This is a genomic window from Streptomyces sp. NPDC000348, assembly GCF_042898795.1.
In the GTDB taxonomy this organism is placed as follows: domain Bacteria; phylum Actinomycetota; class Actinomycetes; order Streptomycetales; family Streptomycetaceae; genus Streptomyces.
The window spans coordinates 226,232-339,761 of record NZ_JBIAZD010000005.1 but is presented as its reverse complement, the minus strand read 5'-3'; the positions used below and the strand labels follow the sequence as shown (position 1 = coordinate 339,761).

Below are 113,530 nucleotides of genomic sequence, written 5' to 3'. Positions count from 1 at the left end.
GGTCGTACCTGTACTGGGGCAACGGCCACGGCTACGTGGCGCCGCTCGACGACGACATGGTGTCCTTCGACGCCTCCGAGGTGCGGGACATCACCCCGGGCGACTTCCGCGAGGGCTCCTTCGTGGTGAAGCGCGACGGCACGTACTACTTCATGTGGTCGGAGGACGACACCCGCAGCGAGAACTACCACGTGGCCTACGCGACCGGCCCGTCCCCGCTCGGCCCGTGGACCGAGCGGGGCACGATCCTGTCCAAGCGCCCCGAGTACGGCATCCTGGGCACCGGTCACCACTCCGTGGTCAACACCCCCGGCACCGACGACTGGTACATCGTCTACCACCGGTTCGCGCTCAACGGCCCCGGGAAGCCCGGCGGGGACGGCACGCACCGGGAGACCACGGTCGACCGCCTGGAGTTCGCGGCCGACGGCACCATCGAGCCGGTCGTGCCGACCCTGGAGTCGGTCAGGCCGGCGCGGCGGTGACCGACTCCAGCCAGGCGAAGGCCTCGTCCTGCAGCCGGGGCGGGAAGGCGTGGCCGAGGTCCGGCCGGGTCTCCGTGCGGAGCCGGTCGGCGGCGCCGACGGAACGCCACACGGCACGCAGCCTGCCGTAGGCGGTGCGCACGCCCTCGGCGGTGAACAGCGGGTCCTGTTCACCGCCGAGGAACAGCATCGGCTTCGGCGCGGCGAGGCTCGCCACGTCGGGGATGTCGAGGTGCCGGGCGAGCCCGGGGTGCAGCATGTGGAACGCCGACTGCCCGCGCAGGGTGTTGTTGCCGGGCACCATCATCTCCTTGAGCCCGGTCATCCACGACACGCTCACCGCGGCGGCGACGTCGTCGCTGAGGGCCGCCGTCTGCCAGGCGCGGTAGCCGCCCATCGAGAACCCCAGGGCCGCGACCCGCCGGGCGTCCACGCGGTCGAGGCCGGCCAGGAACCCCGCGGCACGCCCGTCCTCGCGGGCCAGCAGACCCGCGAGGGAGCCGCCGAGGTGGAAGAGGGTGCTCGCCAGGGCCTGCTGCCGCTCGTAGGCGAGCGGCTCGCGGTCGCCCCAGCCGAGGGCGTCCGCACAGAACACCACGTACCCCCGCCGGGCCAGTTCGTCGCCGGGGAAGCGCCCGCCGAAGTACCGGCCGGCCCACTCCTCGGCGGAGGCGAGGCGGGCGTCGTCGTACCAGGGCCGGACCAGTTTCTCCTTGCCGATGTCGAACCGGGACCCGTGGTCGTGCAGCAGCAGGACCGCCGGGAACGGGCCGGCGCCCCGCGGGGTGAGCAGGGCGCCGCGGACCCGTCCGTAGCGGGTGAGGGAGAGGGTGACCAGCTCCCGCGTGTACCCGTCGCCGTCCGGACCGGTGGCGAACTCCGGGGCGTAGGGCGTCCCGTCCTGCCGGCCGACGAGGAGGTGTTCCTCGACCACCGCGCGGGCCGTGCGCCGCCACGCGTCGAAGTCCCGGACCGGCGAGGTGCCCCAGGCGAGCGGGAAGGTCAGCTCCTCCTTGAGCGCCCTGTGGAAGCCGGGCAGGTCACCGGTGGCCGGCATACGGCCGCCAGTCGCCGAGGTACGCCTCCCGGGTGTGCGAGGCGGCCTGCGCGCGGGTGAGCTGGGGCCGGTTCCCGGGCACCGTGATCACCGCGCCGGGACCGGTGTTGCGGTACTCGGCGAAGCGCTGGTCCTGCCAGGGGTGGGCGTCCCGCATGGTGGCGTAGGGCGCGGCGGCGTCGATGCCCGCGCCGAGGCGGGTCTCGCGCACGGTGAGCATGGGGCGGGCCGTGGTGTCGGAGCTGGGCACCCAGGGGCGGGCCAGCTTGTAGTAGCCGTCGGGGGCCTCGCTGCTGATCCTGCTCCGGGTGACCAGGTAGCCGTGCGGGTTGGCGCCGGCGGTGGAGGGCGCGAAGACGAAGCCGTACGGCGCGGCCGTGAGGTCGGGACGGACCAGGGTGCGGAAGTGGCAGTGCTCGAAGACGGCGGTGGCCCGGCCGAAGACGAAGTCGACGTCGCCCTCGGCGTAGCAGTGGGAGAAGTACTGGCGGGCGAAGGTGTCCAGGGAGAGGGAGTCGGCGTACAGGGTGTCCTGGTGGCCGAGGAACCGGCAGTGGGTGAAGGCGCTGCGGTCGCCCTGCACCTTGAGGGCGACCGCCTGGGTGCCGCTGGTGCCGGGGAGGTCGGTGCGCAGCCAGTCGTTGGCGAAGGTGATCCAGCGGGCGGTGAAGCCGTCGGGGCGCACGGTGGTGGTGGCCGAGCCGGAGGTGCCGTGGGTGCCGGAGCCGTCCGGCCTGGGGGTGCCGGCCGCGTTGTCGTAGACGATCACCACGTCACGGGGGTCCTCGGAGGCGCCGAGCCAGGTCATGTCGGTGCGGTCGGCGTCGACGGAGACCGTCTCGCGGTAGGTGCCCGGGGCGATGACGAGGGTGCGTCCGACGCCGGTCGCGGCGGTGACGGCGGCCTGGACGCCCGTGAAGTCACCGGCGCCGCCCGGATGGACGTACAGGGTCCTGGGGGTGAGACGGGCGGACGGTGAGCCGTACCGGCCGAACGGGCCGCGGGGCCGGTGGGCGGCCCGGGCGGGGACGGCGGACAGGGCGAGCGCGGCGGAGGCCGCGGCGCCGGCGAGCAGGAAGTTCCTTCGGGACGGGGTCGAGGGCATGCGGGTGCTCCTTGGGGGACGGGCCGGGGCGGTCCGCGGTGGGGGCGGACCGCCCCGGCCGGCTGTCGGGGAGGGTCAGCGGATACGGCCGGCGCCCGCACCGTGCCTCACCAGGGCCGGTACGGCCCTGGCCGGGTGGACGGCGGTGCGCAGGGTGGGGGTCCAGCCGGCGCCGGACCGCAGGGTCTCGGCCGGGATCTCCGCGTTGTGCACGGCGATCAGGTCGACCCGCTCGCCGTTGACCAGGTTGTGCGCGGCCGTGACCGGCGAGTCGTTCCACCGCTTGAGGATCTTCGCCGGGCTGATGCCCTTCGCCAGGGTGAACGCGTTGTGCTCGGCGACGAGCTGGGACTCCTTGCCGACGCCGAAGCTGTAGGCGTAGCCGTCGTCCGCCACGAAGTGGTTGTTGTACACGTCGACCTGCCCGAAGCGGACACGGGGCGCGCGCTCGACCAGTCCCGAGAACAGGTTGTGGTGGAAGGTCGCCTTCAGCTTGCCCCGGTCGCCGACGGCGGTGGACTCGCCGTCGCTGTTGCCGATGAGGATCGTCTTGTCGTGCTCGGTGAAGACGTTCCAGGAGGCGGTGACGTAGTTCGCGCCCCGGACGATGTCCAGTTCGCCGTCGTGCTGCTGGTACAGCATGCCGAAGTGGGTCGGGGCCGCGCTGTCCGGGTGCTCGCCGTCGGTGAAGGTGTTGTGGTCCAGCCAGACGTGGGTGGAGCCGTACACGACGGCGGTGTCGTACTCGGAGTTCCAGTTGCCCCGGCTGCCGTCGGTCGGGTCCCACTGCGGGAAGCAGTCGATCGGGCTCTCGAGGGCGAGGTTGCGGACGATGACGTTGTCCACGTTCTTGATCTGCAGGCTGGCGCCCTTGATGCCGGCGTTCCGGCCGATCCCGATGATCGTGGTGTTGGAGGGGATGTTCGCCTTGATGGCCGTGTCCTGGGCGGCGGCGGAGGCCCTGCGCAGCCCCTCCGGGCTGTCGTCGGGCTCGGCGCTCAGGTCCTGCTCCAGACCCCAGGTCTCCGGCGTGTACGCCTCCAGGTAGGCGTCGAAGTCGTACCCGGGCGCGGCGAACGCCTCGCAGCCCTCGGAGACCGCGTCGATGGTCCCCTTCACCTTGATGATCTTCGGCGCGTCCCCGCCGGCCGCCAGGGCCGCCTTGAACTCGGCCCAGGTGCGCACGGTGTGGACGTGCTCGGCGTCGGCGGCGGCGCCTCCGGTGGTACCGGTGCCGTGGGAGGCCCAGCCGTCGCCCGCGCCCAGCGTCTGCCGGGCGGGGTCGTGGCGGTGGTGCGACGGGGAGTGCGCCTGGGCGCCGGTACCGGTCAGGGCCAGTACGAGGGCGGTGCAGCCGGCCAGCGAGGCGGCTCTCACTGTGGCATGCTCATGCCATCCGAATGTGCTCATGGTACGGCTCTCCTTCTCGTGGTCCAGGGGTGTTACGCGACGGCCTCCGGCCAGGTGATCCACGCCTCGGGGAGCTCCGCGTCCAGTCGGCGCACGTCGCGCGGTGCGAGCACCCGGGTGCGCAGCAGCTCCCGGGCGACCAGCCGCGCCACGGCGATCGCACCCGGCGGGTTGAAGTGCGTGTTGTCCTGCTCGGTCGCCGTCCAGTTGAAGTACTTCTTGGTCTCCTCGGCCCCGAGCTCCTGCCACAACGCCAGGGACAGCGCCTGGACGTCGAGCAGCGCGACCCCCTCCTCGGCGGCCAGCGCCCGCATCGCCGCCGGGTACTCCCCGTGGCTCGGCACGGCACGCCCGTCCGCGTCGAACCGCCGCCGCTCCACGGCGGTGGCCAGCACGGGCCGCGCCCCACGGGCCCGGGCCCCGTCGACGTACCTCCGCAGGTACTCCTGGTAGGTCGACCAGGGCTCGGTGTGGCGGGTGGGGTCGGCGGTCTTCTCGTCGTTGTGCGCGAACTGGACGAGGAGGAAGTCACCGGGCCGGACGGAGGAGAGGATCGCCTCGAGCCGCCCCTCGTCGACGAAGCTCTTGGAACTCCGCCCGTTGACGGCGTGGTTGGTGACCGTGAGATGCGGGTGGAGCAGGAAGGGCAACGCCATCCCCCACCCGGTCTCGGGCGCGGCGTCGGCGTATTTCTGCGCGGCGGTGGAATCGCCGGCGATGTAGAGGGTGCGGCGGTGCCTTGGACCGGCCTGCGCGGTCCCGGTCATGGCAAGTGCGAGGGGCGCGCCGAGCCCGGCGATACCAACCTGTCTACGCGTGAGTGACACAAGCTGTGCCTTCCAGCAGGGGGTGGCGGAAGCGCCCCAAAGGGGCGCGGGGAACTGCGCGATCGACCGGGGACGGCCCGCAGCCCGAGAACCACAGGCCGCCCCCGGCGAAACCGCCGATCAGCCCCTCTGCTCCTGCCACTCCGCCTGGGCCTCGTTCAGCTGCTCGGCCATCGTGTCCAGGAACTCCTTCGCGCTCATGTCCCCGAGCAGGACCTTCTGGAAGTTCGGCTCGTTGTCGGCCTTGGAGATCGTGTTCCAGTCCGGCAGGTAGTACGGCAGCTGGACGATGGTCGTGGACCCGTCGCTCAGCGCCTCCGCGGCCAGCTTCGTGGGCTCCGCCTTGCTGATCCACTCGTCCTTCGCGGCGTCCGCGTGCGCCGGCACCTGCCCGGCCGACTCGTTGAACTTGGAACTCGACTGCGCCGACGTGGCGAACTCGATGAACTTCCAGGCGGCCTCCTTGTTCTTGGAGCTCTTGAACAGGCCGACGCCGTCGACCGGGTTGGAGACCTGGACGCGCTTGCCGCCGGGACCGACCGGCTGCGGGATGCCCCGGAACTTCTCGGTGCCGAGCGCCTTCACGTGGTCCTGGTACGAACCGAGGTTGTGGTTCAGCATGCCGATCGTGCCGGAGTCCCACTGCGCGACCATCTTGGTGAAGTCGTTGTTCAGGTCGGCCGCGGGGGTGGCCTTCTTGAACAGGCCCGCGTACTTCTCCAGGGCCTCGACGTTCTTCGGGTCGTTGACCGTGGTCTTCTTGCCGGAGGAGTCCCAGAACGAGGTGATGCCGGACTGCCCGTACATCGCGTCCAGGGCCTGGGCGATGGAGCCGGCGCCGCCGCGGATGGTGTAGCCGAACTCGTTCTTGCCCTTGTTCGTCAGCTTCTCGGCGGCCTCGAAGAACCGGTCCCAGGTGGTCGGCTCCTCCAGGCCCGCCTTCTCGAACAGGTCGGTGCGGTAGTACAGGACGCCGTTGTTCGCCGAGGTCGGGATCGAGTACAGCTTGTCGTCCCCGCCGCCCGCGGCGCGCAGCGACTCGATCATGTCCTTGTTGAGCTTGCCGTTCAGCGGGGACTTGGCGAGGCGGAAGTCCAGCGTGTCGAGCGCTCCCTGGGCGGCGAAGCCCGCGAGCATCGAGGCGCTGATGCCGCCGACGTCCGGCAGGCCGCCGCCCTGGATGGCGGTGTCGACCTTGGACTGGTACTCGGTGGAGGCGATGCCGACGTACTGGACGTCGATGTCCGGGTTGGCCTTCTCGAAGTCGGCGATGACCTCCTTCCAGATCTCGGTGCGGACACCGCCGTTGTTGTCCCAGAAGACGATCTTGCCCTTGCCGCTGCCCTCGGCGCCGTCGTCGCCCGCGCCGCTGCCGTCGTCACCGCAGGCGGTGGCGGTCAGGGCGAGCACGGCCCCCAGGGCGACGGCGACCGACGTCCGGCGCCCGCCTGTGCTGCTTCTGAGAATGCTGATCTTCATTGGTCGGCTCTCTTCTTCTGGATCCAACGGACTGTGAAGTTGTGGGGGGATCGGTCGGGGCGTACGGCGGTGTTCAGCCGTGCGCCGTGGGGCTGATCCGGAACCGGGTGAACGTGGCGGCGCCGGCGTGTCCCTGGCCGGTGGGCGCCACGGCGACCAGGCCGAGCAGGGCGCCGACCCAGCGCCAGGGGGTGGCCGCGAAGACCTGGCCGGAGGGGCGGAAGCCGTCCCCGGTGTCGCCGGAGAAGCGGCAGCGCGCCCCGGCGCCGATGTCGACGCGCAGCAGGGCCCGGCCGCCGGGAGCGGGCCTCGGGTGGTCGGCGTCGCGCTCCCGGTCGGCGACCGTCTCGGCGAACCGGTGCACCAGGTGCACCGCTGCGTCCGCGCCGCGCTGGAGCCCGATCCAGCGGTAGGCGTCGCCGAGGACAGCGAGCCCGGCGCGTGCCCCGGGTTCCTCGCTGTCGAGCCGCAGTTCCACCTCGACGGTGCACGGGGTGCCGGGCAGCCGCTGGGTCAGGACGTGGGGCAGTCTGCGCAGGTCGTGCGCGTCGGCGGAGCGGACACAGGTCAGCCGCAGCCCGTCGGCGGAGTGCTGGGTGGTCCAGCCCTCCTTCGGGTTGGCGGTCCACTGCCACTGGCGGCCGTGGCGCCCGCCGGGGAAGTCGTCGTCGGTGGCCGGCCCGGCGGGCGGCTGCGGCGGCAGGTCCGGGCGGCGGTGTCCGGTGACGGGGGCGCCGTCGTCCCCGAGCACCGGCCAGCCTTCCGGGCCCCAGCCCATCGGCTGGAGGTGCACGACACGGCCGTACGGCCCGCGCTGCTGGAAGTGCAGGAACCAGTCCTCGCCGGACGGGGTGCGCACCCAGCCGCCCTGGTGGGGGCCGTTGACGTCGGTATCCTTCTGCTCCAGGACGACCTTCTCCTCGTACGGTCCGAAGAACGCGCGGGAGCGGAAGGCGCCCTGCCAGCCGGTCTCCACTCCCCCGGCGGGGGCGAGGATCCAGAACCAGCCGTCGTGCCGGTAGAGCTTGGGGCCCTCCAGGGTGAACCAGCCGGGGATGCGGTCGGCGTCGACGATCACCTTGCCCTCGTCGAGGAGTTCGGTGCCGTGGGGGTGCATCCGGTGGCCGGTGAGGCGGTTCTTGACGCCGGAGCGGGACTTGGCCCAGGCGTGCACGAGGTAGGCCTCGCCGGTCTCGTCGTCCCACAGGGGGCACGGGTCGATCAGGCCCTTGCCGGCCTTCACCAGCAGCGGCCGGGTCCAGGGGCCGCGGATCTCGGGGGCGTTGACCTGGAAGATGCCCTGGTCGGGGTCGCCCCAGAAGATCCAGAACCGGTCGTCGTGGTGGCGCAGGGACGGGGCCCAGACCCCGCAGTCGTGCCGGGGCGTCGTGAACTCGGCCTCCGGTTCCAGGCGTTCGAGAGCGTGCCCGACGAGGGTCCAGTTGACCAGGTCGCGGGAGTGCAGCAGGGGCAGTCCGGGAGCGCGGCCGAAGCTGGAGGCGGTCAGGTAGAAGTCGTCGCCCACCCGGATCACGTCCGGGTCGGACCAGTCGGCGTTCAGGACCGGGTTGCGGTACGTGGGGTCCGTCTGCTCGGCGGTCACGGGCTCACCGCCTTGCGGACCAGGGCGGCGGCGGTGCTCCGGTCGAGGCGGCCGTCGGCGACGACGGTGACGATCCGGCGGACCACGGTCCCGCCGGGCGGGAGGGGCAGCCGGGCGGTGTGGGCGAGGGAGGAGCCGACGCCCGGGTACTCGGCGGTGCGGACGAACCAGGGGTCCCGCCGGGTCTGTTCGGTGGCCCCCGCGAGGACGAGCGTCCAGGTGGATCCGGCGAGCGCGATCCAGTCGGCCGGCCGGCCGTGCACCTCGCCCTCGCCCTCGGCGCCGGGGGTGAAGACGTCCGGCGCCGTCTCCTCCTTGCGGGCCCGCCAGAAGAAACCGCCGTACGCGGCTCCGGGACGTCCGTTGGTGGCGGGGCTGCCGATGGAGAGCGGCTCACTCGTGACGTTGGTGAGCGAGAAGGTGAAGTCCAGCGCCCAGGCGGTGCCCGTGAGCTCGGTGGCGGCGACCGTGCGGCGCTCGCGCAGCAGCTCGCCCGGCGCGGCCATCCAGCGCAGCTCCTCGACGAACCCGTCGGGGTCGCGCAGCTGGTAGGCGGTGTGCCGCTGGGAGCCGTGGTTGTCGAGCTCTGTGGGTCCCTGATCACGGACGTAGGTGCGTCCGCCCCAGAAGTTGAACCCCTCGACGTCGGGAACGGCGACACCGACGCCGAGGTGGTGTGCGTGGTCGGCGGGGCTCAGCTCGGTGACCGCCGTGCCGGCCAGGGTGGTGACGGGGTGCAGGTACGGCCGCGGGGAGAGCCGGGCCGGCAGTTCGGGCCGGGTGACGTAGCGGCCGACGGGCCGGCCCGCGACGCGCAGCACCACGGAGTCGTTGCCGGTCATCGGGTGCTCACCTCTTTCGGCAGGTGGTGGGCGGGCAGGGCCCAGGAGGCGCCCAGCTCGGAGTAGAGGGACAGGGTGTCGGCGGCGGCCGCGACGAGACCGTCGATGCCGGGCACGACCCGGCGGTTCTCACCGGGGACGTGCCGCCAGGCGCCGGCGGGCAGCGGGGCCGGGTCCGGGGCCTCGCGGATCGCCTCGACGACCTGCATGAAGGCGCCCGTTCCGTCCGGGGTGACCAGCAGGGGGGTGCCGTCGGTGAGGTGGGCGACGAGGTTCTCCAGCAGGTCGGTGCGGCCGAACCGCGTCTCCTCGGGGCCGTGGTCCGCGCGCTGGAGCAGGACGCGGTCCTGCTTGTACCAGAAGGTGATCCGGCCGCTGGTGCCGTGCACCATGACGTACGGCTCGTCCGCCCGCTCGGCGCACAGGGTCGCGGCGACGGTGACCGACCCGCCCCGTGCGGTGGTGATCCGTACGCAGGAGGTGTCGTCGGACTCGATGTCGTTGGCCCGCAGCAGCTCGGTCTCGATGCCGGCGACGTCCTCGGCGCGGGTGCTGCCGGCGAGCGCGAGGGCGGTGGCGACGGCGTGGGCGAGCGGGTTGGTCAGCGCCCCGTCGACCACGTCGACGCCGTTCAGCCGGCGCCGGCCCGCCCAGGGCGCCCGCCGGAAGTACTCCTCGGGCCGCACCCAGGCACCGGCTCCGCCGATCCCCACCACCCGGCCGACGGCGCCCTCCGCGACCAGCTCGCGGATCGCGGGCACGGCGTGCGAACCCAGCGACTGGAAGCCGATCTGGCAGGCCACCCCGGCCGCGGCGACCCCGTCGGCCATCCGGCGGTACTCGGCGTACGACGGCGCCGGCGGCTTCTCCAGCAGGATGTGCACGCCCCGCCCGGCCGCCGCGAGGGCGAGGTCGGTGTGGGTCGGGATCGGGGTGCAGATCACCGCGATCCGGGCGCCGGTGGACTCCAGCAGCGCGCCGAAGTCGGCGGACTGCTCGGGGAGTTCACCACCGAACTCGTCCTCGGTGAGCGGGGTGAGCTCGCAGATCCCGGCGAGCCGCACGAGTCCCTGCGCTTCGAGGCGGCGGATGTTCGCCACGTGCCAGCGGCCGTGGCCGCGGGCGCCGGCGAGGACGACGGGCAGCGGGGCGCCGGGCGCGGTCCGAGGTGCGGTCATCCCTTCACCGCCCCCGCGCTGAATCCGGTGATCAGCCACTTCTGGATGAAGGCGAACACGATCACCACGGGGACGGCCGCGATGATGCCGCCCGCGGCGAGCGCGCCGAGGTCGACGCTGTCCGCGCTCATCAGGGTGTTGAGGCCGACCGGGATGGTCTGCTTCTCCTGGTTGTTGAGGAACATCAGGGCGAACAGGAAGTGGTTCCAGGAGTGGACGAAGGCGAAGGAGCCGACGGCGATCAGACCGGGCCGCAGCAGCGGCAGGACGACCACCCGGAAGGCCTTGAACCGGTTGCAGCCGTCGACCCAGGCGGCCTCCTCCAGGGAGTACGGCACGTTCTTGATGAAGTTGCTGATCAGGATGATCGACAGCGGCAGCTGGAAGACCGTCTCGGCGATGATGACGCTGCCGAGTGAGTTGATCATCTGCAGTTCGGCGAAGATCTCGAAGAGCGGGACGAGGAGCAGCGCGCCGGGCACGAACTGGGAGCAGAGCAGGGCGAGCATGAAGGCCCGCTTGATCTTGAAGTCGAACCGGGCGAGGGCGTAACCGCCGGCCAGGGCGACCAGCGTCGTCATGATCAGGGTGGCGACGCCGACCAGCACGCTGTTGTAGAAGAAGGTGCCGAAGCTGCGGTCCGTCCAGACCTTCTCGAAGTGGACGAAGGTCATCGGCCAGGGCACGAGCGAGGTCGAGCCGGCCGGGCGGAGCGCGAAGAGCAGGATCCAGTAGAAGGGGATCAGGGTGAAAACGAGGTAGATGCCCAGCGGCAGGTAGATCTGCCAGCGGGGGGCCTCGTCCCAGGCCCGGCGCTTCTTGTTCGGCCGCGGCGGCTCGGGGGTGGTGCGCGCGGGGGCGGGGACGGCCGGGGGGGCCTCTTTGGTGATCACTTCTCGCCTCCGAACTTGCTCAGCCGCAGGTAGACCATCGAGCAGAAGAGCAGGATGAGGAACGCGACCGTGGTCAGGGCCGACGCGTAGCCGAAGTTGTGGGCGTCCACCGAGGTGTTGGCGATGTACAGCGGCAGTGTCGTGGTCTCGCCCGCGGGTCCGCCGCCGGTCAGCGTGTAGAGCAGGTCGACGTTGTTGAACTCCCACACCGCGCGCAGCAGCGTGGACAGGATGATGGCGTCCTTCAGGTGCGGCAGCGTGATGTGCCAGAACTGCTTGATGCGGCTGGCCCCGTCGACCTCGGCGGCCTCGTAGAGGTCCTTCGAGACGGACTGGAGGTCGGCGAGGATGAGGATCGCGAAGAAGGGGACACCGCGCCACAGGTCGGCGACGACCACCGCCGGGAAGACGGTGGAGGTGTCCGACAGCCAGCTGACGCCGTAGTCGCCGATGCCCATGTCCGCGAGGTAACGGGTGATGCCGGTCTGGGAGTTGTAGAGCAGCACCCAGATCGCGGAGGTCAGCACGCCGGAGACGGCCCACGGCGAGAAGACCATGGCGCGGCCCAGGGCGCGGCCGACGAAGGTCTGGTTGACGATGAGGGCGAGGGCCAGGCCGAACAGCAGTTGCAGTCCGACCTCGACGAAGACCCACTTGGCGCTGAAGACGAGGGTGTCCCAGAACAGCGGGTCCTCGGTGAAGATGTGGGTGAAGTTGTCGAAGCCCGCGTAGCCGTTCCGCCAGGGCTTGGTGGGGTTGTAGTTCTGCAGGCTGTAGTAGAAGACGCTGATGACCGGGTAGGCGATGAAACCCAGCATGAGCAGGGCGGCCGGCCCGATCAGCAGGTACGGGAGCCTGCGGGGCGTGGCGGAGGCACGGCGCCGCCGGGGTGGCCTGGGCGGTTTCGCCACGGCTGCGGCATGGGCCATGACTGTTCTCCGTTTCTCGGTACGTCGTGCTGTGTGGTGCGTGAGCGGGTGAAGCGCTTTCTTCCTGTGCGTGCGGGGGCCTGGGAGGTACGGCCGGTCAGCCGGCGTACGGGTCCTGGACCGTGCCCGGGCGGGCGAGGAACTCGAAGTCGCAGCCGGTGTCGGCCTGCGTGATCTGCTCGTTGTAGAGCGCGCCGTAGCCGCGCTCGTAGCGCACGGGCGGCGGCGTCCACTGCGCCCGGCGGCGTTCCAGCTCCTCGTCGTCGACGTCGAGCCGGAGGACGCGATTCTCGACGTCGAGGGTGATCGAGTCCCCGGTGCGCACCAGGGCCAGCGGTCCGCCGACGTACGACTCGGGGGCGACGTGCAGGACGCACGCGCCGTAACTCGTCCCGCTCATCCGGGCGTCGGAGATCCGCACCATGTCGCGCACCCCCTGCTTGAGCAGGTGGTCGGGCAGGGGCAGCATCCCGTACTCGGGCATGCCCGGGCCGCCCTTGGGGCCGGCGTTACGCAGGACCAGCACGCTGTCGGCGGTGATGTTCAGCGCCGGGTCGTTGATGGTCCGCTGCATCTGCTTGTAGTCGTCGAAGACGACGGCGCGGCCGGTGTGCTTCAGCAGGTGCGGCTCGGCGGCGATGTGCTTGATGACGGCGCCGTCCGGACAGAGGTTGCCGCGCAGTACGGCGACCCCGCCCTCGGCCGCGACCGGGTTGCCGCGGGGCCGGATGACGTCGTCGTCGTGCACCTGCGCGCCGGCGATCTGCTCGCGCAGGGTGTCGTGGCAGACGGTGGGCCGCTCCAGGTGGAGCAGGTCCGGGATCCGAGAGAGGAACCCGGGCAGTCCGCCCGCGAAGTGGAAGTCCTCCATCAGGTACGTCTGTCCGCCGGGCCGTACGTTGGCCAGCACCGGGACGGTGCGGGCGATGCGGTCGAAGTCGTCGAGGGTGAGCGTGACGCCCGCGCGGCCGGCCATGGCGATCAGGTGGATGACGGCGTTGGTGGAGCCGCCGAGTCCGAGGACGGTCGTCACCGCGTCCTCGAACGCGTCCGCGGTGAGGATGTCGCTCAGCCTGCGGTCCCTGTGGACCAGGTCGACGATCGCCATGCCCGCCTTCGCGGCCATCCGGTCGTGCCCGGAGTCGACGGCCGGGATGCTGGACGCGCCCGGGACCGTGACGCCGAGGGCCTCGGCCGCGGCGGTCAGCGTGGACGCCGTCCCCATGGTCATGCAGTGGCCGGGCGAGCGGGCCAGGCCGCTCTCCAGCTCCTGCATCTCGCAGTCGCCGATGACACCGGCGCGCTTGTCGTCCCAGTACTTCCACATGTCGGTGCCGGAACCGAGGACCTCGTTGCGCCAGTGCCCGGGCAGCATGGGCCCGGCGGGCACGAACACGGCGGGCAGGTCGGCGCTGGCGGCGCCCATCAGCAGGGCGGGCGTGGACTTGTCGCAGCCGCCCATCAGCACGGCTCCGTCGACCGGGTAGGAGCGCAGCAGCTCCTCGGTCTCCATGGCGAGCAGGTTGCGGTAGAGCATGGGGGTCGGCTTCTGGAAGGTCTCGCTGAGGGTGGAGACCGGGAATTCCAGGGGAAAGCCGCCCGCCTGCCAGACGCCCCGCTTGACGGCCTGCGCGCGGTCGCGCAGGTGGACGTGGCAGGGGTTGATGTCGGACCAGGTGTTGAGGATCGCGATGACCGGCTTGCCCAGGTGCTCCTCGGGCAGGTAGCCGAGCTGGCGGGTGCGGGCGCGGTGGCTGAAGGAGCGCAGTCCGTCGGTGCCGTACCACTGGTGGCTTCTGAGCTGCTCGGGGGACTTCATATCGACCACCCCGCGGCGATGGCGGCGACCTCGGCGCGCTCGCTCTCGGGCAGCGGCCTGCTCGGCGGGCGGACCTCGCGGCGGCACAGGCCGAGGGAGGCGAGGGCCTCCTTGACGACGGTGACGTTGTTGGCGGAGCCGTTGGCGGCGCGCAGTTCCTCGAAGCGGCGGATCTGCTCCCACACCTTCATGGCGGTCGGGTAGTCGCCGGAGCGCAGCGCCTCGATCATGTTCAGCGAGACGGACGGGGCGACGTTGACCAGGCCCGAGGTGAAGCCGGTGGCGCCGGCCGAGAAGTAGGAGGGGGCGTACGGCTCGGCGAGCCCCGCGACCCACACGAACCGTTCCAGCCCCGCGTCCCGGGCGAAGGCGGCGAACCTGGCCGCGTCCGGCACGGCGTACTTCACGCCGAGCACGTTGGGGCAGGCGTCGGCGAGTTCGGCGAGCCGGGCGCCGGTGAGCTGGGCGTTGCGGATGTAGGGGACGACGCCCAGTTCGGGCACGGCCTCGGCGATCGCGCGGTGGTAGTCGACCCAGCCGCTCTGGGAGACGTAGGGGTGGACGGGCTGGTGCACCATCACCATCTGCGCACCGAGTTCACGGGCGTGCCGTGCGGAGGCGACGGCGGTGGGCACGTCGTGGCCCACGCCGACCAGGATCACCGAGCGGTCGCCCGCCTCCTCGACGGTCAGCTCGGTGACCAGCCGGCGCTCGTCGGGGGTCAGGGCGTAGAACTCGCCGGTGTTGCCGTTGGGGGTGAGGGTCGTGATGCCACCGTCGAGGAGACGACGCAGCAGGGCCCGGTAGGTGCCTGGGTCGACGGAGCCGTCCTCGGCGAACGGGGTCACCGGGATCGCCACCACGTCGGCCAGGGCGGCCCGCTGGGTCTCGAACGTCGTTGTCATGCCTGACCGTCCTCTTTCTGGGCTTCCGGGGCCGCCTCGAAGTCCGCTCCGACTTCGGGGAAGGCCCGTCGCACGAACGACGCGATGTGCGAGTACAGGGCGCGGGCCGCGCCGTCCGCGTCCCCGTCGAGCGCGAGCCGCAGGATCTCGCGGTGCTCGCTCGCCTCCCGTTCCCAGGAGGGGTCGGCGGCCCAGGCGACGGCCGAGACGAGGGCGGCCTGGTCGCGGACCTCGTCGAGCATCCGGCCGAGCAGCGGGTTTCCGCAGGGCACGTAGAGGGCGCGGTGGAACGCGCGGTTGGCGAGCGACCGTTCGGCCGTGTCACCGGCCTCGTCGGCGCGGGTCAGCGCGTCGCGCGCGGCGTCCAGGGAGGCACCGCGACGCACGGCGCGCTTGAGCGCCTCGGGTTCCAGGAGCAGCCGCACGTCGTAGACCGCGCGTGCCATATCCGCGTCGACCATGCGCACCGTGACGCCCTTGTACTGGCTCATCACGACCAGACCGGTGCCGGCCAGGGTCTTGAGCGCCTCGCGCACCGGGGTCTTGGACACCCCGAACTGTGCGGCGAGGTCGGTCTCGACCAGGGCCTGGCCCGGTGTGAACCGGCCGGTGAGTATGCGGCGTTTGATCTCCTCCAGCACGTACTGCGTGCGGGAGGGGATCGGCGTGGGCACAGAGGTCATGCGCGCCTCTCGGATTTCGCGTCGGATCTCGCGTATCGGATCTCGCGTATCGCGTCTCATATATGACGTACGAAGTACGACGCGATGACCGTAGGAGTGGCCCAGAGTTTCGTCAATGCTTCTGACAGAGGAAGTTTCCGTTGCCTCACACGGCGTACGCGCGGCCCTCCCGGGCGGTGGCGGTGGGCCCGCCGAAGGCGGAGGCGGCCCGGGCGGTCGCCGCCTCGGGGGTGAGCGTGGGGCCGGCATGGGCGACGAGGAGTTCGCGCACGCCCGCCCGCCGGGCGGTGTCGCCGGCATCCTCGGGCGTCAGGTGGACACGTTCGCTTTCGCGATGCTCGTCGATGTCCGCCTCGCAGAGGAAGAGGTCGGCGTCGCGGGCCGGTCCGGTGAGGGCGGCACACGGTCCGCTGCCCCCGGAGTGGGCGAGGACGCGCCCCGCGCACTCGGCACGCAGCCCGTGGGCCTCGACGTCGTGGACGACGGCGGTGGAGGTGAGGGTTGGGCCGCCGTACCGGACGGCCCGCCCGTCACGCAGGGGACGGAAGTCGAATACGCCGTCGAGGAAATCGGTGTCCGGGCGTCCGAAGAAGCCGGCGAGCCTCCTCCACCGCTCAACGCGTGGGAGGTGCCCCCGGCGCGCAGCCGGCCGGCGCGTGGACGGCGATCGGTGCGGACGGGGTGAGCCCGCCGCACGCGAGGCCGTGGGCGGCGGCGAGCGGATCGGCGAGGGGGCACCGCCCGGTCGGGCGAAGCCGAGACCGGGGGAGATCGGCGTGCAGGCGGGAGATCCATACGGCGCCCAACCGGGCCGGGTCCGTGTGCCACTGCAATTCGGCGAACGTCCCGAACCCCGCGTCGACCCACACCCCGGCGCCCGCGCCGCGCAGGAGGTGGCCGGAGCCGGGGCGGTCGGGGCCGGGGTGCGGGGAGGCGGTACCGAGGACGGTGAGCGTGAGATCGGAGGTCGTGCGGGGAGGCTGGAGGGAGCTCCCCGGCCCCCGCGCCGTCGACCCACCGCGCGGGCGGTGCCACGATGCCGTGCGCGAACGCCAGCGGGGCGCCGGTCCACGCCGTGGTCGAGGACCTCGGCCGCTCCCCCGCGTACGCCGGTGTGCTGTACGCCGTCCAGGGCGCGGGGTCGGCGGCGGACGCGGCCCTGGTCGGGCTCGTCGGCCACCGGCTGCTGCCGGCCGTGCCCGGATGCGCCCTGGGGGCGGTGACGGCGGCCGCTCTGTCTCAGAGTCCGGCCAGCGCCGAGCGCACCGCCTCCAGGTCCCCGTCCGACGCCAGCCCGGCGTGATACAGGCGCAGTTCCGTCGCGCCCAGCCGCCGCGCCTCGGCCGCGTCCGCCGCGAGGGTGCCGGGGCTGCCGCCCATGCCGGAGACCACGGTGAAGTTGGCGGCGAGGACGGTGTCCGCGCCGGCCTCCCGGGCGAACGGGGTCAGCGGCCCGGCGCCTCCGGTGCAGGGCACGACCACTCCGTCGGCGACGGAGAGGATGTGGGCCGGGTCGACGCCGGCGTTGGCTCCGCAGTGGTAGGAGACCGGGTCCGCGTGCAGCAGCACCTGGAAGCCCTCGGGAGCGGCCTGCCGCACGGCGGCGACCGCCGCCTCCTGGAGCGTGCGGGCCGTTTCGTCGCGCCAGGCGCGCGTGGCGTTCGCCGTCTCCCCGCCGAGGAGCTTCTCGACGCCCGCCCAGCCCCCGTCGGAGGGCGCCCCCCGCCACACCGGTTCCAGTGCGGTGCGCACGGCGCCGGCGAGGGCGTCGGCGTCCAGGCCCCGGGCCCCGTAGCCCTCGCGGCAGGACGGGCAGAAGCACAGGGACATCAGGTACTGCCCGGCGTCCCCGAGCCCGACCCCGGCGGTCTTGTCGTGGGCGTGCAGGTGGGCCAGTCCGTACCAGCCGAGGGACTCCAGCTCGGTGCCGCGCGCCCCCGGCCGCACCGCCGCCTCGGCGGCCAGGCCGGTCAGGTAGGCGCGCGTGGCGGGCTGGGCGACGCACGGCGCCCAGGGGTAGCGGTCGCCGTAGGCGTTGACCACCGAGGTGTCCGGATGCTCGGCGCCGAGGCGGGAGTTGTGCGCGAGCACCACCCAGGTGTGCACCTGCAGGCCCGCGTCCGCGAGCGCGGCGGCGGCCTCGCCGAAGGCGTCACCGGGCGCCCAGTCGCCGGCCGGGTACGGGCGCAGGGGGCGGTCCGCCCAGTGGTCCCCCGCCGGGTACAGCACGGCCGCGTGTTCCGCGGTGACGACGCGGTGGCGCGGGTGGCGCGGGGTCAGCGCGCGGGTGGAGTGGTAGGCGGAGGCGAGCGTCACCTGCGCCGTGCCGAGCGCGGCGATCCGCGCGGGTGCCTCCGGGTCCCCGTTGACGTCCCAGGGGTAGACGAACGCCGACGCCTTCACTGGCCCTCCTCGAGCAGCGCGTGTCCCCGCTCGATCAGCCGGGCGAGTTGCTTGACATGATCCCCGGCAGGTTCGTGCAGCGGCGGCCGCACCTCCCCCACGTCCAGCCCGCGCAGGCGTACGCCGGCCTTGACGAGGGAGACGGCGTAGCCGTGGCCCTGGGCGCGCAGTTCCACGAACGGCCGGTAGAAGCCGTCGATCAGGCGGTTCGCGGTGTCCGTGTCGCCGGTGCGGAAGGCGGTGTGGCAGGCGAGGGCGATCTCGGGCGCGAAGCAGAACACCGCGGACGAGTAGAGGGCGATGCCGATGCCGCCGTAGGCGGGCTGGGTCAGTTCGGCGGTCGGCAGCCCGTTGAAGTACAGGAAGTCACCGGGGCCCTCGGCGCGGACGGCGCTGACGATCCGCTGCATCAGGTCGAGGTCGCCGAGGCCGTCCTTGAAGCCGGCGATCCCCTCCGTGCGGGCCAGTTCGACGACGCCGCGAGGAGTGAAGACGGCGTTGTCGCGCTGGTAGACGATCACCGGCAGGGAGGTCGCGGCGGCCACCTGCCGGTAGTGCCGCAGCAGTCCCTCCTGCCCGGCCCGCACCAGGTACGGCGGCATCGCGAGCAGCCCGTCGGCGCCCGCGCGCTCGGCGAGGCGGGCGTAGCGGACCGCGAGCGCGGTGCCGTAGCCGGCGCCCGCGACGACCGGGACGCGTCCTCCGGCGGCCTCCACGGCCGCCGTCACGCACAGCTCGAACTCCTCCGGCGTCAGCGCGTGGAACTCACCGGTGCCGCAGCAGGCGAACACGGCGGCGGCACCGGCCTCCACCCCGCGCCGCACATGGAGCCGGTAGGTGTCGAGGTCGACGGAGCCGTCGGGTCCGTAGGCGGTGACCGGGAAGAACAGCGGCCCGCTGGGGACACCGAGTCGGGCGGCGAGAGGGGCTGACGTCACGAGCTCTCCCAGGTCCATATTCCTGATTGATGTCCACAACTCTGAACATGTTCACGCTAAGACGCCCCGGGGACCCCGGTCAAGCACCGCAACCCGCGACGCACCAGCGGATTCTTCCGTTCCGCGGGAAGTCGCGGAATACTTGACGCGCCGCACCCCACCTCCTTAGCGTGTCCACGGATATGAATGCCGTGCGCCCATATGTATGGGCTCATATGTACGGCCACCACGGCCGGCGATGCAAGGAGACCCGAGGATGCCCGCTCCCCGCACCGTTCTGCTCACCGGCGCCGCCGGCGGCCTCGGCACGCTGATGCGGGACCTGCTCCCGGACCACGGCTACGACCTGCGCCTGCTCGACCTGCGCCCCGTCGACGGCGAACCGGACGCGGTCGTCGCGGACCTCGCCGACAAGGACGCCGTGCGCGAGGCGGTCCGCGGCGTCGACGCGATCGTCCACCTCGCGGGCATCTCCCTGGAAGCCCCGTTCGAGAAGATCCTGAGGGCCAACATCGAGGGCACGTACAACCTGTACGAGGCCGCCCGCGAGGAGGGCGTCGGCCGCATCGTCTTCGCCTCCTCCAACCACGCCGTCGGCTACACCCCGCGCCCGCAGGGCGACGACCCCCTCATCCCCGTCGACACCCCGCGCCGCCCGGACACCTTCTACGGCCTGTCCAAGTGCTTCGGCGAGGACCTCGCCCAGCTCTACTGGGACAAGCACGGCCTGGAGACCGTCTCCGTGCGCATCGGCTCCTGCTTCCCCGAGCCGACCAGCGTGCGCATGCTCTCGGTGTGGATGAGCCCCGCCGACGGCGCCCGCCTCTTCCACGCGGCCCTGACCGCCGAGAACGTCGGCCACACCGTCGTCCACGGCTCCTCCGCCAACACCCGGCTGTGGTGGGACCTCACCTCCGCGCGGGCGCTCGGCTACGACCCGCAGGACGACTCCGAGCCGTACGCCGCGAAGCTGATCGCCGAGCAGGGCGAACTGGACCCGGACAACCCGGCGCACGCCCGCCTGGGCGGACACTTCGTCACCGACCCGCCCGTCTGGCCGTACTGACGGCGGGATCCGGGCGGGACATCACGCATCCGGCGGCGGGCGGGCACCGAACGGGCCCGCCCGCCGCCGCATGCGGGCATCCGCGCTGCCCGCTCCCACCCGCTCCCCCGCGCCCTCCCAGGTCCGGGCCGGGCCCGAGGCGAGCCGAACGGGCACAACCGGGCAGGAACGGGCCTGCAACAGACCTGGTCAGCACGGAAAGCCCGTTGTAGAACTTCCTGCATGGGTCCCACCGGGCCCGAACGGGCAGCGAGATCAGGAAGCGGGTGTCCGGCCATGAGCAACAGGACGGCCGAAGAGCGCCAGCGGGAGATCGTACGGGTGGCGCGCACCACCGGTTCGGTCGACGTCAGCGCGCTCGCCGCCGAACTGGGCGTGGCCAAGGAGACCGTACGGCGGGATCTGCGCGCCCTGGAGGACCACGGTCTGGTGCGCCGCACCCACGGCGGCGCCTATCCCGTGGAGAGCGCCGGCTTCGAGACGACGCTCTCCTTCCGCGCCACCAGTCACGTGCCCGAGAAGCGCAGGATCGCGGCCGCCGCGGCCGAGCTGCTCGGGGACGCCGAGACGGTCTTCGTCGACGAGGGCTTCACCCCGCAGCTCATCGCCGAGGCCCTGCCCACCGACCGGCCGCTCACCGTGGTCACCGCCTCCCTGCCGGTCGCGGGCGCGCTCGCGGAGACCGGCGCCGCGTCCGTCCTGCTGCTCGGCGGCCGGGTCCGCTCCGGAACCCTCGCCACCGTCGACCACTGGACGACGAAGATGCTCTCCGGTTTCGTCATCGACCTGGCGTTCATCGGCGCCAACGGGATCTCCCGCGAACACGGTCTGACCACGCCCGACCCGGCGGTCGGCGAGGTCAAGGCGCAGGCGGTCCGGGCCTCCCGCCGGGTGGTGTTCGCCGGCGTCCACGCCAAGTTCGGGGCGGTCAGCTTCTGCCGGTTCGCCGAGGTCGGCGCGCTGGAGGCGATCGTCACGAGCACCCTGCTCCCGGCGGCCGAGGCCCATCGCTACTCCCTGCTGGGACCGCAGGTCATCCGGGTCTGAGGCAGACCGGATCAGCACACCGTTTCCTTGCCCCCGGGGCGGAGCCATGCCGCGCGACGCCCGTCATCTCCCCATACGACCGCTTTCGCCGAGGAGTGATCCATGCAAACCCAGAGCCGATGGAGGCCGCCGCGAGCCGCACTCGCCGCGGTCGCCGCAGGGACGCTGCTCGCCCCGCTGCTCTCCGGCTGCTGGGTCGGGGCGGGCGGGGCCGGCGCCGGCGGTGACTCCGTCAACGTCCTGATGGTCAACAACCCGCAGATGGTCGAGCTGCAGAAGCTGACCGCGGACCACTTCACCAAGGACACCGGCATCAAGGTCAACTTCACCGTGCTGCCGGAGAACGACGTCCGCGACAAGATCAGCCAGGACTTCGCCAACCAGGCCGGCCAGTACGACGTGGCCACCCTGTCCAACTACGAGATCCCCATCTACGCCCGCAACGGCTGGCTGAAGGAGATGGACTCCTACGTCGACGGGGACCGGGACTACGACCAGCAGGACGTCCTCGAGCCGATGCGCCAGTCCCTCACCGGCGACGACGGCAAGCTCTACGGCCAGCCCTTCTACGGCGAGTCGTCCTTCCTGATGTACCGCAAGGACGTCTTCGCCGAGGCGGGCCTGGAGATGCCCGCCAGGCCCACCTGGCGGCAGGTGGCCGACCTCGCCGCGCGGCTCGACGGGGCCGAACCCGGTATGAAGGGCATCTGCCTGCGCGGTCTGCCCGGCTGGGGCGAGGTCATGGCCCCGCTGACCACCGTGGTGAACACCTTCGGCGGCACCTGGTTCGACGAGGACTGGAACGCGAGGCTCGACTCCCCCGAGTGGGAGAGGGCGACGAAGTTCTACGTCGACCTGGTCCGCGAGCACGGCGAGTCCGGCGCCCCCCAGGCCGGCTTCGCCGAGTGCCTCAACAACATGACCCAGGGCAAGGTCGCCATGTGGTACGACGCCACCTCGGCCGCCGGCTCCCTGGAGGCCGACGGGTCCCCCGTCAAGGGCAAGGTCGGCTACGCCCCCGCGCCCGTCGAGAAGACCGAGTCCTCCGGCTGGCTCTACACCTGGGCCTGGGGCGTCCAGCACGCCTCCCGCAACCCCGACAACGCCTGGAAGTTCATCTCCTGGGCCTCCAGCAAGGAGTACGAGCAGCTGGTCGGCGACGAGATCGGCTGGTCCAACGTACCGGCCGGCAAGCGCGCCTCCACCTACGCCAACCCCTCCTACCGTGCGGAGGCCGCGGCCTTCCAGGAGATGACCAAGGAGGCCATCGAACAGGCCCGGCCCGAGGACCCCGGTGTCCAGCCCCGTCCGGCGCCCGGCATCCAGTTCGTCGGCATCCCCGAGTTCACCGATCTCGGCACCAAGGTCTCCCAGGAGATCAGCGCGGCCATCGCCGGACGCCAGTCCGTCGAGTCGGCCCTGAGGAAGTCCCAGCAGCTCGCAGAAGAGATCGCCGAGGAGTACGAGGGACGATGACCGCCACGACAACGGCCCCCGTGGCCGCGCCCGAGACACGCTCCGCACCTCACCGGCCCTCCGCCCGGCTGCGCGCCTGGGCCACCCGCGCCCCGCTGCTGCCCGCCCTGGTCTTCATGATCGCGGTGACCCAGCTGCCCTTCGTGGCGACGCTGGTGATCTCCTTCTTCGACTGGAACTCCCTCTACCCCGACGCCCGCCGCTTCGCCGGCTTCGAGAACTACCAGGAGGTCCTCACCGACGCCGCCCTGCGCAAGTCCGTCTGGACGACGATCCTGCTCACCGTGGCGGTCGTCCTGGCCAGCCTGGTCCTCGGACTGCTGCTCGCCCTCCTGCTGGACCGGAGGTTCCGCGGCCGGGGCATCGTCCGCACCCTGCTCATCGCCCCGTTCCTGGTGGTCCCGGTCGCGGCGGCCCTGCTGTGGAAGCACGTCCTGTACAACCCGGAGTACGGCCTCCTCAACGGCCTGCTGCACTACGTCGGCGGCCCCCAGCCCGACTGGATCTCGGGCACCCCGCTGCTCGCCGTGGAGGCCTCGCTGGTCTGGCAGTGGACCCCGTTCATGATGCTGATCCTGCTCGCGGGACTGCAGAGCCGGGACCACCAGCAGATCGAGGCCGCCCGCGTCGACGGCGCGAGCGACTGGCAGATCTTCGTCCACCTCACCCTGCCCCACCTGCGCCGCTACCTCGAACTGGGCGCCCTGCTCGGCTCGATCTACATCGTGCAGAACTTCGACGCGGTCTTCACCATCACGTCCGGCGGCCTGGGCACCGCCAACCTGCCCTACACCGTCTACCAGACCTTCTACCAGGCCCACGAGAACGGCCTCGCCTCGGCCGCCGGCGTCCTGGTCGTCATCGGCTCGATCGTCATCGCGACCTTCGCCCTGCGCGTGGTCTCGTCCCTGTTCCGCGAGGAGGTGTCCCGCGCATGAGCAGCATCACCGTACGCACCCGCGGCCGGTTCCGCGGCGGAGCGGGTCTCGGCCTGGTCGCCTGGCTGGCCGGCATCGTGTTCTTCCTGCCCATCGCCTGGATGGTGCTGACGTCCTTCCACTCCGAGGCGGACGCGGCCACCAACCCGCCGTCCTTCACGGCCGCCCTCACCCTGGACGGCTACCGCGAGTTCTTCGGCGCGGGCGGCGGCGCCGGCCCCTGGCCCGCCCTGATCAACTCGACGGTGGCGTCCGTCGTCTCGACGCTCCTCGTCCTGCTGCTGGCCCTTCCCGCGGCCTACGCCCTGTCCATCCGCCCGGTGAAGAAGTGGACGGACGTCCTGTTCTTCTTCCTCTCCACCAAGATGCTGCCCGTCGTGGCCGGCCTGCTGCCGATCTACCTGTTCGCCAAGAACGCCGGGATGCTCGACAACATCTGGCTGCTCGTCATCCTCTACACCTCCATGAACCTGCCGATCGCGGTGTGGATGATGCAGTCCTTCCTCGCCGAGGTACCGGTCGCGGTCATCGAGGCCGCCCACCTCGACGGCGCCCGGCTGCCGACGGTGCTGGCCCGCGTGGTCGCCCCGATCGCCCTGCCCGGCATCGCGGCGACGGCGCTGATCTGCTTCATCTTCAGCTGGAACGAACTGCTCTTCGCCCGGGTCCTGACGGGCGTGGTCGCCGAGACCGCCCCCGTCTTCCTGACCGGCTTCATCACCAGCCAGGGCCTGTTCCTGGCCAAGGTGTGCGCCGCGTCGCTCGTCATCTCCCTGCCGGTGCTCGCCGCGGGGTTCGCCGCCCAGGACAAACTCGTCCAGGGCCTGTCGTTGGGAGCCGTGAAATGAAGGCCGCCGTCATCGAGTCCGTGGGCAAGGCCGTCGTCACCGAGGTCCCGGACCCGACTCCGGGGCCGCGCGACGTCGTCGTCGAGGTCGCCGCGTGCGGGCTGTGCGGCACGGACCTGCACATCCTCCAGGGCGAGTTCGCGCCGAAGCTGCCGATCGTGCCGGGGCACGAGTTCGCCGGCGAGGTGGTCGGCATCGGCTCCCGGGTCACGGAGGTGTCGCTCGGCGACCGGGTCGCGGTGGACCCCTCCCTGTACTGCCACGAGTGCCGCTACTGCCGGAACGGCCACAACAACCTCTGCGAGCGCTGGGCGGCGATCGGCGTCACCACGGCGGGCGGCGCGGCGCAGTACGCGGTGGCGCCGGTGGCGAACTGCGTCAGGCTGCCCGAGCACATCCGCACGCAGGACGCGGCGCTGATCGAACCGCTCTCCTGCGCGGTGCGCGGCTACGACGTGCTCCGGTCGCGGCTCGGCGCGCACGTGCTGATCTACGGGTCCGGGACCATGGGCCTGATGATGCTGGAGCTGGCGAAGCGGACCGGTGCGGCGAGCGTGGACGTGGTGGATCTGAATCCGGCGCGGCTGGAGACGGCGCGGCGGCTGGGGGTCTCCGCGTCGGCGGCGTCGCCGGACGAGCTGGACCGGCCCCAGGGCTGGGACCTCGTCATCGACGCGACGGGCAACGCGGCGGCGATCCAGGACGGCCTGGACCGGGTGGCCAAGGCCGGTACGTTCCTCCAGTTCGGGGTCGCCGACTACGCGACGCGGGTGACGATCGATCCGTACCGGATCTACAACCAGGAGATCACGATCACGGGGTCGATGGCCGTGCTGCACAGCTACGAGCGGGCGGCGGAACTGTTCGCCGGGGGCGTCCTGGACCCGGACGTCTTCATCAGCGACCGCCTCCCCCTGGACCGGTACCCCCAGGCCCTGGAGCAGTTCGCGGCGGGCGTGGGCCGGAAGATCGTGGTGGTGCCGTAGGGGTTCCCCCCTGGATTCCCGCTCCTCAAACGCCGGAGGGGCTGATTCCAGCCCCTCCGGCGTTTGAGGAGCGGGGGTCCGGGGGCCACGCCCCCGGGGGACGGGAACGGGTAGGGGCGGCGGGGGCGAAAACCCTCTGACCCGATCGGGCCACAGGTAAGGGAACGGTAAAACAGCCTCGCTCGTTCACCCCGCATGACCGCTATGACCCCCGGCTCGAACATCCCTCTCCCCACCGCCCGAGTGACGGTGGACGTCGCCGCCCCCGTGCGCCTCGACGTTTCGGGCCTGCTGCTCACCGCCGACGGCAAGGTGCGCTCCGACGACGACTTCATCTTCTACAACCAGCCCGCCGGCCCGGGCGTGACCTACCGCTCCGGCGGCGGCACCACCCCCGACGCCATCACGGTCGACACCACGGCCGTGCCGCCCGGCATCGAGAAGATCGTCGTCACCGCGAGCCCCGACGCCGCCGGCCAGACCTTCCAGGGCATCGAACCGACCGCCACCGTCCGCAACCCGGACGACAACGCGGTCCTGGCCACCTTCACGCCCCCGCGCCTCGGCGACGAGACGGCACTGGTGGTCGTGGAGATCTACCTGCGCAACGGCGCCTGGAAGGTCCGTGCCGTCGGCCAGGGGTACGCCAACGGCCTGGCCGGCATCGCCACCGACTTCGGCGTCACGGTGGAGGAACCGGCCGCCCCCGCCCAGCCGGCGGCCGCCCCGCAGGCACCCCCCGTGCCGGCCGCCGCACCCCCCGTGCCGGCCGCCGCCCCCGCCGCGCCTCCGGCACCGCCCGCCGCCGCCCCCGGCACCGGGAAGATCAACCTCGACAAGGGCCGGGTCAGCCTCCAGAAGAACCAGACCGTCTCCCTGATGAAGGGCGGCCGCCCGCTGCTCTCCCAGGTCAAGATGGGTCTCGGCTGGGAGCCGGCCTACCGCGGCAAGGACATCGACCTGGACGCCTCGGTCATCGCCTACGGCCCGCAGCGCAACCACATCGACAGCTGCTACTTCGGCAAGCTGCAGATCGTGAACGGCGCGATCCGGCACTCCGGCGACAACCTCACCGGCGAGGGCGGCGGCGACGACGAGGTGATCACCGTGGACCTCGGACGCCTCCCCCAGGAGGTCTCCGGCCTGGTCTTCACAGTCAACTCCTTCTCCGGCCAGAAGTTCACCGAGGTCGCCAAGGCGTACTGCCGCCTCCTGGACGCCACCACGGGCGAGGAACTGGTCCGCTTCGACCTCACGAGCGCCGAACCGCAGACGGGCGTGATGATGGCGAAGCTGATCCGCCAGTACTCCGGCGAGTGGGAGATGACCGCGATGGGCGACTTCGTGAAGTCGCGCACGGTACGGGGGATGGTGAAGCCGGCCGGCCAGGCACTGTAACCACCCGGACGGGCCGTGGGGCGCCCCCGCCGGCAGGGGGCGCCAGGGCGGTCACGCCCGCAGCCCGTCCATCAGCAACCCCAGATAGCGGCGGATCTGCGTCCCCTCCCCGCCCGCCAGCTCCGAGGCCGTCGCCACGCCGTGGGCCAGCCGCAGCACGTCGACCGGCTCGACGTCGCGCCGCAGCACGCCCGCCTCCCGCGCCGCCCCGACCAGCCGGGAGACCGCGCTCTTCAGCGGATCGCAGCACTCCGTGCCGCCGTCCCCGACGGCGGCGCCCAGCAGCGCCCGCAGCCCCCGGATCCGGAGCATCCCGGCGCCGAGTTCGTTCAGCCACTCCACCAGCGCCTCGCCCGGCGGCAGCCGCCCGGCGAGTTCGCCGGCCCGTGCCGCGATCGACTCGATACGGTCGACGTACGCGGCCTCCAGCAGCGCCCGACGCGTCGGGAAGTGCCGGTAGAGCGTGCCGGACCCGACGCCCGCCCGCTTGGCGATGTCGTCGAGCGAGGCACCCTCACCGTGCGCGGCGAACGCCTCCACCGCGGCTTCGAGCAGCAGTTCGCGATTGCGGCGGGCGTCCGCGCGCATGGACCTGACCTGCGCCATCACCCACTCCTCACCCCCGGGACCCTCCCCGTACCCTATCGAGCGGGGAGCGGGGAGGGCTCCGGACCGGAGCAGTTCCTCACGCGGCCCACGGCCGGTCGGCGTCCCGGCCGCCCTCGACGTACTCGGCGGCGCCCACCGGGCCGGGCCGCTGAATTGCCTACCGGCGCCTCTGCCGCCTCCAGGGCCCCGTGATGGCGAGCATGATGCCCGGTTCCTGGATGTTGGCGTACAGGGTCTTCCCGTCGGGCGAGAAGGTGACGCCGGTGAATTCGCTGAACTCCGGCTCGTCCTCGGTACCGATGTTCAGCTCGTTGCGGGCGATGGGGTAGGTGCGTCCGCTGTCGGTGGCGCCGAACAGATGCTGCACGCCCTCGCCGTCCTCGGCGATGATCAGGCCGCCGTACGGGGAGACGGTGATGTTGTCGGGGCCGTCGAGGGCGCCGTCCTTCGACGGGTCCCGGTCGACGCCGAGCAGGACCTTCAGGGTGAGCGTGCGGCGCCCGGGATCGTAGAACCAGACCTGGCCGTCGTGCTGGACGGGACTCTCCTCGCGGGCGTACGAGGAGACGATGTACGCCCCGCCGTCGCCCCACCACATGCCCTCCAGCTTGCGGGCGCGGGTGACCTCGCCCTCCTCGAACTGCTCGCGCACGTCGACGGTCCGGGCGTCGCGGTCGGGCACGTCCACCCAGTCGACGCCGTACACCGTGCCGGTCCTCGTGGCGCGGGAGAGGTCGTCGACGTACCGGCCGCCGGAGTCGTAGCACTTGGGCGCCTGGAGGACGCCGGCGTCGTCGGCGAGGGTGCGGAGGGTGCCGGGGCCGTAGCGGAAGCCCTCCGGCGGGGTCCAGCGGTAGAACAGGCCGTTGGGCTCGTCGGCGTCCTCGGTGAGGTAGGCGTGGCCGCGCCTGGTGTCGATGACGACGGCCTCGTGGTCGTAACGGCCGAAGAACTTCAGCGGCTTGGGGTCGCGGTTGGCGCGCCGGTCGGCGGGGTCGACCTCGAAGACGTAGCCGTGGTCCTTGGTCATGCCGTTCTCGCCGGCCCGGTCGGAGTTCTCCTCGCAGGTGAGCCAGGTGCCCCAGGGAGTGCTGCCGCCCGCGCAGTTCTGGGCGGTGCCGGCGATGCCGACCCATTCGGCGACGCCCCCGTCGGGGCGCACCTCGACGACCGTGCAGCCGCCGGGCGCGGCCGGGTCGTAGACCAGGCCCTCGACGAGCGGGACGGGGAACTCCCGTTCGTCGCGCGGGCCGTCCATCTCGTGGTTGTTGACCAGGAGGGTGCTGCCGCGGGGGCCGGGGAAGGCGGCGGTGCCGTCGTGGTCGGCGGGCGTGTACTCACCCGACTCCAGCCGGGTCCTGCCGCTGTGGGTGAGCACGCGGTACGTGAAACCCGCGGGCAGGGCGAGGAGTCCGTCCGGGTCCGCGAGGAGCGGCCCGTACCCGACCCCGTCGTGCCGCTCCGCGGCTTCCGCGGTCCCTTCGTCCACGCTCTCGGTGTCGGCGGTCGCGAGGGCGTTGGGCGCGGAGGCGAGGGCGGCCACACTGCCCGTCAGCGCGACACCGGCGCCGGCGATCGCGGACGTTCTGGCGAAGTCCCTGCGGGTGAGCGACATGCTGTCTCCTGTGACGTGGCTGGGCCGTGGAGGGTGGCGAACCCCGTGCGTCCGCCACGCTCCCGCCCATGCCTGAACGCCGGTTGAACACCGAGGGTCACGGGGGTTCTCCCTTCCGTGAACCGCACGGGTCCCGTCGCGGGGCTCAGCCGCCGTGCTGCGACCGCGCCTTGAACGCCGCCTTCCGCGCTTCCTTCGCGATCCGCTTGTCGGGGTGCAGCCGCCCCATGGCCTCCAGCACGTCCGCGGTCGCCGGGTGCTCCACCCGCCAGGCCGTGTCGAAGAAGCCGCTGTGCTGCCGCGCCAGCCCCTCCACCAGGGAGCGCAGCTCCTCGGAGTTGCCCTCGGCGGCGAGCTGGGCGGCGACCGTGTCGATGGTCAGCCAGAAGATCAGGGCCTCGGACGGCGGCGGTACGTCGGCCGCCCCGTGCTCGGCCAGCCAGACCCGGGCCAGCCCGCCGAGTTCGGGATCGTCCAGCACCTCCCGCAGTGCGGGCTCCGCCGCCGCGCCGACCAGTGACAGCGCCTGCTGGCACCGCAGCCGCCGCAGCGGCGCGCCCTGGTCCGCCCCGCGGGCCGCCGCCAGCAGCTCGCGTGCGGCCTGGAGCGGATCACGCCGGCCCAGCCACCGCTCGGTCTCCGCGTGGGCGGCGGCCGGCGGGAAGACGGCCGTGCCGTCGAGCAGCGCGTCCGCGCCCTTGTCCACGAGGTCGCCCACGGCCGGCGCCGCGAACCCGGCCTCCAGCAGCCGGGCGCGCAGTCCGTACAGCCCGAGCGGGGTCAGCCGCACCATGCCGTAACGGGAGACGTCGGTGTCGTCGACCGGCCCGGCGGGCTCCTCGTCGGCCATCAGCGCCTCGTCCACCGGCCGGTACTCCACGAGCCCGACCGGCTCCAGCATCCGGAACTGGTCGTCCAGCCGCATCATCGCGTCGGACACCTGCTGCAGGACGTCGTTGGTGGGCTCGGTCATGTCACCGGGCACGATCACCGAGGCGGCCAGCCCGGGCAACGGGACCATCGCGCCCTCGGCACCCTCCCCGCCCACGGTCAGCAGGTAGAGGTTGCCGAGCACTCCGTCCAGGAACTCCGCCTCGGCCTCCGGATCCCAGTCCAGCGCGTCGAGGTCGAGCTCCCCGGACCCCTCCCCCTCGGCGATGGCGTCGACCAGCCCGCCCAGGTCCGGAACGCTCGCGTCACCGAGCACCGTCTCCAGGGCCGCGAGCCACACCCCGAGCACGTCCTGCGGCGAACCGCCGGTGAGCAGCGCCAGGGCGTCCCCCGCGGCGACGGTCCCCTCCTCCTCGTCGACCACCTCGACGAGCCCGGCGTCCACGGCGACGCGCCAGGCCTCGCCGGCGTCGGCCGCGGCGTCCTCCCCGGTCAGCCCCAGCTGCGCGGCGGCCGCCGGCAGCTGCTCGTCGACGAGCCCGCCCCCGGCGTCGACCCTGGTCCCCGGCCCGGCCCAGCGGGCGAGCCCGGCGGCCCGGGAGAGCACCGGGGTGGACAGGGCGTCGCGCGCCAGCTCCGCTTCGGGGCGCAGCAGCGCAGGCGGCAGGGTGGAGCTGTCTGACATCGGCTGTTTCTCCTAGGGCCGGTAACGACTCAGCCGCTCAGCCTAGACGGATTTCCACCCATGCCGCCCGCTTCATCTCCTCTTCAGTGGCCGTACATGGCCGAAACCTTGACAAGTGGCCCGGCCTGGCTGGAGATTGACGCGCGTAGAAATGGGCGGGTCACACGTTCCCGGAGGGAATCCCTTGCCGAGCAAGTCGTCCGCGCGCCTCGCCGCGCTCACCGTCGCCGCCGTGTGCTCCGCGGCATCCACCGTCGTCCTCACGTCACCCGCGCACGCAGAAACGGTGCGCATCCACGACATCCAGGGCGACACCCGCATCTCACCGCTGGCCGGCCGGCAGGTCACCGACGTGACCGGAATCGTCACCGGCGTCCGCACCTACGGTTCGTCCCGCGGCTTCTGGATCCAGGACCCGGCCCCGGACGCCGACTCGGCCACCAGCGAGGGCGTCTTCGTCTTCACGAGCTCCACCCCGAAGGGCGTCGCGGTCGGCGACGCCGTCACCGTCTCCGGCACGGTCTCGGAGTACGTCCCCGGCGGCACGTCCTCGGGCAACCAGTCCCTGACGGAGATCACCCGCCCGACCTTCACGGTCGTCTCCGGCGGCAACCCGGTCCCGTCCGCGACGACCGTCGACGCACGGTCCGTTCCCGCCGCCTACACCCCGGAGCCGAACGGCTCGATCAACACGCTCCCCCTGCGCCCCGCCGCGTACGCCCTGGACCTCTACGAGTCGCTGGAGGGCATGAACGTCCAGGTCTCCGACACCCGCGTGGTGGGCGCCACCGACCCGTACACCGAGCTCTGGGTCACGGTGAAGCCGTACGAGCACCGCAACCACCGGGGCGGCACGGTCTACGGCTCCTACGACGCCCAGAACACCGGCCGCCTCCAGATCCAGTCGCTGGGCAAGGCGTCCGACTTCCCCGACGCGAACGTCGGCGACACCCTCACCGGCACCACCACGGGTCCCCTGGACTACAACCAGTACGGGGGCTACACCCTCGTGGCCAACGAGCTGGGCACCCTCGAGACCGCGGGTCTGCGGCGCGAGACGACCCGTCGGCAGCACACCTCCGAACTGGCCGTCGCCACCTACAACGTCGAGAACCTCGACCCCTCCGACGACACCTTCGCCGCCCACGCCGCGGCGATCGTGGACAACCTCCGGTCTCCCGACATCGTGTCCCTGGAGGAGATCCAGGACAACAACGGCGCCACCGACGACGGCACGGTCGCCGCCGACCTGACGATGACCAGGCTGATCGACGCCATCGAAGCGGCGGGCGGCCCCCGCTACGACTGGCGCTCCGTCGACCCCGCCGACAAACAGGACGGCGGCGAGCCGGGCGGCAACATCCGCCAGGCCTTCCTCTTCAACCCCGCACGGGTCTCGTTCACCGACCGTCCGGGCGGCGACGCCACGACCGCCACCGACGTCACGGAGATCCGCGGCAGGGCGGCCCTGACGCTCTCCCCCGGCCGGATCGACCCGGCCTCCGAGGCCTTCGACGACAGCCGCAAGCCGCTCGCCGGCGAGTTCACCTTCCGGGGCCGCACGGTCGTCGTCATCGCCAACCACTTCGCGTCGAAGGGCGGCGACCAGGGTCTGACCTCCCAGTACCAGCCCCCGTCCCGCGGTTCGGAGACCCAGCGCCACCTCCAGGCGGCGGCGGTCCACGACTTCACGGCGAAGATCCTCAAGACCCAGAAGAACGCCGACGTGGTGGTCCTGGGCGACATCAACGACTTCGAGTTCTCGGAGACGACCGAGATCCTCGAGGGCGGGGGCGCCCTCTGGTCGGCGGTCAAGTCCCTCCCCCGGAGCGAGCGCTACTCGTACGTCTACCAGGGCAACAGCCAGGCCCTGGACCAGATCCTGATCAGCCCGTCCATCCGCCGCGGCACCTTCACCTACGACAGCGTGCACGTCAACGCGGAGTTCCACGACCAGATCAGCGACCACGACCCGCAGGTACTGCGCTTCCGGCCGTAGCGGGAAGACGACGGCGGTGGGCGGGGCCGGCTCCGGGATGTTCCCGGAGCCGGCCCCGCCCACCGGTCGCAGCCGCTCCGCGCCGGCACCGCCGCCTCAGCAACGGTGGCGCCGCACCATCACCGCGCTCGCGACGACCGCGGCCACCGCGCCGGCGATCATCGCCGGCTTCCGGTACCGCGCCCCGACCTCCCCGGCGTGCGCGGCACTGCTCCGCATCTGCACGGTCATCGCACCGGCCCGGTCCCGAAGGTCGTCGGCCCGCGCCCGCACCCTCCCCCTGATGTCCATCTTCCCGGCCAACTCCTCGACGGTGTCGCCGAGTTCGTGCCGTGTCCGTTCGATCTGCCGCCGCAGTTCGTCCGGCCCCTTGGCCCCCTGCCCGGTCGCGGCGGCCTCCGCCTTCGCCTCCACGTGGGCCCCCGTCCGGGACCCCGCGCGCCCCACGTCGTGCGTCATCGGTGCGCCCTTCCCTTGATCTCCTCGACATCGGCCTTCACGCTGCCCATGGTCCGCTCGGGCTTGGGCGGCGTGGCCCGGCGCAACTGCCCGCGACCGGCAAGAGCGAGCACACCGGCGATGGCGAACAGCACCCCCGTCACGATGAGCGCCGCCGCCCACAGCGGCAGCACCAGGTCCAGCGCGGCGACACCCGTACCGGCCAGCGCGAGCAGTCCCGCATAGCCGAACGCCCCCGCCGCGCCCAGCATCCCGCCGCCGCGCCCCGCGCGGCGCCCCTTCTCCGCAAGCTCCTCCTTGGCGAGCGCCATTTCCTGCCGTGCGAGCCGGGAGATCTGCTCGGTGGCCTGCCCGACGAGCTCGCCCACGCTGTGCTCGTCGCGAACCGGCCGTCGCTCGATGGTTCCGGTCACGATGCGCCTCCTCTCGGATCGGGAACTCCGAGTACCCCCACCGCCCCGGCGCTATCCATGAAGCAACGCTTACCCATACCGGACACCACATTTAAGTGGACCTTCACAACCCACCGGCAGACACTACCCCCATGACCCTCAGGACCCCGCCCCTCGGCCGCACCCTGTGCGCGATGATCACCCCGTTCACCCCCACCGGCGCGCTCGACCTGGACGGCGCCCAGCACCTGGCCGACCACCTGGTCGCCCACGGCTGCGACGGCCTGGTCCTCTCGGGAACCACGGGCGAGTCCCCCACCACCACCGACGCGGAGAAGTCGTCCCTCATCAAGGCCGTGCGCCAGGCCGTCGGCACCCGGGCGACGATCGTCGCGGGCGTCGGCACCCCCGACACCCTGCACACCGCGGAACTGGCCCGCGAGGCCGAGAAGGCCGGCGCGGACGCCCTCCTGGTGGCGGCCCCGTACTACAGCAGACCCCCGCAGGACGCGATCGAGGCCCACTTCCTCGACGTCGCGGAGGCCACGGCCCTCCCCCTCGCCCTGTACGACATCCCCTCCCGCACCGGAGTGCGCATCGCACCGGACACCCTCCTCCGCCTGGCCGAGCACCCCCGCATCCGGGCGGTCAAGGACTGCTCGTACGACTTCCTGGCCGCCCAGAAGGTCATGTCCCGCACCGGCCTCGCGTACTACGCGGGCTGCGACGAACACAACCTGGCCCTCTACGCCGTCGGCGGCGCCGGCTGCGTCAGCACGGTCGCCAACGTCGTCCCCGGGCACACGCGTGCCGTGCTGGACGCCTTCGACGCCGGCGACACGGCCCGCGCGGCGCGCCTCCAGCAGCGGGCGACCCCCCTCATCGAGGCGATGACGGCGAACGGCCTCCCCGGCACGGTCGCCGCGAAGGCCCTCCTCACCGCCCTGAACCTCCCCGCGGGCCCGCCCCGCCCCCCACTGAGGCCCGCCGACCGCGCGACGGCCGCCGGGCTCAGAGCGGCGCACGACGGCCTGACGACCGCCTGACCCCCCTCACCGCCGCACGAACACCGGCTCCCACCGCCCCTTCGTGTCGTCCTCGGGCGACCGGAACCCGCTCAGCGGAACCACCTCGTCGCTGCCCACGGTGACCAGCACCAGCCGCTGGTGGAACTCGTCGCCGTCGGCGCCGATGTCCCAGGCGACGAGCGAGTCGCCGTCGGCCCAGGCCAGCAGTTGCTGCCCACGGACCTCGGCGACCTGCCCGCCGGTGCGGGGATCGAGGATCCAGGAGGACGTACTCCGCGACTTCCCCGCGAAGTCACCGGCGAGTCTCCGCCCGTCCGGCGACAGACCGGCGTCGACGTGCCAGACCCGGTGCGCCTCACGGGCCGGGGGCGCGACGGCGTTGCCGGCGAGGTCGAAGTAGTCCAGGGGGATCTCCTCGGAGACCCGTCCCGCCCAGACGAAACCGCCGTCGGCGCTGAAGGCGAAGTCCTGGCGCGCGTTGATGAAGCCCGCCGGGCCGAACACGTCGTCGCCGGTCCCGACCTCGACCCAGGACCCCCTCCCCGAGGCCACGTCGACGACCTGGAACCCGTTCCGGGACGAGATCTCCCGGGACTGCCATCCGACCGACCCATCCGGGTCCTCGACCCTGTGCAGCGCATCGGGATTCTCGCCATACGTCGTCGCCACGAGCTTGCGGCCGTCCGGCGAGAAGGCCAGGCCCGCGACCTTGTGACCGACCGGAATCCACCGCTCGACCTCGCCGCTGGCGAGGTCGAGCAGCCCGATGCGCCCGGCGGGCAGCTCCCGCTCCAGCACGGCCGCGGTCCTCAGCCCGGGCGCCACGGCGACGAACGACCACCGGTCGTCCTTCTCGTACTTCCCGGTCCCGGGGTCGAGCAGCCAGTAGGTGCGCTCGGAGATCCTGAGGTTCTCGGTCACCCGGACTTTCCTGGTGGTGAAGTACGCGGCCATCGCCACGTCCCCGGCGGCCAGCAGATCCCGCGGCGGCGACTGGCCGGCCCGGGCGACGACCTCGGTCTGCTCCACCCCGCCGCCCGGGGGCCGACCCCGTCCTCCGCCGAAATCCAGCGCGGGCACCCCCACCGAGACCGCGATCACGGCCGCCGTCGCGGCGGCCACGGTGGCGAGTCCGCGGACGCGGCGCCGGCGCCGCGCCGCCAGCACCCGGTCGGCGAACCCGGGTCCGGGCGCCGTCAGTTCCGCCGCCTGTTCACGCAACGCGTCACGCACGAGTTCGTCGACGTTCACGACCGCACCTCCACGGGCGAGTAGTCACCGGACGGCCGTCGCCCGTCCTCGGACGGGCCGAGGGAGCGCAGTTCGGGCGCGAGGGCGCGCAGCCGGGCCAGGGAACGGTGGGTGGTGGACCGTACGGTGCCCACCGAGCAGCCGAGGACGCGGGCCACCTCGGCCTCGGGGAGGTCCTCGAAGTAGCGCAGCACCAGCATGGTCCGCTGACGCGCGGTCAGCCGGGCCAGCGCGCCCCGCATCAGCAGGCGCAGCTCCGCGTCGGCCGAGGCGGTGTCCCCGCCGACGCCGGGTTCCGGCGGCTCGGCCACGCTGAGTTCCCGCCCGCGCCGTTTCAGCCGCCAGCGGCTGATCTGCTGCCGGTAGAGGATCTGCCGTACGTACGCCTCGGGTTCGTCGATGCGGTGCCAGCGGCCCGCCGCCTTGATCAGCGCGTTCTGCAGCAGGTCCTCGCCCGCGTGCCGGTCGCCGCCGCTCAGCAGGACCGCGGTCTTCAGCAGTGCGGGCGACCGGTTCGCCACGAACTCCCGGAAACTCTCCTGCGCCTCGGCATCCATCGTCACCTTCTCTTCCCCCGGGAGCGGGCCCTGTGTCCGCTCCCCGCGCCCCTATGGACGCGTGCGGGCGCCCCCCGCTATGCCACCGCACAGTGGAAAGACAGAAACAGGCGGGCCGGGCCGCGGCACGTTCTCACGTGCCGCGGCCCGGCCCGGCCCGCCGGAGCGACGCCTCAGTTCCAGGCGTAGCCGTCCCCGAACAGCAGGAAGTGTTCCAGTACGTCCTCCGCCGGGTCGTCGACCTGACCGACGTTGGCGTTGATCAGCCCGACGCGGTGGCCGTTGTGGGAGGCCGTGTTGGTCTCGTCCGCGTGTGCGGAACCGGCCAGTGTGCCGAACAGCATCAGCACGGCCACCACCCCCATCACTCCGACCGCGCAGCGGAGCACGCCCCACATCCACTCGTTCGTCATCGCCCGTTCGTCCCCATTTCCGTATGTCGGTCGTGCCGGCTTCTGATCGGACCCTGTGTCCACCCGTTCATCTGCCAAAACGACCCCCAGGTCACGGGGAGTAACCCGTACGAGAGCGTACGGGCGTGACGGCCGGCTCAGTTGTGGCTGTGCAGGACCTCGTTCAGGCCGCCCCAGACCGCGTTGTTCGGACGGGCCTCGACCGCGCCGGTGACGGAGTTGCGGCGGAACAGGATGTGGGAGGCGCCGGAGAGTTCACGCGCCTTGACGATCTGGCCGTCGGGCATGGTGACGCGGGTACCGGCGGTGACGTACAGGCCGGCCTCGACCACGCACTCGTCGCCGAGGGCGATGCCGACGCCCGCCTCGGCGCCGACCAGGCAGCGCTCGCCGATGGAGATGATGACGTTGCCGCCGCCGGACAGGGTGCCCATGGTGGAGGCGCCGCCGCCGATGTCCGAGCCGTCGCCGATGACGACACCGGCGGAGATGCGGCCCTCGACCATCGACGTGCCGAGCGTGCCGGCGTTGAAGTTGACGAAGCCCTCGTGCATGACGGTGGTGCCCTCGGCGAGGTGCGCGCCGAGGCGGACCCGGTCGGCGTCGGCGATGCGGACGCCCTTGGGGGCCACGTAGTCCGTCATGCGCGGGAACTTGTCGACGGAGGTCACCTGGAGGTGCAGGCCCTCGGCGCGGGCGTTGAGCCGCACCTTCTCCAGGTCGTCCACGGCGACCGGGCCGAGGGAGGTCCAGGCGACGTTGGCGAGGTGGCCGAAGACGCCGTCCAGGTTCTGGCCGTGCGGCCGGACCAGGCGGTGCGAGAGCAGGTGGAGGCGCAGGTAGACGTCGTGCGCGTCGACCGGCTTCTCGGCCAGCGAGGAGATGACCGTGCGGACCGCGACCACCTCGACGCCCCGGCGGGCGTCCGGGCCGACCGCCGCGGTGGCCCCGCCGCCCAGGAGTTCCGCGGCCTGTTCGGCGGAGAGCCGCTCGGTGCCGGACGGGCCGGGCTCGTCGGCCAGTGCGGGGGCGGGGAACCAGGTGTCGAGAACGGTGCCGTCGGCGGCGATGGTGGCGAGGCCGGCGGCCACTGCGCCGGAGGTGCTGTGAGCAGTCGTGTCGGTCATGAGGGCAACCTAACCAACCGGTGGCCACGGACGCGAACCGGTGCGGACCACGTCTCAGCGTGCGGTCCGCGCGGGCGGCACGTCCCGTCGGCCGGCCCCGGCCGGTGCGCCCCGCCATGGTCGAGCACCACCACTCCGGCGATGATCAGCGCGATGCCGCCGGCCTTGGCGGCGGTGAGTCCCTCGCCCATGAACACCGTGCCGATCACCGCGACGGCGGCCGTCCCGACCCCCGGCCGGAGGGCGTGCGCCGCTGCGACCGACAGGGTCTTCAAGGTCTGCGCGAGCAGGGCGAACGCCACCAGGTACCCGGCGACGGTGACGACCGGGGGCCACAGCCGGGTGAACCCCTCGCTGTACTTCACGGCGGTCGTCCCGGCCACTTCCGCCGCGACGGCTCCGGCGAGCGGTGCGTACCCCATGACGTGACCGCGGCCGGGGGCGACGACATGCGGAGCGGCCCCCGGCACGGTGCCGGGGGCCGCTCGTCGAACCGCTCGCTCAGACGTTGAAGCCCAGCGCCCGCAGCTGCTCGCGGCCGTCGTCCGTGATCTTGTCGGGGCCCCACGGCGGCATCCAGACCCAGTTGATGCGCAGCTCGCTGACCAGGCCGTCCGTGGCGGACTTGGCCTGGTCCTCGATGACGTCCGTCAGCGGGCAGGCCGCGGAGGTCAGGGTCATGTCGACGGTCGCCACATTGGAATCGTCGACGTGGATGCCGTAGATCAGACCCAGGTTGACGACGTCGATGCCCAGCTCGGGGTCGACGACGTCCATCAGGGCCTCGCGGAGCTCCTCCTCCGAGGCCGGCTTCATCTCCACGGTCTCGCTCATGCCGTTGTCCTTTCGGCGTCGGCGCCCAGCGCCTGGGCCGTCGCGTCCTTCCACGCCATCCAGCTGAGGAGGGCGCACTTCACCCGGGCCGGGTACTTGGACACCCCGGCGAACGCGACCGCGTCCTCCAGGATCTCCTCCATCGCGTCGTCGGGTTCGATCCTCCCCTTGGACTGCATCAGTTCCAGGAAGGTCGCCTGGATCCGCTGCGCCTCGGCGAGGTCCTTGCCGACCAGCAGGTCGTTCAGCACGGAGGCGGACGCCTGGCTGATGGAACAGCCCTGCCCCTCGTAGCTGACGTCGCTGATCTTCGTGCCGTCGTACTTCACGCGGAGCGTGATCTCGTCACCGCACGTCGGGTTGACGTGGTGCACCTCGGCGTCGCCGTCCCTCAGACCACGCCCGTGCGGGTTCTTGTAGTGGTCCAGGATGACGTCCTGGTACATGGAGTCCAGCTTCACGCCTCAGCCCCTCATCCGAAGAAGTTCCGTACGTGCTCCAGGCCGTCGACCAGTGCGTCGATCTCGGCCGGCGTGGAGTACAGATAGAACGACGCCCGCGTGGTCGCAGGAATTCCGTACCGCAGGCAGACCGGCCGCGCGCAGTGGTGGCCGACCCGGACGGCGATGCCCTGTTCGTCGAGGACCTGGCCCACGTCGTGCGGGTGGATGTCGCCGAGCGTGAACGAGATCGCCGCTCCCCGGTCCTCGGACGTGGTGGGGCCGATGATCCGCAGGTCCGGCACCTCGGCCAGGCGCTTGACCGCGTACTCGGTGATGGCGTGCTCATGGGCGAGGATCCTGTCCATGCCGATGGCCGACAGGTAGTCGATCGCCGCGCCGAGACCGACCGCCTGGGCGATCGGCGGGGTGCCCGCCTCGAACTTGTGCGGGGCCGGCGCGTAGGTCGACGAGCTCATCGACACGGTCTCGATCATCTCGCCGCCGCCGAGGAACGGAGGCAGGTCCTCCAGCAGTTCCTGGCGGCCCCAGAGCACGCCTATGCCGGTCGGGCCGCACATCTTGTGGCCGGTGAAGGCCACGAAGTCGGCCTGGAGGGCCTGGACGTCCAGCGGCATGTGCGGCGCGGCCTGGGACGCGTCGACGCACACCAGGGCGCCGACCTCCTGGGCCCGGCGCACGATCGCCTCGACCGGGTTGACCGTGCCCAGGATGTTGGAGACCAGCACGAAGGAGACGATCTTCGTCTTCTCGGTGATGACCTCGTCGATGTTGGAGAGGTCGAGCCGGCCGTCGTCGGTCAGCCCGAACCACTTCAGCTTCGCGCCCGTGCGCTGCGCGAGCAGCTGCCAGGGAACGATGTTGGAGTGGTGCTCCATCTCCGTGATGACGATCTCGGTCTCGTGGTCCACCCGGTAGGGCTCGTCGGCCCAGCCGAGCATGTTGGCCACGAGGTTGAGCGACTCGGAGGCGTTCTTGGTGAAGATCACCTCGTCGCGCGAGGGGGCGTTGACGAACTCCGCGACCTTGTCGCGCGCGCCCTCGTACAGCGCCGTGGCCTCCTCGGCGAGCACATGCACACCGCGGTGGACGTTGGCGTTGTAGCGCTCGTAGTACTCGCTCAGGGCGTCCAGCACCTGGCGCGGCTTCTGCGAGGTCGCCGCGTTGTCCAGGTACACGAGCTTCCGTCCGTCGTGGACCTGTCGGTCCAGGATCGGGAAGTCCTTGCGGATCGCCTCGGTGTCGAGGAGGCCCGGCAGCTGTGTCACTCGGATGCGCCACCCTTCACGTATGCCTCGTAGCCCTCGTTCTCCAGCTTGTCCGCGAGCTCGGGGCCGCCGGACTCGACGATGCGGCCGGCGGCGAACACGTGGACGTGGTCGGGCTTGATGTAGCGCAGGATGCGCGTGTAGTGCGTGATCAGCAGGGTGCCGACCTCGCCGGACTCGCGGACGCGGTTGACGCCCTCGGAGACGATGCGCAGGGCGTCGACGTCGAGGCCGGAGTCGGTCTCGTCGAGGATCGCGACCTTCGGCTTGAGCAGTTCGAGCTGGAGGATCTCGTGGCGCTTCTTCTCACCGCCGGAGAAGCCCTCGTTGACGTTGCGCTCGGCGAAGGCGGGGTCCATGTTGAGGCGCTCCATGGCCTCCTTGACCTCCTTCACCCAGGTGCGCAGCTTGGGGGCCTCGCCGCGGACGGCGGTGGCGGAGGTGCGCAGGAAGTTGGAGACGGAGACGCCGGGGACCTCGACCGGGTACTGCATGGCGAGGAAGAGGCCGGCGCGGGCGCGCTCGTCGACGGACATCTCCAGGACGTCCTCGCCGTCGAGGGTGACGCTGCCGCCGGAGACGGTGTACTTGGGGTGACCGGCGAGCGCGTAGGCGAGGGTCGACTTGCCGGAGCCGTTGGGGCCCATGATGGCGTGCGTCTCGCCCTGCTTCACGGTGAGGTCGACGCCCTTGAGGATCTCCTTCGTGGCGTTGTCGGCCTCGACGGTGACGTGCAGGTCTCGGATTTCAAGCGTTGCCATGGGTGCCTCAGGACTCCTGGGTGAGGGAGACGAGCACGTCGTCCCCTTCGATCTTTACGGGGTATACGGGGACGGGGCGCGTCGCCGGAAGGGCGTCGGGCTTGCCGGAACGGAGGTCGAAACGCGAGCCGTGCAGCCAGCACTCGATGTGGCAGTCGTCCACCTCGCCCTCCGCGAGGGAGACGTTGGCGTGCGAGCAGATGTCGTGGATCGCGAACACCTCCCCCTCGGTCTGCACGATGGAGACCGGCGTGCCGTCGAGTTCCACCCGTTTCGGGGTGTCCTCCTCGAGCTCGCTCAGCCCGCAGGCGCGTCGGTACGTCATGCGACCGCCGCCTCCAGCTCCTCCTCGATCTTGGCGATCAGGCGCTCCTCGATGTCGGGGACGCCGATCTGCTGGACGAGTTCGGCGAAGAAGCCGCGGACCACCAGACGGCGGGCGTCCTGCTCGGGGATGCCGCGGGCCATCAGGTAGAAGAGCTGCTCGTCGTCGAAGCGGCCGGTCGCGGAGGCGTGGCCGGCGCCGACGATCTCGCCGGTCTCGATCTCCAGGTTGGGCACGGAGTCGACGCGGGCGCCGTCGGTGAGGACCAGGTTGCGGTTCATCTCGTAGGTGTCGGTGCCCTCGGCCTTGGCCTCGATGAGCACGTCACCGATCCACACGGCGTGCGCGTCGTCGCCCTGGAGCGCGCCCTTGTAGGCCACGTTGGACGTGCAGTGCGGGACGTTGTGGTCGACGAGGAGGCGGTGCTCCTGGTGCTGGCCGGCGTCGGTGAAGTACAGGCCGAACAGCTCCGCCTCGCCGCCGGGGCCGGCGTAGACGACGCGCGGGTGGAGCCGGACGACGTCGCCGCCGAAGGTGACGACGACCGACTTGAAGGAGGCGTCGCGGCCGACGAGGGTGTTGTGCTGGGCGACGTGCACCGCCTTGTCGTCCCAGTCCTGGACGGAGACGACGGTCAGCTTGGCGCCGTCGCCGAGCACGTACTCGACGTTGGCGGCGAGCACCGCGTCGCCGGTGTGGTCGATGACCACGACCGCCTCGGCGAAGGCGCCGAGCTCGATCACCTGGTGACCGTAGGCGGTGCCGCCCTCGCCGTGCACCGCGATGCGGATCGGCTCGGTGAGGACGGTCTCCTTCGGCACGGTCACGACCGAGGCCCGCTCGAAGGCGGAGTACGCCTGGGCGGCGACGCGGTCCACCGGGGTGCCGGCGCGGCCGAGCCGCGCGTCGTCGCGGCCGACGGTCTCGACGGTGACGCCCTCGGGCGCCTCGACGGCGACCTTGACGCCCTCGCCGGTGACGGTGGCGGTGCCGTCGTGCAGGCCGCGCAGCCGCTCCAGCGGGGTGAACCGCCACTCCTCCTCGCGGCCGTGGGGGACGGGGAAGTCCGCCACGTCGAAGGAGGGGGGCGCGCTCATGCGGGTCGCGACGGTCGACTCCGCGGCGACCGCGATCGAGCCCGCGGTGGTGGAACCCACGGGGATGTTCTGAGCCTCAGCCATGGCTGTCGTAGTGCTCGCTTTCCTTTGCGTAAGGGGCTTGACGGAACGGCGTGGTGCTTTAGCCGACCGCGCCTTCCATCTGCAGCTCGATCAGCCGGTTGAGCTCGAGCGCGTACTCCATCGGCAGTTCCTTGGCGATCGGCTCGACGAAGCCGCGCACGATCATCGCCATCGCCTCGAACTCGCTCAGGCCGCGGCTCATCAGGTAGAAGAGCTGGTCCTCGGAGACCTTGGAGACGGTCGCCTCGTGGCCCATGGACACGTCGTCCTCGCGGACGTCCACGTAGGGGTAGGTGTCCGAGCGGGAGATGGTGTCGACGAGCAGCGCGTCGCAGAGCACGTTGGACTTGGAGCCCGGGGCGCCCTCGCCGATCTCGATCAGGCCGCGGTAGGAGGTACGGCCGCCGCCGCGCGCCACCGACTTGGAGACGATGTTGGACGAGGTGTTGGGGGCCATGTGGACCATCTTGGCGCCCGCGTCCTGGTGCTGGCCCTCGCCGGCGAAGGCGATGGAGAGCGTCTCGCCCTTGGCGTGCTCGCCCATCAGGTAGACGGCCGGGTACTTCATCGTCACCTTGGAGCCGATGTTGCCGTCGACCCACTCCATGGTCGCGCCCTCGTAGGCCACGGCGCGCTTGGTGACCAGGTTGTAGACGTTGTTCGACCAGTTCTGGATGGTCGTGTAGCGGCAGCGGGCGTTCTTCTTGACGATGATCTCGACGACCGCGGAGTGCAGCGAGTCCGACTTGTAGATCGGGGCGGTGCAGCCCTCGACGTAGTGCACATAGGCGCCCTCGTCGACGATGATCAGGGTCCGCTCGAACTGGCCCATGTTCTCGGTGTTGATCCGGAAGTAGGCCTGGAGCGGGATCTCGACGTGCACGCCCGGCGGGACGTAGATGAAGGAGCCGCCGGACCACACGGCGGAGTTCAGCGACGCGAACTTGTTGTCGCCGACCGGGATGACCGTGCCGAAGTACTCCTTGAAGAGCTCCGGGTGCTCCTTCAGGGCCGTGTCGGTGTCGAGGAAGATGACGCCCTGCTCCTCCAGGTCCTCGCGGATCTGGTGGTAGACGACCTCCGACTCGTACTGGGCGGCGACACCGGCGACGAGACGCTTCTTCTCGGCCTCCGGGATGCCCAGCTTGTCGTAGGTGTTCTTGATGTCCTCGGGCAGGTCCTCCCAGGACTCCGCCTGCTTCTCCGTGGAGCGCACGAAGTACTTGATGTTGTCGAAGTCGATGCCGGAGAGGTCGGAGCCCCAGTTCGGCATGGGCTTCTTCTCGAACAGGCGCAGGCCCTTGAGGCGGAGCTTGGTCATCCACTCCGGCTCGTCCTTCTTCGCGGAGATGTCCCGGACGACGTCCTCGTTCAGGCCGCGGCGCGCCGACGCACCGGCCTCGTCACGGTCGGCCCAGCCGTATTCGTAGGTGCCCAGACCCTCCAGCTCGGGGTGGGCAGTCTCCGTGGGGAGAGTCATGCGGGGTTCCTCCCGGACGTGCTTTCAGATGCGTGGTGGGAAATCTTGGGGATGTACGTCGTGCAGACGCCGTCGCCGTGCGCGATGGTGGCCAGTCGCTGTACATGCGTACCGAGGAGTTCGGCGAAAAATTCCGTCTCGGCCTCGCACAGTTGCGGAAACTGCTCGGCGGCGTGGGCGACCGGGCAGTGGTGCTGGCAGAGCTGCTCGCCGACCGGCGCGCGGCGCGCCGTCGCAGCGTACCCGTCCGCGCTGAGGGCCTTGGCCAGCGCTTCCGTGCGCTCCTCGGGGGCCGCGGTCTCGACCGCCTTGCGGTACGCGGCCGCCTGGGCGGCGATCCGGGCACGGGCGAACGCGGCGATCGCCTCGCCGCCACCCTCCCGTTCACCGATCCACCGCAGGGCGTCCACGGCGAGTTTGTCGTACGACTGGTCGAAGGCGTCCCGCCCGCAGTCGGTGAGGGCGAACACCTTGGCCGGGCGCCCGCGCGTGCGCGCGCCGTAGACGCGCCGCTCGCGGGCCTCCACGACGTTGTCGGCGGCCAGCGCGTCCAGGTGCCGGCGTACGGCCGCCTGGGTGAGGCCGAGCCGCTCGGCCAGCTCGGCGACGGTCGACGGGCCGTGGTCCAGGACGGAGCGGGCGACGCGGTTGCGGGTGGACCGCTCACCGGTTGCCAGTTCCTCCTGGGGAGGCCCCGTCGGATGCTCGCCGTTTTTCACAACGCCATTGTTGCGTAATTCATCCGAGCCGGGCAAGCCGCGCCGGAACGGCCCGAAGGTGCGCTGCATCACTTAGGCATACCTAACGTGACCTGCGGAAACGATCTTTGATCGATCAGAACGGTGACGTCCCGCGGCGCCTTCCGGGAGACTCCAAAACCGTGCCCACACCCCCTCCGACCGGCCCTCTTGTCACCCGCGACGCCCTCACCGCGCAGTTGCGCGACCTCGGTGTGCGGCCCGGCGGGATCCTTCTCGCGCACTCCTCGCCCAGCTCCCCCGGCCGGGTCGGCGGCGGACCGGTCACGGTCGTCCGGGCCCTGCCGGACGCGCCGGGCCCGGACGGCACGCCGGTGGTCCCCACCTGTGTCCGGCGACCTCTCCGGCCCGGCGCCGCGGCAGGCCACGCCCGTGCCCTTCGAACCGGACCGCCCCGTCGTGCGCGGCCGGGTCGGGGCGGCCGGGGCACGGCTGTTCCCCCCTGGCCGACGCGGTGGCCCACGCCGGGCGGTGGCTGCCGGCGCACCGTCCCCGTGAGGAGGAGTTCCCGCACCCCGTGGTCCGGGCCCCCGGCCGTCTCCCTAGACTCGTGACCCATGCGAAGTGAGCCCGTGGTCCAGGTGCAGGCCCTGGTGAAGCGGTACGGTGCGAAGACCGCGGTGGACGGCCTCGACCTGGTGGCCCGGCAGGGCGTGACCGCCGTGCTCGGCCCCAACGGGGCGGGCAAGACGACCACGGTCGAGATCTGCGAGGGGTACCGGCGGCCGGATTCCGGCACGGTGCGCGTCCTGGGCCTCGACCCGGTGAGGCAGTCCGCGGCGCTGCGGCCCCGCGTCGGGGTGATGCTCCAGTCCGGCGGCGTCTACTCGGGCGCGCGGGCCGACGAGATGCTCCGGCACGTGGCGAAGCTGCACGCGCATCCGCTGGACGTGGACGCGCTGATCGAGCGCCTGGGGCTCGGCTCCTGCGGCCGTACGTCGTACCGGCGGCTCTCCGGCGGGCAGCAGCAGCGGCTCGCGCTGGCGATGGCCGTGGTCGGGCGCCCGGAGCTGGTGTTCCTGGACGAGCCGACCGCCGGTCTCGATCCGCAGGCCCGCCACGCCACCTGGGACCTGGTCCGGGATCTGCGCGCGGACGGCGTCTCCGTCGTCCTCACCACCCACTCCATGGACGAGGCCGAGCGGCTCGCCGACGACGTGGCGATCATCGACGCCGGCCGGGTGATCGCCCAGGGCTCCCCCGAGGACCTGTGCAGGGGCGGCGCCGAGAACACGCTCCGCTTCTCCGGCCGGCCGGGACTGGACGTGGCCGCCCTGCTGAAGGCCCTGCCCGCCGGCTCCTCGGGCGCCGAGGTGGCCCCGGGCTCGTACCGGGTCACCGGCGAGGTCGACCCGCAACTGCTCGCCACGGTGACGTCCTGGTGCGCGCAGCACGGGGTGATGCCGGACCGGATATCGGTGGAACGGCACACCCTCGAAGACGTCTTCCTGGAACTCACCGGCAAGGAGCTGCGCTCGTGACGGCCATCGGTACCCACTCGCCGAAACCGGGCGCGGCGCCCCTGGCCCGCATGATCGCCGCGCAGGCCGCGCTCGAGACGAAGATGCTGCTGCGCAACGGCGAACAGCTGCTGCTGACGGTCGTCATCCCCACCCTGCTGCTCGTGCTCTTCAGCACCGTGGACGTCGTGGACACCGGCGAGGGCGAGGCGGTGGACTTCCTCGCCCCCGGCATCCTCGCGCTCGCGGTGATGTCGACGGCGTTCACCGGGCAGGCCATCGCCACCGGCTTCGAGCGCCGCTACGGCGTGCTGAAGCGGCTGGCCGCGTCGCCGCTGCCGCGCTGGGGCCTGATGACCGCGAAGACGCTGTCGGTGCTGGTCACCGAGGTCCTCCAGGTGATCCTCGTGACGGTGATCGCCCTCGCGCTCGGCTGGTCGCCGCAGGGCGACCCCGTCTCCGTGGTCCTGCTGCTGGTGCTGGGCACGGCCGCCTTCTCCGGGCTCGGCCTGCTGATGGCGGGCACCCTTAAGGCCGAGGCGACGCTCGCCGCCGCCAACCTGGTGTTCCTGCTGCTGCTCGTGGGCGGCGGGGTGGTCGTACCGCTGGACAGGTTCCCGGACGCGGCGCGGGACGTGCTCGGCCTGCTGCCCATCTCCGCGCTGTCGGAGGGGCTGCGGGACGTGCTCCGGCACGGGGCCGGGATGCCGTGGGCCGACCTCGGCATCCTCGCCGCGTGGGCGGTCGCGGGTCTCGCGGCGGCCGGGAAGTTCTTCCGCTGGGAGTAGGAGCCATGGCCGGGACGGACCCTCGTGAAAGCGTGCACAAGCGGCGTCCTACGATGGGACGCGTGCCAAACGTGACCCGCGCCGACGCCCAGGCGGCCCTGCGCAGCCCGCTCGCCTTCATCGCCGCACGCTGGACCCCGGATCCCCGGACCGTCCGGCGGGCGGCCCTCGCCGCGCTCGTCATGTCGGTGGTCATCGTGGTCACCGGCGGTGCCGTCCGGCTGACCGGCTCCGGCCTCGGCTGCCCGACCTGGCCCAAGTGCACCGACGACTCGCTGACCACCACCAGCGAGATGGGCCTGCACGGCGTCATCGAGTTCGGCAACCGCCTGCTGACCTACGTGCTGTGTGCCGCCGTCGGCTGGGCGATCGTCGCCGCGCGCTCGCAGAAGCCGTACCGGCGCAGCCTGACCCTGCTGGGATGGGCGCAGTTCTGGGTCGTCATGGGCAACGCGGTCCTCGGCGGCATCGTGGTCCTCGTCGGCCTGAACCCGTACACGGTCGCGGCGCACTTCCTGCTCTCCACCGCGCTGATCGCGGTCGCCACGGTGATGTGGCAGCGCACCCGGGAGGGCGACGCGGAGCCCCGGCCGCTGGTCGGCAAGGCCGTGCGGCAGCTGGTGTGGTTCATGGTGGCCGCCTCCGTGCTGCTGATCGCGGTCGGCACGGTGGTCACCGGCGCCGGCCCGCACGCGGGCGACTCCAGCGACGTCCCACGGATGCCGCTCGACTGGGAGACGGTCAGCAAGCTGCACGCCGTGCTGGCGTGGATCGTGGTGACGCTGGCGTTCGCCCTGTGGTTCGTCCTGAAGGCGGTCGACGCCCCCGGGGCGCCCCTGGCCCGCACCCGCGAGCTGTTCCTGATCCTGCTCGCCCAGGGCGTCATCGGCTACGTGCAGTACTTCACCGACCTCCCCGAGGTCCTGGTCGGCCTGCACATGTTCGGCTCGTGCGTGATGTGGATCTGGGTGCTGCGGGTGCTGCTGTCGCTGCGCGAGCGCCCGGCTGCGGTACCGGACGCGGCCGTACCGGCGGCTCAGGAGCCCGCCACGAGCGCGTCGATCGCCGGTCCCAGGTAGTCCCGGGTCAGCCGGGCCCGGCGCAGCGTCCACTCCCCGGCGGGCGGCGCGGCACCGTCGTAGCGCCGCCTCCGGATGTCCTCCACGACCTCGGCGGGGGCGCCGAGGCCGGGCAGGACGTCCAGGGCCTCCCGCTTGGTGACGAGCCGGCCCTCGCGCAGGGTGACGGTGGCGCGGGCGAAGGTCAGCAGGCCCAGGTCGACCCACACGTCCTGCGTCCAGAGGGCGGCCCGGTCCACCTGCGGCCGCCAGAAGTCGCGCTGGTCGCGCACCACGAACGCGGCGAGCTCGCCGTCCGGCACCGGGGGCAGCACGTCCGCGGGCGGCGCCCCGCGCAGGACCCGGCCGACGGTGTGCAGCTCGGTCCGGGTGACCGGGGTGACGGGGCGCCTGAAGAGCTGCTCGTGCGCCCAGGTGAGGTGGCGCCGCCCGGTGTCCGCCGCGGTGTCCGGTGTGAGGTAGGTGCAGTGGAGCAGGCCGGCGAGCGGTTCGCCGCGCAGCCGGGCGTGCAGCAGGGCCGGCCGCCACACCGTCCGCGGGCCGATCGGGTGGGGCAGGACCGCGATCAGGTCCAGGTCGCTGCGGCCCTCCACGTAGTCGCCGGCGGCCAGTGAGCCGTGCGCCCAGACGGCGACGGGGGCGAGCGGCGCCAGGCCGGTGAGGAAGCGGTCGAGCAGGGCGTCGGTGGGCATCCGCCCAGTGTTCCCGGCTCAGTCAAGGCCGTACACCCTGCCCGCGTTCCCCGCGGCGATCAGGCCGGCCACCCGCTGGGCGTCGGCCGGCGACCACGCGCCCTCGGCCACCCAGGTGCCGAGCACCCGGGTGAGCGCCTCGCGGAACAGGTGGGCGCCGACGACGTGCAGCTCGGGCAGGCCGCGGGCGCCGCTGGAGAAGAGGATCTTGCCGAAGGGGGCGAGTTCCAGGATCTCCGCGAGGACGGTCGCCGCGCGGGCCCCGGTGCGGACCAGGGCGGCGCCGCAGTCGGCGTAGACGTGCGGGAAGACACCGGCGAGGTGGGCGGCGTGGCGGTGGTACGGGTAGCCGTGCAGCAGCACGAGGTCGGTGCCGAGACCGGCGGTGGCCCGGACGAAGTCGGTCAGCAGGACCGGGTCGGTGCGGTCGGTGCGGTCGCCCGGCACGGCGAGGCCGGCGTGGAGCTGGACGGGCCGGCCCGAGGCGACGGAGATCCACAGCAGATGCCGTAGCAGCACCGGGTCGCTCAGTTCGTCCCCGGCCCGGCGTGCGGCCAGCCAGCGTCCGGCCGCGCCGCGCACCTCGCCCGGCCCGGGCGGCTCGGGGGCGAGCGCCAGGCCGTGCCGTACGCCGGCGACGGAGGTGAAGGCGACGGCGTGGGCGGCCGCTCCGTGCACCGATTCGGCGAGGTTGGCGAGGAAGGACTCGACGGTGCCGGAGGTGTCGGCGACCTGTTCGGCGAGCTGTTCCAGGCGGACGATCTCGTGCGCCTCGGCGTCCCCGGCCCTGCCCAGCTCGGTGGGTCCTGTGAGGTCGCCGGGCAGCCCGGTGTCGACGAGGTAGGCGGTGATGCCGCTGCCCCGCAGCAGCCGCCGCCCGGCCTCGGTCACGCCCAGTTCCCGGCGCCGGGCGAGGTAGCGGGCGGGCGGGCAGTGCGGCTCCAGGCCGAGCAGGGGCGGGCACCAGCGGCGCACGGCGAAGCCGGTCTGGGTGTCGAAGAGGGTGGTGCCGGGAGCGGGCGGGCCCTCGGTACGGGCCAGCTGGGCCTCGAAGGTGCCGAGGCCCAGCTCCGTGCGCAGTACGCCGTGGCAGTACTGGTCCACGAGGGGCGGCGGGTCGATCATCTCCGGGCTCTCCCCGTGTGGACGCTGTCACTGCCTACAGGTCCTAACGGATGAACCGGCGCGTAGGTGTTGCCCGGGGCGGGGTCAATCGTTGGAGGGGCCGCCGACCTGGATCCCCGCCATGCGGCTCCACTCGTACGGGCCCGTCCTCACCTTCGCCGCGAACTCGCCGTCGAAGTTCTCGTGGACGGTGATGCCCGCCTTCTCCACGGCCTTCTCGGCGATCTCCACGGACGGGGCGAAGACGTCGCCCCAGTCGCCGTCCTCACCGACGAGGACGATGCGGGCGCCGCGCTGTCCGAGGTACGCGACCTGTCCCTCGGCACCGCCGTGTGCCGTGGCGAAGCCGCTGATCTGCTTGGCGAGCCGGGCCGCCTTCTGCTCGGCCTTCGGGTCCACCTGCTGCGTGTCTGCCATGAGCAGGATGCTACCGACGGGTAGACCGAACGGCGACGGGCGGGGTCCGTGGCCTTGGCCACGGACCCCGCCCGGTCGGCGTGTGAGGAGCAGTTACCGCAGGAACGGGTCCACCGCGACGGCCACGAAGAGCAGCGACACATAGGTGATGGACCAGTGGAACAGGCGCATCTCCTTCAGCTTGCCGCCCGTCACCTCGGCCTTCGCGCGGTTCAGCAGCGCGTGCGCCTCCCACAGCCACCAGCCGCCCGCCGCCAGGGCGACCGCCGTGTAGAACCAGCCGGTGTAGCCGAGCGGGGTGAGCAGCAGCGACACCGCGACCATGACCCAGCTGTAGAGCACGATCTGCTTGGCGACCGCCTTGTTGCCGGCGATGACCGGCAGCATCGGCACGCCGACGCGCGCGTAGTCGTCCTTCACCTTCATGGACAGCGGCCAGTAGTGCGGCGGCGTCCAGAAGAAGATGACGAGGAAGAGGACGACCGGCGCCCACGACATCGAGTTGGTGACCGCGGACCAGCCGATCAGCACCGGCATGCAGCCGGCGATGCCGCCCCACACGATGTTCTGCGACGTACGCCGCTTGAGGATCATCGTGTAGACGACGACGTAGAAGAGGAGCGCGCCGAGGGAGAGCCACGCGGACAGCCAGTTGACGGTCAGCCCGAAGAGCAGGGTCGAGACGACCGCCAGGGTGATGCCGAAGGCCAGGCACTCGCGCGGACTCACCATCCCGGTCACCAGCGGACGCTGCGAGGTGCGGTCCATCAGCGCGTCGATGTCGCGGTCGATGTACATGTTGAGCGCGTTCGCGCCGCCCGCGGACAGGTAGCCGCCGACGCAGGTCAGCAGCACCAGAGTCAGGTCGGGCACGCCCTGCTGCGCCAGGAACATCACCGGGACGGTGGTGATGAGCAGCAGCTCGATGATCCGCGGCTTGGTGAGAGCCACGAACGCCCTCACACGGGCCCCGAACGGCCGATGGGCAGGGCTCTGACTCGTCCCCAGCACCCCCGCTGGACGGGATTCAACGGCCGTCACGCACACCCCTACAGAGACATCCCAGCAAGCCTCCCCAGGTGAAGTGGCGGTAAAGGCTCGCGCGTACCACGCCACTGTAGACGTTGCCCAGACCCGGACATTCGCGGGGGTCGGGTCGTGTTGGGCGGCGTCCTCCGAGGTGCGTCCCGAAGCTCGATTGAGCACCCGGATGAGCGGCTCCGTATTCATCTGCCGAATGGGGAAAACAGACCGGTCAGGAGGCGGATCCACCGGGGTGCCCGCACTCTGGAACGATCCGGGAGAAGCCGCGTCCCACGGGGGTAGGCTCGACCACGCCGGTGGGCCGTCACCGGCATCCGACATGTGGAGAGGAGCCCTGACTCAGGGTGAGCACCAAGCCGACCACCACAGACCTCGAGTGGACCGAGTTGGACCAGCGGGCCGTCGACACCGCCCGCGTCCTGGCCGCCGATGCCGTACAGAAGGTCGGTAACGGCCATCCGGGTACGGCGATGAGCCTGGCGCCTGCCGCCTACACCCTCTTCCAGAAGGTGATGCGGCACGACCCGGCGGACGCCGACTGGGTCGGGCGCGACCGTTTCGTGCTGTCCGCCGGCCATTCGTCCCTGACCCTCTACACCCAGCTGTACCTGGCCGGTTTCGGCCTGGAGCTGGACGACCTGAAGGCGTTCCGCACCTGGGGCTCGAAGACGCCGGGCCACCCGGAGTACGGGCACACCACGGGCGTGGAGACCACGACCGGCCCGCTGGGCCAGGGCGTCGCCAACGCCGTGGGCATGGCGATGGCCGCGCGCTACGAGCGCGGTCTGTTCGACCCGGAGGCCGCCCAGGGCGAGTCGCCCTTCGACCACTTCGTCTACTGCATCGCCGGTGACGGCTGCCTCCAGGAGGGCATCTCCGCCGAGGCGTCCTCGCTGGCCGGGCACCAGAAGCTGGGCAACCTGGTGCTGCTGTGGGACGACAACCACATCTCCATCGAGGGCGACACCGAGACCGCCGTCTCCGAGGACGTCGTCAAGCGGTACGAGGCCTACGGCTGGCACGTGCAGCGGGTGGCCCCGAAGCCGGACGGCGACCTGGACCCGAGCGCGATCTACGACGCGATCCAGGAGGCGAAGAAGGTCACGGACAAGCCGTCCTTCATCGCCATGCGGTCGATCATCGCCTGGCCCGCCCCCAACGCGCAGAACACCGAGGCCGCGCACGGCTCGGCGCTCGGCGACGACGAGGTCGCGGCCACCAAGCGCGTCCTCGGTTTCGACCCGGAGCAGAGCTTCGAGGTCGCCGACGAGGTCATCGGCCACACCCGCAAGGCACTGGAGCGGGGCCAGGCGGCCCGGGCGGTGTGGGAGAAGTCCTTCCAGCAGTGGCGGGACAACAACCCCGAGCGCGCCGCCGACTACGACCGGATCGCCGCCGGCGAGCTGCCCGAGGGCTGGCAGGACGTCATCCCGGTGTTCGAGCCGGGCAAGGGCGTGGCCACCCGTGCCGCGTCCGGCAAGGTGCTGCAGGCGCTCGGCGCCGTGATCCCGGAGCTGTGGGGCGGCTCGGCCGACCTCGCGGGGTCCAACAACACCACGATCGACAAGACGTCCTCGTTCCTCCCGGTGGGCAACCCGCTGCCCGAGGCGGACCCGTACGGGCGCACGATCCACTTCGGCATCCGCGAGCACGCCATGGCCGCCGAGATGAACGGCATCGCGCTGCACGGCAACACCCGCGTCTACGGCGGCACCTTCCTGGTGTTCTCCGACTACATGCGCAACGCGGTGCGCCTGTCGGCGCTGATGCACCTGCCGGTGACGTACGTGTGGACGCACGACTCCGTCGGCCTGGGCGAGGACGGCCCGACGCACCAGCCGGTCGAGCACCTGGCCTCGCTGCGCGCCATCCCCGGCCTCAACGTGGTCCGCCCGGCGGACGCGAACGAGACCGCGATCGCCTGGCGGGAGATCCTCACCCGCTGGACGAAGGAGTTCGGCAAGGGCACCCCGCACGGTCTGGCGCTGACCCGCCAGGGCGTGCCGACCTACGAGCCGAACGAGGACGCGGCCAGGGGCGGCTACGTCCTGTTCGACGCCGAGGGCGGCGAGCCCGAGGTGATCCTGATCGCGACCGGTTCCGAGGTGCACGTCGCCGTCGGGGCGCGCGAGCGGCTCCAGGCCGACGGCGTGCCCACCCGCGTGGTCTCCATGCCGTCGGTGGAGTGGTTCGAGGAGCAGGACCAGGGGTACCGGGACAGCGTCCTGCCGCCGGCCGTCAAGGCACGCGTGGCCGTCGAGGCGGGCATCGGTCTGACCTGGCACAAGTACGTCGGGGACGCCGGCCGCATCGTCTCCCTGGAGCACTTCGGTGCCTCCGCCGACGGCAAGCTGCTCTTCGAGGAGTTCGGTTTCACCGCCGAGAACGTGGCGGCCGTCGCCCGGGAATCGATCGCCGCAGCCCAGCGCTGACGCCCATACACGACACGTAGGAGATGGAATTTCCATGACAGACGCACTGAAGCGCCTTTCCGACGAAGGCGTCGCGATCTGGCTGGACGACCTGTCGCGCAAGCGGATCACGTCCGGCAACCTCGCCGAGCTGATGGACCAGCAGCACGTCGTGGGCGTCACCACCAACCCGACGATCTTCCAGAAGGCGATCTCCGAGGGCGACGGCTACGACACGCAGCTGACCGACCTGGCCGCCCGCAAGGTCACCGTCGAAGAGGCCATCCGCATGATCACCACGGCGGACGTCCGCGACGCCGCCGACATCCTGCGCCCGGTCTTCGACGCCACCGACGGCAAGGACGGCCGGGTCTCGATCGAGGTCGACCCGCGGCTGGCGCACGACACCCGCGCGACGGTCGCCGAGGCCAAGCAGCTCGCGTGGCTGGTGGACCGGCCCAACACGCTGATCAAGATCCCGGCGACCGAGGCCGGCATCCCGGCGATCGCCGAGGTCATCGGCCTGGGGATCAGCGTCAACGTCACGCTGATCTTCTCCCTGGAGCGCTACCGCAAGGTCATGGACGCGTTCCTGACCGGCCTGGAGAAGGCCAAGGAGCGCGGCCTGGACCTGTCGAAGATCCACTCCGTGGCGTCCTTCTTCGTGTCCCGCGTGGACACCGAGATCGACAAGCGGATCGACGCGCTCGGCACCGACGAGGCCAAGGCGCTGCGCGGCAAGGCCGCCATCGCCAACGCGCGCCTGGCCTACCAGGCGTACGAGGAGGTCTTCTCCACCGACCGCTGGAGCGCGCTGGAGCGCGAGGGCGCCAACAAGCAGCGTCCGCTGTGGGCGTCGACCGGTGTGAAGGACAAGGCGTACAAGGCCACGATGTACGTCGACGAGCTGGTGGCGCCGAACACGGTGAACACCATGCCGGAGGCGACGCTGTTCGCCACCGAGGAGCAGGGCGAGATCCGGGGCGACGCCGTCTCCGGCACCTACGAGCAGGCCCGCGCCGACCTGGACGCGATCGAGGCGCTCGGCATCTCGTACGACGAGGTGGTGCAGCTCCTGGAGGACGAGGGCGTCGACAAGTTCGAGGGCTCCTGGAACGACCTGCTGAAGTCGACCGAGGCGGAGCTTCAGCGCCTCGCCCCTTCGGAGGGCTGAGACCTTGTCGAGCAGCAACCCGCTGCGTGACCCCGCCGACCGACGGCTCCCGCGCATCGCGGGGCCGTCGGGCCTGGTCATCTTCGGCGTGACGGGCGACCTGTCCCGCAAGAAGCTGATGCCGGCCGTGTACGACCTCGCCAACCGGGGCCTGCTGCCGCCGGGCTTCTCGCTGGTGGGGTTCGCCCGCCGGGAGTGGGCGAACGAGGACTTCGCCCAGGAGGTCCACGACGCGGTCAAGGAGCACGCCCGCACCCCCTTCCGCGAGGAGGTCTGGCAGCAGCTCATCCAGGGCATGCGCTTCGTGCAGGGCACCTTCGACGACGACGAGTCGTTCGAGCGGCTGCGCGACACGATCGAGGAGCTGGACAAGGCGCAGGGCACGGGCGGCAACTTCGCCTTCTACCTGTCGGTGCCGCCGCGGTCCTTCCCGGTGGTCATCCAGCAGCTGAAGAAGCACGGGCTGGCCGACCAGACCGGCGGCTCCTGGCGGCGCGCGGTGATCGAGAAGCCGTTCGGGCACGACCTGAGGTCGGCCGAGGAGCTGAACGCGATCGTCCACGAGGTGTTCGCCCCGGACCAGGTCTTCCGCATCGACCACTACCTGGGCAAGGAGACGGTCCAGAACATCCTGGCGCTGCGTTTCGCCAACACGATGTTCGAGCCGATATGGAACCGGTCGTTCGTCGACCACGTGCAGATCACCATGGCCGAGGACATCGGCATCGGCGGCCGGGCCGGCTACTACGACGGCATCGGCGCCGCCCGTGACGTCATCCAGAACCACCTGCTGCAGCTCCTCGCGCTGACCGCGATGGAGGAGCCGGCCTCCTTCGACGCGGACGCGCTGGCGGCGGAGAAGACCAAGGTGCTCGGCGCGGTGCGGCTGCCGAAGGACCTGGGCCGGGACACCGTGCGCGGGCAGTACGCGGCCGGCTGGCAGGGCGGCGCGAAGGCGGTCGGGTACCTGGAGGAGGACGGCATCGACGCCTCCTCGAAGACCGACACCTACGCCGCCATCAAGGTCGGCATCGACAACCGCCGCTGGGCGGGCGTCCCCTTCTACCTGCGCACCGGCAAGCGGCTGGGCCGCCGGGTCACCGAGATCGCGGTGGTCTTCCAGCGGGCGCCGCACTCCCCCTTCGACACCACGGCCACCGAGGAGCTGGGCTCCAACGCGATCGTCATCCGGGTCCAGCCGGACGAGGGCGTCACGGTCCGCTTCGGCTCGAAGGTGCCGGGCACGTCGATGGAGATCCGGGACGTGTCGATGGACTTCGCCTACGGCGAGTCGTTCACCGAGTCCAGCCCGGAGGCGTACGAGCGGCTGATCCTCGACGTCCTGCTCGGCGACTCCAACCTCTTCCCGCGCACGGAGGAGGTCGAGCTGTCCTGGAAGATCCTCGACCCGATCGAGGAGTACTGGGACAACAACGGCACCCCGGCCCAGTACCCGGCCGGGACGTGGGGACCCGTCGAGGCGGACGAAATGCTCGAGCGAGACGGACGGAGCTGGCGCCGGCCATGAAGACAGACCTCACGGACACCACGGCCAGCAAGATCAACAAGGCGCTGGTGCAGGCCCGCCGGGCCATCGGCACACCGGCCGTCGGCATGGTGCTCACGCTGGTCATCGTCACGGACGAGGAGAACGCCTACGACGCCCTGAAGGCGGCCGGCGACGCCTCGCACGAGCACCCCTCGCGCACGCTGGTCGTCATCAAGCGCGTCTCCCGCTCGCCCCGGGACCGCACCCAGTCCCGCCTCGACGCCGAGGTCCGGGTGGGCGCGGACGCCGGCACCGGTGAGACCGTCATCCTCCGCCTGTACGGCGAGGTCGTCGACCACGCCCAGTCGGTGGTGCTGCCGCTGCTGCTCCCCGACGCCCCGGTGGTGGTCTGGTGGGCGGTGAACGCCCCGCTGGAGCCGGCGAAGGACCCGCTGGGCGCGCTGGCCCAGCGCAGGGTGACCGACACCTACGCCTGCGAGAAGCCGGTGGAGGAGCTCGCCGCCCGCGCCGCCGCCTACACCCCCGGCGACACGGACCTGTCGTGGACCCGCATCACGCCCTGGCGTTCGATGCTGGCCGCGGCGCTGGACCAGATCGCCTGCGAGGTGCAGGGCGTCGAGGTGGAGGGCGAGGAGTTCAACCCGAGCTGCGAGCTGCTGGCGATGTGGCTCGCGGACCGGCTGGACGTCCCCGTCAAGCGCTCGCACTCCAGCGGCCCGGGGCTCACGTCGGTCCGCATGGACACCGACTGCGGCCCGATCGTGCTGGACCGCGCCGACGGTTCGCTGGCGACGCTGTCCATCCAGGGCCAGCCGAAGCGTGCGGTGGCGCTGAAGCGCCGCGACACGGCGGAGCTGATCGCGGAGGAGCTGCGCCGCCTGGACCCGGACGACACGTACGCGTCGGCACTGCGCTACGGCGTGGAGCGCCTGAGGTCGCCGGAGCGGACCGACGCTCCGGCCAAAGGGGACGAAGGAGAACGGGAAGCGGTCCCCGCTCCCGTCGAGTCGGCTGCGAAAGCTCCCGCGGACCGGGCGACGGCGCAGGCCCCGGTGAAGAAGGCGGCGGCGAAGTGAGTACGGCACCGCAGCTGGTCGTGCACCGGGACAAGGAGCTGATGGCGCAGGCCGCGGCGGCCCGGCTGATCACGAAGATCGTGGACGCGCAGTCCTCGCGGGGGTCGGCGTCCGTGGTCCTGACCGGCGGTCGCAACGGCAACGGCCTGCTGGCCGCGCTGGCCGCGGCCCCGGCGCGGGACTCGATCGACTGGGCCCGCCTCGACCTGTGGTGGGGCGACGAGCGGTTCCTGCCGGAGGGCGATCCGGAGCGGAATGTCACCCAGGCCCGTGAGGCGCTGCTCGACGCGGTGCCGCTGGACCCAAAACGCGTGCACGCCATGCCCGCGTCGGACGGTCCGCACGGCACGGACGTGGACGCGGCGGCGGCGGCCTACGCCGAGGAGCTGGCCGCGGCGTCCGGTCCGGAGAACCACGGCCCGGTCCCCACCTTCGACGTCCTGATGCTGGGCGTCGGCCCGGACACGCACGTGGCCTCCCTCTTCCCGGAGCTCCCGGCGGTCCGGGAAACGGAACGCACGGTGGTGGGCGTCCACGGCGCCCCCAAACCCCCGCCGACGAGGACCACCCTGACCCTTCCCGCGATCCGGGCGGCCCGCGAGGTCTGGCTCCTGGCCGCGGGCGAGGACAAGGCGGAGGCGGCGGAGATCGCCCTCTCGGGCGCGGGCGAGATCCAGGCCCCGGCGGCGGGCGCGTACGGCCGCGCCCGCACGCTGTGGCTCCTGGACGCGGCGGCGGCCTCACGGCTCCCGAGGTCGCTGTACCCGCCGGCGTCGGCGTGATCGACCAGCCCGTCCGGCTTTTGCGGACGAGGTCCGTCCAGGGCCGGACGGGGTCCGGGGGCTGAGCCCCCGGGGACGGGAAGGGAAGGGGCGGAGGGGGCGAAAACCCTCCCCCGCCCCGCCCCCTACTTCACCGACCCCGCCATGACCCCCTGCACGAAGTGCCGCTGAAACGCGAAGAAGACCGCCACCGGCACCACCAGCGACAGGAACGCCCCCGGCGCGAGCACATCGATGTTGCTCCCGAACTGCCGGATCTGCGACTGCAGTTGCACCGTGAGCGGCTGCGACGAACTGTCCGCGAACAACAACGCCACCAGCATGTCGTTCCACACCCACAGGAACTGGAAGATGGCGAGGCTGGCGATCGCCGGCCGCCCCACCGGCAGCACCAGCCGGGTGAAGATCCGCCACTCGCTCCCCCCGTCCATCCGGGCGGCCTCCAGCATCTCCTTCGGCATCTCGGCGAAGTAGTTCCGCAGCAGGAACACCGCGAACGGCAGCCCGTACGCCACGTGGAACAGCACGACGCCCGGAATGGTCCCGAAGAGTCCGAGCTGCCCGAAGAGTTTGGCGACCGGCAGCAGCCCGATCTGCACGGGCACCACCAACAGCGCGACGACGACCAGGAACACGGGCTCCCGCCCCGGGAAGTCCAGCCAGGCGAAGGCGTATCCGGCCAGCGCGGCCACGACCACCACCAGCACGGTGGTCGGCACCGAGATCAGCACGGTGTTCCAGAACGCCTGCGTGATCCCCGAGTTCTCCAGCAGCGCCGAGTAGTTGTCGAAGGACAGCTGCCCGGGGCTGCTGAACACGGTCCACCAGCCCCCCTCGGCCGTCTCCTCGGCGGACCGCAGCGAGGACAGGAACAACCCGGCCAGCGGAGTCATCCACACCAGCCCGATCACCACCAGGAAGGCCTGCACCACCGCGTTGCCCAGCACACGCCGAACCGTGCTCATCGCTGACTCCTCCGGAAACGACGGACGTTGAACACCATGGCCGGAATGACCAGGAGGAGCAGCAGCACACCCAGCGCACTGCCCAGCCCCTGGTTGTTGCCGCCGCCGAACGACACCAGCCACATCTGCGTCGCGAGCACGGTCGCGTCCTCCTGCACCGGTCCGGGCGCGATGATGTACACGAGGTCGAAGACCTTCATCACGTTGATCACCAGCGTCACGAAGACGACCGTGAGCACGGGCGCGAGCAGCGGCACCGTGATGCGCCGGAAGATCTGCCACTCGTTCGCGCCGTCCATCCGCGCCGCCTCCAGCGCGTCCCGCGGCAGGGTGGAGAGCCCCGCCCCGATCAGCACCATCGCGAACCCGGTCCAGATCCACAGGTACGCCCCGATGATCGCCGGGGTGACGAGCGCCGGGCCGAGCCAGGAGACGCCGTCGTAGGGTGCCGCGAAATTGGACGAGGGCAGCCTGAGGGCGTACGAGCCGCCGTCCAGCCCGGCGAAGCGGAACGAGCCGTCGGCCGCGGTGGTCGTGCGCGCGACCGCCTTCCCGTCACGCACCGCCTCGACCGTCACCCCGGGCAGTCCGCTCTCGCCCCGGTCGACCACCCCCGGCTCCCCTCCCCCACCGGGCGTGAAGTCGAGGTACACCACACCGCGCACCTCGTCGGCGCCGGCCTTCCCCGCCGCCGCGGCCGCGGCGGGTGCGGCGTCCCCGGGGAGGTCCTTGGGCGCGACCCCGACCAGCCCCAGCGCAGCCGCCGTCCCGCCGGGCGAGACGTCCGCGCCGGTGGTGTACGACCCGTCCGCCTGCCCGGTCAGCCCTTCGCCCTCACGCGCGCGGGCGGTCGGATAGGAGGACGTGCCCTCGAAGGCGTCGTGCACGGAGACGACGGCCGCGTTGAGCACGCCCTTGTCCGGGTCGTCGTCGTAGGCGAGCCGGAAGATGATGCCGGCGGCGAGGAAGGAGACCGCCATCGGCATGAACAGCAGCAGTTTGAAGGCGGTGGCCCAGCGGACCTTCTCCACCAGGACGGCCAGGATCAGCCCGAGCCCGGTCAGCAGCGTCGGCGCCACGACGACCCAGATCGCGGTGTTCCGGATGGCCTTGAGGGTGGTCGGGTCACGGAACATCTCGGCGTAGTTCTCGCCGCCCACGAATTCATTGCCGGAGGCGTCGAAGAAGCTGCGGCCGACGGAGAACAGCACCGGGTACACGACCAGGGCACCCAGCAGGAGCAGCGCGGGGAGCGCGAACAGCAGGGCGACCAGACGCCCCCGCCGGCGCGGGCGCCGGCCGCGTGCGCCGGCGGGGTGCGCGGCCGGCGCCCGCGGGCTCTTCTCTTTCACCGGTGTGGCGGTCACGGCCGTCAGTTCCCGTACGCCTTGGCCGCGGCCTTCTCCAGCTCGGCCGCGGTCCTCGCCGGGTCGGCCGGGTCGCGCAGGAAGTCCTGGAGGATCTTCCACTCGCCGGTGCCCTTGGTGCCGCCGAAGGCCGCGGGGGCCTGGTCGGACATGTCGAAGCGGACCGAGTCGCCGGCCGCGATCAGGGACTTCGCGGTGGCACGGGTGACGTCGTCACCGTAGGAGGAGAGGTCGAGCTTCTTGTTCGGGGAGAGGAAGCCGCCCGCCTCGGCCCACACGGCGGCGGCCTCCGGGGTGGCCAGGTACTCCAGGAGCGCCATGCCTGCCTCGCTGTTTTTGCCGTCCTTGAGGACGACGGCCGCGTCGCCGCCGCTGACCACGGGCGCCTCGCCGTCGCCGACCGGCGGGAAGGGGAAGAAGTCCGCGTCGGTGCCGATGGTCCTGCCGAACTGGTCCTTGGCGACGCCCGCGACGAAGTCGCCCTCGTAGACCATGGCGGCCTCGGCCTTCGGGCCGAAGACCTTCTCCACCGAGCCGGGGAAGTCGGTGGTGAGGGCCTGCTTGCGGCCGCCCGCGACGAGCTGCTCGTCCTTGAAGAGCTCGCCGAGGGTGGTGAGCGCCTCGACCACGGTCGGGTCGGTCCACTTGATCTCGTGCGCGGCGAGGGCGTCGTACTTCTCGGGTCCGGCCTGGGAGAGGTAGACGTTCTCGAACCAGTCGGTGAGCGTCCAGCCGTCCTGGCCGGCCACCGAGAAGGCGGCGAGGCCGGAGTCGGAGACCGTCCGCCCGTTCTCCAGCATGGCGTCGTACGTCTTCGGCGGGGTGACGCCGGCCTGTTCGAGGGCCTCGGGGCTGTACCAGACGGTCGACTTGTGGGCGGCCTTGAAGTAGAGGCCGTACAGGGTGCCGTCGACGCTGCCGTAGTCCTGCCACACCTCGGCGAAGTTGGCGCCCACGGTAAACCGGACCTTCTCGTCCAGCGGCTTGAGCCAGCCGTTCTCGGCGAACTGCTTGAGCACGCCGACCTGCGGGACCATGACGACGTCGGGGGCGTTGCCGCCCTCGATCTTGCTGCCGACGACGGTGGAGACGTTGTCGCCGGTGGACACGAAGGCGGTCTCGGCGCCGGTCTTCTCGGTGAAGGCGTCGAGCACCTTCTGGAAGTTCTCCTGCTCGCTGCCGGACCAGACGCCGGCGACGGTGACGGTCCGGCCTTGGAGCGCCTTGTCGCCGCCGCCGGCCGCGACGGGGTCGCCGCTGCCGCAGGCGGTCGCGCCGAGCGCGAGGACGAGGGCGGTGCATCCGGTGAGCAGGGTGGTACGTCGTCGCATCATCGTCGATGTCCCTTCAGGAGTGTCGGTCGGATGTCCGGGAGCCGTCGATCCACCAGGCGGCGGTGGAGCCGGGGAGCACCCCGGGCGGGCAGGGACCGCTGGCGAGCAGCGGGGTGCCGGCCACCGGGGCGGGTACGGGGGCGGCGGTGAAGTTGACGGCGCAGACCAGGTCGTCGCCGCGGGTGAAGGCGAGGACGCCGGGCTGGGTGTCCAGCCAGCGGAGCGTGCCGTCGCCCAACTGGCTCAGCGCGGTGCGCAGTTGCAGGCCGTCGCGGTACAGGTGCCAGGAGGAGCGGGTGTCGGCCAGCGCCCGGTCGGTGGCGTGCTCGGCGAACCACTCGGGCTGCGGCAGCCAGGGCCGTACGCCCTCGGCGCCGGAGGTGAAGCCGAACGGTGAGGCCTGCCCGGACCAGGGCAGCGGCACCCGGCAGCCGTCGCGGATCCGGGCGCGGCTGCCGGTGCGGCGGAAGATCGGGTCGGTGAGCACGTCGTCGGGCAGGTCCACGACCTCGGGCAGGCCCAGTTCCTCGCCCTGGTAGATGTACGCGGCACCGGGCAGCGCCAGCATCAGCAGGGCGGCGGCGCGGGCGCGGGCGGGGCCGAGTCCGCTGCCCTCCGGGGTGGGTTCGCCGTAGCGGGTGACGGTGCGGACCTGGTCGTGGTTGTTGAGGACCCAGGTGACGGTGGAGCCGGTGCCGGCGATGTCCTGCATGGCCTCGGAGATGACCTTGCGGAAGGCGTCGGCGTCCCAGGGGGCGCTCAGCAGGTCGAAGAAGAAGGCCTGGTGGAGCTCGTCCGCGCGGACGTAGCGGGCGTGCTCGCGGGCGGTGGGCACGGAGACCTCCCCGACCAGCAGGCGTTCACGGCCGTCGCGGGCGGTGTACTCCTCGCACACCGCCCGCCAGTGCCGCCACACCTCGTGCACCTCGGGCTGGTTCCAGGCGAGCGGGTTGACCGAGTCGCGGGTGCGGGCGTCGGCCCGGGGGTCCGGGGAGTCGGGCAGTTCGGGGTGCTTGAAGAGGCCGGCGGCGACGTCGACGCGGAAGCCGTCGACGCCCCGGTCCAGCCAGAAGCGGAGTATGCGGTCGAACTCGGCGGCCACCTCGGGCTCGCGCCAGTTCCAGTCCGGCTGTTCGGGCGTGAACATGTGCAGGTACCACTGGCCGGGCCGGCCGTCCGGCTCGGTGACCCGGGTCCAGGCGGGGCCGCCGAACATGGCGTGCCAGTTGTTGGGCGGTTCGGCGCCGTCCGGGCCGCGGCCGTCGGCGAAGTGGAAGCGGGCGCGCTCGGGGCCGCCCGGGGCCGCGCCGAGGGCGGCGCGGAACCAGGGGTGCTCGCTGGAGCAGTGGTTGGGGACGATGTCCAGCAGCACCTTGACGCCGAGCCGCCGGGCGGCGTCGACCAGCAGGTCGAACTCGGCGAGGTCGCCGAAGACCGGGTCGACGTCGGTGTAGTCGGCCACGTCGTAGCCGTGGTCGTGCTGCGGCGAGGGGTAGAAGGGGCTCAGCCAGATCCCGTCCACGCCGAGCTTCTTCAGGTACGGCAGCCCCGCCCTGACCCCGGCGAGATCGCCGATGCCGTCCCCGGTGCTGTCCAGGAAGCTGCGGACGTACACCTGATAGATCACCGCGTCACGCCACCAGTGATGCCTGTTCACCCCGTTGACCCGTCTGTGAGGAGTGCTCGTTATGCATGCATGTTAGGTAGCGGTGTCGCGAGGGTGTCAATGAACGTACGCAAGATTCCGCGGAGTTGACGAGCCCATAGGGGTACTTAAACGGGCACAACGGACGCTTTTGAGACGTCCGCGTTACCTAACATGTAACTAGGGGATCGTCAGCGCGAGGAGACGGCGGCGAGCTCGGCCGCCAGCCGGCGCACCGCGGCCCCGGGCGTCTGCCGCCCGGTCATCGCGTCGTGCACCACCGCCTGCACCACCAGGCTCACCTGGTCGTAGTGCGGGCTCTTGGGGCGCGGGGCGGCGGCGAGCACGCTCTCGCGCAGGGTCGGCAGGTACGGGAACCGCCGGACCAGTTCCGGGTCGTCGTACAGGTCGGCCCGTACGGGCGGCAGCGCACCGCGCGTGAGGACCTGGCGCTGCACGCGCTCGCTGGTGAGGTACTCGATGAGGCGCGCGGCGGAGTCGGGGTGCCGGGCCCGGCTGCCGACGGCCAGGTTGGAGCCGCCCAGGACGCTGGTCCCCGGGCCGTCCGGCCCCGGCAGCGGCACGGCGCCGACCTTGCCGGCGACCGCGGAACCCGGGGCGGAGGCGGCGACGTAGGCGTAGGGCCAGTTGCGCAGGAAGAGCAGCCGGCCGTCCTGGAAGGCCTGCTTGGACTCCTCCTCCTTGTACGCCAGCGCCTCCCGGGGTATCCAGCCCGCACGGATTCCGCGCGCGAGGAAGCCGATGCCCTCCCTGGCCGCCCGCGAGTCCACGGTGACGCGTTCGCCCTCGTCGCCGAGGATGGTGCCGCCCGCCGAGTAGACGGCCTCGGCCGCGTTGACGGTGAGGCCCTCGTAGGGCAGGAACTGGCCGGCGTAGCCGTCGAGGCCGTGCCGCGGGGCGAGGGTCCGCGCGGCCCGTTCGAGCTCGGCCCAGGTGCGCGGCGGCGGGACGCCCGCCTCGGCGAGGACGTCCTTGCGGTAGAGGAGCAGCCCCGCGTTGGTGACGTACGGGACCGCGTACAGGCGTCCGTCGTACGTCGCGGTGTCCACGACCCGGGGCAGGAAGGTGCCGAGCGGGAAGCGGTCGCGGGGCAGCGGGCGGATCCAGCCGGCGGCGGCGAACTCCGAGGTCCAGCTGACGTCGATGTTGAGCACGTCGAACCGGCCGCGCTCGTCGCCGCGCAGGTCGGTGATCATCTGCGCGCGGGTCTCGTCGGCGGAGTCGGGCAGCTCGACGAGGGTGACCTCCTCGCCGGGGTGGGTTCGGTTCCAGCCTTCGAGCACGGAGCCGAGGTAGCCGGTGAGGTCGCCGGCGGTGGCCAGGGTGAGCGGTCCGCGCCCGTCCCCACCGGGCTCCCCGGCCCGCGCCCCGGAGGCGACGTAACCGGTCAGGACGACGACCAGGACGAGGAGGCCCCTACCCGCGGCATGGATCCACCGCATAGGTTCCTCCCTGTGCACCGGCACCCGGGCATCATCGTCCGGGGTCAGAGGCCATGTATACCCGTTAGGTATGCGCGATACTAGGGCCTGCGGCACATTGCCCCCAGGATGCGAGGAGGAGAGCGCGAGTGCGGCTGCCCCTCCTGGCGCTGCTCGCCCGTGGCCCGGCCCACGGCTACGAGCTCAAGCAGGACCTTGAGCAACTGCTGGGCTCCGCGTACCCTCAGCCGAACGTCGGCCAGATCTACGTCACCCTCGGCCGCCTCGAGAAGACGGGACTGATCGAGGGCGAGGACGTCGAGCAGTCGAGCCGGCCCAACAAGAAGGTCTACCACCTCACCGACGCCGGGCGGGAGGCGCTGCGCGCCTGGTACGAGGAGACGGCGGACGAGCCGCGGGTGCGGGACGAGTTCTTCATGAAGCTGGCCCTGGCCCCGCAGACCGGTCTCGCCGACCGGATCGCGCTGATCAACCGACAGCGGCGCCAGTACCTGAACACCATGCGGCAGTTGTCGAAGCTGGCCGCCGCCGAGGACCGGGACAACCGCATCTCCCACCTGCTGATCGAGGGCGCGATGCTGCACCTGCAGGCCGACCTCGACTGGCTGGAGCGGTGCCAGGAGGAGCTGGAGGAGCCTCAGTGAGCGAGCGCACCGCCGAAGTGCTGCGTGCCGAAGGCCTGGTCAAGACGCACCACGGCGAGGGCGCCCCGGCGCACGCCGTGCGCGGCGTCGACCTGCGGGTGGCGCGCGGCGAGTTCGTGGCGATCACCGGCCCGTCCGGTGCGGGCAAGTCGACGCTGCTGCATCTGCTCGGCGGGCTCCAGCGGCCGGACGCGGGCAGCATCTGGCTGGACGGCGAGCGCACGGACGGCTACGGCGAGGCCCGCTGGGCGGTGGAGCGGCGCAAGCGGATCGGGATCGTCTTCCAGTTCTTCAACCTCGTGTCCGATCTGTCGGTCGCCGACAACGTGGAGCTGCCCGCCCTGCTCGCCGGGGTGCCGCCGAAGAAGGCCCGCGCCGGGCGGGAGGAACTCCTCGCCGAGCTGGGCCTCCGGGGCAAGGAGCGGAGCATGCCGGGCGAGCTGTCCGGCGGTGAGCAGCAGCGGGTCGCGCTGGCCCGGGCGCTGGTCAACCATCCGCCGCTGCTGCTGGCCGACGAGCCCGCGGGCAGCCTGGACAGCAAGGGCACCCGCGAGGTGATGCGGCTGCTGTCCCGCTTCCACGCGCGTGGGCAGACGATCCTGCTGGTCACGCACGACGCGCGGCTGGCGAGCGCGGCGGACCGGGTGATCAGCTTCTTCGACGGCCGGATCGCCGACGACGCCACGCTCGACGGCGGCGTACCGCCGCGCCGGACCGGGACGTCCGGTGTGCTGGAGCTCAGGGACTGACATGCGCGTCCACGACCGACCCCCGAGGGACTGACCGCCGGTGCGAGCCACCCTGCGCTGGGCGCACTCCGATCTGCGCACGCACCGCGGCGAGGCGCTGTTCCTGGTGCTCGCCACCGCGGGCATCGTCGCGTCCCTGCTGCTGGCCACGGCCCTGTTCGGCTACGCCACCAACCCCTGGCAGCGCGTCTTCACCCAGGCGCGCGGCGCCCACGTCACGCTGCACACCACCGCCTCCGCCGACGCCGGGGAACTGGCCGGGCTGGACGGTGTGGAGTCCGTCGCCGGCCCCTATCCGACGGCCTCGCTCACCCTCGCCTCGGGGGGCGGCCGGGCCTCCGCGGAACTGCGCGGCACCTTCGGGAAGCCCGAGGTGGGCCGTCCGCTGATCACCTCGGGGCAGTGGCTGGACCCGGCGACCCCCGACGGCGTGGTCCTGGAGAGCCGGCTCGCGCGTGCGCTGCTGACCGCCCCCGGTGAGACGCTCACCGTGCCGGGTACCGCGCGGCGGCTGACCGTGGTGGGCGTCGCCGACAGCGCCGAGCCGCGTTACCGGCCGGGTGAGCGGTCCGGCCTGGTGTGGGCCCTGCCGTCGGCGGTGACGGACCCGGGCGGCCAGGTGGTCGGGCTGCGGCTGACCGACCCGGGCGACACCGGGTACGCCGTGCAGCGGGCGGTGACCGAGCTGGGCGCCGGGGCGATCGGCGAGGTGGCCACCTGGCAGCAGGCGCGCGCCGAGGCGCAGGGCGACAACCGGCTGCTCGGGCAGGTGCTCGGCCTGTTCGGTCTGGGCGCGCTGGTCGCCGCCGGGTTCGCCGTGCACGGGGCGATCGCCACCCGGATCCGGGGGCATCTGCGGGACATCTCGATCCTCAAGGCGATCGGCTTCACGCCCGGCCAGGTCGTCCGCGTCTTCCTGATCCAGCATCTGCTCTACGCCCTGCTCGGCGCCGTGGCCGCCGCCGTGCTCACCGAGGCGCTGGGCAGTGCGGTGCCGGGGCGGCTCGGGGACGCGGTCGACGTGTGGCAGGGGCTGCCCGGACACACCGCGACGCTGTTCGCCGTACCGGTCGGGGCGGTGCTGTTCATCGGCGCGACCACCTGGCTGGCCGCCTGGCGGGCGGGACGGGTGCCGCCGGTGCCGGTGCCGCGGCCGGCGGCGCCCCCGGCCGGGCGGCTGACCGGTGTGGCGCGGCGGGCGCTGGGGGCACGGGTGCCGCCGGCGCTGGTCCTGGGCTGGCACAAGGCGTACCGGCGCCGTCCGCGTTCGCTGGGCGCGGTGGGCAGACTGACGCTGCCGCTGCTGCTGATCGTGGTGGCGCTGAGCGCGTGGACCACCATCGACCGTTTCCACAGCAGTCCGGAGCGGATGGGGCTGCCCACGGCGCTCGGTGTCCGCGCGGACGCCTCGCTGGGCGACCGGGAGACCCGCGCGCTGCTGGAGCGCGACCCGCAGGTCGCCGCCGCCTACCCGGGTGTGGAGGTGGCCGCGCTGGTTCCCGGCCAGACCGCCACCATCGCCCTGCGCGGCCTGGGCACCCGTGCGGAGCCGTACCCGTTCACGCTGGCCGAGGGGCGCGCCGCGCGCGGGCCGGACGAGGCGGTGGCCGGGCAGGGGCTGCTCGACCTGCTGCACGTACGGGTCGGCGACTGGGTGCGGATGACCGTCGGCGACCGGCCGCAGATCCTGCACATCGTCGGCCGCAGCATCGAACCGGAGAACGCCGGCCGGACCATCTCGACCTCGCTGGACACCCTCCGCGCCAACGACCCCGGCCTGCGGCCGGCCCTCTACCAGCTCCGTCTGGACTCCGGCGCGGACCCGGCCGCGGTCGCCGAGCGGCTGACGGCGGCGGGCCGCGGCCACCTGGACGTGCACACCGTGGCCAACCCCGCCGACGGGCTGTCCCCGCTGCGCGCGGTGGTCCTCGGGCTGATCGTGGTCCTCGCGCTGATCGGGCTGATCGAGCTGCTCACCGCGATCGGCGGCACGGTCCGCGAGGGCGAACGCGATCTGCTGGCGCTCAAGGCCATCGGCCTGACCCCCCGGCAGATCACCGCCGTCACGGTGACCGCCACGGCCGGGACGGCCCTGGCGGCCGTGCTCCTCGCCATGGCCCTGGGGCTGCCGCTGGCGCACTGGCTGATCGACGCCCAGGGGAGGTCGAGCGGCATCGGCGCCGGGATCGCCCGGCTGCCCTCCCCCGCACTGCTCGTGCTGCTCGGCGCGGCGGCGGTGCTGGGGGCCGCGGCCCTCGCCGCCCTCCCGGCGGCGCGAGCGGCCCGCCGCCGCCTCGCGGACACGCTGAGCGCGGTCGCCTGAGCGGCAGGGGCGCCTACGGTCACTCGCTTCTCTCGCCCCCGCCGCCCCTTCCCGTCCCGCACCTGGGGCGCTGCCCCCGGGGGACGGGAACGGGAAGGGGCGGCGGGGGCGAAAACTGCCGGCGTCAGCCGCCCCCACCGCGGACGTAGGGGTTCCCCTGCGGCGGTACGTGGGGCAGTCCCGCCGGCGGCATCGGCGGCATCGGCGGGACGGGGCCCGGGACCGGCGGGAGGCTCGCCGGGTGGGCGCCCAGCCGGATGCCGTAGCGCCGCTTCAGCCGGCCCGCCTCCGCCAGGGCGATCGCCGTGACGGTCACCGGGGCGCCCAGGATGAAGACGACGCCCATGGTGAGACCGAGCCCGTGCAGATCGCCGGTGACCAGGTCGGGGATCGCCATCAGCCAGCTGGTCACCGTGGCGAGCAGGGCCGGCAGACAGCGGTGCACGGCGGCCGTGCCGAAGAAGTTGCCGCTCACCCGTACGGCTCCGCAGACCACGAAGACGATCAGCCACATCATCGTCAGGCCGATGCCCAGGGTCGTGAGCATGTGGCCCGACCCGTTCGTCATCTGCACCAGCAGCACCAGCGCGACCACGCAGCCGATGAACAGCAGGAGCAGCTTCAGGGAGTTGAGCAGCGGTACCCGCAGCCGGCGCACGGTGCCGGTGCGCCGCCAGACGAGGAGCATCGCGCCGACCGTCAGCGGGGTGAGGACCAGCAGCACCGCCGAGGCGGTCAGCGCGTTCTCCAGCAGCTCCGTGACGTCGAAGCCGCCCTCCAGGACGGTGTAGACGCCGACGGAGGCGACCGCTCCGGCGATGACCCTGAAGCGCTTGAGCCGCTCGATGGAGGGGTCGAGCGACTCCGGGATCCACGCGGGGTGGAACACCGCCTTCGCGACGTGATGGGGTTTCAGGAAGGTCCGGGCCCTCAGCGTGCCGCCGGTCCAACTCCCGGGCCTGTGTACCACCTTGCGCTCCCCCGAGTGCTCGCCGTGATGATCGCGGGGGGAGTCTACGGGAAGCGGACGGCGCCCGGCCGTCCGCTTTCCCGCACCGTGCTCACCGCCGGCCGCGCAGCTCCCGGTAGGTGGCGACGAGGGCCTCGGTGGAGGGGTCCAGGCCCGGCACGTCGGCCCCTTCGGTGAGGGCGGGTTCGACACGCTTGGCGAGCACCTTGCCGAGTTCGACGCCCCACTGGTCGAAGGAGTCGATGTTCCAGATCGCGCCCTGCACGAACACCTTGTGCTCGTAGAGCGCGACGAGCTGGCCGAGCACGGACGGCGTGAGCTCGCGCGCGAGAATGGTGGTCGTGGGGTGGTCGCCCTTGAACGTCCTGTGCGGGACCAGTTCCTCCGGCACCCCTTCGCCGCGCACCTCGTCCGGGGTCTTGCCGAAGGCGAGGGCCTGGGTCTGGGCGAAGAAGTTGGCCATCAACAGGTCGTGCTGGGCCTTGAGTTCACCGCTCAGCTCGGCGACGGGCTCGGCGAAGCCGATGAAGTCCGCCGGGATCGTCTTCGTCCCCTGGTGGATCAACTGGTAGTAGGCGTGCTGCCCGTTGGTCCCCGGCGTGCCCCACACCACCGGTCCCGTCTGCCACTCGACCTCGCGCCCGTCCCGGCCGACGTACTTGCCGTTGGACTCCATGTCGAGCTGCTGGAGGTAGGCGGTGAACTTCGACAGGTAGTGCGAGTACGGCAGGACCGCGTGCGACTGCGCGTCGTGGAAGTTGTTGTACCAGACGCCCAGCAGGCCCAGCAGCAGGGGGACGTTGGACTCGGCCGGCGCGGTGCGGAAGTGCTCGTCGACGAGGCGGAAGCCGTCGAGCATCTCCCGGAAGCGGTCCGGGCCGATGGCGATCATCAGCGACAGGCCTATCGCGGAGTCGTAGGAGTAGCGGCCGCCGACCCAGTCCCAGAACTCGAACATGTTGGCCGTGTCGATGCCGAACTCGGCGACCTTCCCGGCGTTCGTCGACAGGGCGACGAAGTGCCGGGCGACGGCGGCCTCGTCCTTGAGCGCGTTCAGCAGCCAGGTGCGCGCGGAGGTGGCGTTGGTGACCGTCTCGATGGTGGTGAAGGTCTTGGACGCGATGATGAACAGCGTCTCGGCCGGGTCCAGGTCCCGGGTGGCCTCGTGCAGGTCGGCGCCGTCCACGTTGGACACGAAGCGGACGGTGAGGTCGCGGTCGGTGAAGGCGCGCAGCGCCTCGTACGCCATCGCCGGGCCGAGGTCGGAGCCGCCGATGCCGACGTTGACGACGGTGCGGATGCGCTTGCCGGTGTGGCCCGTCCACTCGCCGGAGCGGACCCGGCCGGCGAAGTCGGCCATCCTGTCGAGCACGGCGTGCACGGCCGGGACGACGTTCTCGCCGTCGACCTCGATCACCGCGTCCCGGGCGGCCCGGAGGGCGGTGTGCAGCACCGCACGGTTCTCGGTGGTGTTGATCCTCTCGCCGCGGAACATGGCGTCGCGCAGCCCGAACACGTCGGTGGCGACGGCGAGTTCCCGCAGCAGCCGCAGGGTGTCGTCGGTGACCAGGTGCTTGGAGTAGTCGACGTACAGGTCACCGACCCGGAGGGTGTAGCCGGTGCCGCGGCCGGGGTCGGCGGCGAACAGCTCGCGCAGCCGCACCTCGCCCAGCTCCTCACGGTGCTTGGCCAGTGCGGTCCACTCGGGCGTCTGGTTGAGCCTGGTACGACCGTCTGCGTTCATCTCGGACTTCAGCCTTCTTCCTTGGGTGTCCCCGCTGTGCCCCAACCTAATTGATCAGCGGTGAACAGGACGGGAGAAGAAGACTGAGGGAATCCGAAGCGGACCGGTCTAGATCTCGCCCCGGAGTTTGGCGAGCGCCTCGGCGAGGATCGCCTCGCCGTCCGCGTCGCTGCGCCGCTCCCGCACATAGGCGAGGTGCGTCTTGTAGGGCTCGGTGCGCGGCGGGTCCGGCGGGTTGTCGCGGTCCTGCCCGGCCGGGAATCCGCAGCGGGGGCAGTCCCAGGTGTCGGGCACCTGCGCGTCGCTCGCGAAGCTCGGCTGCGTCTCGTGCCCGTTGGAGCACCAGAAGGAGATGCGCAGCCGGGGCGCGGACTCACCGCGCTCGGCCTCGCCCATCGGGCCCGCCCCGACCCGGCTTCCCCGGATCGCGTTGCCACTTGCCACGGTCGTAACTCCCTGCGTGATGGTGCCGCAAAGCGAGTCGGCGTTCCGCTTCGCTGCGAGCGCCTCAGTCTACGTAAGGCCCAACGCACGTCCAGTGTGGGGAGTTACCGCCCCCGTATCCAGACGTAGGCCCCATGATAGGCCGCGCTCAGCTGCGCGTACCGAACATGGGGCCTTACGTGCGGAATGCTTGGGAAATGGGTGCGTGACACGCCCTCGGATCAGTTGTTCATCTTCATGGTGATGCCGAGCACGACGATGCACGCGAACCAGAGCAGCCCGACCACGAGGGTGATCCGGTCGAGGTTGCGCTCGGCGACCGAGGAGCCGCCGACGGAGGACTGCATGCCGCCACCGAACATGTCGGAGAGGCCGCCGCCCTTTCCCTTGTGCATCAGCACCAGCAGCATCAGCAGCAGGCTGAAGACGATCAGGGCGATGGAGAACCCCAGAACCACGGCTGGACCAACTTCCTCGGATGCGGATGGACGACGCGGGGCCCAGTACAGGACTGGACCCCGCAAGGGTACGACGGATCGGTCCTACGGCCTACTCACTGGTCGCGGAAGCGGACGATCTTGACGAACTCGTCGGCGTCCAGCGAGGCGCCGCCGACCAGGGCGCCGTCGATGTCGGCCTGCGCCATGATCTCGGCGACGTTGCCGGACTTGACCGAGCCGCCGTACTGGATGCGGACCTTGTCGGCCAGCTCCTGCGTGTACAGCTCGGCGAGCTTGCCGCGGATGGCGGCGCAGACCTCCTGGGCGTCCTCGGCGCCGCAGACCTTGCCGGTGCCGATGGCCCACACCGGCTCGTAGGCGATCACGACCGTCTCGGCCTGCTCGGCCGGGAGGTCCTTCAGACCGCCCTCGACCTGGGCGAGGGTGTGGGCGACGTGGTTGCCCGCCTCGCGGACCTCCAGCTCCTCACCGACGCAGAGGATGGGGGTGATGCCGTGCTTGTAGGCGGCCTTCACCTTGGCGTTCACGATCTCGTCGGTCTCGGCGTGGTACTGACGCCGCTCCGAGTGCCCGACGGCGACGTAGGTGCACTTCAGCTTGGCCAGCATCGGGCCGGAGATCTCGCCGGTGTAGGCGCCGCCGTCGTGCGCCGAGATGTCCTGGGCGCCGTACGTGATCTTCAGCTTGTCGCCGTCGACCAGGGTCTGCACGGAGCGCAGGTCGGTGAAGGGCGGCAGGACGGCGACGTCGACGGCCTCGTAGTCCTTGTCGGCGAGGGCGAAGGCGAGCTTCTGGACGTGGGCGATGGCCTCGAGGTGGTTGAGGTTCATCTTCCAGTTGCCCGCCATCAGCGGCGTGCGGGTGGTCATTGAGGTCAGTCCTCCAGTGCGGCGAGACCGGGGAGCGTCTTGCCCTCGAGGTATTCGAGGGAGGCGCCGCCGCCGGTCGAGATGTGGCCGAATGCCTGCTCGTCGAAGCCCAGGATGCGGACGGCCGCGGCGGAGTCGCCGCCGCCGACCACGGTGAAGCCCGGGGAGTCGAGGAGGGCCTGGGCGACCGCCTTGGTGCCCTCGGCGTAATCGGGGTGCTCGAAGACGCCCATGGGGCCGTTCCAGAAGACGGTGGCGGCGTCGGCGAGCTTCGAGGCGTACAGCTTGCGGGTCTCCGGACCGATGTCCAGGCCCATCTGGTCGGCCGGGACGGCGTCCGCGGCGACGGTGGCGGGGTCGGCCGGCGCCTTGGTCCTCATGTCGGGGAACTCCGCGGCGACCAGCGTGTCGACGGGCACCAGCAGCTCGACGCCGTTCTTCTCGGCGCGCTCCAGGTACTCCCGGACGGCCGGGAGCTGGTCCTCCTGCAGGAGGGACGTGCCGACCTCGTGGCCCTGGGCCTTGAGGAAGGTGTACGCCATGCCGCCGCCGATGAGGATGCGGTCGGCCCTGCCGAGCAGCTCGTCGATCACGGCGAGCTTGTCGGAGACCTTGGCGCCGCCGAGGGCGACGACGTAGGGCCGCTGCACGTCGTCGGTGAGCTTCCGCAGGACGCCGACCTCGGTGGCGATGAGGTATCCGGCGTAGTGCGGCAGTCGCGCCGGGAGGTCGAAGACCGAGGCGTGCTTGCGGTGCACCGCGCCGAAGCCGTCGCCCACGTACACGTCGGCGAGGGCGGCGAGCCGGTCCGCGAACTCGCCGCGCTCGGCGTCGTCCTTGGCCGTCTCACCGGCGTTGAAGCGCAGGTTCTCGATGACCGCGACCTGTCCGTCGGCGAGGCCGGCGACGGTGGCGCCGGCGGACTCGCCGACGGTGTCGGTCGCGAAGGCGACGTCGGCGCCGAGGAGTTCGCCGAGGCGCGCGGCGGCCGGGGCGAGCGAGAAGGCGGGGTCCGGGGCGCCCTTGGGACGGCCCAGGTGGGAGGCGACGACCACGCGGGCGCCCGCCTCGGCGAGGGCCTTGACGGTGGGCAGCACGGCGCGGATACGGCCGTCGTCGGTGATGGTGGTGCCGTCCAGCGGCACGTTGAGGTCGGCGCGGACGAAGACCCGCTTGCCCGCGACGCCTTCGGAGAGGAGTTCGTCGATCGTCTTCATAAGGGCTCCCTGGCTTGAGCTCGTGTTCGCTCGTGATCGCTCGTGATCGAAAGAGGGCGGCTGTTCCGATACGTGCGTCAGGGCTCGGACAGCGCGTTGCCGCACCGGCCGAGCCCTGCGCTCATATCAGGCTGCCCGCTCCGCGATCAGAGCTGGTTGCCCACGAAGACCGTCAGGTCGACGAGGCGGTTGCTGTAGCCCCACTCGTTGTCGTACCAGCCGATGACCTTCACGCTCTTGCCGTCCTGGACCATGGTCAGGGACGAGTCGAAGGTGCAGGACGCCGGGGCGTTGACGATGTCGGAGGAGACGATCGCGTCCTCGGTGTACTCGAGGTAGCCCTTGAGCTCGCCCTCGGCGGCCTTCTGGAAGGCGGCGTTGACCTCTTCCTTGGTGACCTCGCGGGAGAGCTCGACGACCAGGTCGGTGACCGAGCCGGTCGGGACCGGGACGCGCATGGCCATGCCGTCCAGCTTGCCCTTGAGCTGCGGGAGCACCAGGGCGGTGGCCTTGGCGGCACCGGTGGTGGTCGGGATGATGTTCTCGGCGGCGGCACGCGCGCGGCGCAGGTCCTTGTGCGGGAAGTCCAGGATGCGCTGGTCGTTCGTGTACGCGTGCACCGTCGTCATCAGGCCCTTGACGATGCCGAAGTTCTCGTCGAGGACCTTCGCCATCGGCGCCACGCAGTTGGTGGTGCAGGAGGCGTTGGAGATGACGTGGTGGTTGGCCGCGTCGTACTGCTCGTGGTTGACGCCCATGACGAGGGTGATGTCCTCGTTCTTCGCCGGGGCGGAGATGATGACCTTCTTGGCGCCGCCGGCGATGTGCTTCTCGGCGTCTTCCTTCTTGGTGAAGATGCCGGTCGACTCGATGACGATGTCGACGCCCAGCTCGCCCCACGGGATGTCGGCGGGGTTGCGCTCGGAGAGCACCTTGATCGTCTTGCCGTCGACGGTGATCGTGTCGGCGGTGTGCGAGACCTCCTGCTTGAGGCGGCCCAGGATGGTGTCGTACTTCAGCAGGTGCGCAGTGGTCGCCGTGTCACCCAGGTCGTTGACGGCCACGATCTCGATGTCGGCGCCCTGCTCCAGCAACGCGCGGAAGTAGTTGCGACCGATGCGGCCAAACCCGTTGATGCCTACGCGGATCGTCACGAACCGATCTCCTCGTTGGTACGCCGGCTCTTGTCGCCGGCGAGCTGTATTTGGGATGTCCCCGACCACTGTCGACCCTACCTCTCCGGGGCCCCGGCCGTGACATCGAGTTGTCCCAGTACCCGGCGAGGCGGTCCGTACCCGTCGGTAGGGTGCGGACCGCCCGGGCCCGGCGGTCCGTCGTCACTCGTTTCGGCCACGGACCGTCCGCGCGCGCCGGCGCGTGGTGTCACCCGTCCAGGGCGGCCAGCGCCTTCCTCAGCAGCGCGGTCCGGTCGGCCGCGGAGGTGAGGTGCTCCAGGCCGAAGCCCAGCAGCACGGTGTCGCCGGTGGTGACCGCCCCGTAGGTCCGGAACAGCGCTCCGGTGCGCGTCCAGTCCTTCAGGACGGCCGGGCTGCCCGCGGGCGGTCCGGACACCCTCCAGGCGCCGAGCGAGCTCTCGAAGCCCTCGGTGCCGGCCGCGGCGGTGCCGGTCACGAGGGAGGCCTCGTCGGCCAGGACGCCGTGGCCGCCGCTGCCCGGGTCGGTGACGTAGGCGAGGGAGACCTCGACCGTCTTCCCGGCGTAGGCGCTCAGGTCGAACTCCACCTGCCGCCAGCCGCCGGAGGCGCCGGTGAGGCTGTTCCAGGAGCCGGTGGTGCCGGTCGCGGCGCAGCCGTCGTCGCCCGGGGTCAGGTAGTGCTCCAGCCAGGGGTGCTCGCCCAGGTAGAACCCGGCCGCGCACTCGGCCGGCACGGTGGTGCGGGTCGCGCCGCCGGCCTCGGGCAGGGTCGTCCAGTCGTCGGCGCCGGTGGTGTGCGCCTCGACGACGACGTGGTCGTAGCCCGGCTCGGTGTCCCACAGCAGCTGGGTGCGCAGGGTGGGCCGGTCGGCCGCGGCGGTGCCGGTGAGGTCGACGGTGCGGGTGAGGCGCTTGTAGCCGTCGTCGGTGTGCACGGCGGCGGCCATGTACGAGCCGGCGTAGGGCCCGTACGGGTTGACCGTGCCGGGGAACTCCCCGGCGCCGGCGCTCGCGAACTGCGGGTACCGGTCGGCGGGCAGCTCGTCGGAGGTGACGCCGTAGGTGCCGGCCTCGTCCAGCGGATTGCCGGGCGCGTCGCCGAGCGGGCCGGTGAAGCCGCCCAGGCCGCCGGAGCCGGTGAACGCCGTGGCCCCCGGGGTGGAGGTGCGGGAGTGGGCGCCCAGGTAGTACTGGCCGAAGTCGTCGGAGAACGTGCCGCCGCCGAGGTCGACGCCGCCGCCGGCCTGCTCGCCCGCCTCGATCAGCCGGCCCCCCTCGTTGAGGAAGGCCCGCAGCTGGAGCTGGGTGGCGATGCCCGGGGCGCCGGCGCCGGTGTGGTGCACGACCGTGTCGAAGTGGCTCAGCACGCCGAGCGCGTCCGGGGCCCCCCGCTCTGCGACGTCCCAGACCACCGCGCGGCGGCCGTTGGCCTTCAGCGCGTCGACGTACTTCTGGGCCTGCGTGCTCTTCGCGCCCTCCTCGGCGACGACGAGGACGTCCGCGCGGGGCCGTTCGGCGACGGTGTAGGTGAAGTGCTCGCTGGAGACGTTCCGGCCCCCGCGGGCCTCGCCGGTGAACCACACCTCGACCTTGTCGCCCGGGTCCGCGTGCCTCACCTCGGCCCGGTACTCGTCGAAGTAGAGGTTGTCCTCACCGCCGTACCGCTCGCCGCCCTTCCACCGTCCGAGGTCCGCGTCGTGCGTACGGCCGCCGTTGACCCGGTACTTGAGCTCCTTGTCGCGCACGGCCCTGCGGACGACGACGGAGACCTCCTGGCCGGCGCCGCGCGCGTACGACGTGTCGAAGGCCGCCGGGGTGAAGTCCGCGGCCTCCAGGCCGACCGGGGAGGACGGCCGGTCGGGGTGGGCGGCGGACTCGGCGACGGACAGCGCGAACGGGATGTTCTTCGCGAACTCCTGCTGGATCAGTTTCTCGTCGTCGGGGAAGTGGAAGCCCGACCGGCAGTCGCCGGCGTTCCACTCGTCGTCGGGGTCGGCCTCGGAGACGGTCTGGCAGGTCGACATCTCGGGGGTGAACATCGCCATGCCGTTGACGTTGGCCGCGTGACCGTCGGCCTCGCCGTTGGTGGTGTACAGCTCGGAGGAGAGCTGCGGGTGGTAGCCGGGGATCGCCGAGTTCCCGGGCGTGCCGGCGAGGGCCTCGTAGAGGACGTCGTCGGGGGTCGGCGTGGCCACCTGCCAGCCGACCCCGTAGAGGAGGAGCTCGGCCGCGGAGTGGTAGTTGATGCCGTAGGTGAAGCCGATGCGCTTCTCGAAGGCGTCGACGGCCTTGGTCTCGGGCTCGGAGCCCGGGCTCGCGCCGCGGTAGGTCTGGCTGGTGGGGTTGGGGGACGAGCCCTCGTCGTCGTAGCCCCACTTGTAGGGGAAGTTGCGGTTGAGGTCCACGCCGTCGCCGGTGCCGATGACGCCGTCGCCGTTGACGTCCCGCAGGTTCTTGCGCCAGAGGCGGTTGTCGTCGTCGGCGAAGGTGTAGTCGTAGCCGTCGGGGTTGGCGGAGAGGACGAACCACAGTTCCGTGGTGTCCACGATCTTCTTGATCCGCTTGTCCGTGCGGTACGAGTCCAGGTAGTGGTGCATCAGCCGCCGGGTCATCTCCGGCGTGATCCACTCGCGCGCGTGCTGGTTCGACAGGTAGAGGACGGCCGGCTTCGACCCGTCCTTCGTCTTCCTGGCCTTCCTGGTGACCTTCAGGGCGAGGATGTCCTGGCCCCTGACCGTCTTTCCGATGGAGACGACCTTGGTGAGGCCGGGGTTCTCCCGCGCGGTGCGCAGGATCTCCTCCCGCAGGCCGCCCGCGCCGCTGTACGGACGGAACACGCCCTCGGCGGCGTCCTCGACGCGGGTCTCCGCGCGGGCGGAGAGCGCGTGCTCGGCGAGGTCGACGCCCTGTTCCTCCAGCTTCTCGGCCTGTCCCTCGGTGAGGTAGACCTCCACGGTGGCCGTGCCCTTGTCGGGCACCCGCTCACCGAGTTCGTGACCGTCCTGCCCCGCCGCGAGGAGCAGGGACACCTGCGCCTTGGTGACGTCGGCGCGGAAGACCTTGACCTCGTCGGTGTCGGAGGCCGCGGGGTTTCCGGGTTGTGCCTGGGCGATGGGCGCTAAGCCCGCTCCGCCGATCAGGAGCGTGCCGACAGCGAGGATCGATCTCGCTCTGTGTCTCATGAGGCCCCCTGGAAGTGGTCCGCCACGGCGGCGAACAGATGCCAGGCTCATGACACATGATGATCGAGTCAAGGGTGCCGCCACGACACACGGGAACCGGCGCCGGTCACCCGAGTGGGCGCCGGCGCCGGTCTCCTGACCTGCCGTCAGACCATGAGCTTGTCGTCCAGCTCCTCGCCGATGTTGGCCTCCGTGCCCGGGATGCCCAGGTCGGAGGCGCGCTTGTCGGCCATCGCCAGCAGCCGGCGGATACGGCCGGCCACGGCGTCCTTGGTGAGCGGCGGGTCGGCGAGCGCGCCCAGCTCCTCCAGGGAGGCCTGCTTGTGCTCCATGCGCAGCCGGCCGGCCGCGGCGAGGTGCTCGGGGACGTCGTCGGCGAGGATCTCCAGGGCGCGCTGGACGCGGGCGCCGGCGGCGACGGCCGCGCGGGCGGAGCGGCGGAGGTTGGCGTCGTCGAAGTTGGCCAGCCGGTTCGCCGTGGCCCGGACCTCGCGGCGCATCCGGCGCTCCTCCCAGGCCAGCACCGACTCGTGCGCGCCGAGCCGGGTGAGCAGCGCGCCGATCGCGTCGCCGTCGCGGACCACGACCCGGTCCACTCCGCGCACCTCGCGCGCCTTGGCGGCGATCGACAGCCGGCGGGCGGCGCCGACCAGGGCGAGCGCGGCCTCGGGGCCGGGGCAGGTCACCTCCAGGGAGGAGGAGCGGCCGGGCTCGGTGAGGGAGCCGTGGGCCAGGAAGGCACCGCGCCAGGCCGCCTCGGCGTCACAGGTGGCCCCGGAGACCACCTGCGGGGGCAGGCCGCGGATCGGACGGCCGCGGCCGTCCACCAGGCCGGTCTGGCGGGCCAGCTGGTCGCCGCCCGCGACCACCCGGACGACGTAGCGCGAGCCGCGGCGGAGTCCGCCCGGGGCCATCACGATCAGTTCGGAGCTGTGGCCGAAGATCTCCAGGATGTCCCGCTTGAGGCGGCGGGCCGCCATCGCCGTGTCCAGCTCCGCCTCGATCACGATGCGCCCGCTCACCAGGTGGAGGCCGCCGGCGAACCGCAGGATGGCGGAGACCTCCGCCTTTCTGCAGCAGGTCCGGGTGACGGGGAGCCGGGAGATCTCGTCCTTCACCGCTGCCGTCATCGCCATGGGCCGATCCTTCCATGCATCCGAAAAATACGGTCGTACGCGGCGGCCAACAGCTCCGGGTCGTGCCGGGGGCTTCCGTCGGGCCTGGCCACCGGGGCCAGCTCGACCGCGGCGCCGAACCGCTCGGCGGCATCCGTCAGCGAGTCGCGGTCGGGCACGGCGGCCTCGTCGGCCAGCACCACGTCCAGGGCGAGTTTAGGGGCGTGTCGTCCCAAAACCTCCAAATGACGCTGCGGGGAGAAGCCCTCGGTTTCTCCTGGCTGCGGGGCGAGGTTAAGCGAGAGTACCCGGCGCGCCTTGGTCTCGATGAGGGCGTCCAGCAGTTCCGGTACCAACAGGTGCGGGATGACCGAGGAGAACCAGGAGCCGGGGCCGAGCACCACCCAGTCGGCGTCGAGGACCGCCGCGACCGCCTCGGGGACGGCGGGCGGGTCGTTCGGCACGAGGTGCACGGACTGCACCTCGCCCGGGGTGAGCGCGACGGTGGCCTGGCCGCGGACGGTGCCGATCTCGTCGGGCCGCTCGGGATCGTGGCCCCTGACCAGGGCCTGGAGCTCCAGCGGCACGGCGGACATGGGCAGCACCCGCCCGTGCGCGCCGAGCAGCCGGCCCACCAGGTCCAGCGCCTGGACGTGGTCGCCGAGCTGCTCCCACAGGGCGACGATCAGCAGATTGCCGACCGCGTGCTCGTGCAGATCGCCCTGGGACTGGAAGCGGTGCTGGATGACGCGGGCCCAGGTCTGGCCCCAGTCGTCGTCGCCGCACAGCGCGGCCAGGGCCTTGCGCAGGTCACCGGGGGGCAGCACGCCCAGTTCGTCGCGCAGGCGCCCGCTGGAGCCGCCGTCGTCGGCCACCGTGACGACGGCGGTGAGGTCGCCGGTGATCCGGCGCAGCGCGGCGAGCGAGGCGGACAGGCCCATGCCGCCGCCGAGGGCGACGACCTTGGGCTGGGCGCCCCGGCGGCGCGGCCTCGCGCCACGGGTCTCGGCCGGCCGGCTCACGCGTCCCTCGGGGACCGCTCTGCGCAGCCGGCTCAGCCGCGGAGTACGTGGTGTCATTCCCGTCCCATGTCCCGGTGGACCACCACCGTCTCCACGCCCTCGGCGGCGAGCCGGGCGGCGAGCTTCTCCGACATGGCGACCGACCGGTGCTTGCCCCCGGTGCAGCCGACGGCGATGGTCACATAGCGCTTGCCCTCACGACGGTAGCCCGCGGCGACCAGCCGCAGCAGCTCGGCGTACCGGTCGAGGAACTCCTTGGCGCCGGGCTGGTTGAAGACGTACGACGCCACCTCCTCGTTGAGGCCGGTGTACGGGCGCAGTTCGGGGACCCAGTGCGGGTTGGGCAGGAACCGCATGTCCACGACCAGGTCGGCGTCGACCGGGAGGCCGTACTTGAAGCCGAAGGACATGACGGTGGCCCGCAGCTCGGGCTCCTCCTCGCCGGCGAACTGGGCGTCCATCTTGGCGCGCAGCTCGTGCACGTTGAGGCTGGAGGTGTCGATCACCAGGTCGGCGTCGCCGCGCAGCTCGCGCAGCAGCTCCCGCTCGGCGGCGATGCCGTCGACGATGCGGCCGTCGCCCTGGAGGGGGTGCGGGCGGCGCACCGACTCGAAGCGGCGCACCAGGGCGTCGTCGGAGGACTCCAGGAAGACGGTCCGCCGGGTGACGCCCCGCGCGTCGAGGTCGGCGAGGGACTCGCGGAGGTTGTCGAAGAAGCGCCGGCCGCGGACGTCGACGACGACCGCGATCCGCGCCACGTTGCCCTGCGAGCGCGCGCCGAGCTCCACCATGGTGGGGATCAGCGCGGGCGGCAGGTTGTCCACGACGAACCAGCCGAGGTCCTCCAGACACTTCGCGGCCGTCGAACGGCCGGCCCCGGACATGCCGGAGATGATCACCAGCTCGGGGATGGCCGCCTCGGGCACCCCGGCCTTTTCCTTGCCCGTACTCACCTGTGCTCCGTCGTCCTGGCGGGCGGCGGTCCGGCCGGTGCCGTCCCCGCCTGTCTCCTGCTGGGTCCGGTCCCGCTCCGGCGCCGGTCCCGTCTCGTGCTCGGTCATCGCTCCTGCCCCCGTCGTTCGTCCGGGGCGCCCGTGGACACGGGCTCCCCGGGAGAACCCGTCGCCTGCCCGGGTTCTCCCGTGTCATCCATGATCTCGCCCGTCGCCGTGTTCACGGCGGGGGCGGCGGGTGCCGCCCGGGCGAGGGCCGCGACGATCGTCTCGGCCGTCTTGCGGCCTATGCCCGGGACCTCGCAGATCTGGTCGATCGTCGCCGAGCGCAGCCTCTTCACCGAACCGAAGTGCTTGATCAGTGCCTGCTTGCGCGTCTCGCCGAGACCGGGGACCTCGTCCAGCGGGCCGGCACGGAAGCGTTTGGCGCGCTTGACGCGCTGGTAGGTGATCGCGAACCGGTGGGCCTCGTCGCGGACCCGCTGGAGCAGGTAGAGGCCCTCGCTGGTGCGCGGCAGCACCACCGGGTCGGTTTCGCCCGGCAGCCAGACCTCCTCCAGCCGCTTGGCGAGGCCGCACACGGCGATGTCGTCGATGCCCAGCTCGTCCAGCGCCCGCCGGGCCGCCGCGACCTGCGGCGCGCCGCCGTCGACGACGACGAGCTGCGGCGGGTAGGCGAAGCGCCTGGGGCGGCCGTCGTCCTCCGTGAGGGTGCGCGCGGGCGGCTCGGCGAGGCCTGCGGAGGGGGCCTCGGCGCCGGGCTCCTCGCCGTCGGTCCACTCCCCCGTCCGCTCCTTCTCCGCGAGGTAGCGCCTGAAGCGCCGGGTGATCACCTCGTGCATCGAGCGGACGTCGTCCTGCCCGGCGAAGCTTTTGATCTGGAAGCGGCGGTACTCGCTCTTGCGGGCCAGTCCGTCCTCGAAGACGACCATGGAGGCCACCACGTCGTCGCCCTGGAGGTGCGAGATGTCGTAGCACTCGATCCTGAGCGGGGCGCTGTCCAGCTCCAGGGCGTCGGCGATCTCCTCCAGCGCGCGCGAGCGCGTGGTCAGGTCGGAGGCGCGCTTGGTCTTGTGCAGTACGAGCGACTGCCGGGCGTTGCGCTCCACGGTCTCCATCAGGGCCTTCTTGTCCCCGCGCTGCGGGACCCGCAGGGAGACACCGGAGCCGCGCCGCCCGGTCAGCCACTGCTGGACCGGCTCCACCGGGTCGGGCAGGGCGGGGACCAGGACCTCCCGGGGGACCGCGTCGCCGGTCTCCTCGCCGTAGAGCTGCTGCAGCGCGTGCTCGACGAGGGCGCCGGTGGTGACGTCCTCGACCTTGTCGGTGACCCAGCCGCGCTGGCCGCGCACGCGTCCGCCGCGGACGTGGAAGATCTGGACGGCCGCCTCCAGCTCGTCCTCGGCGACCGCGATCAGGTCGGCGTCGGTCGCGTCGGCGAGCACGACCGCGCTCTTCTCCATGGCCTTCTTCAGGGCCCCGATGTCGTCGCGCAGGCGGGCGGCCCGCTCGTACTCCATCTCCTCGGCCGCCTCCGCCATCTGCCGCTCCAGGCGGCGGAGGTGGGCGCCCGTACGGCCGGCCATGAAGTCGGAGAACTCCTCGGCCAGTCCGCGGTGGTCCTCGGCGGAGATGCGGTCCACACACGGAGCCGAGCACTTGCCGATGTAGCCGAGCAGACAGGGGCGGCCGGTGCGGGCGGCGTTCTTGAACACCCCGGCCGAGCAGGTGCGCACCGGGAAGACGCGCAGCAGCAGGTCCACGGTGTCCCGGATCGCCCACGCGTGCGTGTACGGGCCGAAGTAACGCACGCCCTTCTTCTTGTGACCGCGCATCACCTGGACGCGCGGGAACTCCTCGTTCATCGTCACCGCGAGGTACGGATAGCTCTTGTCGTCGCGGTACTTGACGTTGAACCGGGGGTCGTACTCCTTGATCCAGGAGTACTCCAGCTGGAGCGCCTCGACCTCCGTGGACACCACCGTCCACTCCACGGACGCGGCCGTGGTGACCATGGAGCGGGTGCGCGGGTGCAGCCCGGCCAGGTCCTGGAAGTAGTTCGCCAGGCGCTGGCGCAGGCTCTTCGCCTTTCCGACGTAGATCACCCGGTGGTGCTCGTCGCGGAACCGGTAGACCCCCGGCGAGTCGGGGATCTCACCCGGTTTGGGGCGGTAGCTGGAGGGGTCGGCCATGTCTCACACCCTACTGGCGGGGACCGACACCGCGGCGGGCCCGTGGACGCGGGCGGCCCGGCCGGGTCCGGATGGGTTACGGCGTGCGCGAAGCGGGAAGGTGGGGGGTCCGTCCCTCGGGCGAGCGGCGGACGGTCACGAGTCGGAGGGCTGGTCGGATGCGACGGACGCGGATCGAGAAACCACGACGGCAGGCCCGGACCCGCCGGTACGCCGACGAGACGTCCGGCCTCGTCGACCCCCTCGACCCGCGCGATCCCGACGTCGTGCGCGCGAAGCGCCTGCGGACGCGGGTGGAGGGCCGGGGCGGGACCGGCGCGTCGTAGGGCCGGTGCGGGCCGCCGTGGGGCGTGAGGTGTTGTCGGGACTTGGCCGACACGCTTCAATGCGGGGGAACTCCGGGCCCTGGACGACGGCGTACGGATGTGAAGGCTCCGCCCCGTCGGCGGGGACGGCTCCGGGGTGCCCGCGCGACGGTCCGACCAGCCGTCGCGGACTTCACAGAAAGGCCCCTGCATGCCGCACGCCACACCGCACGCGGACGTCGTCACCGCGGAACTGGACTCGGCCCTGCGCGGCGGCCCCTTCCACGTCGCCCTGCGCGCGGCGATCGCCGCGCGGGGGCTGCCGTTGCAGCGGGTGCAGCACCACCTGTCGCGGCACGGCGTGAAGGTCGGCGTCACCAGTCTGAGTTACTGGCAGCAGGGGGCCCGCCGCCCGCAACGCCCGGAGTCGCTGCGCGCCGTACGGGCGCTGGAGGAGATCCTGCAGTTGCCGAAGGAGTCGCTGATCCGGCTGCTCGCCGAGCCGGACGCGCACGTGGCGGACCGGTGCTCCCCCGGGCGGTCCCACCGGTCCCTGGTCGAGGCCTCGGGCGTGCGGGAGCGGCTGCTGGCCGAATTCGGCGCCCCGCGCGACGGCGGGCTGCACACCCTGGGGCACCACGAACGGATACGGATAGGGGCGCGCCGCGAACTGGCGGAGCGCGAGTCGCACCACATCGTGCGCGCCCACCGGGACGGCGTCGACCGCTACGTGGCCGTCCACCACGGCGACCCCGGTGCCGCGCCGGAGCGGATGACCGTGCGCGCGTTGGAGAACTGCCGCACCGGGCGCGTGCGCTGGCACCACGGCACCGGGGTGCTCGCGGCCGAGCTGCTCTTCGACACCCGGCTGCGGGCCGGTGACACCTTCCTCTTCCGCTACGCCGTCGAGGACGGCACGGCGGGCGTCTCGCGCGAGTACGTGCGCGGGGCGGAGTCACCCGGCGGCCAGTACGCGCTCCAGGTGTGCTTCGACTCCGGGGTCCTCCCGGTGGGCTGCCACCGGTTCACCCAGCACTCGGCGGCGGCACCGCGCGGCGGCCGTCAGGAGCTGGCGCTCAGCGGCCGGCACCGCTCGGTGCACCTGGTGGAACCGCGCGTGCGGCCGGGTTATGTGGGGATCGCCTGGGACTGGGAGTGACCGCGGTCACTCCTGCGGCGTGGCGATCACGGTGCCGTTCTTCACCTCGACGACCAGCGCCTTCAGGGGGGCCACGGCCGGCTCGCGCAGCACCTTGCCGGTGGTGGCGTCGAACTCGCTGCCGTGGCAGGGGCAGATCAGCTTCGTGCCCTCGAGCTTGTTGATGGGGCATCCCGCGTGGGTGCAGACGGTGTCGTACGCCTTGAGGGTGCCGTCCTCGCTCCGGCTGACCACGACGTTGTGGTCCCGGTAGAGCTTCGCGCCGTCCTCGGCGACCTCGCTCTCGGGGCCCAGCTCGACGGGGCCGGTCAGCCGCACGGGGTCCTTCTCGGTGCGTCCGCACGCGGTGAGACCCAGTCCGGCGACGGGGGTGAGGGCCGCGCCCCGCAGGACGGTACGGCGGCTCGCGGCGGGTCGGCGGGTGGGCATGAGGGCTCCACGGGTGGGACGGCGGTGCGTGGGCGGACACCGGGGACGATACCGGGGGTGACGGTCCCGGCTGTGGGCGGGTGCGGGGCGGGGTGCCGGGCGGGGGCTGCCGCGGGGGTGTCGAGCAGCGTCCGCAAGCGTTTACGCACGCCCGGCGGATGGGATACGGTCCCCACCCGAGAGGTGACACGTGGTGCACGGCTGTGCGGAGTCGGCGGGCGCGGAACGGGCCGTCGTCGGTCCGCTGTCCCTCGGTTCGCGTCCCACCGCGCCGGTGACCGCCGGCAACGCCGTGCCGATCGGGGCGCCGCGGGCGCCCGGGCCGTCCGGGCCCGGGGACATCGCGCGGTGTTCCCTCGACGACTCCGCGCGGGCGGATCCGCGCACGCCCCGCCCCACGGCGATCACGCGGCCCGGCGGGGACACCGGCGCCCGGGCCGGGCGCGTCCTCCGGACCGTCCCGCCGGACCGGACCGTCCCGCGCGGACCGGACACCTGCCGCGCGCCTTCGCGCACCGCATGTCCTGGGGCTGCCCGGACGGACCGGGGCACCCCGCAGACCGAGAAGCCCGATCCTTCGAAGAAGGGAACCCCTCGTGATCGTCGTAGCCGGTGAGGCACTGATCGACCTGGTACCGCGCGGTGCGGGTGCGCTCACGGCGCTGACGCCGGCGCTCGGCGGCGGCCCGTTCAACACGGCGGTGGCGCTGGGCCGCCTCGGCTCCCCCACCGCGTTCTGCTCCCGGGTGTCGCGCGACGCCTTCGGTGCGGCACTGCTGGACCGGCTGCGGGAGACCGGTGTGGACGTGTCGTCGGTGCAGCGCGGGGACGAGCCGACGACACTGGCCGTCGCCACGGTCGGCACGGACGGCTCGGCGGCGTACTCCTTCTACGTGGAGGGAACCGCGGACCGGCTGTTCACGGCCCCCGACACGTTGCCGGCCGGCGCCCGCGCGGTGTCCTTCGGGACCTGCTCCCTCGTGCTGGAGCCGGGCGCGAGCGCGTACGAGGAGCTGATGCGCGCCGCCTCCGCGCGGGGCGTCTTCACCGCGCTGGACCCCAACGTCCGGCCGGGCCTCATCCCCGACCCCGACGCCTACCGGGCCCGGTTCCGGAGCTGGCTGCCGTCGGTGTCGCTGCTGAAGCTGTCCGCGGAGGACGCCGAGTGGCTCGGCGGGTCCCCGAAGGAGTGGCTGGCGGCCGGTCCGGCGGCGGTCGTGGTCACCCGGGGCGGGGACGGTCTGACCGCTTTCACCCGCGACGGCGGCGAGTACGCCGTGCCGGGTGAGCGGGTCGAGGTGGTGGACACGATCGGCGCCGGTGACACGGTGAACGCGGCACTGCTGCACGGACTCGCGGTGCGGGACGCGCTCAGTGACGCGGGGGTGGCCGCGCTGGGCGGCGAGGGCTGGGCGGGCCTGCTCGGGTTCGCGGCGCGCGCGGCGGCGGTCACCTGCTCCCGTGCGGGCGCGGAACCGCCGTACGCCCGTGAACTGGAGCCGGAGGCCGCCTGACGCGCGCACGCGCCGTGCCGTACGGGGGTTCCCGTGCGGCACGGCGCGTGCGGGTGCGGGCCGGTCAGGCCTTGGTCGCCCGCGTCGTCTTCTTCGCGGCGGCCTTGGTGGCCGTCTTCCTGGCGGCCGTACCGTCGACCGCCTTGGTGGCCGTCTTCCTGGTGGTGGCCCCGGCGGCGGCCGTCTTCTTCGCCGCAGCCTTGCGCGGGGCCCGCACCTGCGCGGCGTCGCTGATCCGCTCCGCCCCCAGGATGTCCCGCAGGAACTTGCCGGTGTGGCTGGCCGGAACGCCCGCCACCTGCTCGGGCGTGCCCTCCGCGACGACCAAACCGCCGCCGGAACCGCCCTCGGGGCCCATGTCCACGACCCAGTCGGCGGTCTTGATCACGTCGAGGTTGTGCTCGATGACGATGACCGTGTTGCCCTTGTCGACCAGGCCGGACAGGACCTTCAGCAGCTTGCTGATGTCCTCGAAGTGCAGACCGGTGGTCGGCTCGTCCAGGACGTAGACCGTACGGCCGGTGGAGCGCTTCTGCAGCTCGCTGGCGAGCTTCACCCGCTGGGCCTCGCCGCCGGACAGGGTGGTCGCGGACTGGCCGAGCCGGACGTAGCCGAGACCGACGTCGTTGAGCGTCCTCAGGTGGCGGGCGATGGCCGGGACGGCCTCGAAGAAGTGCATGGCCTCTTCGATCGGCATGTTCAGGACGTCGGCGACGGACTTGCCCTTGTAGTGGACCTCCAGGGTCTCCCGGTTGTAACGGGCGCCGTGGCAGACCTCGCACGGGACGTACACGTCCGGGAGGAAGTTCATCTCGATCTTGATCGTGCCGTCGCCCGCGCAGTTCTCGCAGCGGCCGCCCTTGACGTTGAACGAGAACCGGCCCGGCAGGTAGCCGCGGACCTTCGCCTCGGTGGTCTCGGCGAACAGCTTGCGGACATGGTCGAAGACACCGGTGTACGTCGCCGGGTTGGAGCGCGGGGTGCGGCCGATGGGCGACTGGTCGACGTGGACGACCTTGTCGACGAGATCGTCGCCGTCCACCCGCGTGTGCCGGCCGGGGACGCTGCGGGCGCCGTTCAGCTCGCGGGCGAGGTGGGTGTACAGGATGTCGTTGACCAGAGTGGACTTGCCGGAGCCGGACACGCCGGTGACCGCGGTGAAGACGCCCAGCGGGAAGGACACGTCGATGTCCTGAAGGTTGTTCTCGCGGGCGCCGTGCACCGTGAGCCGGCGCGACGGGTCGTGCGGGCGGCGGACGTCGGGCAGCGGGATGGCCTTCTTGCCGGACAGGTACTGGCCGGTCTGCGACTCGGCGTTGGCGAGCAGCTCCTTGAGGGAGCCGCTGTGCACGACCTTGCCGCCGTGCTCGCCGGCGCCGGGGCCGATGTCGACGATCCAGTCGGCGACCTTGATGGTGTCCTCGTCGTGCTCCACGACGATGAGCGTGTTGCCCATGTCGCGCAGCCGGACCAGGGTCTCGATCAACCGGTGGTTGTCGCGCTGGTGCAGGCCGATGGAGGGCTCGTCGAGGACGTAGAGCACGCCGACGAGTCCGGAGCCGATCTGGGTGGCCAGGCGGATGCGCTGGGCCTCGCCGCCGGAGAGGGTGCCCGCCGCGCGGTTGAGCGAGAGGTAGTCCAGGCCGACGTCGACCAGGAACCGCAGCCGCTCGTTGACCTCCTTGAGCACGCGCTCGGCGATCTTCTTGTCGCGGGCGGTGAGCTTCAGCTCGCCCAGGAAGTCCGCGCAGTCGCTGATGGACATGCCGGAGACCTCGGCGATGGACTTGCCCATGACCGTGACGGCGAGGACGACCGGCTTGAGCCGGGTGCCCTCACAGGCGGGGCAGGGCACCTCGCGCATGTAGCCCTCGAAGCGCTCGCGGCCGGCGTCGCTCTCGGCCTCGCTGTGCCGGCGCTTGACGAAGGGGAGGGCGCCCTCGAAGGCCGTGGTGTACCGGCGCTCGCGGCCGTAGCGGTTGCGGTAGCGGACCTCGACCTGGGTCTTGTGGCCGTGCAGCAGGGCCTTCTTGGCGCGCTGCGGCAGTCCCGCGAACGGGATGTCGGTGCGGAAGCCGAGCGCGTCCGCGAGGGCGCCGATCAGACGGTCGAAGTAGTCCTTGGTGTGGCCGTGCGACCACGGGTGGATGGCGCCCTCGTCGAGGCTCTTGTCCGGGTCGGGGACGATCAGCTCGGGGTCGACCTCCATGCGCGTGCCGATGCCGGTGCACTCGGGGCAGGCGCCGAAGGGCGAGTTGAAGGAGAAGGAGCGCGGCTCCAGCTCCTCGAAGGACAGGTCGTCGTACGGGCAGTACAGGTGCTCGGAGTACATGCGCTCGCGCTCGGGGTCGTCCTCGGGGAGGTCGACGAAGTCGAGCACGACCATGCCGCCGGAGAGGCCGAGGGCGGTCTCGACGGAGTCGGTGAGGCGGCGCTTGGCACCGTCCTTGACCGTGAGGCGGTCGACGACCACCTCGATGGTGTGCTTCTCCTGCTTCTTCAGCGTGGGCGGGCTGGAGAGCTGGATCGTCTCGCCGTCCACCCGCGCGCGGGAGTAGCCCTTGGTCTGGAGGTCGGAGAAGAGGTCGACGAACTCGCCCTTGCGCTCGCGCACCAGCGGCGACAGCACCTGGAAGCGGCTGCCCTCCGGCAGCTCCAGGACCTTGTCGACGATGGCCTGCGGCGACTGGCGCGAGATCGGCCGGGAACACTCGGGGCAGTGCGGCCTGCCGATGCGCGCGAAGAGCAGGCGCAGGTAGTCGTAGACCTCGGTGATGGTGCCCACCGTGGAGCGCGGGTTGCGGGAGGTCGACTTCTGGTCGATGGAGACCGCCGGGGACAGGCCCTCGATGAAGTCGACGTCCGGCTTGTCCATCTGGCCGAGGAACTGCCGGGCGTACGAGGAGAGCGACTCCACGTAGCGCCGCTGCCCCTCGGCGAAGATCGTGTCGAAGGCCAGTGAGGACTTGCCCGACCCCGACAGGCCCGTGAAGACGATGAGCGAGTCGCGCGGGAGATCGAGCGAGACGTTCTTGAGGTTGTGCTCGCGCGCTCCACGGACGATGAGACGGTCGGCCACGCCGGTCCGCACCTTTCTTGAGAGAAGTGACAGGGGCGGGGCCCCCGTCTTTCCCAGACTAGGGGGAGCCACTGACAACGCCGGTTCGGATTCACGGGTTGTCAACAAACCCCGGCTCTCCAGCATGCCCGACGCCGAACACGACCATATAGCACGTGCATTCGATTCAGGGCGCGGCTTCGCCACCTTCACCCGATGGTGTGACAGGGCTAGGGTCAGCACCATGATTGATCACGCTGATGACCTGGCGTCTGTACAAGCAGCGACCGAGCGGCTGCTCACCGCGGTCGCCGCACTGGACAACGCGGCTGTGACCCAGTCGTCACGGCTGCCCGGCTGGACCCGTGGCCACGTCCTGGCCCACCTGGCCCGCAACGCGGACGCTCTGGTGAACGTCTTCGAGGACCGCCCCATGTACGTCTCCGGCGAGGCCCGGGACGCCGACATCGAGCGGGACGCGCCGCGCCCCCTCGACGCGCACCTCGCCGACCTGCGGGAGAGCGGGGAGCGGTTCCGTGCGGCGGGCGCGGTCCCGGCGGACTGGTCGCGCACGGTGGAGCTGCGCAACGGCGTCACGGACCGGGCGGAGCGGGTTCCGTTCCGACGGTGGGTCGAGGTGGAGCTGCACCACGTGGACCTCGGGATCGGCTACGAGCTGGAGGATCTGCCGGCCGGGTTCACGGAACGGGAGATCGCCTTCCTCGCGGCGCGGTTCGCCGGTCACCGGGACGTGCCGCCGACCACCCTGGCCACCGTGGACGGCAGGACCTGGACGACCGGCGGCGGGGCGGACGGCGGCCCGGTCTCGGTCGAGGGGACGGCCGCCGACCTGCTCGGCTGGCTGGCCGGCCGCCGGGACGGCGCCGCCCTGACGGTGAAGGGCGGCGGCCTCCCGTCGCTTCCGCCGCTCTGACGCCTGTCCGGCGCGGGTTCCCGCTATAGGCTGGCGGTCATGACGTACAGCGGTCGGGTGACGGTCGGCGGGCCAGCCGACGTGCACGAACTCAAGGACCTGATGATCACCAAGGTCGCGGTCGGCCCCATGGACAACAACGCCTATCTGCTGCGTTGCCGGGCCACCGACGAGCAGTTGCTGATCGACGCGGCCAACGACGCGGAGACCCTGCTGGGGACGATCGGTGGCGACGGCATCGCGTCCGTCGTCACCACCCACCGGCACGGCGACCACTGGCAGGCGCTCGCCGAGGTCGTCGCGGCCACCGGCGCCCGCACCCACGCGGGCCGGGAGGACGCCGAGGGCATCCCGGTGCCGACCGACGTGCCGCTCGACGACGGCGACGTCGTCCGCGTGGGCCGGGTGGAGCTCACCGCCCGCCATCTGGTCGGGCACACGCCCGGCTCGATCGCCCTCGTGTACGACGACCCCCACGGGCATCCGCATGTGTTCACCGGGGACTGCCTGTTCCCGGGCGGTGTGGGCAACACCCACAAGGACCCGAAGGCGTTCGCCAGTCTGATCCATGACGTCGAGACCAAGATCTTCGATGTCCTCCCGGACGAGACCTGGGTCTACCCCGGGCACGGCAACGACACCACCCTGGGCGCGGAACGCCCGCATCTGCCGGAGTGGCACGCGCGGGGCTGGTGAGCGGCGGAGCCGGCCCTCGCGAGGAGCGCCCGACGGGGCGAACGGGGCTCTACGCCTCGGCCGCTCCCGGACCGGCCAGCGCCGCGATCCGCTCCACCGCGAACACGTACCCCTGCACCCCGCATCCCGCGATGACACCGTCGGCCCGCAGGGAGACGTAGGAGTGGTGCCGGAAGGACTCGCGCCGGTGGATGTTGGAGATGTGGACCTCCATCACGGGCAGGCCGTCGCAGGCGTTGAGGGCGTCCAGGACGGCGACGGAGGTGTGCGAGTAGGCACCGGGGTTGATGACGATCCCGCAGTGGTTCAGCCGGGCCTCGTGGATCCAGTCCACCAACTGGCCCTCGTGGTTGGACTGACGCAGGTCCACCGTGCCGCCCCGCGCGGCCGCCGCCTTGGCGCACATGGCCTCCACGTCGGCGAGCGTGTCGGAGCCGTAGATCTCCGGCTGGCGCTGTCCCAGCAGGTTCAGGTTGGGGCCGTTGAGGATCATGATGGGGGCGTTGGCCAGGTTGCGGGGCACGGTTCCTCCGGTCCGTCGGGGTGGGGCGGTCCTCGCCGGAACCGCTGCTCGGACCCGGTCTATCACGGTGCGGCGCACGGCCGTCGAGCCGTACCCGAGCCCGGACAGCCGTGACGTGGTGCTTCTCGGCGCTGTTCTCCCGGGCCTCCCGAGGACCCGGGTCCTCGGGCGGCCCGGGAACCCCGGGGAGGGACGCGGCCCACGCCGCCGGGCAACGGGCGGCCGCGCGCCGCCGGCCTTCCCGTCAGGGGTTGACCGCCAGCTCCAGATAGGCCGCGAGCAGCACCAGGTGCACGCCTCCCTGCAGCGGTGTGGCCCGCCCGGGGACCACGGTCAGCGCGCCCACCACCATGGTCAGCGCGAGCAGCACCATATGGGTGTTGCCGAGGCCGAGGACGAGCGGACCGGGGAGCCAGAGGGAGGCCAGCGCGACGGCGGGGATGGTCAGACCGATACTGGCCATCGCCGAGCCGAGCGCGAGGTTCATGCTGGTCTGCACCTGGTTGCGGCGCGAGGCGCGCACCGCGGCGATGGTCTCCGGGAGGAGGACCAGCAGGGCGATGATCACACCGACGACGGAGTGGGGCAGCCCGGCGGCCTCCACCCCGGACTCGATCGTGGGCGAGACCCCTTTGGCCAGCCCGACCACGCCGATCAGGGCCAGGCCCAGCAGCCCGAGACTGATCAGGGCGGTGCGCGTGGAGGGCGCCTGGGCGTGCTCCTGCTCGGAGGCGGCCGCCTCGCCCTGTTCGACGATCGGCAGGAAGTAGTCGCGATGCCGGACGGTCTGGGTCGTCACGAACAGGGCGTAGAGGATCAGCGAGGAGACCGCCGCGAACGTGAGCTGGACGGTGGAGAACTCCGGACCCGGCTTGCTCGTGGTGAACGTCGGCAGCACCAGGCTGAGGGTCGCCAGTGTCGCGACCGTGGCGAGGGCCGCGCCGGTGCCCTCCGAATTGAACACCGCCGTGCCGTGGCGCAGTGAGCCCACCAGCAGGCTCAGTCCGAGAATTCCGTTGACGGTGATCATCACGGCCGCGAACACGGTGTCCCTGGCGAGCGTCGCGCTCTTGTCCCCGCCGTCGAGCATCAGGGTGACGATCAGTGCCACCTCGATGACGGTGACGGCGACCGCGAGGACCAGGGAGCCGAAGGGCTCACCGACCCGGTGCGCGACCACCTCGGCATGGTGCACGGCAGCCAGCACGGACCCCGCGAGAACCGCGGTCACCAGCACGATGATCCAGCCGGGCAGTTCGCGTCCCCAGGTCAGGACCAGCAGAACTACGGCGAACACCGGCACCAGGGTCGTCCACTGTGCCGCCAGTGACCTGAGCCGAGCGGTCATGGGGAGATCGTCGCAGACGCGAACGGGCGGCGCACCTCACCGCGGCCCTCCGACCACCGGCCGACCGTGGGGGGCGCGGGGGGTGTCACCGCTGTACGGCTTGCCCCTCCGCTCCGCGATCCTGATCGCCTCGGGGTCGTCATGGTCACGCATGGCCTCCTCGTGCGGGTCGAAGTCGGTCGGCGCCGGCGGGCGGCGCGGGGTGGGAACGGAGAGGACCGGGAGCGGTGGTCGGCGATGTGCTGACCTCCGCTCCCGGTACCGTCGTTCCGATGTCCGACAGGGTCAGACGTCGATGCTGTCCTTCACGGAGCCCTCGCCCCGGCCCGCTGCCGCCTCGGCCGCCGCCTGTTTGCGGGAGGCCCGCAGGCTGGTGATCGTGGTGACGACCAGGACCCCGCAGATCACGCCCAGCGAGACCGGGATGCTGATCTCGGGTACGTGTACCCCGGACTCGTGCAGTGCGTGCAGCACCAGCTTCACACCGATGAAGCCCAGGATGATCGACAGGCCGTAGGACAGGTGGACCAGCTTCTTCAGCAGGCCGCCGATGAGGAAGTACAGCTGCCGGAGGCCCATCAGCGCGAACGCGTTCGCCGTGAACACGATGTACGGGTCCTGCGTCAGGCCGAAGATCGCGGGGATCGAGTCGAGCGCGAACAGGATGTCCGTGGTGCCGATGGCAAGCATGACCACCAGCATCGGGGTCATGACCCGCTTGCCGTTCTGCTCGATCCACAGCTTGGTGCCGTGGTACCGGTCGGCCACGCCGAAGCGGCGCTCAACGGCCTTGAGCAGCTTGTTCTCCTCGTACTCCTCGTCCTCCTCGTCGGCCCGGGCCTCCTGGATGAGCTTCCAGGCGGTCCAGATCAGGAAGGCGCCGAAGAGGTAGAACACCCAGGAGAAGCTGGCGAGGATCGCCGCGCCGGCGGCGATGAAGATCGCGCGCAGCACCAGGGCGATGAGGACACCGACCAGGAGCACCCGCTGCTGGTACTGCGACGGCACCGCGAACTTCGCCATGATCAGGACGAAGACGAAGAGGTTGTCGACGCTGAGCGACTTCTCGGTGATGTAGCCGGCGAAGAACTCGCCTCCGGCCTGTCCCCCGCCCCAGATCAGCAGGCCGAGCCCGAAGATCGCGGCCAGGACGATCCAGACGATGGTCCAGATCCCGGCTTCCTTGATGGATACGTCATGCGGTTTGCGGCCGATGAAGAAGTCGGCGGCGATAAGGGCGCCAAGGCCCACGATCGTCAGGACCCATAGGGTCATGGAAACATCCACTGCGCCTCCGGCAGATACGTCACACGGCAAATGTCAGCGTCGTCGCTGCCGGAGGTCTCTTCCACCCGGGCCTCCGGCGCTCGACTGCGTCCGGACGGTCCTTCGGGCCGACGCCCCGGGATCTGGCCTGATCCGTATTGACGGGGTCGCCGCACAGACAGGGAGTACTCCCCTCCGTGCGGTCAACAGTACCCAATCACCAAGGATTGGTAAAGAGGCGAGTAAAGAAAGACACAAAGCCCCAGGTGGTGAGGCTTTACATGAGCTTGGTCAAGGTGCGGGGACGTCACCTGTCCCCTGAGCGGCGGGCCGCCGCGACCCGGGTGAGCACCTGGTGGAGGACCTGACTGCCCGGCGGCACGAGCGGCGGCTCGTACGTCCAGGCGTGTCCGACCCACGGGTCGGCCAGATGATCGTCGGGCACGGAGGTCAGTCGCAGCAGCGAACGCCACAGCGGGTCGAGGAGCGGGCCGTAGCCCGCGGACTCCTCGCGGTCGGCGACCATCATCAGGTGGACCCCGACGGACGGGCCCTCGTCGGCGAGGTAGCGCAACCGGTTCACGGCCCGGTCGTCGAAGCCGTGCGGGAAGTCGTTGACGATCAGCAGCTGCTGGGAGGTGTCGAAGCCGGGCGGCAGCGCGTCCGGGGCGCCTCCGCGCAGCGCCATCTGCACCAGGTCGACCCGCTGCGTGAGCCTGCCCAGCACCTCCGTCACCCCCGCGGCACCCTGGGCGGGCGGGTCCGCCAGCACACCGGTCCGCGTCAGCGGCGCCAGCGGCTGCGCCCCGGATCCGGCCGGGTCGATGACGTGCACCGTGAACTCGCCCGCCGGGTAGACGGCGAGCAGCCGGGCCGCGTGCGCCACCGCCGTCTCCATGGCGAGGCGCCGCATGTCGTGGGAGTCGGTGAACGTCCCGTCGACCGAGTCGGCCCGCCCGCTGTCGATCCACAGGCCGCGCTCCAGCGGCAGCCGGAGCAGCATCGGGATGCGGATCCGGTCGGCCTCGGGCAGCCGCAGGTCGCCCAGGCGCAGCGCCATGGGTATCTCCATCGGCACCCGGTAGGCGTGCCAGACGGGGTTGTCCCAGCGGGCGAAGGCCGGGGGCAGTGCGGGTTCGACGACGTCGGCCTCGGCGACGAGCTGGGCGAGGTCCCGGTCGAGGACTTCTCGCGCCTGGTCGACGAGCTGCGCGTGCCGGGCCCGGGCGGCCTCGCGCGCGGCGTCGCCCTGACCGCCGATCCGGCTGCGCGGGTCGGACAGGGCCTGCTCCAGCTCCTTGTCCATGCGGGACTCGGCGAAGTCGACGGCGCTGCGGTAGGCGGCGGTGGTGCGGGCCAGGTCCTCGAACATGCCCCAGACCTGGTTGTACAGCCGCTCCTCCATGGACCAGCCGGTCGCGTCCCCCGCGACGGGCCGCGCGGGCTGTCCGGGCTGCACCGGCGGCGCGGTGGGCGGGGGCGGCGGCGGGGCGGAGTTCCGCCGGCCGGGGTGGCTGTAGTCGATCGGGCCGCCGGTGGCGGCGGACGGGTCCGCGGCACCGGTTCCGCCGTACGCCGGCTGCGGTCCGGTCTGTCCCGGTCCGCCGGCCGGCTGCCCGCCGTACGACGGCGGTACGGGGCCGGGGGCGCCCTGGGGTGCGGTGCCGCTCTGGTCGGGGCCGACCGCGGGGGCGGCCGGCTGACGGGAGCGGTCACCGTCGGCCGGGCGGGGCGGGGGCGCCTGCACGGAGCGGGCGAGGCCCCGCGCGACGGCCTCGTCGACGGTGGCCGCGAGCTGTACGGCCTCGGGCAGGCCCTGGTCGGTGAGGAGGTCGGCCAGGCCGCCCGCGTAGCCCTGGCCGACGGCGCGCACCTTCCAGGCACCCTGCCGCCGGTAGAGCTCCAGCGCGACGACGGCCGACTCGGTCTCCAGGCCCGTGATGGTGTAGCTGGCGATCTCGTCGCCGTCCAGACCGGTGACGGCGACGAAGGGGGCCGCCACGGCGCCGAACCGGGCGGGTCCCGGGCCGCCGCCCGGGGCGGGCAGGGCGAGCAGCACACTGACGCGGTGGACCGCGTCCGTCATGGCGTCCAGGTCCACCGCGAGACGGTGGTCGGCGGCCGCCTGACGCGACACCTCCAGACCCGGCCGGGTGGGCGCGCCCGGGTGGGCCACCCACTCCACTCCGTGGATCCGGCCGTTCTCGTCGCCGAGCGCGGCCGCTGCCACGACCGGCGTGCCGGCCGAGATCCGGATCTCCAGACGGGACTGGGAGAGCGGGTGGTTCTGTCCCCGCACCAGCTCGGCCGTCATCGCCTTCGTCCCCCCGTGTCGCGTGTGATGTGCCGCCTGCCGGTGCCCGGCCTCGGGCACGGTGCCTAGAGGACCGGCAGGATCGCCGGCATCAGGTCCTGGAAGGTGCGGCCGTTGGCCGGATTGCCGAGGGCCGTCATCGTCCAGCCCGTGCCCGTGCGGTGCACCTTCGCCATGAGCTGGGCCGTGTAGGCGCCACCGCCGGCCAGCGTGTAGCGGGCGAGCTCCTGGCCGTTGGTCTCGTCGACGAGGCGGCAGAACGCGTTCTGCACCTCCTGGAAGGTCTGGCCCGTGAAGGAGTTCACGGTGAAGACGATCTGGTCGATGTGGACCGGGACGCGCGAGAGGTCGACGAGGATGGCCTCGTCGTCGCCGCCCTGGCCGACACCGCCGACGAGGTTGTCACCGGTGTGGCGCACCGAGCCGTCGTCGCTCACCAGGTGGCGGAAGAAGACGACGTCGACCGGCTGCTTGTCCGCGAACAGGACGGCCGAGGCGTCCAGGTCGATCTCCCGGGTGCGCGAGCCGAACAGGCCGCGACGGGGAGCCGCCTGCCAGCCGAGACCCATGCGCACCGCAGTCAGGCTGCCGCCGTCGTTCTTCTGCAGACTGATGGCCTGACCCTTGGTCATGTTGACGGTCACGCGCTGATTCCCCTCTCGAACTTCCCCTGTTGCCGCGCAATCACGGTTGACCAGAACCCTACGCAGGAGCACTGACAGCGACGTACCCAGGTACGCGCTTTGTGTCGGTCTTGCAACACATCGCGTGCGCGGCCGTCAGGACAGGCCGGCCTCCTGCATCTGCCGCAGTTCCTTCTTCATCTCGGAGACCTCGTCGCGCAGCCGGGCCGCGATCTCGAACTGCAGGTCGGCCGCGGCGGCCCGCATCCGCGTGGTGAGTTCCTCGATCTGCTCGGCGAGTTCGGCGGCGGGGCGGTCGGTCGGCACGGTCTCGGCGGCCTTGCCCCGGGCGCCCTTGGCGCTCTTCGCGCCCTTGGCCGCCTTGGTGCCCAGGGAGGGCACGGGTGCCTTGGTGCCGCCGCCGTCCTTCTTCACCTGGCGGTAGCCCGAGCCGAGCAGCTGCTCGGTGTCGATGTCCTCGCGGGCGATCTGGGCGACGATGTCGTTGATCTTCTTGCGCAGGGGCTGCGGGTCGATGCCGTTCGCCTGGTTGTACGCGATCTGCTTCTCGCGGCGGCGGTTGGTCTCGTCGATGGCCTTCTCCATCGCCGGGGTGATCTTGTCGGCGTACATGTGGACCTGGCCGGAGACGTTGCGCGCCGCGCGGCCGATGGTCTGGATCAGGGAGGTGCCCGAGCGCAGGAAGCCCTCCTTGTCGGCGTCGAGGATGGCCACCAGGGACACCTCGGGCAGGTCGAGGCCCTCACGCAGCAGGTTGATGCCGACGAGGACGTCGTACTCGCCGCTGCGCAGCTCCCGCAGCAGCTCGACCCGGCGCAGGGTGTCGACGTCGCTGTGCAGGTAGCGCACCTGGATGCCGAGTTCCAGGAAGTAGTCGGTGAGGTCCTCGGCCATCTTCTTGGTGAGTGTGGTGACCAGGACGCGTTCGTCCTTCTCCACGCGGGTGCGGATCTCGTGCACCAGGTCGTCGATCTGGCCCTCGGTGGGCTTGACCACGACCTCGGGGTCGACCAGGCCGGTGGGGCGGATGATCTGCTCGACGAAGCCGTCCGAGCGGGAGAGCTCGTACTGTCCGGGGGTGGCCGACAGATAGACGGTCTGGCCGACGCGCTCCTGGAACTCCTCCCACTTCAGCGGCCGGTTGTCCAGGGCCGAGGGGAGCCGGAAGCCGTGGTCGACGAGGGTGCGCTTGCGGGAGGCGTCGCCCTCGTACATGGCGCCGATCTGCGGGACGGTGACGTGCGACTCGTCGATGACGAGGAGGAAGTCGTCCGGGAAGTAGTCCAGCAGGGTATTCGGCGGGGAGCCGGGAGCGCGGCCGTCGAAGTGCATCGAGTAGTTCTCCACGCCGGAGCAGGAGCCGATCTGGCGGAGCATCTCGATGTCGTACGTGGTGCGCATGCGCAGGCGCTGGGCCTCCAGGAGCTTGCCCTGCCTCTCCAGCTCGGTCAGGCGCTCTCCGAGCTCCTTCTCGATGTCGTTGACCGCGCGCTCCAGCCGCTCGGGGCCCGCGACGTAGTGGGAGGCCGGGAAGACGTACAGCTGCCGGTCGTCGCTGATGATCTCGCCGGTGAGCGGGTGGAGCGTGGACAGCGCCTCGATCTCGTCGCCGAACATCTCGATGCGGACGGCCAGCTCCTCGTAGACCGGGAAGATCTCGATGGTGTCGCCGCGGACGCGGAAGGTGCCGCGGGTGAAGGCCATGTCGTTGCGCGTGTACTGGATGTCCACGAAGCGGCGCAGCAGCTCGTCCCGGTCGACCTCGTCGCCGACGCGGAGGGGGACCATGCGGTCCACGTACTCCTGAGGGGTGCCCAGGCCGTAGATGCAGGAGACGGAGGCGACCACGACGACGTCGCGGCGGGTGAGCAGCGAGTTGGTCGCGGAGTGGCGCAGCCGCTCGACCTCCTCGTTGATCGAGGAGTCCTTCTCGATGTAGGTGTCCGACTGCGGGACGTACGCCTCGGGCTGGTAGTAGTCGTAGTACGAGACGAAGTATTCGACGGCGTTGTTCGGCAGCAGCTCGCGGAACTCGTTGGCCAGCTGGGCGGCCAGGGTCTTGTTCGGCGCCATGACCAGGGTGGGGCGCTGGAGCTTCTCGATCATCCACGCGGTGGTGGCGGACTTGCCGGTGCCGGTCGCGCCGAGCAGGACGACGTCCTTCTCGCCTGCTTCGATGCGCCGGGCGAGGTCGGCGATGGCCGTCGGCTGGTCACCGCTCGGCTGGTAGGGGCTGACGACCTCGAAGGGCGCCACCGTGCGTTCGATCTGGGAAACGGGCCGCATGCCATCCACCGTACGGCCCCCCACTGACAACGGGTCCGGAATCAGCGGCGCTGCGGGGTCCGGGAGCGGTGTTCCACGGGACCGCGGGCCCGCAGCCGCGAGCGTGCCGAGGGGTGGCGGGCCGGGGGATGGGCGGGGACGCCGGGCTTGTGCTCGGCGGGGGCCGCGGTGGACCCGCCGGCGACCATCAGCGGATCGAAGATCACCACGACGCCCGCGAGGACGAGGAAGGCGAGCGGGCCGACCATCATCGGTCCGAGCAGGGCGGCCGCCGGCTCCCCCGCGGCGGGCTCGGCCGCGCCGTGGACGTGCACCTCGAGCGCGGCCATGCCGGTGTAGTGCATCCCGGTGACCGCGAGCCCCATGACGACGCTGGCGCCCACGCTCCACAGGAAGCCCCGCACCTGTCCGGCCGCCCACAGGGCTGCGCTGGCGGCGGCCATGGCGATGGCCACGGACGCGGCGACCGTGAGGACGTTGTACTCCAGGTGTCCGTCGAGGCTCATGCCGGCCATGCCGAGATAGTGCATCGAGGCGATGCCGAGGCCGGTGATGGTGCCCCCGGTGAACAGGGCCGTTCCGGAGGCGCCCCGGTAGCCGACGATGAAGACCCCGATGCCCACCATGACGATGGCGACGGCCAGGCTCGCGAAGGTGATCAGCCGGTCGTAGTGGATCGGCGTGCCCTCGATGGTGAAGCCCGTCATCGCGACGAAGTGCATCGTCCATATGCCGGAGCCGATGGTCGCGGCCCCCAGGGCGAGCCAGCCGGGACGCCAGGAGCCGGACACCCTGATGGCCCTGGCGGTGCAGCGCAGGCCCAGGGCGCCGCCGAGACAGGCCATGAGGAAGGCCACCAGCGGTGTGACCAGGCCGTAGCTGAATCCGTCGACCGTGCCTTGCATGCGCGGCTGCCCTTCCCGACCCGTGTATCCCGTAACGTCCCGATACCCCCTTCCCGGCACCGTGACGGCGGCCAGGGATGACGCAGAGAGTATGACCCCACCGGAACGGTCGAACGACTTTCCGGCAAAGAAACACGTCCTTGCCCCAGGTGTGTGGCACCAGTGTGCGGAGTTCGGGCAGCACCGTTCAATCCGCGGCCATCCCGCACTCGCCTCGCGTTGACGCTCTGCTGTCACAGTTGAGCTGAATGTGACCGTCCGACGCGAGGAGTCCGCATGCACGCACGCGCTGTCACCGCCTCGACCGCCGCGCTCCTGGGCACCGCCGCCCTCCTGTTCCCGCTCTCCCCCGCGCGGGCCGCGGAGAACTCCGCGCGGCCCCTGGTGATAGCCCACCGGGGCGCGTCCGCGTACGCGCCCGAGAACACCCTGGCGGCCGTCGACAAGGCGGCCGCGCTCGGCGTCGACTGGGTGGAGAACGACGTCCAGCGCACCAGGGACGGCGAACTCGTCGTCCTGCACGACGACAGCCTCCAGCGCACCACCGACGTCGAGGAGGTCTTCCCCGACCGGGCTCCCTGGAAGGTGAAGGACTTCACCGCGGCGGAGATCGCCCGGCTGGACGCGGGCAGCTGGTTCGGCTCCGCGTACGCGGGCGCGCGCGTGCCGACGCTGGAGCAGTTCGTGCACCGCGTCGAGCGGCACCGCCAGAAGCTGCTGCTGGAGATCAAGAACCCCCAGCTGTATCCCGGCGTGGAGCGGCAGATCGTCAAGGTGCTGGGCAACGAGGGCTGGCTCGACCGCGGGCACGTGCAGAACCGGCTGATCGTGCAGAGCTTCAGCGCGGACAGCGTGCGGACGGTCCACGATCTGCGGCCCGCGGTGAAGACGGGCCTCCTCGGGACGCCGCCCTTGTCGGACCTGCCCGTCTACGCGGCCTTCACCGACCAGATCAATCCCTCGCACGGTTCCCTCTCCGCCGATTACGTCGCCGCCGTGCACACCTTCGAGGGAGCGCACGGAAAGCCGCTGGAGGTATGCACCTGGACCGTGAACGACGCGGACGCCGCCCGGCGGGTCGCCGGGTTCGGGGTCGACGGGATCATCACCAACACGCCCGACGTGGTGCGGGACGCGGTGGGCGGCTGAGGCGTCCGCCCGCACTTCCGGGACGTTGTCGGTGGCGGGCCGTACGGTGGTGCCCATGGACAGCCGTGGGCGGTACGGACAGCGGGTGGTGTGGGGTGTCGTCGGCACCGGCATCGGCCCGCTGCTGCTGGCCGCGACCCGTGAGGGCCTGGTCAACGTCGTGTTCCACGCCACCGGCCAGGTGCGCGACAGCGCGCTGGAGCGGCTGGCGTCGCGGCTCGGCACCGAACCCGTCGAGGAGCCCGCCTCCCCGCTGCTGGCCGAGGCGATACGTCAGGTCGAGGCGTACTTCGCGGGTGAGCGGCGGGACTTCGAGCTGCCGCTGGACTGGTCGCTGATCTCGGGCTTCAACCGCGAGGTGCTGCGGGAGCTGGCCGCCGGGGTGCCGTTCGGCTCGGTCGTCGGGTACGGCGATCTGGCCCGCCGGGCCGGCCGCCCCGGCGCGGCCCAGGCCGTGGGCATGGCGATGGGCGCGAATCCGTTGCCGGTGGTCGTGCCGTGCCACCGGGTGGTGGAGAGCGACGGGGGCATCGGCGGGTTCGGCGGGGGCCTGGAGACCAAACGCCATCTCCTGGCCCTGGAGGGCGTCCTCCCCGAGCCGTTGTTCTGACCCCGCGCGCCCCGCCCCCGGCCGGTGCCGGCGCACGGGGTTGCGGAACCTCCGGTCAGTCGTAGTGCCGCGCCTCGAACACGTTGCCGTCCGGGTCACGGAAGTAGAAGCTGCGCCGGGCCGGCCCCCGCGCCCCGAAGGAGTCGCGCGAGACGTCCGACACCGGCACGGAGCCCTCCTCCAGCCGACTGAGCAGGGCGTCGAAGTCCGAGGCCGCCAGTGACAGACAGACGTGGTTGACGGGATGCCCCGAGCTCTCCGCGGCACCGGGCAGCATCCGCATGTGCTCCGCCTTCGCCCGCGGCATGAGATCGAGGATCGTCTCCTCGTTCACCCGTACCGAGGGAAACGGCGCCTCACCGGCGGAGTACTCGGTGAGCCTGACGGGCTCCAGGCCCACGGCCTTCTCGTAGAAACCGGCGGCGGCGATGGGATCGTCCACCCACAGGACGATGTGGTCGAGGCGAGTCGTGTTGTCCGTCATGGCTCCCAGCCTCCGCGACGTCCATGACGGCACGCAAGGGGGTTTGGCCGGGCGCCCGGCCCGCCAGGGATGAGGGAGAGCCGGCAGACAGGAGGCAGACGCGTGGCGCTCATGGTGTCCGAAGAGGTACGGGAGGCGATCGCCGCGGGCCGCCCGGTGGTGGCCCTGGAGTCCACGATCATCGCCCACGGGCTGCCCCGGCCGCGCAATCTCCGGGTGGCGCTGGAGCTGGAGGCGGCCGTACGGCGGGAGGGCGCGGTGCCGGCGACGATCGCCGTGCTGGACGGGCGGCCCCGGGTCGGCCTGGACGAGGAGCAGCTGGAACGGGTCGCCGACGAGGACGGCATCCGCAAGCTGGGCCATCGCGATCTGCCGCTCGCGGTGGCCGCCGGGGCGAGCGGGGCGACCACGGTGTCGGCCACGGCCCTGCTGGCGGCGCTCGCGGGCATACGGGTGTTCGCGACCGGAGGGCTCGGCGGCGTGCACCGGGAGTGGACGGTGACCCAGGACGAGTCGGCCGACCTCGGCCTGCTGGCGCGGACGAGGATCACCGTGGTGTGCGCGGGCGTGAAGTCGATCCTGGACGTGCCCGCGACCCTGCAGCGGCTGGAGACCCTGGGGGTGGCGGTCGCCGGATACGGCACGGACCGCTTCCCCGGCTTCTACCTGTCCGACTCGGGACACCCCGTGGACTGGCGGCTGGACACTCCGGCACAGGTCGCAAAGGTCATGCGGGCGCAGGACGCGCTGGGCGGACCCGGGTCGGCGCTGATCGTGGCCAACCCCGTTCCCGAGGCGGAGCAGTTGGATCCCGGGCTGCACGCGCGGGTGCTCGACGAGGCACTGCACGCATGCGAGACGGAGGGCGTCACCGGCCAGGCGGTCACGCCGTTCCTGCTGGACCATCTGGTCCGCCGCACCGACGGCGCGTCCCTCGCCGCGAACCTGGCGGCGGTTCGGGGCAACGTACGTCTGGCCGCGCGGGTCGCGGCGGCCTGGTCCGCCGGGAAGTGACGGACGCCGTGCGGGGCGGGGCGCTGCTGGTCGTCGGCGATGTGATCACGGATGTGGTCGCCCGGCACCGGGCACCGCTCGCTCCGGGGACCGACACGGCGGCGGCGATCCGGACGGTGCCGGGCGGCGCGGGCGCCAATGTGGCCTGCTGGGCGGCGCGTCGGGACGGTACGGAGGTGCGGCTCCTCGGGCGGGTGGGCGAGGACTCGGCGGCCTGGCACGAGCGGGAGCTGGCCGTCCGCGGGGTCCGCCCGCTGCTGGTCGTGGACGGACGGGCGCCGACGGGGACGGTGATCTGCCTGGTCGACGAGGGCGCGGCGGCCGAGCGGACGTTCCTCACCGACAGCGGCGCGTCGCTGCGGCTGGAACCCGGTGACTGGTCGGACGCGTTGCTGGACGGGGTGGCGCGGCTGCACCTGTCGGGCTATCTGCTGTTCACCGAGCCGAGCAGGGCCCTGGCCGCGGTGGCGTTGAAGGCGGCGCGGGCCCGCGGGATACCGGTGAGCCTGGATCCGGCGTCGGCGGGATTCCTCGTGCGGCTGGGCACCGACCGGTTCCTGTCGCTGGTCGAGGGCGTGGACGTCCTGCTGCCCAGCCGTGACGAGGCGTGCCTGCTCACGGGGGCGTCCGGGGCCGCCGACGCCGCGGCGCGGCTGAGCCGGCACGTCCCGCTGGTGGTGGCCAAGCAGGGTGCCGAGGGCGCGTTGCTCGCCCGGTCCGGGGAGGTGTACGCCCGCGTCCCGGCCGTGCCGGCGGTGCCCCGGGACACCACGGGCGCCGGTGACGCGTTCACGGGCGCGTTCCTCGCCGCCCTGCTCGCGGGAGCCGGTCCGGAGCAGGCGGCGGGAGAAGGCTGCCGGGCGGGCGCGGAGGCGGTGGAACGGATAGGGGGCCGCCCGCCGGCGCCCGCCTGACGAACGGGCGTCACGAGGGGCGAACTCCTCTGTCCACAGGCGGGAACAAAGCGGAGTGCCCCCTGCCCACAGGCCCGCACACGACTCGTCCGGGACTGGCAGACTGGCGGGCCGGAGCGCGGGAAGCAGGACGGCGCGGGGGAACCACGCAAGGAGAACCGGATGTCCATGGCAGGGAATCTGCGGAAGGTCACGAGCCTCGGCGGGGTCGGCGGGCTGCGCCGGGTGGCGCGGCTGGCCCGGCGTCGGCCCCGTGTGGACCTGAGCCATCCGGCCCGCTCCCCGCTGGGCTCCTCGGTGGTCAACTGCGTGACGTACCGGGACGGTCACCGCACCGGCGCGCGCGGGGACCTGGTGGACGCGGTGAGGCAGGTGCGCGGGAGCGGGGAGGGTTTCGTCTGGCTGGGGCTGCACGAGCCGACCAGCCGGGAGTTCGCCGGCATCGCGGAGCTGTTCGACCTGCACCCGCTGGCGGTGGAGGACGCGGTCGAGGCCCATCAGCGGCCCAAGCTGGAGCGGTACGGGGAGACGCTGTTCGCCGTGTTCAAGACGGTCTGTTACGTCGAGCACGAGGAACTCACCGCGAACAGCGAGGTGGTGGACACCGGCGAGATCATGGTGTTCCTCGGCAAGGACTTCGTGGTCACGGTGCGGCACGGCCGGCACGGCTCGCTGGGGCCGCTGCGCGAAGGGCTGGAGTCCGATCCCGGGCAGCTCGCCCAGGGTCCGTCCACGGTGCTGCACGCGATCGCGGACCATGTGGTCGACGACTATCTGACCGTCATCGACTCGGTCCAGGAGGACATGGACCAGGTCGAGACGGATGTGTTCGCGGAGAACGGCGCGCGGGTCGATCCGGGCCGCATCTACCAGCTCAAGCGCGAACTCCTCGAACTGAAGCGGGCGGTGGTGCCGCTGAGCAGGCCGCTGGAGGAGCTCGCCACACGGCCGATCCGGGTGGTCGCCCCGGAGACACAGGCGTACTTCCGTGACGTCTCGGACCATCTGTCGCGGGCGAAGGAGCAGATAGCGGCCTTCGACGAGCTGCTGAACTCCATTCTCCAGGCGCATCTGGCGCAGGTCACGGTCGCGCAGAACGAGGACATGCGCAAGATCACCGCTTGGGCGGCGATCGTGGCGGTGCCGACGATGGTCTGCGGCATGTACGGCATGAACTTCGACCACATGCCGGAGCTGCACTGGCGGTACGGCTACGGCATGGTCATCGGGGTGATATCCGTGGCGTGTCTGCTGCTGTACCGGGCGTTCCGGCGCAGCCGCTGGCTATGAGGCCGGTCTTCGGGCCCCTCCCGGGGTCCCGGCGTCCCCGGTTCCCGCCGGGCGGCCCGTGGGTGGCGCCCGGGGGGTCAGACCCGCCAGGCCGGATGGCGGGGGTCGTCGGCCCGTACCAGTACGTCGGCCGTGCCTGCGGGGTCGGTCTCCCGCTCGTAGCGTTCGAAGGCGGGGAGGGTCCAGTGCTCGGCCTCGGGGGTACGGCGGCGCAGGGCGCCCGGGGAGAGGAGGACGTGGACGCTCAGGTCGAAGGGGAACCAGTGGCGCAGCAGGAGGGGTCCGTGGAGCAACAGTATTCCCCCGGGCGGGAGTTGGGCATAGGGACTGCGGGTGGCGCGGTCCGTGATGGGGTCCCACAGGTCGGGCAGGACGCGTCCGCTCCCGCCCGGTTCGAGGGGGCCGAACACCTCGCGCCAGAGGGCGCCGGTGTCGTACCAGCCGCCGTAGTAGGACTCCAGGTCCTGGTGGCCGTACTCGAGCCGGACGGAGGCCGGCCGCAGGAAGCCCTCGACGCCGACGACCAGGGAGGGCCGGCCGCGTATCCGCAGCGACTCGGCGACCCGCTCGGCGAGGTCTCCCGGACGCGCGGCGGGGGCGCCGTCGAAGGCGACCCGCGGCCAGGGTCCGCCGTCGGCCGTCCTCAGCTCCAGCAGGCGCTCGGCGAGGAGGTCGCCGAGCCGGTCCCAGGTGATCGCTTCAAGTCGCACACGGCCATGATGCGCCGACGGCCCGTCCGGCCGCGCGGGTCTCCTGGCGGTACGGGGCCGGCGGTCGGCGGGACCGGGCGACGCCCGGGGCGTCCCACCCCCCTGGACGTTCGCGCATGCGCTCGCGCTCCCGGGCCATGGCCGGGGGCACCGGAGGTCGCGTTCACTGGTGGTGACGGTGGTGGCCGGGAAGGGTCCCGGCCGGGGACGGGGGTGCTGACGTGATCAACGGGCCGTACTTCGTGCTGACGGTGCTGGGTGTGCTCGGGACCGGGCTGACGGCCGGGGTCTTCTGCGCCTTCTCGACGTTCGTGATGAGAGGGCTCGCGGCGCTGCCGCCGGCACAGGGGGTGGCCGCGATGCAGGCGGTCAACGCGGCGGCGGTGCGTCCGGCCTTCATGCTGCTGTTCCTCGGTACGGCGATGCTGTGCGCGGTGGTGACGGTGGTGACGTTCGTGCTGTGGCCGGACGGGGGGACGGCCGAGCTGCTGGTGGGCGGTGCCCTGTACCTGGTCGGCTCGTTCGGAGTGACCGTGGTCGCGAACGTACCGCGCAACGAGGCGCTGGCCCGCCTCGAACCGGGCGGCCCGGAGGCGGTCGCGCACTGGCCGGTTTATGTGCGCGAGTGGACGAGGTGGAACCACGTCCGCGCGTTCGCCTCGGCCGGGGCGGCGGTGGCGTATCTCCTGGCCCTCGTCTGAGGCTCGGCCGGCTCCCGGAAAGCGCTGTCCCGGCGCTCTGCGGGGGCGGGTGAGCGGACGTATCGTGGCCGGAGGAGTGCCGCCCGACGCCGCACGGCCCGTCATCCGCGCACGCAAGGAACACGGCCATGGCCGATCCCAAGGGTTTCCTGACCACGCCCCGCGAGGAGTGGCCGCGTCGGCCCGTCGAGGAACGGGTCCGCGACTGGAACGAGGTGTACGTCCCGGGAGCGCTGCTGCCCATCGTCGGTCCGCAGGCCGACCGCTGCATGGACTGCGGTGTGCCGTTCTGCCACCAGGCCTGCCCGTTGGGCAATCTCATCCCGGAGTGGAACGACCTGGTCTCGCGGGAGGACTGGCGGGCGGCGGCGGAGCGGTTGCACGCCACCAACAACTTCCCGGAGTTCACCGGCCGGTTGTGTCCGGCGCCCTGCGAGGCGGGCTGCGTGCTCGCCATCAACCAGCCGGCGGTCACCATCAAGAACGTCGAGTGCGCCATCGCCGACCGGGCCTGGGAGGAGGGCTTCGCCACGCCGGCGCCGCCGGAGCGGATCTCCGGCCGGACGGTCGCGGTCATCGGCTCGGGCCCGGCCGGGCTGGCCGCGGCCCAGCAGCTGACCCGGGCGGGGCACACGGTCGCCGTGTACGAGCGGGACGACCGGATCGGTGGGCTGATGCGGTACGGCATCCCCGAGTTCAAGATGGAGAAGCGGCATCTGGAGCGGCGGGTGGAACAGATGCGGGCGGAGGGGACGAAGTTCCGTACGTCCACGACGGTCGGGCGCGATGTGGACGCGGCGGAGTTGCGGGCCCGGTATGACGCGGTGGTGATCGCGACGGGGGCGACGGCATGGCGGGAGCTTGCCGTGCCGGGACGCGAACTGGCGGGAATCCACCAGGCGATGGAGTACCTGCCGCTCGCGAACCGGGTGTGCGAGGGGGACCTGGAGTCGTCACCGCTGTCGGCCGAGGGCCGGCATGTCGTCATCGTCGGGGGTGGTGACACGGGAGCGGACTGTCTGGGCACGGCGGTGCGGGAGGGGGCGGCGTCGGTCACCCAGCTCGACATCTACGCCCAGCCGGGTTCCGAGCGCGACGAGGACGCCGAGCCGTGGCCGACGTATCCGAAGGTGTACCGGCTGTCGGCGGCGCACGAGGAGGCCGGCGAGCTGCGGACGTCGCCGGCGGCGGACGCGGACGCGCGGCTGTTCGCCGCGTCCACACTGCGCTTCACCGGCGACGGGGGCGGGCGGGTGTCTGCGCTGCACCTGGTCGAAGTGGATGCCGGGCGTCGGGCCGTGCCGGGCACGGAACGGACGCTGCCGGCGGATCTCGTTCTGCTGGCGCTCGGGTTCTCCGGGCCGGACCGGGGGGACGGGCTCGTCGCCCAGCTGGGGGTGGAGCTGTCGCCCCGTGGCACGGTCGCGCGGGATGCGGGCTTCACCACGAATGTGCCGGGTGTCTTCGCTGCCGGGGACGCCGCTCGCGGTCAGTCGCTGATCGTGTGGGCCATCGCCGAGGGGCGGGCGGCCGCGGCGGCGGTGGACCGCTACCTGACCGATGCGCCCAGTCGCCTGCCGGCGCCGATCACCCCGGACGACCGTCCGATGACCGTGTGAGCGAGTCGGCGCTGCGCTGCGGACAAGGGGTCTGCGTGGCCCGGTAGGTTGCGGGTGCCCCCGACCCGGCCCCGGCCCACCCACCGGCCCCGGGCGCCACGCGCGTACAACGGCGGCCCGCCGTACCACACAGCACAGCGGGCCGCCGTTGGCGGAGTGGTGCCGGAACACAGGACCTCGCCGGGTCCCACCACCCCAGCCGTGTTACGGCTTGCGGGCGACCGCGCCGTAGCCCGGGATGACGTCGTCGTCCTGGCCCGGGACCGGGGCGCCCAGTTCCGGGCGCCAGTGGTGGGGGACCTGGACGCCCGGTTCGACGAGGTCCAGGCCGTCGAAGAAGCGGGTGAACTCCTCGCGGGAGCGGAGCGCCAGGGTGACGCCCGCCGCCTTGAGCTTCTCCGTGGCCGCCTTCGACTCCTCCGGAGTGAAGTCGGACGTCGCGTGGGTGACGACCAGGTAGCTGCCCGACGGCAGTGCGTCCAGCAGCCGCCCGACCAGTTCGTGCGCCCCGTCCTGGTCGGAGACGAAGTGCAACAGCGCGATGAGCGACAGCGCGACCGGCTCGTCGAAGTCGAGGATCTTCCGCGCACCCTCCAGGACGACGTCCGGATCACGCACATCGGCCTGGAGGTACTCGGTCACCCCCTCGTCCGTGCCGCGCAGCAGGGCCGCCGCGTGGGCGAGCACGATGGGGTCGTTGTCGCAGTACACGACGCGGGCGTCGGGCACGATCTCCTGCGCCACCTGGTGCAGGTTGGGCTCGGTCGGGATGCCGGTGCCGACGTCGAGGAACTGCCGCACGCCCTGCCCGGCCAGCCAGCGCGTGGCCCGCTGCATGAACGCGCGGTTCACCCGCGCCATCACCGGCACCCGGGGGTCGAGGGCCAGCATCTGTCGGCCCATGGCCTCGTCGACCGGGTAGTTGTCCTTGCCTCCGAGGTACCAGTCGTACATCCGCGCGGGATGCGGCCTGCTCGTGTCGATCTCCACGGGGTGCTGCCCGGTCATGACGGACTCCATAAGTCTCTGCAACTGTTAGTGATCAAGACGGTGCCAAGTTCAACGGGGGGAACAAAAAGGTAGAGCGGGCAACAGGGCTCAGGACAGCAGGAAATCCGCCTCTCCCGCCTTCGCTCCTTCGATGAAGGCCGTCATCTCGGCGGAGGTGTAGATGAGCGCCGGCCCGTCCGGGTCGGTGGACTGGCGTACGGCGATCCGGCCGTCCTCGAGCTTCATCGCCTCCAGGCAGTTCCCTCCGTTGCCGCCGCTCCACGGCTTGTGCCAGCCCTCGCTGCCCAGCTCCCGCGCGGGCATGCCGTTGTAGATCCTTCCGGTGCGCACCCGCGGGTGGGGCAGGGACTTCAGGGGCTTCGGGGGCTTCATGAGTTCCATTCACAGCTCCTTGCGGAGATCCCGGAGGATCTCCTTCGTGCGATGTGCCGTGGCGGCCTGCGCCGCCATGCGGTCCATGACCTCGAGGTGGGTCGCCACCTCGGTGCGCGCGTCCAGGTAGACGGCGCCGGTCAGGTACTCGCTGTAGACCATGTCCGGCAGTTCGGGCATGGCAAATCGGAACAGCACGAACGGCCCGTACGTGCCGGGATGGGGCCCACCGGCGAACGTCGCGATCTGCAGCGTCACATGGGGCAGCTTCGTGGCCTCGAGCAACTTGTCGATCTGCGCACGCATCACCTCCGGGCCGCCGACCGGACGGCGGAGCACGGTCTCGTCCATCACGACCCACATCCGGGGCGCGTCCTTACGGGTGAGCAGTTCCTGCCGCCGCATGCGCAGGTCGACGTGGCGCTCTATGTCCTCGGGCCGGGTCTGCCCGACGGCCCCGGAGCGCAGCACGCCGCGTGCGTAGTCCTCGGTCTGGAGCAGTCCGGGGACGAAGTGGGGTTCGTAGCTGCGGATGAGGGAGGCCGCCCCCTCCAGGCTGACGTACATCGAGAACCAGCCGGGCAGGATGTCGTGGAAGCGCTGCCACCAGCCGGGCCGGTTGGCGTCCTCGGCCAGCTGCACGAAGGCTTCGGCCTCCTCGTCGGAGACGCCGTACGCCTTCAGCAGGAGCTGGAGGTACGGGATCTTCAGCGCGACCTCGGCCATCTCCATGCGGCGGACGGTGGCGGGCGCGACACGGAGGATGCGGGCCGCTTCCTCGCGCTTGAGCCCCGCGCTCTCCCGCAGGTCCAGAAGGCGCCGGCCGAGGACGACCTGTCCGACCGTCGGCGCGGACCGGGGTTCGCTCACACTCCACCTCCCTCGAACAAAAGCCGACAGCCCGGCGGCGCCACTCGAAGATCCATCCGAAGATCCCTCTCACCCGAATACGCATTCGAACAAATCTTCGGCAATCTCAACTGGCGCCGCACGAGATGCTGTTGCGAGCAGTGTGCCACGCCCGTCCAGAACGTCACAGCGCACTCTGCATTTTTCAGAGTGACACTTGCCAAGTGTTCACGGCGGGGCGATAGTGGCAAGCGTGATTCCGTCCGCGCCCTTAGGAACAGACGCCGCCGCAGGGTCCATCGGCCTCGGCGCCGCCTCGGAAGCCGACCCCTCGGGGTCCGCCGCCGAGCGCCGGTTCCGTTTCGAACTGGCCGCTCATCCGGGTTCCCCGGCTCAGGCCAGACGCCTGACGAGGGCACGGCTGACCGGCTGGTCGGTGTGCGAGGACACCTGCGACACGGCGGCCCTGGTCGTCTCCGAACTGGTCACCAACGCCATCGTGCACACCGCGAGCAGCCACATAGTCTGCGAGCTGCACGACGGTGGCGAGCTGGTGCGCATAGCCGTGCGCGACGAGGGGTGCGCGCCGGACCAGCCGCGGGCGAACACCCGGCAGCAGCCGGAGGACGAACACGGGAGGGGACTGCTCCTCGTCGACGCCCTGTGCCACTCGTGGGGCGCGCGCGAGAACGGCCCCGGACTGCTGGTCTGGGCCGACCTCCCCCGCGCGGCGGACACCGGGCACGGTCCCGCGGAGCCCACCGACGACCTGGGCTGGGGCGCCCGCCCGAAGCCGGGCCCGCCCGGCACCCCGGACGACGACACCGGCGACGAGCCGGACCAGTCCCACGGCCCGAGGAAGGGCCAGGCCCCCGCCCGGGTGCTCCCCCCGCGCCAACGCACCTCCCACCACCGGGACCGGGCGTGACGGGCGCGCCCGGCATCGGCGCGCTGAGCCTGGACTCGCTGGTGCGGATCCAGCGCGGACGGCACACCCCTGCCGTCCCCCGGCGGCTCCCCGTCCCCGACGGCATGACCGCGCCCATGGGCTGCGACGCCGTGGCGGTACCGGCGCGCTTCGGCCCGCTGGTGCTGCCCCGGCTGCCCCGCGTGGGCTGCGTGTACGCCGACGACGCGCACTGGTGGTGGCTGGTCCCGTCCGATTCCGACTACGCCCTGGAGTGGCCGGCCCCCGCCCACTACGCCACCGGCGCGGTCCTCCCCGGCCCTTCGGACACCCCCGGCGCCCCGGGCCTCCCCGGTCTGATCCACCGCCCCGACGGCACACTCCCCTACACGCCGCCGATACCGCTCTATCTCGCCCTGTGCCGCCTGACGGGCACGACTCCCACCTGGTCACGCCCCGTCACCGCATAGCCACGCACCCCGGCCCTCGTCAGGCCGTGACGTCGCCGCCCCCGCCGTCCGCGCGGACGATCACCAGGAACATGTCGGTCGCGAGGTCCATGACGACCTCGGCGGGCAGACCCTCCAGGCGGCGCGCGTGGGCGAACTCCTCCGCCGGCCATGAGCCACGCGGTCCACCTGCGGGAAAGCGCTCGAGCACCGTTCGCCCGTTCACCCTGCCACCTCCATGCTGCGTTGTCCTCGTAGAGTTAAACGCCAACCATGGGGTGAACGCCT

At 71.8% G+C, this 113,530-nt stretch carries 104 protein-coding genes and 3 pseudogenes (1 of these 107 only partly in view); 37 read left to right on the top strand and 70 right to left on the bottom strand.

Annotated features, from left to right (window positions below):
• A protein-coding gene (locus ACFY3N_RS13350; RefSeq protein ID WP_390816767.1) for a family 43 glycosylhydrolase crosses the window boundary here: on the top strand, positions 1–485 show its 3' portion. Its footprint begins 1,723 nt before the window's first position; the window shows 485 of its 2,208 coding nt (coding positions 1,724–2,208); its start codon lies beyond the left edge, outside the window; the stop codon is at positions 483–485.
• On the opposite strand, the gene ACFY3N_RS13345 is transcribed toward ACFY3N_RS13350, so the two are convergent.
• From ACFY3N_RS13345 to ACFY3N_RS13280, 14 genes and pseudogenes are all read right to left on the bottom strand, one after another.
• On the bottom strand, positions 466–1,542 hold the full coding sequence (locus ACFY3N_RS13345) for a dienelactone hydrolase family protein (protein ID WP_390816766.1): 1,077 nt from the start codon (positions 1,540–1,542) through the stop codon (positions 466–468). The genes ACFY3N_RS13350 and ACFY3N_RS13345 overlap by 20 nt on opposite strands.
• Positions 1,526–2,647, bottom strand: a complete 1,122-nt coding sequence (locus ACFY3N_RS13340; protein WP_390816765.1) for a pectinesterase family protein — start codon at positions 2,645–2,647, stop codon at positions 1,526–1,528. Before ACFY3N_RS13340 ends, ACFY3N_RS13345 begins: the two co-directional genes overlap by 17 nt.
• Positions 2,648–2,722: 75 nt before the next feature.
• The gene (locus ACFY3N_RS13335; protein WP_390816764.1) at positions 2,723–4,057 is read right to left on the bottom strand and encodes a polysaccharide lyase family 1 protein; all 1,335 of its coding nucleotides are present in this window, start codon (positions 4,055–4,057) and stop codon (positions 2,723–2,725) included.
• A 32-nt stretch (positions 4,058–4,089) separates the two neighbouring features.
• On the bottom strand, positions 4,090–4,884 hold the full coding sequence (locus ACFY3N_RS13330) for a rhamnogalacturonan acetylesterase (protein WP_390816763.1): 795 nt from the start codon (positions 4,882–4,884) through the stop codon (positions 4,090–4,092).
• Between the two features lie 120 nt (positions 4,885–5,004).
• Positions 5,005–6,363, bottom strand: coding sequence for an ABC transporter substrate-binding protein (locus ACFY3N_RS13325; protein ID WP_390816762.1), 1,359 nt, complete (start codon positions 6,361–6,363; stop codon positions 5,005–5,007).
• 73 nt (positions 6,364–6,436) lie between these two features.
• Positions 6,437–7,966 (bottom strand): family 43 glycosylhydrolase, encoded by a 1,530-nt coding sequence (locus tag ACFY3N_RS13320; protein ID WP_390816761.1) that lies wholly within the window; start codon positions 7,964–7,966, stop codon positions 6,437–6,439.
• Positions 7,963–8,808, bottom strand: a complete 846-nt coding sequence (locus ACFY3N_RS13315; RefSeq protein ID WP_390816760.1) for a PmoA family protein — start codon at positions 8,806–8,808, stop codon at positions 7,963–7,965. Before ACFY3N_RS13315 ends, ACFY3N_RS13320 begins: the two co-directional genes overlap by 4 nt.
• On the bottom strand, positions 8,805–9,986 hold the full coding sequence (locus ACFY3N_RS13310; RefSeq protein WP_390816759.1) for a Gfo/Idh/MocA family protein: 1,182 nt from the start codon (positions 9,984–9,986) through the stop codon (positions 8,805–8,807). The genes ACFY3N_RS13315 and ACFY3N_RS13310 overlap by 4 nt, the downstream gene beginning before the upstream one ends.
• Complete coding sequence (locus tag ACFY3N_RS13305) at positions 9,983–10,879, bottom strand: carbohydrate ABC transporter permease (RefSeq protein ID WP_390816758.1); 897 nt, start codon at positions 10,877–10,879, stop codon at positions 9,983–9,985. Before ACFY3N_RS13305 ends, ACFY3N_RS13310 begins: the two co-directional genes overlap by 4 nt.
• Positions 10,876–11,808, bottom strand: a complete 933-nt coding sequence (locus tag ACFY3N_RS13300; protein WP_366812816.1) for a sugar ABC transporter permease — start codon at positions 11,806–11,808, stop codon at positions 10,876–10,878. Before ACFY3N_RS13300 ends, ACFY3N_RS13305 begins: the two co-directional genes overlap by 4 nt.
• A gap of 97 nt (positions 11,809–11,905) precedes the next feature.
• Positions 11,906–13,627: an L-arabinonate dehydratase gene (gene araD / locus ACFY3N_RS13295; protein ID WP_390816756.1), complete on the bottom strand. Its 1,722-nt coding sequence runs from the start codon at positions 13,625–13,627 to the stop codon at positions 11,906–11,908.
• Positions 13,624–14,532, bottom strand: coding sequence for a dihydrodipicolinate synthase family protein (locus ACFY3N_RS13290; protein WP_390816754.1), 909 nt, complete (start codon positions 14,530–14,532; stop codon positions 13,624–13,626). The genes araD and ACFY3N_RS13290 overlap by 4 nt, the downstream gene beginning before the upstream one ends.
• Positions 14,529–15,215: a GntR family transcriptional regulator gene (locus tag ACFY3N_RS13285; protein ID WP_390816753.1), complete on the bottom strand. Its 687-nt coding sequence runs from the start codon at positions 15,213–15,215 to the stop codon at positions 14,529–14,531. Before ACFY3N_RS13285 ends, ACFY3N_RS13290 begins: the two co-directional genes overlap by 4 nt.
• Before the next feature lie 145 nt (positions 15,216–15,360).
• A pseudogene (locus tag ACFY3N_RS13280) lies at positions 15,361–16,174 on the bottom strand (MBL fold metallo-hydrolase); the annotation flags it as partial.
• Positions 16,175–16,251: 77 nt separating this feature from the next.
• Here ACFY3N_RS13280 and ACFY3N_RS13275 point away from each other — a divergent pair.
• Positions 16,252–16,518: a hypothetical protein gene (locus ACFY3N_RS13275; RefSeq protein WP_390816752.1), complete on the top strand. Its 267-nt coding sequence runs from the start codon at positions 16,252–16,254 to the stop codon at positions 16,516–16,518.
• Here ACFY3N_RS13275 and ACFY3N_RS13270 read toward each other — a convergent pair.
• Positions 16,455–17,618, bottom strand: coding sequence for a hypothetical protein (locus tag ACFY3N_RS13270; protein WP_390816750.1), 1,164 nt, complete (start codon positions 17,616–17,618; stop codon positions 16,455–16,457). The genes ACFY3N_RS13275 and ACFY3N_RS13270 overlap by 64 nt on opposite strands.
• Positions 17,615–18,574, bottom strand: coding sequence for a 5-dehydro-4-deoxyglucarate dehydratase (locus ACFY3N_RS13265; protein ID WP_390816749.1), 960 nt, complete (start codon positions 18,572–18,574; stop codon positions 17,615–17,617). The genes ACFY3N_RS13270 and ACFY3N_RS13265 overlap by 4 nt, the downstream gene beginning before the upstream one ends.
• Before the next feature lie 238 nt (positions 18,575–18,812).
• On the opposite strand from ACFY3N_RS13265, the gene ACFY3N_RS13260 reads away from it, so the two are divergent.
• From ACFY3N_RS13260 to ACFY3N_RS13230, 7 genes are all read left to right on the top strand, one after another.
• On the top strand, positions 18,813–19,622 hold the full coding sequence (locus ACFY3N_RS13260; RefSeq protein WP_390816747.1) for an NAD-dependent epimerase/dehydratase family protein: 810 nt from the start codon (positions 18,813–18,815) through the stop codon (positions 19,620–19,622).
• A 276-nt stretch (positions 19,623–19,898) separates the two neighbouring features.
• A complete protein-coding gene (locus ACFY3N_RS13255; RefSeq protein ID WP_390816746.1) occupies positions 19,899–20,669 on the top strand; it encodes a DeoR/GlpR family DNA-binding transcription regulator in 771 nt (256 codons plus the stop codon).
• Between the two features lie 102 nt (positions 20,670–20,771).
• Positions 20,772–22,145 carry an ABC transporter substrate-binding protein gene (locus ACFY3N_RS13250; RefSeq protein WP_390816744.1) on the top strand — a complete coding sequence of 458 codons (1,374 nt, stop codon included), beginning with the start codon at positions 20,772–20,774 and terminating at the stop codon, positions 22,143–22,145.
• Positions 22,142–23,083 (top strand): carbohydrate ABC transporter permease, encoded by a 942-nt coding sequence (locus ACFY3N_RS13245; protein ID WP_390816743.1) that lies wholly within the window; start codon positions 22,142–22,144, stop codon positions 23,081–23,083. The genes ACFY3N_RS13250 and ACFY3N_RS13245 overlap by 4 nt, the downstream gene beginning before the upstream one ends.
• Positions 23,080–23,931: a carbohydrate ABC transporter permease gene (locus ACFY3N_RS13240; RefSeq protein WP_390816741.1), complete on the top strand. Its 852-nt coding sequence runs from the start codon at positions 23,080–23,082 to the stop codon at positions 23,929–23,931. Before ACFY3N_RS13245 ends, ACFY3N_RS13240 begins: the two co-directional genes overlap by 4 nt.
• Positions 23,928–24,917: a zinc-dependent alcohol dehydrogenase family protein gene (locus ACFY3N_RS13235; protein ID WP_390816740.1), complete on the top strand. Its 990-nt coding sequence runs from the start codon at positions 23,928–23,930 to the stop codon at positions 24,915–24,917. The genes ACFY3N_RS13240 and ACFY3N_RS13235 overlap by 4 nt, the downstream gene beginning before the upstream one ends.
• A 204-nt stretch (positions 24,918–25,121) precedes the next feature.
• Positions 25,122–26,315 carry a TerD family protein gene (locus ACFY3N_RS13230; RefSeq protein ID WP_390816870.1) on the top strand — a complete coding sequence of 398 codons (1,194 nt, stop codon included), beginning with the start codon at positions 25,122–25,124 and terminating at the stop codon, positions 26,313–26,315.
• Positions 26,316–26,366: 51 nt separating this feature from the next.
• Here the strand turns inward: ACFY3N_RS13230 and ACFY3N_RS13225 are convergent, their stop codons facing one another.
• The 3 genes from ACFY3N_RS13225 to ACFY3N_RS13215 form a co-directional block, all read right to left on the bottom strand.
• A complete protein-coding gene (locus tag ACFY3N_RS13225; protein ID WP_390816739.1) occupies positions 26,367–26,921 on the bottom strand; it encodes a TetR/AcrR family transcriptional regulator in 555 nt (184 codons plus the stop codon).
• Between the two features lie 160 nt (positions 26,922–27,081).
• On the bottom strand, positions 27,082–28,539 hold the full coding sequence (locus tag ACFY3N_RS13220) for an alkaline phosphatase PhoX (protein ID WP_390816738.1): 1,458 nt from the start codon (positions 28,537–28,539) through the stop codon (positions 27,082–27,084).
• A 145-nt stretch (positions 28,540–28,684) separates the two neighbouring features.
• Positions 28,685–30,115 (bottom strand): hypothetical protein, encoded by a 1,431-nt coding sequence (locus ACFY3N_RS13215; RefSeq protein ID WP_390816737.1) that lies wholly within the window; start codon positions 30,113–30,115, stop codon positions 28,685–28,687.
• Positions 30,116–30,299: 184 nt separating this feature from the next.
• Between ACFY3N_RS13215 and ACFY3N_RS13210 the strand changes: the two genes are divergently transcribed.
• Entirely contained in the window at positions 30,300–32,114 is a 1,815-nt protein-coding gene (locus ACFY3N_RS13210; RefSeq protein ID WP_390816735.1) for an endonuclease/exonuclease/phosphatase family protein, read from the top strand.
• 96 nt (positions 32,115–32,210) lie between these two features.
• On the opposite strand, the gene ACFY3N_RS13205 is transcribed toward ACFY3N_RS13210, so the two are convergent.
• A complete protein-coding gene (locus ACFY3N_RS13205; RefSeq protein WP_390816734.1) occupies positions 32,211–32,573 on the bottom strand; it encodes a DUF3618 domain-containing protein in 363 nt (120 codons plus the stop codon).
• Complete coding sequence (locus tag ACFY3N_RS13200; protein WP_390816732.1) at positions 32,570–32,986, bottom strand: phage holin family protein; 417 nt, start codon at positions 32,984–32,986, stop codon at positions 32,570–32,572. The genes ACFY3N_RS13205 and ACFY3N_RS13200 overlap by 4 nt, the downstream gene beginning before the upstream one ends.
• Before the next feature lie 131 nt (positions 32,987–33,117).
• Here ACFY3N_RS13200 and dapA point away from each other — a divergent pair, with 131 nt between their 5' ends.
• Entirely contained in the window at positions 33,118–34,011 is an 894-nt protein-coding gene (dapA, locus tag ACFY3N_RS13195) for a 4-hydroxy-tetrahydrodipicolinate synthase (RefSeq protein WP_390816731.1), read from the top strand.
• A 6-nt stretch (positions 34,012–34,017) separates the two neighbouring features.
• Here the strand turns inward: dapA and ACFY3N_RS13190 are convergent, their stop codons facing one another.
• From ACFY3N_RS13190 to ACFY3N_RS13130, 13 genes and pseudogenes are all read right to left on the bottom strand, one after another.
• Positions 34,018–35,244, bottom strand: coding sequence for a YncE family protein (locus ACFY3N_RS13190; RefSeq protein WP_390816730.1), 1,227 nt, complete (start codon positions 35,242–35,244; stop codon positions 34,018–34,020).
• Positions 35,241–35,801 carry a SigE family RNA polymerase sigma factor gene (locus ACFY3N_RS13185; protein WP_390816729.1) on the bottom strand — a complete coding sequence of 187 codons (561 nt, stop codon included), beginning with the start codon at positions 35,799–35,801 and terminating at the stop codon, positions 35,241–35,243. Before ACFY3N_RS13185 ends, ACFY3N_RS13190 begins: the two co-directional genes overlap by 4 nt.
• A 173-nt stretch (positions 35,802–35,974) precedes the next feature.
• Positions 35,975–36,214, bottom strand: a complete 240-nt coding sequence (locus ACFY3N_RS13180; protein ID WP_390816728.1) for a hypothetical protein — start codon at positions 36,212–36,214, stop codon at positions 35,975–35,977.
• Between the two features lie 137 nt (positions 36,215–36,351).
• Positions 36,352–37,341, bottom strand: coding sequence for a 2,3,4,5-tetrahydropyridine-2,6-dicarboxylate N-succinyltransferase (dapD, locus tag ACFY3N_RS13175; protein ID WP_390816727.1), 990 nt, complete (start codon positions 37,339–37,341; stop codon positions 36,352–36,354).
• A 104-nt stretch (positions 37,342–37,445) separates the two neighbouring features.
• Positions 37,446–37,763: pseudogene (locus ACFY3N_RS13170) on the bottom strand (DMT family transporter); the annotation flags it as partial.
• Between the two features lie 79 nt (positions 37,764–37,842).
• Positions 37,843–38,175 (bottom strand): metal-sulfur cluster assembly factor, encoded by a 333-nt coding sequence (locus ACFY3N_RS13165; RefSeq protein WP_004989638.1) that lies wholly within the window; start codon positions 38,173–38,175, stop codon positions 37,843–37,845.
• Entirely contained in the window at positions 38,172–38,636 is a 465-nt protein-coding gene (gene sufU / locus ACFY3N_RS13160; RefSeq protein WP_390816726.1) for a Fe-S cluster assembly sulfur transfer protein SufU, read from the bottom strand. Before sufU ends, ACFY3N_RS13165 begins: the two co-directional genes overlap by 4 nt.
• Before the next feature lie 11 nt (positions 38,637–38,647).
• On the bottom strand, positions 38,648–39,904 hold the full coding sequence (locus ACFY3N_RS13155; protein WP_390816724.1) for a cysteine desulfurase: 1,257 nt from the start codon (positions 39,902–39,904) through the stop codon (positions 38,648–38,650).
• Positions 39,901–40,665 carry a Fe-S cluster assembly ATPase SufC gene (sufC, locus tag ACFY3N_RS13150; RefSeq protein ID WP_390816722.1) on the bottom strand — a complete coding sequence of 255 codons (765 nt, stop codon included), beginning with the start codon at positions 40,663–40,665 and terminating at the stop codon, positions 39,901–39,903. Before sufC ends, ACFY3N_RS13155 begins: the two co-directional genes overlap by 4 nt.
• Positions 40,666–40,672: 7 nt before the next feature.
• Positions 40,673–40,990: a non-heme iron oxygenase ferredoxin subunit gene (locus ACFY3N_RS13145; RefSeq protein ID WP_390816721.1), complete on the bottom strand. Its 318-nt coding sequence runs from the start codon at positions 40,988–40,990 to the stop codon at positions 40,673–40,675.
• Positions 40,987–42,171: a Fe-S cluster assembly protein SufD gene (gene sufD, locus ACFY3N_RS13140; RefSeq protein WP_390816720.1), complete on the bottom strand. Its 1,185-nt coding sequence runs from the start codon at positions 42,169–42,171 to the stop codon at positions 40,987–40,989. Before sufD ends, ACFY3N_RS13145 begins: the two co-directional genes overlap by 4 nt.
• Before the next feature lie 58 nt (positions 42,172–42,229).
• On the bottom strand, positions 42,230–43,651 hold the full coding sequence (gene sufB / locus ACFY3N_RS13135) for a Fe-S cluster assembly protein SufB (protein ID WP_030820938.1): 1,422 nt from the start codon (positions 43,649–43,651) through the stop codon (positions 42,230–42,232).
• On the bottom strand, positions 43,648–44,439 hold the full coding sequence (locus ACFY3N_RS13130) for a helix-turn-helix transcriptional regulator (RefSeq protein WP_390816718.1): 792 nt from the start codon (positions 44,437–44,439) through the stop codon (positions 43,648–43,650). The genes sufB and ACFY3N_RS13130 overlap by 4 nt, the downstream gene beginning before the upstream one ends.
• 92 nt (positions 44,440–44,531) lie before the next feature.
• On the opposite strand from ACFY3N_RS13130, the pseudogene ACFY3N_RS13125 reads away from it, so the two are divergent.
• The 4 genes and pseudogenes from ACFY3N_RS13125 (at position 44,532) to ACFY3N_RS13110 (ending at position 47,736) form a co-directional block, all read left to right on the top strand.
• Positions 44,532–44,977, top strand: a pseudogene (locus tag ACFY3N_RS13125) (AAC(3) family N-acetyltransferase).
• Positions 44,967–45,890: an ABC transporter ATP-binding protein gene (locus tag ACFY3N_RS13120; RefSeq protein ID WP_390816717.1), complete on the top strand. Its 924-nt coding sequence runs from the start codon at positions 44,967–44,969 to the stop codon at positions 45,888–45,890. Before ACFY3N_RS13125 ends, ACFY3N_RS13120 begins: the two are co-directional and overlap by 11 nt.
• Before the next feature lie 50 nt (positions 45,891–45,940).
• On the top strand, positions 45,941–46,657 hold the full coding sequence (locus tag ACFY3N_RS13115; protein ID WP_390816869.1) for an ABC transporter permease: 717 nt from the start codon (positions 45,941–45,943) through the stop codon (positions 46,655–46,657).
• Positions 46,658–46,710: 53 nt separating this feature from the next.
• The gene (locus ACFY3N_RS13110) at positions 46,711–47,736 is read left to right on the top strand and encodes a heme A synthase (RefSeq protein WP_390816715.1); all 1,026 of its coding nucleotides are present in this window, start codon (positions 46,711–46,713) and stop codon (positions 47,734–47,736) included.
• Here ACFY3N_RS13110 and ACFY3N_RS13105 read toward each other — a convergent pair.
• The 4 genes from ACFY3N_RS13105 to ACFY3N_RS13090 all read right to left on the bottom strand — a co-directional run bounded on the left by ACFY3N_RS13105 (position 47,694) and on the right by ACFY3N_RS13090 (position 51,017).
• Positions 47,694–48,428: a nucleotidyltransferase gene (locus ACFY3N_RS13105; protein WP_390816714.1), complete on the bottom strand. Its 735-nt coding sequence runs from the start codon at positions 48,426–48,428 to the stop codon at positions 47,694–47,696. The two genes, ACFY3N_RS13110 and ACFY3N_RS13105, sit on opposite strands and share 43 nt — an antisense overlap.
• Before the next feature lie 18 nt (positions 48,429–48,446).
• Positions 48,447–49,553, bottom strand: a complete 1,107-nt coding sequence (locus tag ACFY3N_RS13100; protein WP_390816713.1) for an amidohydrolase family protein — start codon at positions 49,551–49,553, stop codon at positions 48,447–48,449.
• Between the two features lie 84 nt (positions 49,554–49,637).
• Positions 49,638–49,970, bottom strand: a complete 333-nt coding sequence (locus tag ACFY3N_RS13095; RefSeq protein ID WP_390816712.1) for a hypothetical protein — start codon at positions 49,968–49,970, stop codon at positions 49,638–49,640.
• Positions 49,971–50,063: 93 nt separating this feature from the next.
• Entirely contained in the window at positions 50,064–51,017 is a 954-nt protein-coding gene (locus ACFY3N_RS13090; protein WP_390816710.1) for a heme o synthase, read from the bottom strand.
• 341 nt (positions 51,018–51,358) lie between these two features.
• On the opposite strand from ACFY3N_RS13090, the gene tkt reads away from it, so the two are divergent.
• From tkt to pgl, 5 genes are read left to right on the top strand one after another with little or no spacing between them, the layout of a single operon-like run.
• Complete coding sequence (gene tkt, locus ACFY3N_RS13085) at positions 51,359–53,446, top strand: transketolase (protein ID WP_390816709.1); 2,088 nt, start codon at positions 51,359–51,361, stop codon at positions 53,444–53,446.
• A 34-nt stretch (positions 53,447–53,480) separates the two neighbouring features.
• The gene (gene tal, locus ACFY3N_RS13080) at positions 53,481–54,599 is read left to right on the top strand and encodes a transaldolase (RefSeq protein ID WP_390816708.1); all 1,119 of its coding nucleotides are present in this window, start codon (positions 53,481–53,483) and stop codon (positions 54,597–54,599) included.
• A 4-nt stretch (positions 54,600–54,603) separates the two neighbouring features.
• A complete protein-coding gene (gene zwf / locus ACFY3N_RS13075; RefSeq protein WP_390816707.1) occupies positions 54,604–56,127 on the top strand; it encodes a glucose-6-phosphate dehydrogenase in 1,524 nt (507 codons plus the stop codon).
• On the top strand, positions 56,124–57,185 hold the full coding sequence (gene opcA / locus ACFY3N_RS13070) for a glucose-6-phosphate dehydrogenase assembly protein OpcA (protein ID WP_390816706.1): 1,062 nt from the start codon (positions 56,124–56,126) through the stop codon (positions 57,183–57,185). The genes zwf and opcA overlap by 4 nt, the downstream gene beginning before the upstream one ends.
• Positions 57,182–57,967, top strand: coding sequence for a 6-phosphogluconolactonase (gene pgl / locus ACFY3N_RS13065; RefSeq protein ID WP_390816705.1), 786 nt, complete (start codon positions 57,182–57,184; stop codon positions 57,965–57,967). The genes opcA and pgl overlap by 4 nt, the downstream gene beginning before the upstream one ends.
• A 125-nt stretch (positions 57,968–58,092) precedes the next feature.
• On the opposite strand, the gene ACFY3N_RS13060 is transcribed toward pgl, so the two are convergent.
• The 5 genes from ACFY3N_RS13060 to ACFY3N_RS13040 all read right to left on the bottom strand — a co-directional run bounded on the left by ACFY3N_RS13060 (position 58,093) and on the right by ACFY3N_RS13040 (position 64,741).
• Positions 58,093–58,932, bottom strand: coding sequence for a carbohydrate ABC transporter permease (locus tag ACFY3N_RS13060; protein WP_390816704.1), 840 nt, complete (start codon positions 58,930–58,932; stop codon positions 58,093–58,095).
• On the bottom strand, positions 58,929–60,299 hold the full coding sequence (locus tag ACFY3N_RS13055) for an ABC transporter permease subunit (RefSeq protein ID WP_390816703.1): 1,371 nt from the start codon (positions 60,297–60,299) through the stop codon (positions 58,929–58,931). Before ACFY3N_RS13055 ends, ACFY3N_RS13060 begins: the two co-directional genes overlap by 4 nt.
• A 5-nt stretch (positions 60,300–60,304) precedes the next feature.
• Positions 60,305–61,633, bottom strand: a complete 1,329-nt coding sequence (locus ACFY3N_RS13050; protein WP_390816702.1) for an ABC transporter substrate-binding protein — start codon at positions 61,631–61,633, stop codon at positions 60,305–60,307.
• 13 nt (positions 61,634–61,646) lie between these two features.
• On the bottom strand, positions 61,647–63,290 hold the full coding sequence (locus ACFY3N_RS13045; protein WP_390816701.1) for a glycoside hydrolase family 13 protein: 1,644 nt from the start codon (positions 63,288–63,290) through the stop codon (positions 61,647–61,649).
• 179 nt (positions 63,291–63,469) lie between these two features.
• Complete coding sequence (locus ACFY3N_RS13040; RefSeq protein ID WP_390816700.1) at positions 63,470–64,741, bottom strand: ABC transporter substrate-binding protein; 1,272 nt, start codon at positions 64,739–64,741, stop codon at positions 63,470–63,472.
• A 128-nt stretch (positions 64,742–64,869) separates the two neighbouring features.
• Between ACFY3N_RS13040 and ACFY3N_RS13035 the strand changes: the two genes are divergently transcribed.
• The 3 genes from ACFY3N_RS13035 to ACFY3N_RS13025 are packed head-to-tail and all read left to right on the top strand — an operon-like array spanning position 64,870 to position 68,457.
• Positions 64,870–65,385 carry a PadR family transcriptional regulator gene (locus tag ACFY3N_RS13035; protein ID WP_390816699.1) on the top strand — a complete coding sequence of 172 codons (516 nt, stop codon included), beginning with the start codon at positions 64,870–64,872 and terminating at the stop codon, positions 65,383–65,385.
• Entirely contained in the window at positions 65,382–66,134 is a 753-nt protein-coding gene (locus ACFY3N_RS13030; protein WP_390816698.1) for an ABC transporter ATP-binding protein, read from the top strand. The genes ACFY3N_RS13035 and ACFY3N_RS13030 overlap by 4 nt, the downstream gene beginning before the upstream one ends.
• A 40-nt stretch (positions 66,135–66,174) precedes the next feature.
• Complete coding sequence (locus tag ACFY3N_RS13025; RefSeq protein ID WP_390816697.1) at positions 66,175–68,457, top strand: FtsX-like permease family protein; 2,283 nt, start codon at positions 66,175–66,177, stop codon at positions 68,455–68,457.
• Between the two features lie 124 nt (positions 68,458–68,581).
• Here ACFY3N_RS13025 and ACFY3N_RS13020 read toward each other — a convergent pair whose 3' ends face one another.
• The 12 genes from ACFY3N_RS13020 to uvrC all read right to left on the bottom strand — a co-directional run bounded on the left by ACFY3N_RS13020 (position 68,582) and on the right by uvrC (position 83,782).
• Complete coding sequence (locus ACFY3N_RS13020) at positions 68,582–69,427, bottom strand: hypothetical protein (protein WP_390816696.1); 846 nt, start codon at positions 69,425–69,427, stop codon at positions 68,582–68,584.
• A 91-nt stretch (positions 69,428–69,518) separates the two neighbouring features.
• On the bottom strand, positions 69,519–71,171 hold the full coding sequence (gene pgi / locus ACFY3N_RS13015; RefSeq protein WP_390816695.1) for a glucose-6-phosphate isomerase: 1,653 nt from the start codon (positions 71,169–71,171) through the stop codon (positions 69,519–69,521).
• Between the two features lie 108 nt (positions 71,172–71,279).
• The gene (locus ACFY3N_RS13010; protein ID WP_003957010.1) at positions 71,280–71,615 is read right to left on the bottom strand and encodes an RNA polymerase-binding protein RbpA; all 336 of its coding nucleotides are present in this window, start codon (positions 71,613–71,615) and stop codon (positions 71,280–71,282) included.
• A 221-nt stretch (positions 71,616–71,836) separates the two neighbouring features.
• Positions 71,837–72,073: a preprotein translocase subunit SecG gene (gene secG, locus ACFY3N_RS13005; protein WP_030820903.1), complete on the bottom strand. Its 237-nt coding sequence runs from the start codon at positions 72,071–72,073 to the stop codon at positions 71,837–71,839.
• A gap of 95 nt (positions 72,074–72,168) precedes the next feature.
• A complete protein-coding gene (gene tpiA, locus ACFY3N_RS13000) occupies positions 72,169–72,945 on the bottom strand; it encodes a triose-phosphate isomerase (protein WP_390816694.1) in 777 nt (258 codons plus the stop codon).
• Between the two features lie 5 nt (positions 72,946–72,950).
• Positions 72,951–74,162 carry a phosphoglycerate kinase gene (locus ACFY3N_RS12995; RefSeq protein ID WP_390816693.1) on the bottom strand — a complete coding sequence of 404 codons (1,212 nt, stop codon included), beginning with the start codon at positions 74,160–74,162 and terminating at the stop codon, positions 72,951–72,953.
• Positions 74,163–74,308: 146 nt separating this feature from the next.
• Complete coding sequence (gap, locus tag ACFY3N_RS12990) at positions 74,309–75,316, bottom strand: type I glyceraldehyde-3-phosphate dehydrogenase (RefSeq protein ID WP_390816692.1); 1,008 nt, start codon at positions 75,314–75,316, stop codon at positions 74,309–74,311.
• Between the two features lie 229 nt (positions 75,317–75,545).
• Entirely contained in the window at positions 75,546–78,500 is a 2,955-nt protein-coding gene (locus ACFY3N_RS12985) for a M14 family zinc carboxypeptidase (protein ID WP_390816691.1), read from the bottom strand.
• Positions 78,501–78,646: 146 nt separating this feature from the next.
• Positions 78,647–79,636 (bottom strand): DNA-binding protein WhiA, encoded by a 990-nt coding sequence (whiA, locus tag ACFY3N_RS12980; protein ID WP_390816690.1) that lies wholly within the window; start codon positions 79,634–79,636, stop codon positions 78,647–78,649.
• Positions 79,627–80,694, bottom strand: a complete 1,068-nt coding sequence (yvcK, locus tag ACFY3N_RS12975) for a uridine diphosphate-N-acetylglucosamine-binding protein YvcK (RefSeq protein ID WP_390816689.1) — start codon at positions 80,692–80,694, stop codon at positions 79,627–79,629. The genes whiA and yvcK overlap by 10 nt, the downstream gene beginning before the upstream one ends.
• Positions 80,691–81,698, bottom strand: coding sequence for an RNase adapter RapZ (gene rapZ / locus ACFY3N_RS12970; RefSeq protein WP_390816688.1), 1,008 nt, complete (start codon positions 81,696–81,698; stop codon positions 80,691–80,693). The genes yvcK and rapZ overlap by 4 nt, the downstream gene beginning before the upstream one ends.
• Complete coding sequence (gene uvrC / locus ACFY3N_RS12965; RefSeq protein WP_390816687.1) at positions 81,695–83,782, bottom strand: excinuclease ABC subunit UvrC; 2,088 nt, start codon at positions 83,780–83,782, stop codon at positions 81,695–81,697. Before uvrC ends, rapZ begins: the two co-directional genes overlap by 4 nt.
• A gap of 158 nt (positions 83,783–83,940) precedes the next feature.
• On the opposite strand from uvrC, the gene ACFY3N_RS12960 reads away from it, so the two are divergent.
• Positions 83,941–84,108: a hypothetical protein gene (locus tag ACFY3N_RS12960; RefSeq protein ID WP_390816686.1), complete on the top strand. Its 168-nt coding sequence runs from the start codon at positions 83,941–83,943 to the stop codon at positions 84,106–84,108.
• Between the two features lie 190 nt (positions 84,109–84,298).
• Complete coding sequence (locus ACFY3N_RS12955; RefSeq protein ID WP_390816685.1) at positions 84,299–85,246, top strand: hypothetical protein; 948 nt, start codon at positions 84,299–84,301, stop codon at positions 85,244–85,246.
• A 6-nt stretch (positions 85,247–85,252) separates the two neighbouring features.
• Here ACFY3N_RS12955 and ACFY3N_RS12950 read toward each other — a convergent pair whose 3' ends face one another.
• Entirely contained in the window at positions 85,253–85,675 is a 423-nt protein-coding gene (locus tag ACFY3N_RS12950) for a Rieske 2Fe-2S domain-containing protein (protein ID WP_390816684.1), read from the bottom strand.
• 596 nt (positions 85,676–86,271) lie between these two features.
• On the opposite strand from ACFY3N_RS12950, the gene ACFY3N_RS12945 reads away from it, so the two are divergent.
• On the top strand, positions 86,272–87,189 hold the full coding sequence (locus ACFY3N_RS12945; protein WP_390816683.1) for a carbohydrate kinase: 918 nt from the start codon (positions 86,272–86,274) through the stop codon (positions 87,187–87,189).
• Positions 87,190–87,253: 64 nt separating this feature from the next.
• On the opposite strand, the gene uvrA is transcribed toward ACFY3N_RS12945, so the two are convergent.
• Positions 87,254–90,268: an excinuclease ABC subunit UvrA gene (gene uvrA / locus ACFY3N_RS12940; RefSeq protein ID WP_390816682.1), complete on the bottom strand. Its 3,015-nt coding sequence runs from the start codon at positions 90,266–90,268 to the stop codon at positions 87,254–87,256.
• Positions 90,269–90,491: 223 nt separating this feature from the next.
• Here uvrA and ACFY3N_RS12935 point away from each other — a divergent pair, with 223 nt between their 5' ends.
• Both ACFY3N_RS12935 and ACFY3N_RS12930 read left to right on the top strand, forming a co-directional pair.
• Entirely contained in the window at positions 90,492–91,181 is a 690-nt protein-coding gene (locus ACFY3N_RS12935; protein ID WP_390816681.1) for a maleylpyruvate isomerase family mycothiol-dependent enzyme, read from the top strand.
• 39 nt (positions 91,182–91,220) lie between these two features.
• A complete protein-coding gene (locus ACFY3N_RS12930; RefSeq protein WP_390816680.1) occupies positions 91,221–91,877 on the top strand; it encodes an MBL fold metallo-hydrolase in 657 nt (218 codons plus the stop codon).
• Positions 91,878–91,926: 49 nt separating this feature from the next.
• On the opposite strand, the gene aroQ is transcribed toward ACFY3N_RS12930, so the two are convergent.
• The 7 genes from aroQ to ACFY3N_RS12895 all read right to left on the bottom strand — a co-directional run bounded on the left by aroQ (position 91,927) and on the right by ACFY3N_RS12895 (position 101,163).
• Entirely contained in the window at positions 91,927–92,400 is a 474-nt protein-coding gene (aroQ, locus tag ACFY3N_RS12925; RefSeq protein WP_390816679.1) for a type II 3-dehydroquinate dehydratase, read from the bottom strand.
• A gap of 244 nt (positions 92,401–92,644) precedes the next feature.
• On the bottom strand, positions 92,645–93,748 hold the full coding sequence (locus ACFY3N_RS12920; RefSeq protein WP_390816678.1) for a calcium:proton antiporter: 1,104 nt from the start codon (positions 93,746–93,748) through the stop codon (positions 92,645–92,647).
• 285 nt (positions 93,749–94,033) lie between these two features.
• A complete protein-coding gene (locus ACFY3N_RS12915) occupies positions 94,034–95,035 on the bottom strand; it encodes a TerC/Alx family metal homeostasis membrane protein (protein WP_390816677.1) in 1,002 nt (333 codons plus the stop codon).
• A 286-nt stretch (positions 95,036–95,321) separates the two neighbouring features.
• Entirely contained in the window at positions 95,322–97,328 is a 2,007-nt protein-coding gene (locus ACFY3N_RS12910) for a TerD family protein (RefSeq protein WP_390816676.1), read from the bottom strand.
• Positions 97,329–97,393: 65 nt separating this feature from the next.
• Positions 97,394–97,972, bottom strand: coding sequence for a TerD family protein (locus ACFY3N_RS12905; RefSeq protein WP_085574769.1), 579 nt, complete (start codon positions 97,970–97,972; stop codon positions 97,394–97,396).
• A gap of 135 nt (positions 97,973–98,107) precedes the next feature.
• Positions 98,108–100,258, bottom strand: coding sequence for an excinuclease ABC subunit UvrB (uvrB, locus tag ACFY3N_RS12900; RefSeq protein ID WP_390816675.1), 2,151 nt, complete (start codon positions 100,256–100,258; stop codon positions 98,108–98,110).
• A 41-nt stretch (positions 100,259–100,299) separates the two neighbouring features.
• Positions 100,300–101,163 carry an MHYT domain-containing protein gene (locus ACFY3N_RS12895; RefSeq protein WP_390816674.1) on the bottom strand — a complete coding sequence of 288 codons (864 nt, stop codon included), beginning with the start codon at positions 101,161–101,163 and terminating at the stop codon, positions 100,300–100,302.
• A 276-nt stretch (positions 101,164–101,439) separates the two neighbouring features.
• On the opposite strand from ACFY3N_RS12895, the gene ACFY3N_RS12890 reads away from it, so the two are divergent.
• Positions 101,440–102,312 carry a glycerophosphodiester phosphodiesterase gene (locus ACFY3N_RS12890; RefSeq protein WP_390816673.1) on the top strand — a complete coding sequence of 291 codons (873 nt, stop codon included), beginning with the start codon at positions 101,440–101,442 and terminating at the stop codon, positions 102,310–102,312.
• Positions 102,313–102,367: 55 nt separating this feature from the next.
• A complete protein-coding gene (locus tag ACFY3N_RS12885; RefSeq protein WP_390816672.1) occupies positions 102,368–102,922 on the top strand; it encodes a methylated-DNA--[protein]-cysteine S-methyltransferase in 555 nt (184 codons plus the stop codon).
• A gap of 55 nt (positions 102,923–102,977) precedes the next feature.
• On the opposite strand, the gene ACFY3N_RS12880 is transcribed toward ACFY3N_RS12885, so the two are convergent.
• Entirely contained in the window at positions 102,978–103,406 is a 429-nt protein-coding gene (locus ACFY3N_RS12880) for a VOC family protein (RefSeq protein WP_390816671.1), read from the bottom strand.
• Between the two features lie 102 nt (positions 103,407–103,508).
• Between ACFY3N_RS12880 and ACFY3N_RS12875 the strand changes: the two genes are divergently transcribed.
• From ACFY3N_RS12875 to ACFY3N_RS12865, 3 genes are all read left to right on the top strand, one after another.
• Entirely contained in the window at positions 103,509–104,420 is a 912-nt protein-coding gene (locus tag ACFY3N_RS12875) for a pseudouridine-5'-phosphate glycosidase (RefSeq protein ID WP_390816670.1), read from the top strand.
• Positions 104,402–105,334, top strand: a complete 933-nt coding sequence (locus tag ACFY3N_RS12870; protein ID WP_390816868.1) for a carbohydrate kinase family protein — start codon at positions 104,402–104,404, stop codon at positions 105,332–105,334. The genes ACFY3N_RS12875 and ACFY3N_RS12870 overlap by 19 nt, the downstream gene beginning before the upstream one ends.
• 162 nt (positions 105,335–105,496) lie before the next feature.
• Positions 105,497–106,624: a magnesium and cobalt transport protein CorA gene (locus ACFY3N_RS12865; RefSeq protein ID WP_390816669.1), complete on the top strand. Its 1,128-nt coding sequence runs from the start codon at positions 105,497–105,499 to the stop codon at positions 106,622–106,624.
• A gap of 77 nt (positions 106,625–106,701) precedes the next feature.
• On the opposite strand, the gene ACFY3N_RS12860 is transcribed toward ACFY3N_RS12865, so the two are convergent.
• Complete coding sequence (locus ACFY3N_RS12860; protein ID WP_390816668.1) at positions 106,702–107,334, bottom strand: uridine kinase; 633 nt, start codon at positions 107,332–107,334, stop codon at positions 106,702–106,704.
• Between the two features lie 221 nt (positions 107,335–107,555).
• Between ACFY3N_RS12860 and ACFY3N_RS12855 the strand changes: the two genes are divergently transcribed.
• Positions 107,556–108,035: a DUF1772 domain-containing protein gene (locus ACFY3N_RS12855; RefSeq protein WP_390816667.1), complete on the top strand. Its 480-nt coding sequence runs from the start codon at positions 107,556–107,558 to the stop codon at positions 108,033–108,035.
• 128 nt (positions 108,036–108,163) lie between these two features.
• Complete coding sequence (locus tag ACFY3N_RS12850; protein ID WP_390816666.1) at positions 108,164–109,654, top strand: glutamate synthase subunit beta; 1,491 nt, start codon at positions 108,164–108,166, stop codon at positions 109,652–109,654.
• Positions 109,655–109,858: 204 nt separating this feature from the next.
• On the opposite strand, the gene ACFY3N_RS12845 is transcribed toward ACFY3N_RS12850, so the two are convergent.
• From ACFY3N_RS12845 to ACFY3N_RS12835, 3 genes are all read right to left on the bottom strand, one after another.
• Positions 109,859–110,662, bottom strand: coding sequence for an SAM-dependent methyltransferase (locus ACFY3N_RS12845; RefSeq protein WP_390816665.1), 804 nt, complete (start codon positions 110,660–110,662; stop codon positions 109,859–109,861).
• Positions 110,663–110,752: 90 nt separating this feature from the next.
• The gene (locus ACFY3N_RS12840) at positions 110,753–111,037 is read right to left on the bottom strand and encodes a DUF397 domain-containing protein (protein ID WP_390816867.1); all 285 of its coding nucleotides are present in this window, start codon (positions 111,035–111,037) and stop codon (positions 110,753–110,755) included.
• A gap of 9 nt (positions 111,038–111,046) precedes the next feature.
• Positions 111,047–111,907 carry a helix-turn-helix transcriptional regulator gene (locus tag ACFY3N_RS12835; RefSeq protein ID WP_390816664.1) on the bottom strand — a complete coding sequence of 287 codons (861 nt, stop codon included), beginning with the start codon at positions 111,905–111,907 and terminating at the stop codon, positions 111,047–111,049.
• Positions 111,908–112,139: 232 nt separating this feature from the next.
• On the opposite strand from ACFY3N_RS12835, the gene ACFY3N_RS12830 reads away from it, so the two are divergent.
• Complete coding sequence (locus ACFY3N_RS12830; protein WP_390816663.1) at positions 112,140–112,814, top strand: ATP-binding protein; 675 nt, start codon at positions 112,140–112,142, stop codon at positions 112,812–112,814.
• Positions 112,811–113,263 carry a hypothetical protein gene (locus ACFY3N_RS12825; protein WP_390816662.1) on the top strand — a complete coding sequence of 151 codons (453 nt, stop codon included), beginning with the start codon at positions 112,811–112,813 and terminating at the stop codon, positions 113,261–113,263. Before ACFY3N_RS12830 ends, ACFY3N_RS12825 begins: the two co-directional genes overlap by 4 nt.
• A 19-nt stretch (positions 113,264–113,282) precedes the next feature.
• Here the strand turns inward: ACFY3N_RS12825 and ACFY3N_RS12820 are convergent, their stop codons facing one another.
• Positions 113,283–113,468 carry a hypothetical protein gene (locus ACFY3N_RS12820; RefSeq protein ID WP_390816661.1) on the bottom strand — a complete coding sequence of 62 codons (186 nt, stop codon included), beginning with the start codon at positions 113,466–113,468 and terminating at the stop codon, positions 113,283–113,285.
• Positions 113,469–113,530 lie beyond the last annotated feature (62 nt).

Bases quoted from the DNA above. Each gene is read 5' to 3' on its own strand.
- ACFY3N_RS13275 (WP_390816752.1), top strand. From the start codon at position 16,252: ATGCCGTGCGCGAACGCCAGCGGGGCGCCGGTCCACGCCGTGGTCGAG.
- ACFY3N_RS13245 (WP_390816743.1), top strand. From the start codon at position 22,142: ATGACCGCCACGACAACGGCCCCCGTGGCCGCGCCCGAGACACGCTCC.
- ACFY3N_RS12955 (WP_390816685.1), top strand. From the start codon at position 84,299: ATGCCGCACGCCACACCGCACGCGGACGTCGTCACCGCGGAACTGGAC.
- ACFY3N_RS12995 (WP_390816693.1), bottom strand. From the start codon at position 74,162: ATGAAGACGATCGACGAACTCCTCTCCGAAGGCGTCGCGGGCAAGCGG.
- ACFY3N_RS13165 (WP_004989638.1), bottom strand. From the start codon at position 38,175: ATGAGCGAGACCGTGGAGATGAAGCCGGCCTCGGAGGAGGAGCTCCGC.
- rapZ (WP_390816688.1), bottom strand. From the start codon at position 81,698: ATGACCGAGCACGAGACGGGACCGGCGCCGGAGCGGGACCGGACCCAG.
- ACFY3N_RS13325 (WP_390816762.1), bottom strand. From the start codon at position 6,363: ATGAAGATCAGCATTCTCAGAAGCAGCACAGGCGGGCGCCGGACGTCG.
- sufB (WP_030820938.1), bottom strand. From the start codon at position 43,651: ATGACTCTCCCCACGGAGACTGCCCACCCCGAGCTGGAGGGTCTGGGC.
- ACFY3N_RS12885 (WP_390816672.1), top strand. From the start codon at position 102,368: ATGGACAGCCGTGGGCGGTACGGACAGCGGGTGGTGTGGGGTGTCGTC.
- tpiA (WP_390816694.1), bottom strand. From the start codon at position 72,945: ATGACCACCCGCACGCCGCTGATGGCGGGCAACTGGAAGATGAACCTC.
- araD (WP_390816756.1), bottom strand. From the start codon at position 13,627: ATGAAGTCCCCCGAGCAGCTCAGAAGCCACCAGTGGTACGGCACCGAC.
- ACFY3N_RS13220 (WP_390816738.1), bottom strand. From the start codon at position 28,539: ATGTCGCTCACCCGCAGGGACTTCGCCAGAACGTCCGCGATCGCCGGC.
- ACFY3N_RS13240 (WP_390816741.1), top strand. From the start codon at position 23,080: ATGAGCAGCATCACCGTACGCACCCGCGGCCGGTTCCGCGGCGGAGCG.
- ACFY3N_RS13335 (WP_390816764.1), bottom strand. From the start codon at position 4,057: ATGAGCACATTCGGATGGCATGAGCATGCCACAGTGAGAGCCGCCTCG.
- dapA (WP_390816731.1), top strand. From the start codon at position 33,118: ATGACCCTCAGGACCCCGCCCCTCGGCCGCACCCTGTGCGCGATGATC.
- ACFY3N_RS12895 (WP_390816674.1), bottom strand. From the start codon at position 101,163: ATGCAAGGCACGGTCGACGGATTCAGCTACGGCCTGGTCACACCGCTG.
- ACFY3N_RS13345 (WP_390816766.1), bottom strand. From the start codon at position 1,542: ATGCCGGCCACCGGTGACCTGCCCGGCTTCCACAGGGCGCTCAAGGAG.
- ACFY3N_RS12850 (WP_390816666.1), top strand. From the start codon at position 108,164: ATGGCCGATCCCAAGGGTTTCCTGACCACGCCCCGCGAGGAGTGGCCG.
- ACFY3N_RS13225 (WP_390816739.1), bottom strand. From the start codon at position 26,921: ATGGCGCAGGTCAGGTCCATGCGCGCGGACGCCCGCCGCAATCGCGAA.
- ACFY3N_RS13180 (WP_390816728.1), bottom strand. From the start codon at position 36,214: ATGACGAACGAGTGGATGTGGGGCGTGCTCCGCTGCGCGGTCGGAGTG.
- ACFY3N_RS13040 (WP_390816700.1), bottom strand. From the start codon at position 64,741: ATGCGGTGGATCCATGCCGCGGGTAGGGGCCTCCTCGTCCTGGTCGTC.
- ACFY3N_RS13235 (WP_390816740.1), top strand. From the start codon at position 23,928: ATGAAGGCCGCCGTCATCGAGTCCGTGGGCAAGGCCGTCGTCACCGAG.
- ACFY3N_RS13300 (WP_366812816.1), bottom strand. From the start codon at position 11,808: ATGGCCCATGCCGCAGCCGTGGCGAAACCGCCCAGGCCACCCCGGCGG.
- ACFY3N_RS13095 (WP_390816712.1), bottom strand. From the start codon at position 49,970: ATGGCAGACACGCAGCAGGTGGACCCGAAGGCCGAGCAGAAGGCGGCC.
- ACFY3N_RS13130 (WP_390816718.1), bottom strand. From the start codon at position 44,439: ATGCAGCGCACCTTCGGGCCGTTCCGGCGCGGCTTGCCCGGCTCGGAT.
- pgi (WP_390816695.1), bottom strand. From the start codon at position 71,171: ATGAACGCAGACGGTCGTACCAGGCTCAACCAGACGCCCGAGTGGACC.
- ACFY3N_RS13310 (WP_390816759.1), bottom strand. From the start codon at position 9,986: ATGACCGCACCTCGGACCGCGCCCGGCGCCCCGCTGCCCGTCGTCCTC.
- ACFY3N_RS13185 (WP_390816729.1), bottom strand. From the start codon at position 35,801: ATGGATGCCGAGGCGCAGGAGAGTTTCCGGGAGTTCGTGGCGAACCGG.
- ACFY3N_RS13050 (WP_390816702.1), bottom strand. From the start codon at position 61,633: ATGATGCGACGACGTACCACCCTGCTCACCGGATGCACCGCCCTCGTC.
- ACFY3N_RS12960 (WP_390816686.1), top strand. From the start codon at position 83,941: ATGCGACGGACGCGGATCGAGAAACCACGACGGCAGGCCCGGACCCGC.
- ACFY3N_RS12845 (WP_390816665.1), bottom strand. From the start codon at position 110,662: ATGACCGGGCAGCACCCCGTGGAGATCGACACGAGCAGGCCGCATCCC.
- sufD (WP_390816720.1), bottom strand. From the start codon at position 42,171: ATGGCTGAGGCTCAGAACATCCCCGTGGGTTCCACCACCGCGGGCTCG.
- ACFY3N_RS13105 (WP_390816714.1), bottom strand. From the start codon at position 48,428: ATGCCCACCGACGCCCTGCTCGACCGCTTCCTCACCGGCCTGGCGCCG.
- yvcK (WP_390816689.1), bottom strand. From the start codon at position 80,694: ATGACACCACGTACTCCGCGGCTGAGCCGGCTGCGCAGAGCGGTCCCC.
- ACFY3N_RS13120 (WP_390816717.1), top strand. From the start codon at position 44,967: ATGCGAAGTGAGCCCGTGGTCCAGGTGCAGGCCCTGGTGAAGCGGTAC.
- ACFY3N_RS12930 (WP_390816680.1), top strand. From the start codon at position 91,221: ATGACGTACAGCGGTCGGGTGACGGTCGGCGGGCCAGCCGACGTGCAC.
- tal (WP_390816708.1), top strand. From the start codon at position 53,481: ATGACAGACGCACTGAAGCGCCTTTCCGACGAAGGCGTCGCGATCTGG.
- ACFY3N_RS12920 (WP_390816678.1), bottom strand. From the start codon at position 93,748: ATGACCGCTCGGCTCAGGTCACTGGCGGCACAGTGGACGACCCTGGTG.
- ACFY3N_RS12880 (WP_390816671.1), bottom strand. From the start codon at position 103,406: ATGACGGACAACACGACTCGCCTCGACCACATCGTCCTGTGGGTGGAC.
- dapD (WP_390816727.1), bottom strand. From the start codon at position 37,341: ATGACCGACACGACTGCTCACAGCACCTCCGGCGCAGTGGCCGCCGGC.
- ACFY3N_RS12985 (WP_390816691.1), bottom strand. From the start codon at position 78,500: ATGAGACACAGAGCGAGATCGATCCTCGCTGTCGGCACGCTCCTGATC.
- ACFY3N_RS13255 (WP_390816746.1), top strand. From the start codon at position 19,899: ATGAGCAACAGGACGGCCGAAGAGCGCCAGCGGGAGATCGTACGGGTG.
- ACFY3N_RS13340 (WP_390816765.1), bottom strand. From the start codon at position 2,647: ATGCCCTCGACCCCGTCCCGAAGGAACTTCCTGCTCGCCGGCGCCGCG.
- ACFY3N_RS13230 (WP_390816870.1), top strand. From the start codon at position 25,122: ATGACCCCCGGCTCGAACATCCCTCTCCCCACCGCCCGAGTGACGGTG.
- uvrC (WP_390816687.1), bottom strand. From the start codon at position 83,782: ATGGCCGACCCCTCCAGCTACCGCCCCAAACCGGGTGAGATCCCCGAC.
- ACFY3N_RS12950 (WP_390816684.1), bottom strand. From the start codon at position 85,675: ATGCCCACCCGCCGACCCGCCGCGAGCCGCCGTACCGTCCTGCGGGGC.
- ACFY3N_RS13060 (WP_390816704.1), bottom strand. From the start codon at position 58,932: ATGAGCACGGTTCGGCGTGTGCTGGGCAACGCGGTGGTGCAGGCCTTC.
- sufC (WP_390816722.1), bottom strand. From the start codon at position 40,665: ATGGCAACGCTTGAAATCCGAGACCTGCACGTCACCGTCGAGGCCGAC.
- ACFY3N_RS13205 (WP_390816734.1), bottom strand. From the start codon at position 32,573: ATGACGCACGACGTGGGGCGCGCGGGGTCCCGGACGGGGGCCCACGTG.
- whiA (WP_390816690.1), bottom strand. From the start codon at position 79,636: ATGGCGATGACGGCAGCGGTGAAGGACGAGATCTCCCGGCTCCCCGTC.
- ACFY3N_RS12865 (WP_390816669.1), top strand. From the start codon at position 105,497: ATGTCCATGGCAGGGAATCTGCGGAAGGTCACGAGCCTCGGCGGGGTC.
- ACFY3N_RS12840 (WP_390816867.1), bottom strand. From the start codon at position 111,037: ATGAAGCCCCCGAAGCCCCTGAAGTCCCTGCCCCACCCGCGGGTGCGC.
- ACFY3N_RS13285 (WP_390816753.1), bottom strand. From the start codon at position 15,215: ATGACCTCTGTGCCCACGCCGATCCCCTCCCGCACGCAGTACGTGCTG.
- ACFY3N_RS13110 (WP_390816715.1), top strand. From the start codon at position 46,711: ATGGGACGCGTGCCAAACGTGACCCGCGCCGACGCCCAGGCGGCCCTG.
- ACFY3N_RS13145 (WP_390816721.1), bottom strand. From the start codon at position 40,990: ATGACGTACCGACGCGCCTGCGGGCTGAGCGAGCTCGAGGAGGACACC.
- ACFY3N_RS13260 (WP_390816747.1), top strand. From the start codon at position 18,813: ATGCCCGCTCCCCGCACCGTTCTGCTCACCGGCGCCGCCGGCGGCCTC.
- ACFY3N_RS13215 (WP_390816737.1), bottom strand. From the start codon at position 30,115: ATGTCAGACAGCTCCACCCTGCCGCCTGCGCTGCTGCGCCCCGAAGCG.
- uvrB (WP_390816675.1), bottom strand. From the start codon at position 100,258: ATGCGGCCCGTTTCCCAGATCGAACGCACGGTGGCGCCCTTCGAGGTC.
- ACFY3N_RS12890 (WP_390816673.1), top strand. From the start codon at position 101,440: ATGCACGCACGCGCTGTCACCGCCTCGACCGCCGCGCTCCTGGGCACC.
- ACFY3N_RS13265 (WP_390816749.1), bottom strand. From the start codon at position 18,574: ATGGACCTGGGAGAGCTCGTGACGTCAGCCCCTCTCGCCGCCCGACTC.
- ACFY3N_RS13250 (WP_390816744.1), top strand. From the start codon at position 20,772: ATGCAAACCCAGAGCCGATGGAGGCCGCCGCGAGCCGCACTCGCCGCG.
- opcA (WP_390816706.1), top strand. From the start codon at position 56,124: ATGAAGACAGACCTCACGGACACCACGGCCAGCAAGATCAACAAGGCG.
- ACFY3N_RS12935 (WP_390816681.1), top strand. From the start codon at position 90,492: ATGATTGATCACGCTGATGACCTGGCGTCTGTACAAGCAGCGACCGAG.
- ACFY3N_RS12910 (WP_390816676.1), bottom strand. From the start codon at position 97,328: ATGACGGCCGAGCTGGTGCGGGGACAGAACCACCCGCTCTCCCAGTCC.
- ACFY3N_RS13315 (WP_390816760.1), bottom strand. From the start codon at position 8,808: ATGACCGGCAACGACTCCGTGGTGCTGCGCGTCGCGGGCCGGCCCGTC.
- ACFY3N_RS13290 (WP_390816754.1), bottom strand. From the start codon at position 14,532: ATGACAACGACGTTCGAGACCCAGCGGGCCGCCCTGGCCGACGTGGTG.
- ACFY3N_RS13100 (WP_390816713.1), bottom strand. From the start codon at position 49,553: ATGATCGACCCGCCGCCCCTCGTGGACCAGTACTGCCACGGCGTACTG.
- ACFY3N_RS13115 (WP_390816869.1), top strand. From the start codon at position 45,941: ATGATCGCCGCGCAGGCCGCGCTCGAGACGAAGATGCTGCTGCGCAAC.